The 85,278-nt window shown below is 42.8% G+C and carries 65 protein-coding genes, 6 tRNA genes, 1 rRNA gene and 2 pseudogenes; 49 read left to right on the top strand and 25 right to left on the bottom strand.

Annotated elements, in window-relative coordinates:
* Positions 1–73 precede the first annotated feature (73 nt).
* Positions 74–186, top strand: a 5S ribosomal RNA gene (gene rrf, locus CFT61_RS11075).
* 201 nt (positions 187–387) lie between these two features.
* Here rrf and CFT61_RS11080 read toward each other — a convergent pair.
* Positions 388–810 carry a hypothetical protein gene (locus CFT61_RS11080; protein WP_089544497.1) on the bottom strand — a complete coding sequence of 141 codons (423 nt, stop codon included), beginning with the start codon at positions 808–810 and terminating at the stop codon, positions 388–390.
* Positions 811–944: 134 nt separating this feature from the next.
* Between CFT61_RS11080 and CFT61_RS11085 the strand changes: the two genes are divergently transcribed.
* The 3 genes from CFT61_RS11085 to CFT61_RS17105 all read left to right on the top strand — a co-directional run bounded on the left by CFT61_RS11085 (position 945) and on the right by CFT61_RS17105 (position 5,430).
* A complete protein-coding gene (locus CFT61_RS11085) occupies positions 945–2,603 on the top strand; it encodes a glycogen/starch synthase (RefSeq protein WP_089544498.1) in 1,659 nt (552 codons plus the stop codon).
* A gap of 81 nt (positions 2,604–2,684) precedes the next feature.
* On the top strand, positions 2,685–5,243 hold the full coding sequence (glgP, locus tag CFT61_RS11090) for an alpha-glucan family phosphorylase (RefSeq protein WP_089544499.1): 2,559 nt from the start codon (positions 2,685–2,687) through the stop codon (positions 5,241–5,243).
* Positions 5,244–5,280: 37 nt separating this feature from the next.
* Positions 5,281–5,430 (top strand): hypothetical protein, encoded by a 150-nt coding sequence (locus CFT61_RS17105; RefSeq protein ID WP_217899090.1) that lies wholly within the window; start codon positions 5,281–5,283, stop codon positions 5,428–5,430.
* A gap of 43 nt (positions 5,431–5,473) precedes the next feature.
* Here CFT61_RS17105 and CFT61_RS11095 read toward each other — a convergent pair whose 3' ends face one another.
* Both CFT61_RS11095 and CFT61_RS11100 read right to left on the bottom strand, forming a co-directional pair.
* Positions 5,474–6,412 carry a ribose-phosphate pyrophosphokinase gene (locus CFT61_RS11095; RefSeq protein WP_089544500.1) on the bottom strand — a complete coding sequence of 313 codons (939 nt, stop codon included), beginning with the start codon at positions 6,410–6,412 and terminating at the stop codon, positions 5,474–5,476.
* A gap of 77 nt (positions 6,413–6,489) precedes the next feature.
* Positions 6,490–7,098 (bottom strand): thiamine phosphate synthase, encoded by a 609-nt coding sequence (locus CFT61_RS11100; RefSeq protein ID WP_089544501.1) that lies wholly within the window; start codon positions 7,096–7,098, stop codon positions 6,490–6,492.
* Between the two features lie 107 nt (positions 7,099–7,205).
* On the opposite strand from CFT61_RS11100, the gene nspC reads away from it, so the two are divergent.
* The 12 genes from nspC (at position 7,206) to CFT61_RS11160 (ending at position 13,397) form a co-directional block, all read left to right on the top strand.
* Entirely contained in the window at positions 7,206–8,381 is a 1,176-nt protein-coding gene (nspC, locus tag CFT61_RS11105; RefSeq protein ID WP_089544502.1) for a carboxynorspermidine decarboxylase, read from the top strand.
* Between the two features lie 201 nt (positions 8,382–8,582).
* Positions 8,583–8,655 (top strand) — tRNA-Gly (locus CFT61_RS11110).
* Between the two features lie 54 nt (positions 8,656–8,709).
* Positions 8,710–8,793 (top strand) — tRNA-Leu (locus CFT61_RS11115).
* Positions 8,794–8,811: 18 nt separating this feature from the next.
* Positions 8,812–8,887: transfer RNA gene (locus tag CFT61_RS11120), tRNA-Gly, on the top strand.
* A 40-nt stretch (positions 8,888–8,927) separates the two neighbouring features.
* A tRNA-Leu gene (locus CFT61_RS11125) sits at positions 8,928–9,009 on the top strand.
* Positions 9,010–9,037: 28 nt separating this feature from the next.
* A tRNA-Leu gene (locus CFT61_RS11130) sits at positions 9,038–9,124 on the top strand.
* 21 nt (positions 9,125–9,145) lie between these two features.
* A tRNA-Gly gene (locus CFT61_RS11135) sits at positions 9,146–9,218 on the top strand.
* A 34-nt stretch (positions 9,219–9,252) separates the two neighbouring features.
* Positions 9,253–9,789, top strand: coding sequence for a hypothetical protein (locus CFT61_RS11140; protein WP_089544503.1), 537 nt, complete (start codon positions 9,253–9,255; stop codon positions 9,787–9,789).
* A gap of 21 nt (positions 9,790–9,810) precedes the next feature.
* On the top strand, positions 9,811–10,227 hold the full coding sequence (locus CFT61_RS11145; protein ID WP_089544504.1) for a single-stranded DNA-binding protein: 417 nt from the start codon (positions 9,811–9,813) through the stop codon (positions 10,225–10,227).
* Between the two features lie 16 nt (positions 10,228–10,243).
* Entirely contained in the window at positions 10,244–11,590 is a 1,347-nt protein-coding gene (gene gldE / locus CFT61_RS11150) for a gliding motility-associated protein GldE (protein ID WP_089544505.1), read from the top strand.
* Positions 11,591–11,629: 39 nt separating this feature from the next.
* Entirely contained in the window at positions 11,630–12,265 is a 636-nt protein-coding gene (locus CFT61_RS11155; protein ID WP_089544506.1) for a 4'-phosphopantetheinyl transferase family protein, read from the top strand.
* On the top strand, positions 12,252–13,397 hold the full coding sequence (locus CFT61_RS11160) for an esterase-like activity of phytase family protein (RefSeq protein WP_089544507.1): 1,146 nt from the start codon (positions 12,252–12,254) through the stop codon (positions 13,395–13,397). Before CFT61_RS11155 ends, CFT61_RS11160 begins: the two co-directional genes overlap by 14 nt.
* A gap of 5 nt (positions 13,398–13,402) precedes the next feature.
* Here the strand turns inward: CFT61_RS11160 and CFT61_RS11165 are convergent, their stop codons facing one another.
* From CFT61_RS11165 to CFT61_RS11175, 3 genes are all read right to left on the bottom strand, one after another.
* Positions 13,403–14,197, bottom strand: coding sequence for an SDR family NAD(P)-dependent oxidoreductase (locus tag CFT61_RS11165; protein ID WP_089544508.1), 795 nt, complete (start codon positions 14,195–14,197; stop codon positions 13,403–13,405).
* A gap of 70 nt (positions 14,198–14,267) precedes the next feature.
* Positions 14,268–15,113: an N-acetylmuramic acid 6-phosphate etherase gene (locus CFT61_RS11170; protein WP_089544509.1), complete on the bottom strand. Its 846-nt coding sequence runs from the start codon at positions 15,111–15,113 to the stop codon at positions 14,268–14,270.
* A gap of 1,144 nt (positions 15,114–16,257) precedes the next feature.
* Positions 16,258–16,569 (bottom strand): nucleotidyltransferase domain-containing protein, encoded by a 312-nt coding sequence (locus tag CFT61_RS11175; RefSeq protein ID WP_089544510.1) that lies wholly within the window; start codon positions 16,567–16,569, stop codon positions 16,258–16,260.
* 330 nt (positions 16,570–16,899) lie between these two features.
* Here CFT61_RS11175 and CFT61_RS11180 point away from each other — a divergent pair, with 330 nt between their 5' ends.
* The 6 genes from CFT61_RS11180 (at position 16,900) to CFT61_RS11205 (ending at position 25,623) form a co-directional block, all read left to right on the top strand.
* Positions 16,900–17,109 (top strand): hypothetical protein, encoded by a 210-nt coding sequence (locus CFT61_RS11180; protein WP_176425581.1) that lies wholly within the window; start codon positions 16,900–16,902, stop codon positions 17,107–17,109.
* Between the two features lie 76 nt (positions 17,110–17,185).
* Positions 17,186–17,665 carry a sigma-70 family RNA polymerase sigma factor gene (locus CFT61_RS11185; protein ID WP_089544512.1) on the top strand — a complete coding sequence of 160 codons (480 nt, stop codon included), beginning with the start codon at positions 17,186–17,188 and terminating at the stop codon, positions 17,663–17,665.
* On the top strand, positions 17,662–18,366 hold the full coding sequence (locus CFT61_RS11190) for a DUF4974 domain-containing protein (protein ID WP_089544513.1): 705 nt from the start codon (positions 17,662–17,664) through the stop codon (positions 18,364–18,366). The genes CFT61_RS11185 and CFT61_RS11190 overlap by 4 nt, the downstream gene beginning before the upstream one ends.
* A 27-nt stretch (positions 18,367–18,393) precedes the next feature.
* Complete coding sequence (locus tag CFT61_RS11195; protein WP_176425582.1) at positions 18,394–20,925, top strand: outer membrane beta-barrel protein; 2,532 nt, start codon at positions 18,394–18,396, stop codon at positions 20,923–20,925.
* 882 nt (positions 20,926–21,807) lie between these two features.
* The gene (locus tag CFT61_RS11200; protein WP_089544515.1) at positions 21,808–24,360 is read left to right on the top strand and encodes an outer membrane beta-barrel protein; all 2,553 of its coding nucleotides are present in this window, start codon (positions 21,808–21,810) and stop codon (positions 24,358–24,360) included.
* Between the two features lie 504 nt (positions 24,361–24,864).
* A complete protein-coding gene (locus CFT61_RS11205) occupies positions 24,865–25,623 on the top strand; it encodes a helix-turn-helix transcriptional regulator (protein WP_089544516.1) in 759 nt (252 codons plus the stop codon).
* Between the two features lie 6 nt (positions 25,624–25,629).
* On the opposite strand, the gene CFT61_RS11210 is transcribed toward CFT61_RS11205, so the two are convergent.
* From CFT61_RS11210 to CFT61_RS11220, 3 genes are all read right to left on the bottom strand, one after another.
* Positions 25,630–26,223: a hypothetical protein gene (locus CFT61_RS11210; RefSeq protein WP_089544517.1), complete on the bottom strand. Its 594-nt coding sequence runs from the start codon at positions 26,221–26,223 to the stop codon at positions 25,630–25,632.
* A 50-nt stretch (positions 26,224–26,273) separates the two neighbouring features.
* Positions 26,274–28,601, bottom strand: coding sequence for a TonB-dependent receptor domain-containing protein (locus CFT61_RS11215; protein ID WP_089544518.1), 2,328 nt, complete (start codon positions 28,599–28,601; stop codon positions 26,274–26,276).
* Positions 28,602–28,786: 185 nt separating this feature from the next.
* On the bottom strand, positions 28,787–30,352 hold the full coding sequence (locus CFT61_RS11220; RefSeq protein WP_089544519.1) for an ATP-binding protein: 1,566 nt from the start codon (positions 30,350–30,352) through the stop codon (positions 28,787–28,789).
* Between the two features lie 154 nt (positions 30,353–30,506).
* Here CFT61_RS11220 and CFT61_RS11225 point away from each other — a divergent pair, with 154 nt between their 5' ends.
* From CFT61_RS11225 to CFT61_RS11235, 3 genes are all read left to right on the top strand, one after another.
* The gene (locus CFT61_RS11225; RefSeq protein ID WP_142990620.1) at positions 30,507–32,225 is read left to right on the top strand and encodes a sigma-70 family RNA polymerase sigma factor; all 1,719 of its coding nucleotides are present in this window, start codon (positions 30,507–30,509) and stop codon (positions 32,223–32,225) included.
* 74 nt (positions 32,226–32,299) lie between these two features.
* Positions 32,300–33,094, top strand: a complete 795-nt coding sequence (locus CFT61_RS11230) for a class I SAM-dependent methyltransferase (protein WP_089544554.1) — start codon at positions 32,300–32,302, stop codon at positions 33,092–33,094.
* Positions 33,095–33,214: 120 nt separating this feature from the next.
* A complete protein-coding gene (locus CFT61_RS11235; protein ID WP_089544521.1) occupies positions 33,215–34,012 on the top strand; it encodes an Ig-like domain-containing protein in 798 nt (265 codons plus the stop codon).
* A 126-nt stretch (positions 34,013–34,138) separates the two neighbouring features.
* On the opposite strand, the gene CFT61_RS11240 is transcribed toward CFT61_RS11235, so the two are convergent.
* Together CFT61_RS11240 and CFT61_RS11245 are read right to left on the bottom strand one after the other, a co-directional pair.
* Positions 34,139–34,696 (bottom strand): hypothetical protein, encoded by a 558-nt coding sequence (locus CFT61_RS11240; protein ID WP_089544522.1) that lies wholly within the window; start codon positions 34,694–34,696, stop codon positions 34,139–34,141.
* A gap of 93 nt (positions 34,697–34,789) precedes the next feature.
* On the bottom strand, positions 34,790–35,563 hold the full coding sequence (locus CFT61_RS11245) for a winged helix-turn-helix domain-containing protein (RefSeq protein ID WP_254918950.1): 774 nt from the start codon (positions 35,561–35,563) through the stop codon (positions 34,790–34,792).
* 204 nt (positions 35,564–35,767) lie between these two features.
* Between CFT61_RS11245 and CFT61_RS11250 the strand changes: the two genes are divergently transcribed.
* Entirely contained in the window at positions 35,768–37,864 is a 2,097-nt protein-coding gene (locus CFT61_RS11250; RefSeq protein WP_142990621.1) for a hypothetical protein, read from the top strand.
* A gap of 44 nt (positions 37,865–37,908) precedes the next feature.
* On the opposite strand, the gene CFT61_RS11255 is transcribed toward CFT61_RS11250, so the two are convergent.
* Together CFT61_RS11255 and CFT61_RS11260 are read right to left on the bottom strand one after the other, a co-directional pair.
* A complete protein-coding gene (locus tag CFT61_RS11255) occupies positions 37,909–38,898 on the bottom strand; it encodes a DMT family transporter (RefSeq protein ID WP_089544524.1) in 990 nt (329 codons plus the stop codon).
* A gap of 28 nt (positions 38,899–38,926) precedes the next feature.
* Entirely contained in the window at positions 38,927–40,513 is a 1,587-nt protein-coding gene (locus CFT61_RS11260; RefSeq protein WP_089544525.1) for an ATP-binding protein, read from the bottom strand.
* Between the two features lie 202 nt (positions 40,514–40,715).
* Here CFT61_RS11260 and CFT61_RS11265 point away from each other — a divergent pair, with 202 nt between their 5' ends.
* From CFT61_RS11265 to CFT61_RS11275, 3 genes are read left to right on the top strand one after another with little or no spacing between them, the layout of a single operon-like run.
* Positions 40,716–41,207 carry a sigma-70 family RNA polymerase sigma factor gene (locus CFT61_RS11265; RefSeq protein ID WP_089544526.1) on the top strand — a complete coding sequence of 164 codons (492 nt, stop codon included), beginning with the start codon at positions 40,716–40,718 and terminating at the stop codon, positions 41,205–41,207.
* A complete protein-coding gene (locus tag CFT61_RS11270) occupies positions 41,204–41,815 on the top strand; it encodes a DUF4974 domain-containing protein (protein WP_089544527.1) in 612 nt (203 codons plus the stop codon). Before CFT61_RS11265 ends, CFT61_RS11270 begins: the two co-directional genes overlap by 4 nt.
* A gap of 51 nt (positions 41,816–41,866) precedes the next feature.
* The gene (locus tag CFT61_RS11275) at positions 41,867–44,461 is read left to right on the top strand and encodes a TonB-dependent receptor domain-containing protein (protein ID WP_176425583.1); all 2,595 of its coding nucleotides are present in this window, start codon (positions 41,867–41,869) and stop codon (positions 44,459–44,461) included.
* A gap of 77 nt (positions 44,462–44,538) precedes the next feature.
* Here CFT61_RS11275 and CFT61_RS11280 read toward each other — a convergent pair whose 3' ends face one another.
* Together CFT61_RS11280 and CFT61_RS11285 are read right to left on the bottom strand one after the other, a co-directional pair.
* On the bottom strand, positions 44,539–45,360 hold the full coding sequence (locus CFT61_RS11280; protein WP_089544529.1) for a bifunctional hydroxymethylpyrimidine kinase/phosphomethylpyrimidine kinase: 822 nt from the start codon (positions 45,358–45,360) through the stop codon (positions 44,539–44,541).
* Positions 45,361–45,405: 45 nt separating this feature from the next.
* Positions 45,406–46,173, bottom strand: a complete 768-nt coding sequence (locus CFT61_RS11285) for a radical SAM protein (protein ID WP_089544530.1) — start codon at positions 46,171–46,173, stop codon at positions 45,406–45,408.
* A gap of 302 nt (positions 46,174–46,475) precedes the next feature.
* Here CFT61_RS11285 and CFT61_RS11290 point away from each other — a divergent pair, with 302 nt between their 5' ends.
* The 5 genes from CFT61_RS11290 to CFT61_RS11310 all read left to right on the top strand — a co-directional run bounded on the left by CFT61_RS11290 (position 46,476) and on the right by CFT61_RS11310 (position 55,795).
* The gene (locus CFT61_RS11290) at positions 46,476–46,955 is read left to right on the top strand and encodes a sigma-70 family RNA polymerase sigma factor (protein ID WP_089544531.1); all 480 of its coding nucleotides are present in this window, start codon (positions 46,476–46,478) and stop codon (positions 46,953–46,955) included.
* Between the two features lie 17 nt (positions 46,956–46,972).
* Entirely contained in the window at positions 46,973–47,659 is a 687-nt protein-coding gene (locus CFT61_RS11295) for a DUF4974 domain-containing protein (RefSeq protein ID WP_254918951.1), read from the top strand.
* A gap of 17 nt (positions 47,660–47,676) precedes the next feature.
* Positions 47,677–50,259 (top strand): TonB-dependent receptor domain-containing protein, encoded by a 2,583-nt coding sequence (locus CFT61_RS11300; protein ID WP_254918952.1) that lies wholly within the window; start codon positions 47,677–47,679, stop codon positions 50,257–50,259.
* A 509-nt stretch (positions 50,260–50,768) separates the two neighbouring features.
* Complete coding sequence (locus CFT61_RS16990; RefSeq protein WP_254918953.1) at positions 50,769–53,264, top strand: outer membrane beta-barrel protein; 2,496 nt, start codon at positions 50,769–50,771, stop codon at positions 53,262–53,264.
* A gap of 227 nt (positions 53,265–53,491) precedes the next feature.
* Positions 53,492–55,795, top strand: coding sequence for a TonB-dependent receptor (locus CFT61_RS11310; RefSeq protein ID WP_089544534.1), 2,304 nt, complete (start codon positions 53,492–53,494; stop codon positions 55,793–55,795).
* A 72-nt stretch (positions 55,796–55,867) separates the two neighbouring features.
* Here CFT61_RS11310 and CFT61_RS17430 read toward each other — a convergent pair.
* Both CFT61_RS17430 and CFT61_RS11315 read right to left on the bottom strand, forming a co-directional pair.
* Positions 55,868–55,957: pseudogene (locus tag CFT61_RS17430) on the bottom strand (antitoxin); the annotation flags it as partial.
* 24 nt (positions 55,958–55,981) lie between these two features.
* On the bottom strand, positions 55,982–56,275 hold the full coding sequence (locus CFT61_RS11315; RefSeq protein WP_089544535.1) for a nucleotidyltransferase family protein: 294 nt from the start codon (positions 56,273–56,275) through the stop codon (positions 55,982–55,984).
* A gap of 217 nt (positions 56,276–56,492) precedes the next feature.
* Here CFT61_RS11315 and CFT61_RS11320 point away from each other — a divergent pair, with 217 nt between their 5' ends.
* Positions 56,493–59,069, top strand: a complete 2,577-nt coding sequence (locus tag CFT61_RS11320; protein ID WP_176425585.1) for an outer membrane beta-barrel protein — start codon at positions 56,493–56,495, stop codon at positions 59,067–59,069.
* A 20-nt stretch (positions 59,070–59,089) separates the two neighbouring features.
* Entirely contained in the window at positions 59,090–60,652 is a 1,563-nt protein-coding gene (locus CFT61_RS11325) for a hypothetical protein (protein WP_142990622.1), read from the top strand.
* A gap of 92 nt (positions 60,653–60,744) precedes the next feature.
* On the opposite strand, the gene CFT61_RS11330 is transcribed toward CFT61_RS11325, so the two are convergent.
* The gene (locus CFT61_RS11330; protein WP_228112981.1) at positions 60,745–61,077 is read right to left on the bottom strand and encodes a helix-turn-helix domain-containing protein; all 333 of its coding nucleotides are present in this window, start codon (positions 61,075–61,077) and stop codon (positions 60,745–60,747) included.
* A 229-nt stretch (positions 61,078–61,306) separates the two neighbouring features.
* Between CFT61_RS11330 and CFT61_RS11335 the strand changes: the two genes are divergently transcribed.
* The 3 genes from CFT61_RS11335 to CFT61_RS11345 all read left to right on the top strand — a co-directional run bounded on the left by CFT61_RS11335 (position 61,307) and on the right by CFT61_RS11345 (position 65,236).
* A complete protein-coding gene (locus CFT61_RS11335) occupies positions 61,307–61,795 on the top strand; it encodes an RNA polymerase sigma factor (RefSeq protein WP_228113455.1) in 489 nt (162 codons plus the stop codon).
* 116 nt (positions 61,796–61,911) lie between these two features.
* Complete coding sequence (locus tag CFT61_RS11340) at positions 61,912–62,676, top strand: DUF4974 domain-containing protein (protein ID WP_089544538.1); 765 nt, start codon at positions 61,912–61,914, stop codon at positions 62,674–62,676.
* 1 nt (position 62,677) lies between these two features.
* Positions 62,678–65,236 (top strand): TonB-dependent receptor domain-containing protein, encoded by a 2,559-nt coding sequence (locus CFT61_RS11345; protein WP_089544539.1) that lies wholly within the window; start codon positions 62,678–62,680, stop codon positions 65,234–65,236.
* A gap of 102 nt (positions 65,237–65,338) precedes the next feature.
* On the opposite strand, the pseudogene CFT61_RS17435 reads toward CFT61_RS11345, so the two are convergent.
* A pseudogene (locus CFT61_RS17435) lies at positions 65,339–65,428 on the bottom strand (antitoxin); the annotation flags it as partial.
* Positions 65,429–65,452: 24 nt separating this feature from the next.
* Entirely contained in the window at positions 65,453–65,746 is a 294-nt protein-coding gene (locus tag CFT61_RS11350; RefSeq protein ID WP_089544535.1) for a nucleotidyltransferase family protein, read from the bottom strand.
* A 220-nt stretch (positions 65,747–65,966) separates the two neighbouring features.
* Here CFT61_RS11350 and CFT61_RS11355 point away from each other — a divergent pair, with 220 nt between their 5' ends.
* The 6 genes from CFT61_RS11355 to CFT61_RS11385 all read left to right on the top strand — a co-directional run bounded on the left by CFT61_RS11355 (position 65,967) and on the right by CFT61_RS11385 (position 75,434).
* Complete coding sequence (locus tag CFT61_RS11355; RefSeq protein ID WP_254918954.1) at positions 65,967–66,455, top strand: RNA polymerase sigma factor; 489 nt, start codon at positions 65,967–65,969, stop codon at positions 66,453–66,455.
* A 69-nt stretch (positions 66,456–66,524) separates the two neighbouring features.
* Positions 66,525–67,289: a DUF4974 domain-containing protein gene (locus CFT61_RS11360; protein WP_089544540.1), complete on the top strand. Its 765-nt coding sequence runs from the start codon at positions 66,525–66,527 to the stop codon at positions 67,287–67,289.
* Position 67,290: 1 nt separating this feature from the next.
* A complete protein-coding gene (locus CFT61_RS11365; RefSeq protein ID WP_089544541.1) occupies positions 67,291–69,861 on the top strand; it encodes an outer membrane beta-barrel family protein in 2,571 nt (856 codons plus the stop codon).
* A gap of 195 nt (positions 69,862–70,056) precedes the next feature.
* Positions 70,057–72,102: a hypothetical protein gene (locus CFT61_RS11375; protein ID WP_089544543.1), complete on the top strand. Its 2,046-nt coding sequence runs from the start codon at positions 70,057–70,059 to the stop codon at positions 72,100–72,102.
* Between the two features lie 36 nt (positions 72,103–72,138).
* Positions 72,139–74,253: a TonB-dependent receptor domain-containing protein gene (locus CFT61_RS11380; RefSeq protein WP_176425586.1), complete on the top strand. Its 2,115-nt coding sequence runs from the start codon at positions 72,139–72,141 to the stop codon at positions 74,251–74,253.
* A 185-nt stretch (positions 74,254–74,438) separates the two neighbouring features.
* Positions 74,439–75,434, top strand: a complete 996-nt coding sequence (locus tag CFT61_RS11385; protein ID WP_254918955.1) for an alpha/beta hydrolase — start codon at positions 74,439–74,441, stop codon at positions 75,432–75,434.
* A 1-nt stretch (position 75,435) separates the two neighbouring features.
* On the opposite strand, the gene CFT61_RS11390 is transcribed toward CFT61_RS11385, so the two are convergent.
* The gene (locus CFT61_RS11390; protein WP_089544546.1) at positions 75,436–76,722 is read right to left on the bottom strand and encodes an NAD(P)/FAD-dependent oxidoreductase; all 1,287 of its coding nucleotides are present in this window, start codon (positions 76,720–76,722) and stop codon (positions 75,436–75,438) included.
* A gap of 142 nt (positions 76,723–76,864) precedes the next feature.
* On the opposite strand from CFT61_RS11390, the gene CFT61_RS11395 reads away from it, so the two are divergent.
* Positions 76,865–77,263 carry an FKBP-type peptidyl-prolyl cis-trans isomerase gene (locus tag CFT61_RS11395; protein ID WP_022121977.1) on the top strand — a complete coding sequence of 133 codons (399 nt, stop codon included), beginning with the start codon at positions 76,865–76,867 and terminating at the stop codon, positions 77,261–77,263.
* Between the two features lie 51 nt (positions 77,264–77,314).
* On the opposite strand, the gene CFT61_RS11400 is transcribed toward CFT61_RS11395, so the two are convergent.
* On the bottom strand, positions 77,315–79,528 hold the full coding sequence (locus tag CFT61_RS11400) for an outer membrane beta-barrel protein (protein ID WP_176425587.1): 2,214 nt from the start codon (positions 79,526–79,528) through the stop codon (positions 77,315–77,317).
* A 162-nt stretch (positions 79,529–79,690) separates the two neighbouring features.
* On the opposite strand from CFT61_RS11400, the gene CFT61_RS11405 reads away from it, so the two are divergent.
* Together CFT61_RS11405 and CFT61_RS11410 are read left to right on the top strand one after the other, a co-directional pair.
* Complete coding sequence (locus tag CFT61_RS11405; protein WP_089544548.1) at positions 79,691–81,109, top strand: sensor histidine kinase; 1,419 nt, start codon at positions 79,691–79,693, stop codon at positions 81,107–81,109.
* A 34-nt stretch (positions 81,110–81,143) separates the two neighbouring features.
* Positions 81,144–81,830: a response regulator transcription factor gene (locus CFT61_RS11410; RefSeq protein ID WP_089544549.1), complete on the top strand. Its 687-nt coding sequence runs from the start codon at positions 81,144–81,146 to the stop codon at positions 81,828–81,830.
* Here the strand turns inward: CFT61_RS11410 and CFT61_RS11415 are convergent.
* From CFT61_RS11415 to CFT61_RS11425, 3 genes are read right to left on the bottom strand one after another with little or no spacing between them, the layout of a single operon-like run.
* Positions 81,814–82,236, bottom strand: coding sequence for a hypothetical protein (locus CFT61_RS11415; RefSeq protein ID WP_142990623.1), 423 nt, complete (start codon positions 82,234–82,236; stop codon positions 81,814–81,816). The genes CFT61_RS11410 and CFT61_RS11415 overlap by 17 nt on opposite strands.
* A gap of 38 nt (positions 82,237–82,274) precedes the next feature.
* A complete protein-coding gene (locus CFT61_RS11420) occupies positions 82,275–83,144 on the bottom strand; it encodes a hypothetical protein (RefSeq protein ID WP_142990624.1) in 870 nt (289 codons plus the stop codon).
* An 18-nt stretch (positions 83,145–83,162) separates the two neighbouring features.
* Complete coding sequence (locus tag CFT61_RS11425; RefSeq protein WP_142990625.1) at positions 83,163–83,669, bottom strand: RNA polymerase sigma factor; 507 nt, start codon at positions 83,667–83,669, stop codon at positions 83,163–83,165.
* Between the two features lie 352 nt (positions 83,670–84,021).
* Between CFT61_RS11425 and CFT61_RS11430 the strand changes: the two genes are divergently transcribed.
* Positions 84,022–85,083, top strand: coding sequence for a porin (locus tag CFT61_RS11430; RefSeq protein ID WP_089544553.1), 1,062 nt, complete (start codon positions 84,022–84,024; stop codon positions 85,081–85,083).
* Positions 85,084–85,278 lie beyond the last annotated feature (195 nt).

Raw genomic sequence — 85,278 nt, forward strand, 5'->3', positions numbered from 1 at the left:
GAAATCGAGAGGGACGGTGGTTCTTTACTATTAAATACAGTTTGCTTGTGTGCAAATACGTCATACCCCATTATCAGGTGGTTATTGCGGTGAGGTCCCACCTCTTCCCATTCCGAACAGAGAAGTTAAGCTCACTTGCGCCGATGGTACTGCAATGCAATGCGGGAGAGTAGGTAGCCGCCTTCTTTTATTTATTTTAACCTCGATTACGTCCTGTAATCGAGGTTTTTTTGTTTATTCACCTTCTATTTAACATAATAAAGAGGCTCATATTTCTCGTATTTTTGGCGAACTGTATGATTGCCTGAAAATATGAAAAATATGAGCCTTAAAAAACGCAACAATTTTGCTCTTTAGGTATAAGTATATTCCATTTTCTCTTGGGTATTAATTCTCCTTGATGAATACCAATTTCTTAGGAATTTTAACCCATTTACGATTTCGCGCAATCTTGATGCTGCTTCCTTCTTTTTGCTGGAGCTCGTAAGTGCCATTTGAGAGTAAAACTAGGTCAGCAACAAGATCTTCGCTTCCATAATCATTAATAATAGAGAGGTGAGCAACCTTGCCATCTACATTCGCATCAGTGATTAGCCATTTCCTGCTGTCCAGCCTATCACCAAAGTATCCAGGCATTTCTCCAAACACTTCCTGCCCCGGAACTTTGAGATTCTTGTGATAGAAGTCGATGCTCATATAGACGTTCAACTCCTTGTTAGTCAGTTTGCCTTTGAATAAAGTACTATCGTTTTGCGCCATGCATATTATGCTGATAAGGCACAATAATGTTATTAAAAATCTTCTTTTCATATATAAAATTCTATTAACTGCACAAAGTTATTCATTTAAATCAAGAAAACGTTATTTTTTTTATGATTTTAATGAGATATATTTGTTTTTTTGCAAATATTTACCTATCTTTGCGGTGTTTTATTGATATTTATATGGAAAAGAACAGATTATTTCCAGATTATATATTTGAGTCTAGCTGGGAAGTGTGTAACAAAGTTGGTGGTATATACACTGTTTTGTCGACACGAGCTCTGACTCTTACGGAAAAGTTACAGGACCGACTCATATTTATTGGTCCTGATTGTTGGGGAGAGAAGGTAAATCCTTATTTCTCTGAGGATGATACGCTTTATGCGGAGTGGAAAACAGAAGCTCTTAAAGAGGGCTTGAATGTAAAGGTAGGTAGATGGCAAATCCCTGGCGAGCCTGTGGCAGTCTTGGTAGATTTCCAACCTTATTTTGAACAGAAAGACCAAATCTATGGCCAGCTTTGGAATGATTATCAAGTGGATAGTCTTCATGCTTATGGTGATTATGATGAGGCATCCATGTTCTCTTATGCTGCTGCATTGGTTGTAGAAAGTTTCTATAAGCATGTTGTGGGCAAGGGTAAGAAGGTTATTTATCATGGAAATGAATGGATGACCGGTCTTGGCGTGCTCTATGTGAATAAGTATTTGCCAGAAGTTGCTACTGTATTTACTACACATGCTACTAGCATTGGTCGCAGTATTGCAGGTAATAATAAGCCTCTCTATGACTATCTTTTTGCCTATAATGGCGATCAGATGGCACAGGAGCTCAATATGCAGAGCAAACATTCAATTGAAAAGCAAACCGCAAAGTATGTTGATTGCTTTACTACGGTAAGTGATATTACAGCCAATGAGTGTAAGGAACTCTTGGATAAGCCTGTTGACTTTGTATTACCTAACGGATTTGATAATAGTTTTGTACCTAAAGCTTCTACATTCACCAAGAAACGTAAGGAGGCAAGAAAGCGTTTGCTTGATGTAGCTAATGCATTGATGGGTACCGACTTGGACGATGATACACTTATTGTTTCCACCAGTGGTCGTTACGAGTTCCGCAACAAGGGCATTGATGTCTATATCGAGGCGATGAACCGTTTGCTTCGCGATAGCAATTTGAAGAAGAATGTTTTGGCATTCATCGATGTACCTGGTTGGGTTGGTGATCCACGTCAGGATCTTCTTGAGCGTTTGGAAAGTGGAAAGAAGTTTGATACTCCACTTGAAGTTCCAGAGATTACCCATTGGTTGCATAATATGAGTCATGATAATGTCTTGGGTATGTTGAAGTACTTCAATATGCATAATAACAAGGAAGACAAGGTTAAGTTGATATTCTTGCCTTGCTATTTGACTGGCGATGATGGTATCATCAACAAGAGTTATTATGATGTCGTTTTGGGTAATGATCTCTGCATCTATCCTTCTTATTATGAGCCATGGGGTTATACTCCATTGGAGGCTGTGGCATTCAAGGTGCCATGTATCACCACCGACTTGGCTGGCTTTGGTCTTTGGGCGAACTCAGAGAAGGGAAGTTACAGCGAGATAGAGGATGGTGTGAAGGTAATCAAGCGTACCGATTACAATTACTCAGAGGTCGCTGATGCTATCAAGGATACTGTAGCCAAGTACTCTGGTATGACCAAGACTCAGGTGAACAAGTGCCGCAAGAATGCCGAGAAACTCTCTGAAAAGGCATTGTGGAAGCATTTCATCGAGTATTATTACGATGCCTATGACTTCGCATTGCGTAAGGCAGAGGACCGTATGAAGTAATAAGAATTCTCTCTCTCTTAATAGTGAGAAATTACGATGTAATTAATGAGATATAAATAGTTTAATATAAATCGAAACACAATGAAAATTAAAGCAGACTATGCTAATGCTCCTCAATGGAAGGAGACTACTATTAAGTCTAGCCTTCCTAAGGAATTGAAGTGCTTGGACGAGATTGCTCACAATATGTGGTGGGCATGGAACTATGAGGGTCGTGACTTGTTTAAGAGTCTTGATGCTGATTTGTACGAGAAATGCAACGCTAACCCAGTATTGCTTTTGGAGCGTTTGAGCTACGATCGTAAGGAGGCCATTGTTAAGGATAAGGAGACAATGGCTAAGGTTAAGAACGTCTACAAGATGTTCCGTGAGTATATGGATGTGAAGCCAAACTCAAAGCGTCCTTCTGTAGCATACTTCTGCATGGAGTATGGTATCAACCAGGTGGTTAAAATCTACTCTGGTGGTCTTGGTATGCTTGCTGGTGACTACTTGAAGGAGGCATCTGATAGCAACGTGGATATGTGTGCCGTTGGTTTCCTCTACAGATATGGTTATTTCAAGCAGTCTTTGAGCATGGATGGTCAGCAGATTGCCAATTATGATGCTCAGAACTTCAATTCTCTCCCTTTGGAGCGTGTTCTGGATGAGAATGGCAACCCTGTTGTCATCGATGTACCTTATATGAACTATCAGGTTCACGCTTATGTATGGCAGATGAATGTTGGTCGTATCAAGTTGTATCTCCTGGATACAGATAATGATATGAACTCAGAGTTCGACCGTCCAATCACTCACTCACTCTATGGTGGTGACTGGGAGAATCGCTTGAAGCAGGAAATCCTGCTGGGTATCGGCGGTATCTTGACTTTGAAGAAACTTGGCATCAAGAAAGATATTTATCACTGCAACGAGGGTCATGCAGCTCTTTGTAACTTGCAGCGTCTCTGCGACTATATTGAGGAGGATGGTTTGAACTTCAACCAGGCTCTCGAGTTGGTTCGCGCTTCTTCTCTCTATACTGTTCACACTCCAGTGCCAGCTGGTCACGACTACTTCGACGAGGCTCTCTTCGGTAAGTACATGGGTGGCTATCCACAGCGCCTCGGCATCTCTTGGGATGAGTTCATCGGTATGGGTCGTGAGAATGCAGACGATCACAACGAGCGTTTCTGTCTCTCTACCTTCGCTTGCAATACTTGCCAGGAGGTTAACGGCGTAAGTAAGCTCCATGGTTGGGTAAGCCAGCAGATGTTCTCTAACATCTGGAAGGGTTACTTCCCAGAGGAGAACCACGTAGGTTATGTAACCAATGGTGTTCACTTCCCAACTTGGACAGCAACAGAGTGGCGTAAGCTCTATGATACATATTTCGACAAGAACTTCATGAACGACCAGAGCAACGAGGAAATCTGGCATGCCATCTACAATGTTTCAGATGCAGAAATCTGGAATACCCGTATGACATTGAAGAAGAAGCTCGTAGCTTACATCCGTGAGAAGTTTACACAGACATGGTTGAAGAACCAGGGTGATCCTGCTCGTGTAGTATCTTTGCTCGAGCGTATCAACCCTAACGCTTTGATGATTGGTTTCTGCCGTCGTTTCGCTACATACAAGCGTGCTCACCTGCTCTTCACCGACTTGGATCGCTTGGCTAAGATTGTTAACGACCCAGAGCATCCGGTATTGTTCTTCTTCTCAGGTAAGGCCCACCCAGCTGATGGTGCTGGTCAGGGCTTGATTAAGAGAATCTTCGAAATCAGCCAGCGTCCTGAGTTCCTTGGCAAGATTATCTTCCTCGAGGACTACGATATGACATTGGCTCGTCGTCTGGTTTCAGGTGTTGATATCTGGATGAATACTCCTACACGTCCATTGGAGGCTTCTGGTACATCTGGCGAGAAGGCAGAGATGAACGGTGTAGTCAACCTTTCTGTACTTGATGGTTGGTGGGTAGAAGGTTACCGCGAGGGTGCTGGTTGGGCTCTTCCTGAGAAGCGTACATACCAGAACCAGGGTTACCAGGATCAGCTTGATGCTGCTACTATCTACAACCTCTTGGAGAACGACATCATCCCAATGTACTATAACAAGAACAAGGAAGGCTTCAGCAAGGAGTGGATTCAGGTAGTAAAGAACTCTATCGCTACTATCGCTCCTCACTATACTATGAAGCGTCAGTTGGATGACTACTATGATAAGTTCTACAACAAGGAGGCTGCCCGCTTCAAGAAGTTGAGCGCTAACGACAATGCTTTGGCTAAGGAGATTGCACTCTGGAAGGAAAGCGTTGCTGAGCGTTGGGATGGTATCCACGTAGTATCTAAGGATGACAGCAAGTTGATGGCTGCTGAGACAGGTCAGAAGATCAAGGTTCAGTATGTTATCGATGAGCAGGGGTTGAACGATGCAGTAGGCTTGGAGCTTGTTGTATTGAAGGATCAGCCTGAGGATGGCAAGCAGATTTATGCTGTTTATCCATTCAAGATGGTTGGTCATGAGGGCAACAACTTCACATTCGAGGCTGAGATTGAGCCAATCAATGCTGGTTCATTCAAGACAGGTGTTCGTATGTATCCTAAGAATGAGAAGTTGCCACATCGTCAGGACTTCTGCTACGTTAAGTGGTTGGACTAATAGGATAGCGGATTTCTATTCGTATCATATAAATATAATGAATCCTGCAGCTCGCATAGAGGTGCAGGATTTTTTTGTTTTTTTTCTCGGATTAGAAAGAAAACCGGGTATTCTTTGTAATCAGAAAATGGAAGAAGAATCAGAAAATAAACAAAAGAAAAGGAGCCTTCCCGCTCAAGAAGAGTAGGGAAGGCTCCTTTTTTTGTTTATATATAATAATGTGGAAATTATTATACGAGATACTGAGAAGAAATACTCTCGTTATCCTCTACGCGGCGGATAGTCTCAGCAAACATATCAGCGATGGTGAGCTGCTTAACCTTGTCGCAACGCTTGGTGTAAGGGATTGAATCTGTGAAAACAATCTCCTCGAGAGCAGAATTCTGTACGCGTTCCGAAGCAGGACCACTCATTACGCAGTGAGAAGCACAAGCGCGAACAGTCTTGGCACCAGCCTGCTTCATAATATCAGCAGCCTTTGTGATAGTACCTGCGGTATCAACCATGTCATCGATGATGACTACGTTCTTGTCCTTTACATCACCAATGATCTGCATGCTGGCTACTACATTTGCACGAGCACGAGTCTTGTTGCAAAGTACGAGAGGGCAACCGAAGTACTTGGCATAAGTGTTGGCACGCTTAGAACCGCCTACGTCTGGAGAAGCAATTACCATATCCTTGAGGTGCAAGTTCTGCAGGTATGGCAGGATAACGCCAGAAGCATAGAGGTGATCTACTGGAACATCGAAGAAGCCCTGAATCTGGTCTGCATGGAGGTCCATGGTGATGAGGCGGTCGATTCCGGCAACGCTAAGCAAGTCGGCAACCAATTTAGCACCGATGCTGACACGTGGCTTGTCCTTACGGTCCTGACGAGCCCAACCGAAGTAAGGCACAACAGCGATGATGTGGCGAGCTGATGCACGCTTGGCAGCATCGATCATCAAAAGTAACTCCATCAAGTTGTCTGAATTAGGGAAGGTACTCTGCACGAGGAATACGTCGCGACCGCGGATAGATTCCTCGAAAGAAACGCCAAACTCACCATCAGAAAACTTGGTTACTACCAAATTACCCAGTGGGCAACCTAAACTAGCGCAGATTTTCTCTGCAAGGTATCTCGTGTTAGTACCAGAGAATACCAAATAAGAGTTCTTGTCACTCATTTCCTTTAGTGTTTACGTGTATTAATAGTTATGTATTATTCTAGATGATATATATATGAATCATTGCGAACTGGTTTTTAGCTGATAGCTTTTCTCAGTCTTTCGAAATGCTGAATCAGCTCCTTGAAGTCAGTCTCATTATGGATATCAAAGCGGTTCCAGATGTCTCCGCAGATTACCACGCCTCCAAATCCCAGGTCTTTGGCCATTTTGAGATTTTCCAGGCTCATGCCTCCCAGGGCATATACCTTTTTGTCTATGAGACCAGCCTTTGCAGCCATCTCTAACTGCTGTGTAGAGAATGAGGATTTCTCGTCCTTGAATTCGATGCAGTCGAATATGTTTTTCAGAAAAACATAGTTTGACTTCTTCTTCATCTCCTTCAGCTTTAATAGGTCAGTACAGGTGCGGCTGTATTTGCCCTTGTAGCCATCAGGGACAGGAGCAAGAGGATCATCGATGTGTATTCCCGCCAAGTCGTATTCCTGCTTGAGGTAATAATGGTCGTGAACCGTAACCTTGCGTCGGTAGTCTTCTGGCAATAAAGTGAGCAAGCGCTCAGAGTATATGGGCGATGAACCTGGTTTGAAGAGATGCAGGTTGTCCATCCCCTCGTCGAACAGCGAGGTGAGTATTTTATCTTCCTCCACAAAGAATGTGGACTTGGTCATTATTGCTAATTTCATTGTCAAAATGCATTTTATACTGCAAAAGTATTAAAAATTTCGCAATCCTGCAATTATATCGGGATAAAAAGCTATCTTTGCACCATAAAATTAATATTTATCAAGAAATGAGAGTAAATTTATCGACTTTTTGTGAGATTCACACCCCAATTTATGTTTTGGAGGAGGAGAGACTGAGACGCAACCTGAGTCTTATCAAAAGTGTGGCTGAACGTGCCGATGTGGAGATTATTCTTGCCTTCAAGGCTTATGCCCTGTGGAAGACTTTTCCGATTTTCAGAGAGTACATCCATTCCACTACGGCGAGTTCTTTGAGTGAGGCGAAACTGGCTTTCGAGAAGTTTGGAAGTCCGGCGCATACATTTTCGCCGGCTTATACGGATTATGAGATTGATGAGATAGCCCGCTGCTCGAGTCATCTTTCGTTCAACTCGCTTTCTCAGTATGAGCGTTATCATGAGCGTGCCCGATTGGCAAATCCGGAAATCAAGTACGGATTGAGAGTGAATCCTGAATATTCTGAGGTGGAAACCTTATTGTATAATCCATGTGCTCCGGGAACCAGATTTGGCGTATCGGCAGATAAGTTGCCGGAAACCTTGCCTTCCGACATAGAGGGATTCCATTGTCATTGCCATTGCGAGAGTGGGGCAGATGTCTTCGAGCGCACATTGGCACATATCGAGGAAAAGTTTGCCAAATGGTTTCCGCAGTTGAAGTGGATCAACTTTGGAGGTGGTCACTTGATGACCCGCAAGGATTATGATGTTTTACACCTTATTAATATATTAAAGGGATTTCATGCCCGTTATCCTCATCTGAAGGTTATCCTGGAGCCTGGTAGTGCCTTTGGATGGCAAACTGGTCCGTTGGTAACCCAGGTAGTAGATGTGGTAGAAGATAAAGGTATCAAGACTGCGATTATCAACGCCAGTTTTACCTGCCACATGCCAGATTGTCTCGAAATGCCATATATGCCGGCAGTGAGAAATGCTGAAACTTTGGAGGTTGAAGACCCGATGAAGGCTCCGGAGGGCGAACATATATATAGAATAGGTGGCAATAGTTGCCTGAGTGGTGACTTCATGGGGTACTGGAAATTCGATCATGAACTGGAAATTGGCGAAAATGTCATCTTTGAAGACATGCTCCACTACACCACAGTGAAGACAAATACCTTTAATGGCATCACTCATCCGGCTATCGGAATCGTACATTTGGACGGAAATTTGGAAATTTTGCGCGAATTTGGATATGAGGACTATCGCGACAGGATGGATTGATGACTGGTTATTTGATGAAGTTTGTCCCTAAAATGGACGAATAATGCTTGAAATACGCCTAAAAATGCACGTTTTTCCCCTAAAATGAAGAAAAATGTGCATTTTTTATAAAAAAACGCTGAAAAATTTGGTGGGTTCAAAAAAATGTAGTACTTTTGCACTCGCATTCAGAGGAACGTTCCTATGAAAGTTAGGAAATAAGCGGAAATAGCTCAGTTGGTAGAGCACAACCTTGCCAAGGTTGGGGTCGCGGGTCCGAGTCCCGTTTTCCGCTCGAACATTTTGGACAACATGTCATTCTGTATTAGGTATGGAATTTCAAGGTAATGGAGAGGTGGCGGAATTGGTAGACGCGCTACTTTGAGGGGGTAGTGACAATTGTGTCGTGGGAGTTCGAGTCTCCTCCTCTTCACTTCTTGAAGTTGTATAAGCGGAAATAGCTCAGTTGGTAGAGCACAACCTTGCCAAGGTTGGGGTCGCGGGTCCGAGTCCCGTTTTCCGCTCCATTCTTTTACGTACCTAGTTAAATGAGGATATGTATTTTGAGCCCAAGTGGCGGAATTGGTAGACGCGCACGTTTCAGGTGCGTGTGTTTCACAACGTGCAGGTTCGAGTCCTGTCTTGGGCACTGATGTTCAAAATGACATCTAAATGTTGGAGAGGTGGCGGAATTGGTAGACGCGCTACTTTGAGGGGGTAGTGACAATTGTGTCGTGGGAGTTCGAGTCTCCTCCTCTTCACCATTTTGATAATTTTTTTATTAGGCGGAAATAGCTCAGTTGGTAGAGCACAACCTTGCCAAGGTTGGGGTCGCGGGTCCGAGTCCCGTTTTCCGCTCTATTTTATTTGAAAATAGAGAAACATACCTATTATGAATTTATATTTAAGATATTTCGATCAGGAGACATTAGTAAATAATGTCGATGAAGCAATAGATTTTTTGAAAGGTATCCCGGAAATTGGTATGGATGCTGAGCTAGAGGCTGATATTAGAGATTACGCCGCTAGCGATGTTTGCTATCCTAAACGTTATAAAGTTCGTCCTCGTATTTATTTCATTGTTATCAAGACGGCTGCTGCTACGATGCAGGATTTCAAGGATAAGAAGGCCTTGCGTTCGTCTGCACCTGCAGAACGTCAGGAGAATCCTGTGATGCTGAATCTTACACAGGAGTTGGCTGGCTGGTACGAGGGATCTTTGGATTTTAAGCGTGTTGTGATGGTGCCTGCTACGGGAAAGTTTGAATATCGCGATACTCACTTCGTGGCTCATGTCAAGGCTATGTCGGGGTTGGATTGCTACACTCGTATTGTAGAGCACTTGAAGGAGAGAGTTGACTCTCGTAGTCAGTTCCCTTCAGCTAAGGGTAAGAATTTCCATTTCCGCTATTTGGGAATGTGGAAGTAAAAAGATAATTATTAGAAAACTATGAATAAGGTAATGTTGATTGGTAATGTGGGCAAGGAACCTGTTGTGCATTATTATGATGCAGATCAGGCGGTAGCTCAAGTGTCTTTTGCGACAACGGAGAAAGGTTACACCCTGGCTAATGGTATGCAAGTACCAGATCATACCGATTGGCATAACCTCGTGTTCTTCCGTGGTCTTGCAAAGGTGGTGGAGAAGTATGTACACAAGGGCGACCGACTCTATGTGGAAGGCCGGATCCGCTATCGACTCTATGATGACAAGCAGGGTAAGCGACATAATATCACCGAGATATACGTTGATAATATGGAGATGCTGACCTCGCGGTCGGGAGCTTCTGCTCCAACTTCAACTCCTGCTTCATCTTCAACCCCATCTCCTGCAGAGACTACTGAGAACAAAGATTTACCATTTTAAATTTTAAGCTCAGAAATTGGATATATCGACCATAACGGATGCTTTTAGTGATGTGCTGCTCTTGCAGCCATCTACTGGTGTTTTTGTAGCTGCTATATTGGCAGCTATCCTGCTTGGTATGTCAGCTTTTGCCAGTGGTTCCGAAATCGCTTTTTTTAGTTTATCACCAGCGGATATTGCGGAACTGGAGGACGAAAAAACTGACTGTGACAAGAAAATTCAGATGTTGCGTGAGGATTCAGAACGTACATTGGCTACCATACTGATAACCAATAACTTTGTGAATGTCACCATTATCATGCTCCTCAACTATGTTTTTGCCGGAATCGTGGAGTTTGGTCCTAAAGCCTATTGGCTTCAGTTCCTTATCATCACGGTAATCCTTACATTCTTGCTTTTGCTCTTCGGAGAGATTATGCCTAAGGTTTATGCCCGACAGGATCCTCTCAAGTTTTGCCGTAGATGTGTGGGCGGCATTATGTTTGCACGCAAGGTGTTCTGGGCATTGGAGAATGTACTGCTGAAGAGTGGAATCGTTGCTGAAAAGATTATACAGAAAGAAAACCATGTCCTGAGTGTGGATGATTTGGAACAGGCTCTGGAACTCACCGACAAGGAAGATATCAAGGACGAACAGAATATGCTGAAGGGTATCATCCGATTTGGCGATGAAACAGCCAAGGAGGTGATGACCACCCGTCAGAACATCGTTGACCTGGATATTCGCAGCACCTATCCTGAGGTGTTGAAATGTATTGTAGAGAACAACTACAGTCGTATTCCGGTATATCAGGATAATACGGATAATATTCGTGGTGTGTTGTATATCAAGGACTTATTACCACATCTTTCAAAGGCATCCAACTTCCGTTGGCAGAGTCTGATCCGTCCTCCTTACTTCGTTCCTGAAACCAAGAAGATAGATGATCTGCTTCGCGAGTTCCAGGAGAATAAGGTTCATATCGCCATTGTGGTAGATGAGTTTGGCGGTACTTCCGGTATCGTAACCCTGGAGGATATCCTGGAGGAAATCGTTGGCGAGATCAATGATGAATATGATGAGGAGGAGAAGTTCTATTCGAAATTAAATTATAATACATTTATCTTCGAAGGCAAGACCTTGCTTTCAGACTTCTGCAAGATTCTGAATGTAGATGACGAAGAGTTCGAGGAGGTTGAGGGCGATGCTGATTCCCTGGCAGGTCTGCTCTTGGAAATCAAGGGTGATTTCCCAAGTATGCACGAGAAGATAGATTATAAGAACTATACTTTCGAGGTGATGAATATCGAGGAGCGTCGCATCAGCAAGATCAAGGTGACGGTACATCCGGTAAGAAACGAAGAGGAGAATTCCTCCAAGTAGTTCATCCTCCTTATATTTGTAATATTTTGATTATATAGTATGGCAGTTGTCAATATACGAGAAGTTTATCCGGGAGTGAGTCTGGGCTTATGGCAGATGGATGAGACTGTAGAACAGTTGTTTGAAGCATATCCTCTTCTGCAGGCTTACCGCTCCCAGGTGGAAGAGAAATATAAGAACGATGGCAGGAAACTGGAGTTTCTTGCCATTCGTGCATTAATGTATGAGATGCTCAAGACGAACGGAGCTTCCAAGGGCTTGCTTTCTCATGCGGGTGACATTACTCACAACGAGGCGGGAAAGCCATTGTTCCGTGGTTATCATATCAGCGTTTCGCATACCAAGGGTTATGCTGCGCTTATCCTTTCCAAGAATCAGGAAGTGGCGGTAGATATCGAATACTTCAGCGATAGGGTAGAGCGCATCGCTTCCAAATTCCTGCGAAAGGATGAGAAGGCGGAAGATCTGGATGCCAAGCTGGTGCATTGGTGTGCCAAGGAAACGGTCTTCAAGTTATTCTCAGAAGAAAATCTGATGTTTGAGGATATGCGGGTGAAGCCGTTTGATACGATGGTAGACTGGTCGTGTGATGTGGAGAATCTCAAGAGCAGGAAGACGGCTCATGTGGATTTCGAGTTAACTATGGAGTTTGTTCTTACCTATGCTGCGTTGTAATATCCTGACCATCTTTCTGGCATTCAGTCTGTTGGCTGGAGCACAGGATTGGAAAGTAGTGAGAGAGAATCCCCAGAAGGCTTTTCCGAAAACCGTGGCTGCGGGTAACTACAGTGGCATTGCTCATCTGCATGATGATATCTATGCGGTGGTAAGCGACAAGTCGGATAGCGCCCTGTACTTCAACTTCCGAATTCAGGTGAATCCCAAGACCGGCGAACTGGAACAGGTAGAGAACCTGGGTTTTACCGAGAGAACAGATGGAACGCTGAACGACGGCAAGCCTTGGCAGGGGCTGGAGAAGGGATTTGACCATGAAGCCATCGTGAAGGTTTCTGCTTCTACCTTGGTGATAGCAAGCGAAGGATATTGCCGTTTAAAGGAGTATCCTATTCTGCCTACTTCGGCAGATGCTGCCAAGGTTGGCTATCCGCAGAACCTTTGGGAAAGTAGATGGCCTTCTTCTGATTTTTATCCCAATTATAATTTTGAGTCTCTGGCTTTTGATTCCGTCCATCAGTATCTTTGGACGATTCCTGAGAGCACGCTCCGCAAGGACGGACAGCCTGCTACTCCTCAAAACGGATTGACTAACCAGCTTCGTTTGATGAGGCTTGATTGGGGAAAGATGAAGGAAGATAGTAACAAGGAAGAGTATAGCGAGCAAGTGAGTAGCAAGAAAGACTCTCGTTATATGACGACCTATGCCTATCAGATGGATCAACCTTCTACCCATAAGAAAGCAGATATCTATGTGATGGGTGTGAGTGAGCTTTGTGCCTTGCCCGATGGACAGCTTCTGGTTTTGGAGCGTGAGGCATTTATTCCTAAGATCAAGATAGGTGCTTTCTGCAAGTGCAAGCTCTATCAGATTAATCCTTTGAATTCTGAGGAGTTTTCTATGAAAGAGAATTTTTCATCAGATACTCCTTTCTTGAAAAAGAGATTGCTCACGGAATGGAAAACCGGCTTATCTCTTTCCAAGCGTTCCTTTGCCAATTACGAAGGTATGTGTCTTGGTCCTATGCTGGAAGATGGTTCCCAGGTTGTCATCCTGCTGTCTGATTCGCAGGATCAATATGCTGGAGTATTGAAAGACTGGTTCAAGACGATTGTCATCAGAAAGGAATAAAGTTGTTATGTTGTAATTCTCAATCTCGTCCATAACCATCTAGGAATGAGTCGCCAGAGGAAGACGAGGATATCATATCTCCAGTCTATCACCTTTACTTCCTTTCCGCTTTCGATGGCATTCACGATATGTTTCGCCACATCTTCCGGTTTGAGTTGCAGCGGATAGCTGCTGCCTGCGATGAGATCGGTCTTTACGAAACCTGGTCGGATATCTGTAATGGCGATGGGGAGATGACGCATCCGTGCCTGCTGCGACAGGCTTTCCAGATAATGGTTCTGGAATCGCTTGGTGGCAGAGTAGGCAGGGGCTGCACCGAGACCTTTGGTTCCGGCGATGGAAGTGATGCAGGCAATGCGGAAATTCTGATAGGCATGGTTTGCCTTCTTCTTACTTTCAGAAACAGAATGTTCACCCTTATTGGTAGGAGTAGAAGACTGGGCGGCAAACCAGTTGAATGCCGTATCCACCATTCTCGTGAATCCTAAACCGTTGGTTTCCAGGGTCTTCATTTCCTTTTCTATATCCAGCGAGTTGTTCTGCCAGCCAATGCCGGAACTATGGAAGTAGAGGTCCATGCCTCCCAACTTATCGATGAGTTCGAGAAGTTGGGCAGGAGCATCGGGAGAAGTCACGTCTATTTGCTGGTAGCAGGTAATTCCGCCCTGCGAAATCAGCGCCTGCAATCTTTCGATTCTTCTTCCGGCGATTCCTACCTGCCATCCTTTTGCAGCAAGCAGTTTGGCCACTTCCATTCCGATGCCCGATGTGGCACCCATTACAATTGCTTTCTTTGCCATATAGTCCTATTATATAAGGTGAAGTCTTGATATTCCTATTTTATAAAGGTGAAGTCTTGTCTAACTCTATCTAAATATCTAAATCGCTTTTACTCTTCAGCAGGTCTTCCGCCTTCTTCACGCTTCCAGCTTTCAGAATCAGTTGCTTTACTTCTTCGTAATCCGTATATTCCGGATTGCGTTCCATGAAGATGCGGCAGGCGCGGTCGATGAGTTTATGGTTGATGAGCTTGGCGTTCACCATCTTGTTACCTTCCACTCGTCCTTGTCTTATCTGAAGAGAAGTGCTGATCATATCCAGAATCATCTTCTGCGAAGAACCGGCTTTCATGCGGGTACTTCCCGTCACGAACTCCGGTCCCGTGATGACTTCTACGGGATAATCGGTAGCCTGGGCGATGGGAGCGTGGGGATTGTTGACGATGCACCCCGTAGGAATACCTGCCTCCTTGCAATGTTTCAGGATGGCGAGCACGAAGGGAGTAGTGCCGCTTGCCGAGAAGCCCAGCACGAAATCTTGTCTTGAGATATGCTTGTCGCAAAGCTGATGCCAGCCATTCTCCAGGTCGTCTTCTCTTGATTCCCTGGTTTGTGTAAGGCAGCCGATGCCTCCGGGGAAGATGGCCTGTATCTGCGAACCGTCGATACCATAGGTGTTCTGCACCTCGATGGTATCGAGCGTAGCCAGTCTTCCGCCCGTTCCGCAACCGGCATAGAAGAGCCTTCCGCCCTTCTTCAGCTGCCCTTCGATGGCGGAAATCAGTTGGTTAATGGCAGGCAATGCTTGTTCTATTGCCACAGCCACCTTCTTGTTTTCTGCATTGATATGAGCGGTGAGTTCATCCACGCTCATCTTTTCCAGATGCTCGTAGAGTGAGCTTTGCTCAGTTATTCTTTTATCTACTTTGTTTGACATATTACCAGAATCTTTAGATTGTAGAATGTCTTGGTGTATCCTATGTATAATTGCTGATCATATTTTATAGCCATCGTTCTCTTCTTTCTGTTTAGCGATACAAAGGTAATCTTTTATTCTTAAACTACCAAATAAAAATGGCACTAATATGGATGAGTGGTGTTATTGATATAGGTCGACCACTCTACCATCTCTTCTAATTCGGTCTGATGACTATAGCTTGGTTTTCTTAAGCGGGTGCAAAGGTACTACTTTTTTGAATCCACCCAATTTTAGAGGGATAAATTTGCTGAAAATATTTAAGATAGATAATAAATATCCTTTCACGGAATGCGGATTGTATTGAAAATGAGAGAGTTAAGTGTGAAATGAAAAACCTCTTTATTTTGAGATGATAATTGATGGCTAAGCTTAAATTTGGCGATGTGCTTTGCTTTTAATGAGTATGGTATAGGTGGGGCAAGGATCTGGTATAGTCAATAATAGATGTTTTGATAATGAATAATGAGCGTCTTGATAGTGAATAGCAGGTGTTTTGATAATGAATAGTGGGTGTCTTTGTTATGAATGTTGGGATGAAGCATAGTAACTAGAAGGATGAGGGATAGATATTGGCAGGCGAAAAGAAGCGATTTATCGGGTAGATGACTAAGGTCGTCTATATGGATGACTCGGGTCATCTATATGGCTCACTCCCGTCATCTATATGGATGACCCGGGTCATCCGATACAAAGAAGCCTTTTCTATTCCTTTTGTGATAGTTGCTTTCTCCTTTAGACTAAGTTGCCTTCTCCTTATATTAATAGTCCTTTCGGCTGATTATTATTGTTGTTTCAGCTCAAGGTAAATGGTGCGGTGGTAAGCGCAGTTGGTTCTTTTGTCGTTTCCCATGATAGCCGTAGTACTATTGGGGTGTTGAATTCTCCTTTCATACTTAAGTGGTTGATTATTAGCATACTCTGATGTTTGTGAAAGGAGAATGAAATTTTAATTGCTGTTTTTTGAGAAGCTATTAACGATTGGCTGCTGTTTCGACATAACCATTTTTTATAGAACCGACAGCTTCTTGGTAAGTACGGTAGGCTTTTTCTATTCTGTACTTTACAATCTCGGTTCTGTCAGTGTCTGTAAGTTGTCCCTTTATCATATTGCAATTCCTTCCTTATTTACGTTATGATTGAATAAGGTATAATGGTTCTCCTCCCATTCTTTTTGGGAGAAGAGTACAGGGTTGATGATTTCATCAATATCCCAGCCTAATTCTCTTAGTGGATAAGAATACTTATCGTAATCTTGAAGCGTAACTTTTGGTTTGTCTAGAAGAATCAATACATCCCAATCACTTCCTTCATGTTCTGTACCTCTAGCGCGGGAACCAAACAAGATAGCTTTTGCATGAGGATCAATCTCATGCAATCTATTGTGCATTGCTTCTATAATTCGTTTCTTCTCCATATCTATCAATATTAATATATGTGTTGCAAAAATACGAGTTTTCTTTCTAATCACCAAATTTTTAGAATAAAAGAATGCCTAAAAAGGCAAAAAATAGTGAAATTGAGCATTTGTTCCTCCGTAGTCGGACAATAAAGATGGAAAGAACATATAAAAAAGCATAAAAAGTTTCTGATTTTTCTCATAGACAATTTAGATTTTCTAATTTTGTGCAAAATTAGAAACAATGACAGAACTATTGAGTATATTATATAAGCTGCGGATATTCATATAGACCTTGACTTTACGGTGGATTGCGACCGAGAATCCATGCTCTCCATTCGCCAAGAAGTGAATAACGAGATTCTACGCTATATGGAGTCGGATGGTTATCATCTTGCGCCTGGCTCCAAGACACCGCATACGCTTGACTCATGGGTGTTTCATTATACCAATGCCGCAGGCAACAACGATGGCATCAAGATAGAAATCGAAGATAAAGAGATGGTCAATAGAATCCAATTTCATCCTATGGCTTTGTGGAAGACTAGGAGTCGTTGAATGTTTTTTCTGTAAATTTTGAAAAAAGTTATTGTTTTGCTTAGTTTTTTGCTTGGCTCAACTGTATAGATAGTGTATGAAACAGGAAAAGGACATAGAAAGAATGTTTCGTCAGCATTACGGGAAGATGTACAATCTGGCCAGAAGCATCCTCTCCGATGACGATGAAAGCAAGGATGTAGTGAGCGAAGTCTTTACCACGATTCTTGCCGATGATGTAGTCCTGATGCCTGAGAGTGAGGAAGGATTCCTGATGAGGAGCGTCCGCAACCGCTGTCTCAACCTGATAGCCCATAAGAGCGTGAAGGAAAGGGTAGCGAAGCTGCTGCTGGATGATGCCGACGTGATTCTCTCGGAAGAGACCGACGAGAGACTCGACCAGCTGATGCTTCTCATCGAAGACCTGGAACCGCCTATCCGACAACTCATTTTCCGTCTGCGCTATCTTCAGGAGAAATCTTATCAGGAGGTGGCTGATGAAGTGGGAGTGAGCAAGGTGACGGTGTTCAACCATCTTTCGAAGGCGATGGACTGGATTAAGGAACAATTTAAATGAGCAAGACAATGACAAACAAGGAATTTAACAAGAGTAAAGAAGAGAAGCGACAGATGTTCTTCGATATGCAGGAGCATCCCGATCGCTATACCGACGAGCAGGTGGAACGTTTGCTTGCCGATGAAGACGTAAAGGATTTCTTTCACGATATGGCGATGGTTAGGATGGCGATGAAAAAAGGAAATCCAAAGAAAGTGAATGTAGACGAAGCGTGGAAGAAGTTTGCTGATAAGCAAGGATTAAAGGCCAACGAAGCTTCTGATAAAACATCCAGCAATCACTGGAAGATAGCAGCATCCATCATTGGCATTGTTTTCCTCTCAGGCATTACTTTCGCTGCAATTCATTCAGGCATTTTCCGTTTCTCTTCTTCGGATGAGGCTAAACAAGCCAAGACGGAGCAAGTATCTTCTACTTCTGATTTTAACAAGATGGATAACATCAAGGTGAGTGCTACGGAGAAGGCTGATAGTCTCGACCTCAAACCTGTTGTCTTTGACAATACCGAGTTGGGCGATGTCGTGTCGCAGCTTGCTGCCTTCTATCATGTCAAGGTGGAATTCGGCAAAGCTGAATCACAGCATATTCGTATCTTCTTCAATTGGGACAAGACTAAGACATTGAAGCAGAATCTCGAAATATTGAATGCTTTTGAGCGCATACAGATAACGGAAGTGGATGGGATTTTAAAAGTGGAGTAAGTTATGAAGAAGATTGTTTTTAACTTAATGTTGTTGATGATAAGCATGGGTATGTCTGCCCAACGCATTACCCGACAATATAATAATGTGTCATTCTCTGCGGCATTGAAGGATTTGAATGCTCGACAGGATAAGTATGTCATCAACTTTGTGTATGACGAGTTGGAGGATTTCAAGGTGACGAAGAGCATCAAAAATGAAAGTGTTCCAGATGCCATCATGAACTTGATAGGCTTTTATCCTATCAAGATGAAACAAGTGGATAATGTTATTATCGTTGAATGTATCCAAAAGGCTTCTAACAGAATGATGGGACGCATCGTGGACACTCATCATCAACCTGTCGATTTCGCCAATGTTTCACTTCTGAATGTCAATGACTCTTCGTTTATTACTGGTGGTGTGACCAATGAAAACGGACAATTTGTAATACCTTGCAATGCTCAAAAGGCTATTGTAAAAGTAACATGTGTAGGATATAACACTTATCGCAATATCTTTAGTACTGGCAAAATAGGTACAATAGCCTTAAGCGAAGCTACGCTAAATCTACAAAAGGTAGTCGTGAAAGGTCATCGGAAGATTTATAAGTCAGACGGAACAAAGCTTATCGTGGATGTTCAGAAATCTGTATTAAGCGATTTTGGAAGTGCCGATGATGTTGTTGCGCAATTACCAACAGTGTCAGGTAGCGATGGCAGCTATTCTGTCTTTGGACGGGGAATTGCAGATGTATATATCGACAATCGTAAGATGAGGGACAAAAGTGAGTTGAGCCGCTTGAATTCCAAGGATATTTCTACGATAGAGGTAATCAACAATCCTGGGGTAGAGTATGATGCAGACACCCACGCTGTCATTAAAATCAACTTGAAACATAAGGTTGATGGAGGATTAGGCATCAGAACTTCTGTATTTGACAGCCAAGGTAGAAAAAACTCTGATTCGGAACAGGTGCAGCTCACTTACGATACCGAGAACATAAATGGATTCCTTTCTTTTACCAATTCAAGCAGTAGATATAAAACAGACCAAACCAATAAGGAACAGACTTTGGCTGATCATTCTGTCTGGAATATGGAAAGTGATATGCCTAAATGGAATTCCAATTATTATAATCAAACCATTAACGGAGGTATCAGTGCAGAATTGGCAAAGAATCATACCATTGGCGCAAGTTTGTCATACTCCAAGGAAACGGACAAGTGGGGAGGACATTCTGCCAGCCAAATGTTTCATGACAATCTTCTGTTTGAAGATTTATCCTCTAACATCCATTCTCATGCAAACTATGATCAATGGATAGGAAACATCTTCTACGATGGAAAATTCTCCCAAAAATGGAAAATGACGTTGAATGCTGATTATGTTAGCAGAAAAGCTGCAGATAGCCGTCTTAATCAAGAGTCTGGAAGCATGACGGATGCGCATGAGGTGAAAAATGAAAATGAGACTACTCACGACATCTATGCAGGGAATATGAAAATCAATTATCAAGCCAACAAAAACTTGACTTTTAACATAGGTGCTGATGCAAGTTATGTGGAAGAAGAAAAAGATTATCAGAGCCTTGAAAACGAGAAGTCAAGCGCAACGAGTCGTCTTCATGCAGAAGAAACAAAACTCGCCGCCTTTGCCGGATGCAATGTATCTATCGCCAAATTGTCTGCCCAACTGGGAATGCGATTTGAGTCATTTCGTATGCTGTATCGTGATGCCATCTCCCAAAATAGCTTGGTGGATAAGACTTATCGTCATTTTTATCCTTTCTTCTCATTGTCTTTGCCTGTAAAGAATGTCGAAATGGGATTAAGTATGACAACCAAGGTAAAACGTCCAAGCTATTACGAACTTAGAAACAGCGAAGAATATTTTAACCGTTATTCCATCGAGGCAGGTAATCCATGGCTACTTCCACAATATACGACAGATATATCCTATTCGTTGCAATGGCATCAATTGCGTTTCTCAGTCGATTATCAAAGGATAAAAGATTACATCATCTCAACGAATATCATTCAGCAGGCAGCCCCATTGGTGGCAATGTCAAAGCCTGAAAATTTTCCACATTATTCTGCAGTAAATGCAAGTTTGGCTTATCATACGAATGTGGGTGTTTGGGAACCATATTTCAACCTTAACATGATGCGAACTTATATGTCACTCTATAATACGGATGGAAGAAAAATCAAGAATGACAAGCCTTATATATCAATGTCGTTCAACAGCTATTTCAACTTGCGCCACCATTGGATGCCTTACGTACTGCTAAGTTACAATTCTGATGGAAACATGAGGGAATATCTGGTTAAACAGGCATTATGGTTTAGCCTAGGAGTAACCAAGCATTTTGCTGACAATGCATGGTTGGTAAGGCTGAGTCTTAACAATATCCTCGGCACAAAAGAACGAGAGACAAGATATGCCTCAGATTACATATTCGACAAAAGCAGTTTCAAGGATGGTCGCCGCATCAGCCTCTTGGTAAGATATACATTCAAAGACAAAAAACGCTATAAGGGCGAAAGTGCTGCAAGTGAAGAAATAGATAGACTATAAACTCTCTCAATACATGATTCCGCAACAAAGCGGAAAAATAAAATTCTGTGTGATGAAGTTTGCCAATATTTTTCTAATGGGTAAACTTAATCCACAGAATTTCTTTTAGAGATTCTCTAGTTAAAAAATATATATTTCTTTGTGTGTCACATAAATTATTGTATTTTTGCAGACAAAAAGAGTTGTTTGACAAGCAAACGTATGCAATTTGCAGAATTTAGCACTATTGCCAAATCATTACCTCAATTGAGGTGAAACACTCATAAATCGCTCATTTTAAGCTATTCTGAATATTTGGGCAGATTTTTTAGAATAAAAGAATGCCTAAAAAGGCAAAAAATAGTGAAATAGAGCATTTGTTCCTCCGTAGTCGGACAATTAAGATGGAAAGAACATATAAAAAAGCATAAAAAGTTTCTGATTTTTCTCATAGACAAATTAGATTTCATATCTTTGCGCAAAATTAGAAACAATGACAGAACTATTGAGTATATTATACAAGCTGCGGATATTCACTTTGGATGAACTTTCTGAGGCTCTGAAAGACAAGGTGAAATCGGTGGAAGCGTTGCTCGCTCGATACAAGCAACAAGGGTGGATTGTGGCTATACGGCGCAATACCTATTTCGCGACAACCTCGAAAAGGTGATGCGACTGGTGGAGATACTCAACTATTTCCATGACAGTCCTTTGCTGTCTAAATCTGCTGTTCGAGGATAAAGAGATGGTCAATAGAATCAAATTTCATCCAATGGCTTTGTGGAAGACAAGGAGTCGTTGAATGTTTTTCAGTAAATTTTGAAAAAAGTTGTTGTTTTGCTTAGTTTTTTGATTTCCTCAACTGTATATACAGTATATGGACTATAAAACAGGGAATAGGCTATGAGTAAATATCTGATAAGTTTGATTTTGCTTTCGGTGATAAGTATGGACGTTTCTGCCCAACGTATCACTCGACAATATAATAATGTGTCATTTTCTGCGGCATTGAAGGATTTGAATGCCAAACAGGATAAGTATGTCATCAACTTTGTGTATGACGAGTTGGAGGATTTCAAGGTGACAAAGAACATCAAGAATGAAAGTGTTCCAGATGCCATCATGAACTTGATAGGTTTTTACCCTATCAAGATGAAACAAGTGGATAATATTATCATTGTAGAATGTATTCAAAAGGCTTCTAACAGAATGATGGGGCGCATTGTGGACACTCGTCATCAACCTGTCGATTTCGCCAATGTCGCTTTGCTCAATGTTAGTGATTCCAGTTTAGTCACGGGTGGTGTGACAAATGAGAATGGTCAGTTTGTAATTCCTTGCGAGGTGAAAAAGGCGATTGTGAAAGTAAGTTGTGTGGGCTACAAAACTTACTGTAATGCATATCGTACCGGTGAGGTTGGTGCCATAACCTTGGAGGATGCAACAATTAATCTGCAAAAAGTTGTGATTAAAGGTCATCGCAAATACATATCAAGAGAAAACGGAAAACTTACGCTTGACGTTCAAAATTCCAATTTGAAAAATATTGGCAAGGCAACAGATGTTATCAAATATATTCCTGGGATGCTCTATACAAATGGAAAGTATGAGGTTTTTGGTAAGGGTGAGCCTGTCATCTATATAGATGGAAGAAAGCAGACTAATACTTCAGGGTTGTCACTCCTTTCTTCTACCAACGTGAAGTCTGTACAGCTCATAACAAACCCTGGGGCAGAATACGATGCAGAAACAAGGAGTATCATAAACATCACTACCGTACACCATTCCTTGGATGGACTTTCTGGTATCGTAGGTGCGGAAATCTCCAAACATAAGAATTTGTCTAACAACGAGGAGGTCAACCTCAACATCCACAAGGGAGCTTTGGATGTATTCCTCGCATATCAATATGACAATACGAGAAGTGACATCAGATATGATGTTAACCAGTTCAATTACGGGCAAGATACATTTCATGAGATTTCTGCTTCTGAATATTCCGACCGCTCTCGCTCTCATGATTATAATGTTGGTATGAATTATGCCATAAACAAGAATCACACTATCGGCGGAAGATATTTGGGAAGCATCTCCAACTACAAGATGCTCGACTCTCCTTTCGACTATATGCAGACGTACAAGAATGATGAACTGCTGACAGCTACAGATAACAAGACTGAAGAATCTGAAAAGGAAAGGTTTCACAATGTCAATCTGTATTATATCGGCAAACTAACAGACGACCTACAGCTCAACTTGGATGCCGACTATGTTTATGCTCAACTGAAACATAAGCAACAAGTGAGCGAGACAAGTAGAATAGATGCTGTCTCAGAAATCACGCATATGCAAAACGACCAGCGAAATCGTGCGACTGCACTCAAAGGGGTGTTTGCTTGGAACATAAATAAGAATAATAGGCTTGATTTCGGAACGGATTTCAGTAAAATCAGTTCATGGGGTATGTCTGTAAACGAAGAAGGGAAGATAGCCGATGACCAATTCAAGAATAAGGAAACCAAGTATGCAGGATTTGCCACTTTTCGTTTGTCTGCCTCCAAATGGAAAGGAAGCATCGGGCTTCGCTATGAGTACATTCATGCCATCAACACAGACCAAGGAGAAGTAAAGAACAAGACCAATTATTCGGACTTACTTCCATCCCTTTCTCTTTCCACAATGTTTGGGAGAGTGGGGATGAATCTTGATTTCAGTAGCAGGGTCAACCGTCCTTCGTTTCGTCAGTTGAACAACAGTGTGAGCTACAACAATCAATACCATTATGAGCAAGGCAACATTTATCTGAAACCGCAATACGTGTATGATACAGAACTTAGTGTGAATTATAGCATATTCGACTTCAAGTTGGATTATCAGTATATCAAGGATTACATCCATCCGACTGTCGTTGCCGTATCCGGCAAACCTGGAACGGTAACTTGGATGTCAACCAACGCCAAGGATTTCCAGCAACTAGGAGCGCAATGTGTTGTTTCACCTGTTTTTGGTTGTTGGCGACCTACTTTGACGGTGGGTGTCTATAAACCGTATTTCACGCTATCATATAATGGAGAGCAATTAGACTACAATCATCCATACGGTCTCTTCGCTTTCCAAAATGTAGTGGCACTAAGGAACGATTGGCTTTTTCTATGTGATTTCTATTGGAACATTAAGGGACATCATGGCATCTACGAGCAAAACGGTTATTCGTCATTCAATATGATGGTACAGAAACAGTTACTTAAAAAGAAATTGACGATAACATTGAAAGCAGAGGACTTGTTTGATAGCTCGAAGTTGAACGATGTAAAGAGGGTTAATTTTGTGGTGCAGAACAGAAAAGTGAATAACTTCAATCGCTGCATCATAGCTTCCATCAGTTACAACTTCAATAGTTTCAAAGATAAATACAACGGAAGCGGTTCTGCTGAGGATGAGATTAATCGTTTTTAGAAAAATATAGGTTTTCAAATCAACCTCTAAAATACAATATCCAAATTCTGTGTGATGAATATCTCAGGAATTATTAACTGAGATGTTCATCCACAGAATTTTCACTTATCAATATCAATCGTTAAAAAACATACATTTTATTGTGTATCCAATAAATTGGTGTATTTTTGCAAACGAAAAGAGTTGTTTGACAAGCAAACATATGCACATTGCAGAAATTAGAACCGTTGCTAAATTATTACCTCTATTGATGTAAAACACTCATAAATCGCTCATTTTAAGATGTTCTGAATATCTTAAAATAAGTGTTTGGTGAGTTTTTTATATCTGTGGTGTCTGTGGCTTTATCTGCTTTTACGGTTAATTATCTGTAAATAAACAATCCAATAGAATTTTAATCAAATAAAATTATGTACTTTTGTAGCCGAATTGCGTATTTAAAAAGAGATCCGATGGCTTGCTGAATCGGAGAACAGATAGAAAGAGTAATATTCAGAATAGCTTATGAATAAAGAAAAAGAAGATTTCTTCCTCCATTCCAACGAGGTGAATCATATCAACAGAGAAGATTACGACAAGATAGAATTATTGGTGAATGCGGCAAAGGCCTTTGCCCGCAGCACCTACCAGTGCGTCTATATCATCGACTATTTTCATCAGGACTTCATCTATGCATCAGACAACCTCGCTTATCTCTGCGGATTGGAACCGGAGCAGTTGATGGACGCAGGCTATCAGATGTATATAGACCATGTTCCGGATGCTGACCTGCAGATGCTGCTCGAAGTGAACAAGAAAGGTTTTGATCTTTTCAATGAATTGCCTGTGGGCGACCGCCTGGACTATACCATCTCGTACGACTTTCATCTTACCAATGGCAGGCATAGCCGATTGATTCATCATCACCTTACTCCGATACTTCTTTCTGATGATGGAAGAATCTGGCTTGCCCTCTGCACCGTATCATTGGCAGCAACCGATGAACCGGGACATATCATCATGCAGAAGAATGGTGAGCGTAGCTATTTTGAATATTCCACATTGCGCCATAAGTGGGAAAAGAAAGAAGGCATAACCTTGAGCGAGACAGAGAGAGATGTTTTGAGATTGTCTGCCCAAGGTTACACGATGAATGATATTGCAGACCGACTATGCAAGTCGGTGGATACGATAAAGGCTTGCAAGCGCAACCTTTTTGCTAAGATGGGCGTGAAGAACATTGCTGAGGCGCTGTTTCATGCCACGAACTATCAGATGATATAATCGCAATCATATCTCTTCCAACAATGGCGAGAGATAGAACTTGGGGAAGTATTTCACCTCCTTGCCTTCCGCAAGGTTCGCAAGAATGTTTGCACAATAGCCGGCAGCAATGTATGCCCCGATGCCCAGTTGCGGGAAAGACTCATTGGAATAATGCCTGATGGCTTCATCTATCCAAGGCACAGGCATCTGCCAGAACATACCGTACTGCGAGATATACTTGCCCAGTGAGCATCGGAAATCATCCGTTCCTTTTTTCACTACTTCGCTGAATGGATAGCCTTTCGGTTTCTCTACAGCGAGAAAGGCAGCCTTGCCAAGATTGACGGCATGGATAACGGGGATGCCCTGCTCCTTACATTTCTCATCGAAAGCAAACGAGGCTTCGTTGTCATGCAAGGTTGCATTCACCGCATATCGGATGCCCGACAAGTCGCATGCATCCACATCTTCCATCGTCAGCGTATCCTTTTCTATGCGATAGATATGAAATCTATCTTCCTGCCGAGGGCTTTTATGGAAGTCATGGCGCAAGGCACAGGAAGCTATCAAGCTTCCCAAGTCTGCGCCACTAATCAACAATTTTATTGGGTTGTTCATTTATAGAGAGATTTATTGTCATTACACCATTACCGGATGCTGCAGACAGATTACATTCTGTTCTTCTGACTTTCTCCTGCACCCGTACCCTTATATTTGCTTCTTGTAGTGTTGAACTTATACCGTACAGTAAGCGACACTTTGCTTGTTGACAGTCCATCATACACCATTTCCTTTATTTTGCCAAAATGAGCAATCATATGGCTATCGTTTGTCCCGAACAAATCATAGATGAAGAGCTGAAGCGACAAACGATCCTTCAAGAAAGCCTTATACGCGGAAATATTCGTGCAAAACATTGGCTTGTACAGATACTGGTTCTTCTCATGACCTTTCGTGATATACGACATCATCAACGTAAACATTCCTAATTTGGTGTTGAGGGTGTTGTCTAAACGGAATGAAGCCATTGGCTTATTGAGCGATTTCCCATCGTGCGTCTCCATATCAAACCATTGCTTGTCAACGGATGCGGTAAACGAAGGATACCAGATGCCAAACGAAGGGCGCAAGTTGATGGATGCCTCTACGTCATTATACGAATTCCCATTCACAGGCTTCATCAAGCCTATTGCTGGATTATCCTTATAAGTCTCCACTGTTGACATAATTGGATGTGAAGTATGACTGTAGGTCATGTCGAAAGTCAACCACTTGTAAGCCAATTCGTAGTTGAGATTTTTGCTTATCTCAGACACTAAGAATGGATTTCCCGTTTCATACGTGTAGCGGTTGTCATACTGTATGCCGCTGCGCAAATTTTGATAGGAAGGGCGATTGATGTCGGCTGCATAGCTCAGCTGCATCTGTACCTTGCCCACAGGCAGCGACACGCTGAGCGATGGGAACCAATTGCCGTACGACTTGCTTTGCTCTGGCACATACTTGCCATACTCATAGTAATTGAAGTCGATGTACTCGTATCTCAATCCTGCCTCCATGCTCACGTTTCCGAAATCTCTTGAATAGGTCAAGAATGAAGAAGTCATGCTTTCTGTAATACGGCTGTCATCATCCGACACAAAGTTGGTTGGCACAACCTGATACTTTGAGGTACGATGGGTGTTGGAATATTCGCCACCCAAAGACAATTCACCACCTAATAATGGATAAGAAAGAACCAGCTTGGAAGCGAGCAAATGATAGTTCTTGTTAGTCAAGCTATGAACCGTCTGGCTTTGTGCATTCATCCCCACTTCCTGGTATTGCTCTTTGGTAACATCGTTCTGGTATTCCTTCGACCATAGCCAGTCGGTATTGAAGTCGATGCCGAGTTTGCCAATCTTTCCCACATAGTAAATGTTGCTTGAAAGATTATTCTTCTGCCAAAAGAAATCAGCATGACTATCAGAACTTTCAGACAATTCTTCGTCTTGCAATATAGAAGAACTCATATCGCCGTTCCATGTTTGCTTAGGATTTCTAAGAAAACCAAAGTTGGCACCTATAGAGTTGTTGGCATCCAACTGGTAGCTGGCATCCAAGCGAAAGTTCATAGCTTCGATAATACCTACTTGTCTTATCTCACTTTTCTGGTTCCAGGTCTTGTCAAGATAAGTCTTCTGTTGTAAGTCTTGATTGTTTGGCTGGTACTGCTTTGCTCCAAAGGCGTATGCGCCCAAATCCAAGCCATTCTTGCGATAGCTCATATTCAATTGGCCAAATCCACCGAAGTTTTTTTTCTCATCATATTCACCTGTGGTTGAGGCATCAAACCCGAAGCCCTCGCCTTGTATCTTCTTCGTTGTGATACGGATGACAGCCTTGGTGCTGGCTGCATAACGAGCACCAGGGTTAGTGATGACTTCCACTGACTTGATGTTGTCGGAATGCAAACGGTCCAGCTCGCTCTTGTCTCTCATCTGTCGTCCATTGATATAGATAACAGGCTCGCCGCGACCGAATACCTTGATGCTGCCATTCTGGGCAGACACGTTAGGGATGCGGTCAAGCAGGTTCTCCATGGTTCCTGCCTTCTCAAGTACGGATCCGACAATGGTTGTCGTCATTCCGCCATTCTTCAGGATAGTCTTAGGCAGGGATGATTTCACGACAACTTCGCCGAGCATCTTACTGTCTTCTTCCATCTTGATAATGCCCACATTCTCGCCTGTGCAATCCTTGCAGATAGTCTTATAGCCTACGGATGTCACCTTGATGATTCCACCGTTGCATGAAGAGTCGATGGAGAAGCTGCCATCCTCTCCACTCACTGCGCCCTTGATGAAAGCCGAGTCTGTTCTATTCAATAAAACTACATTGGCAAACGCCAAAGGTTCTCCCTTGGTGTTCATCACCTTGCCGGTGATATTCTGCGCCATCATCGGAGTCATAGCCGAGAGGCACAACGCTGTGGTAAAAATTACTTTTTCCTTCATATTACTACAGTTTTGCTTGTTTTTTTATTTTTCTGCTGCAAAAGTATAGCTTTATAGGAAAAAGCCTTTGACACAAAAGTGTATTTCTCAAGAATGTGGCTTGAGAATTACACTTTTGTGTATAAAAAGAAAGGATAAATAGCGTTTGGTGATAGGGGATAAATAAGGTAAAAGCATTTTTTATCTTATGCTTTTTCGATTATCCAATTTTCGATATTCCCAGTTTTACTGTCGAAGTTGATGCCGACCTTGGTTATTGGCTTGCCGCTTAGCGCAAATCGTTTGTGATAGTTCTTCAGGTTGATTTGCTGCATTGCAGACTTCGCACTCTTGTCTAACTTAATCTCCAATAGGAAAAGGTCTGTATGGGTGAGCAATACGATGTCAACTCTGCCGTTGGGTGTATGAACTTCAACGTCCACCTGATAGTCTGTAAGCAGAGAGAATATGATGAAGAGCATCTGCTGGTAATGTCCCTCATAATGAGCGTTGTTGCAGTAAGGAACTGTTCCCAGAAATGTCTGGAGTAAGGTTAATGCCTCCTCCATATTCTGCTTATCCAATGCCTGTGCGATACGACGGGCTGTATTGGTTGTTGCAAGCGTATTCTGTGTGACGTATGATGGAATCAGTGCCTTGGTCAGTCCCATTTTCACCTCCTTGTTAGGAACATCAAGAACGTAATAGTTGTAGTCTTCATGATATTCCTTGATGGTGATATATCCACTTTGGTAAAGCAGCGGCATGATGGTTGGCATATTCTCCGTAGGAGCATCAAACTCACTGGCATCAGCCTCCACTCGTGTGATGATGTCTGTAGGAACTACCTGATATTTGCGCATCATATTGATGAGATAAGTTGGAGTGCCGGAAGTAAACCAATAGGATCCGAACTTGTTTTCAGCAAAGCAATTCAGCAGGCTATATGGATTGAAGATATCGGGTGAGAATCTTGTGAAATGATAGCCGTCATAATTCTCTTTCAACTTGTCGATTACTTGCTCTTTCGTTATGTTTCTTCTTTGGGCAAGCTCCTCAATATCTTCCGACATCTGCATCAGAAGTTCTTCTTTGGTGATGCCACAGATACCAGCATAGTCATCATTCATGGATATGTTGGTGATGTTGTTCAGTTCGCTGAAGATGCTGATTTGCGAGAACTTGGTGATGCCTGTCAGGAAGACAAAACGTAGTTTTGCTTCGCTGTATTTCAAAGGACTGAAAAAGTTGCGCATGATATTGCGCAAGGTATCCAACTGCTCTTGCTCGTGAGCCACATCCAGCATGGGCGCATCATATTCATCAATAAGCACGACTACCTGTTTTCCGGATTTCTCGTATGCAGTATTGATCAGTTCTGTCAATCGATTATTGGCATCAATTTGTGGCTGTGTGATACCCCATTTCTTTTCTTCTGTTTCCAGTATGAATGCGAGATATCTCTCCAGCTGTTCTTTATTCATGTGTTTGCCTCCGCTCAAATCAAAGTGGAGCACAGGATATTCTGTCCACTCCTTTTCCAGCTTTTCGATGGCAAGACCATTGAATAAGTCTTTCTTGCCTTCAAAGTAACTCTGGAGGGTGGTGAGAAACAGGGATTTTCCAAAGCGGCGTGGACGTCCCAAGAAGAAATAGGTACCGCTGGTGTGCGTCAGGCGGTAAACGTATTCCGTCTTGTCAATATAGAGCTTGTTTTCCTTGCGGATTCGCTCGAAAGTTTGTATGCCTAATGGATATAACTTAAGTGCCATAATCTTCGATGTTTATATTTCCACCGCAAATTTACAATTAATATTTGATATATGCAAATAATCAAGCGCTTTTATGTTCTTTAACAATTTTTCGTGCAGTATTCATGCTGGTTTCATATCTATATATAGATAAATTGTGCAAAATAATATACTCATGGATTCAAATATACAAACTTTAGTATTTAAAGCAAAACAAGGAGATAATAGTGCTTTCAGCACATTGTATCAGATATATTATCCTAAAATGAAAGGTATATGTATCAATATTCTTAAAGAGGACAAGGATGTCATTGATGACCTTGTCCAAGATGCATTTATACTAGCGCTTGTATCTTTGAAAGATTTGAAGAATCCTAACAGATTCGGTCAATGGCTTACAAGTATAACTTCTAATCTTGCATTAAAATACAAAGAAAAGGGTAATACATTTAGATATATTTCTTTATCAGACATAGATGAAAGTGTGATTGACAGCTGTGATGATTGTAGAAATACAGTATCTTCTATCCAATACGAGGATATTATGGCTGAAATCGATAAATTACCAGTTGGATACAAAAAGGTATTCAAGCTTTCTGTGCTAGATGGTTTGTCTCATCAGGAAATTGCAAAGTTGCTTGATATAGCTCCACACAGTTCTTCTTCGCAATTAGCGAGAGCTAAGGCTTTGTTGAGAAACAAATTGAGCCAGAGAACAATACTAATTATGGTATTGGTTCTCATCATTATTCCTGTATATAAGCAACTTATAACCAAAAAACAGCTTATTTCAGAAAATGATACCAATATAACACGCAGACGTAAAATAAAAGGTCCAGTTAGTCCTGCATCAAAGAACGATGTTGACTCTACAAACTGTACCCCAAAGCAGAATCCATGTACTCATTATCACAAGATACTAACCATAGAGACTATAGCAGCAATGCGTGATGACACAACGGAAATAAAACATAATATAATTGCAAATATAACAGATACATTGCGAGATGAAAAGCAGTTTGCTGTAAATAGAACTGATAGTATCTTGGTAAAAGATTCTATCATCGCCCCTAATTTCTATAAGGAATCATGGATTACAGAAAATCTTGAGGTTCACAAAAGGAATAAGTGGCAATTACTGGCTGCAGGTTCTTTGGGTACGACTCTTGTACAGAGTGTATGTAAGTTTATGAAAAGTAACGATATTACTAATGATTTGCCTTCTGGTCCGGACCAGCCAACAGACCCAACCAACCCTTCTGAGAAGTATTTCACGATATGGGAAGACTATGCAAAAGAGCTACATCGCATATCCCAGGCAGACCCTACTACAGAAAATGTAGCCATGGCAGATATTGCAGACCACAATAGTGGAGAAATAGTAGAAGTAGAACATCATGACAAGCCAATAACATTGAGCATTGCTGTAAATAAAAACATAGGTAAAAGATGGAGTTTAGAGACAGGACTTCAATATTCTTATCTGAAATCATATCTCATTCTTGGTACTGGCAGCTATCGTGTTGACAAGGAACAAAAGCTCCACTATCTTGGTGTTCCTTTCAAGCTGTCTTATCAATTTATGAAGTTCAAGAGATTGTCAACTTATGGTTCTGTAGGCACTGGTATTCTGATTCCTATATATGGAAAAACTGATGCAGATTATATCGTTGGAGATAAGTCTGCATACACAACAGATTGGAAACTGACGCTCCCGATACAGTGGTCTGTAAATACAAACATCGGAATCCAATATCAGTTTGCACCAAATCTGAATCTGTTTATAGAACCAACCATGAATTGGTACATTCCGAATGGTAGCTGTATTAAGAATGCTTGGACAGAACGTCCATTCACATTTACCGTTCCGTTTGGAATAAGGTTCTCTTGGTAAAAAGTCTCTTTTCGCATGCAGTCTTTTTGGCAAATTTGTATCTATATGATAAAAGGTCAAAACATTATATAGATATGCAGAAAAGACATACAGATAGAAAAATGTACTTCCATGACTTGGAAATTACATCTAAAGAGTTTTACGTCAGCTACTTATCAACTTTCAAAAAGTTGACTTCGAAAAGTAGAGTATTAGAGGTGGGTTGTGGCGAAGGAGGCAATTTAGTCCCCTTTGCCCAACTTGGCTGTAGAGTTACAGGAATAGACATAGCAGAATGCAGAATAATAGATGCGAAAGCATACTTTTCGGAAATCTGCGAAAATGCCACATTCGTGTGTTGCGACTTTATGAAATACCATGCGCCAATCAATGAAGAGGAAAAGTTTGACGTGATACTATTACATGATGTAATAGAACATGTTCCAGCGAAAGGAAAATTTCTGTTACACCTTAAAAGTTTTCTAAAGTCAACAGGCGTTCTCTTTGTCGGATTCCCTGCATGGCAGATGCCGTTTGGTGGACATCAACAGATTTGCCGAAGCAAACTCTGTTCGCACTTTCCGTTCATACATCTGCTACCAAACTCTATGTATAATTCATTATTGAAACTGTGCAAAGAGGAAGAGGGTACAATAAGCGAGCTGATGAGCATAAAAGAGTGCAGAACAAGTATAGAGTTATTTGAAAAATTGATAAAAAGATGTGAATTTTCTATTGTTGACAAGAAGTTTTGGTTTATCAATCCTCATTATAAGCAGAAGTTCAAGCTTACTCCATCGCTGTTGCCTCGTTTTGCTTGGAAAATTAAGTATGCAAGGAATTTCTTCACTACTTCTTGTTGGTACATATTGAATTTGAGCAATACGTAAAAGTAATACTCTCTTGTAGAGTAATAGAATATAAAAAAAGTAAAAAGAGAAATCTCATGCAAGTTTTGAAAACGAGTTGCGTTTATTAATTAGTTATAACCCTTTAATATAAAGAAGCGTATGAAATTTAGAATGATTTTTATTGCATTAGCAGCTTTGCTTTGTTTGGCAAGTTGTAGCGATGATGATTCTGGAATCCAGCTCACTGAAGACGAAGTAACCGGTGATATAATTACTGGTAAGCAGATTGTTATTAACACTCTTACAACCTATACCGATAGTGGCAGCAAGGTGAATGTTAATGGAGCTAAAGGTAAAGTATCAGCAACTTCTTCTGATGATAGTGTTGCCAAGGTTTCGTGTTCTTCAAATGAGTCTGAGAGGGAGATATACGTAAGTGGCGTTTCTGAGGGAAATGCTACTATAACCGTAACCGACTCAGACGGAAACTCTGCTATCTTAAAGGTAGAAGTAAAAAATTGGACTGCCCGTTGGAAGATATATAGAACGATGTATGTGGTAAATAGAAAATGTTTAGTTGAAGGCGTTTCTTCCGAGGATTCCGCAGCTATCGCAGCCGATGCCATAGAGAACGACAAGTTCTATAAATATTATACTTTCCGTACTCCTACTAATAATCCTTTTGGTGTTATAACCAAAAGACTTACCATAACTGACAGTGAAGGAAATACTCGTATGGAGGGAGTTCTTAACATCCAACAAAATGCTGATAATACAGAAGTTTGGTATTTGTTGCCTTTCAAAGATTATAGAGCAGTTGTCTTGGCTACATTCTATAGTGACGGTGAGAGTATCTTTAAAGATGTGACAGATAATTATAAGAAGACTTATCCTCACATTAAAAAGGTCGAGCTACAAGCCATTTGTGCAATAGAGGAATTGGAGCCGGACAAATAAGTAAGAGTGTTTCTTGTAATATTTTTGTGGATAAATCCCGAGGAAAGATTTCTAAAGAAACGTTTCCTCGGGATTGTTGTATTAATACAATCCCAAGAGGCTCGTGAGGATATCCTTCAAGGCTGATTAATATGCCCCTAAAACCTTCCAGTCGTCTATGAGTTTGAACAATCGGGGCATGGCTGGCTTGTAGCTGTCGGGATAGGTGAGGGAATAGACAAAGAGTATTCTGCCACTCTTGATGAATTTATCGTAATGACTATAGCCATCTACTCTTACTCCGTTTTCAAAGACAGGACCGGAGAGGATGAATGCCTTATTCGATGCCTGCATCGTCCGCTCCGAATGAAGCTTCTGGGCTAGAGAATCGGCACAAGCCTGAAGGGTGTTGCTATAGTTGGGGGTAACGTAACTCTCCAGGATGATGTTGGCATGATTGGTGAATGAGAAGCGGGCATAGCCCTGGTATCCCGATACCGAAGTATCCTCCTGCTGGAAGAAGCAAGGATATTTGACAACGTAGCCAAAGTCCGGATCATTGTATTCCTTCATGGGCGCCATCTCTACCTTGGTCTTGAAATCCGCCATCGGTGTATGCTGCTCTTTCGTAACCTCATGGTGATAGTTGATGATGAAGTTTATCATCATCAGCAAGACAACTGCTATCAAAAAAATCTTCTTCATATCTTTGCTTCTTTTGTATTATAGCTGCAAAGGTATGAAGAAGATGAGAAACTGCCAAATAATAAGTATGACATTTGGCTGACATTTCTGTACTTATCTGATTATCAGTCGGTAAGACTTGCCTCTTTCCGATTCAATCATGAGGTTGCTATTCTGCTCAATCACCGGTTTGATACGGCGAATCAAGGTATAGAGCGTTTCGCTGGCATCCGGTTTCTTGGGCCAAAGAGCATCACAAATCTTCTGTTTGGAGAGTTGATGATGCGTATTGTTGAAGAAGAGTTGCATCAGCTGGTGCTGCATCGGAGTAAATTTGATGGCTTGTCCGTTTTCCTGATTGTAGAAGGAATCCTCGTCTTGAGAATAGCACATGGTGCCGAACATATCAGCCTCATGATTCCAGGGTTGTTTTCTGCGATGATAGTATAGCGATGCAATTGCCCAAATCATAGCCATGAGGGTAAGCGTCAAAGATGTCCGCTGGTTGCTCATACTCAAAACATCTGCCATCGAACAGTTAGCATAACTTTGGATAGAATGCTCGTTGAGAAGCATCTCTTTGCTGCTGAGCAGGTTGGCGCTATTTACCAATTGGGAATTGTTCTTGCCTCTTCTTCTGTCTTCCATCACATAGCAGAGATTACTGGTCGATTTCAGCAGGTCGATGCTGAGATGTGAGCGGTAGCTCTGGATGGTATCAGGCGTAATCCATTGATATTTATTTTCCTGAAGAGTCAGAGCCAAAGCTTTGTTCATATCTTGTACAATGGCATACTGTGCCTTGCGGTAGTTACTCACGCTGGAGAATGCCGCAGACATCACAAGGATGGCGAAGATGAGGATGGAATGATATGCTTTCAGTTTCATATTATCTATTCTGTTTAAATGATATACTGTTTAAAGATTCAAATGCAAAAGTACAGAAATTCTATGAAAGATGGAATAAAACTAGATATAATATTCGTTAATTGATAAATGTCAGACTCATGTCAGTCATATTTTTCGCTTCGGTCTTCTCTTTTTGATATCTTTGCAGCAGAAAACAAGTTTTAGAAAAAGTATATGATGACAATGAAGAAAAGTAAATTGTTAACAGCTATGTTGATGCTGTGGGCATTGATCTCTTGTGTAGAAATACGTGCCCAGGAGATCCAGAAGGTATCGAATGATTCTATAGCCTTGCAAGAGGTTGTTGTGAAGGCGGCACGAGTAGTCAACAAGGAAGATGGCAAGTTGATATTCCCAAGCGATATTCAGAAGCAGCGTTCTTTTTCTGGTTTTTCGCTTTTAGGAAAGTTGGCTTTGCCTCATATCAGGGTTGATGAGGCTGGCCGTTCCATTTCTGCTACCGATCATAAGGGAGAAGTGCAGATTCGTATCAATGGCATTCTCGCCAATATGCATGACGTGCAGATGCTGGATGTAGCTTCTATTATGAGTGTAGATTATATCGACAGCCCTGGCGTAAGATATGGAAAGAATATTGCATACGTGATAGATATTCATACCCGCAGGGCTTCATCGGGTGGCAGTTTGGGCTTCAACTTGACCAATGCGCTAACTACCAAGCTCGGTTCGAACGATGTCTATGCATCTGTCAATAGGGGCAAGAGCCAATTGAATATTTTATATGAGCAGACTTATGTGGATAATAAGGCATCCGAATATAATGAGAATGCTCAATATCTTCTACATGATGGTTCTGAGTATCAGATATCTCGAAAAATCATGCATGGGGCAACTCGAAATTATGATAATACATTGCAGTTGAAGTATAATCTGGCTGATTCTGCCTTATATGTATTCCAAACAACGCTTACCACGGATTTCAGCAATCAGCCTTATACATCGAATGAGATGTGGTTTTCTGAATCTGGAAAGCCTGCGTATCCTGTTTGCAGAACCAGCAAGGGTAGGGATTTTACTCCTGCTCTCGATTTGTATTTCTATCATCAGTTGGGCAAGCATCAGTCTTTGTCGGCAGATGTTTTGGGTACTTATATCCACACCAAAGGAGCCTATTATGAAGGTGAGGGCGAACCCTATCAATATCAGGTAGATGGAAAGACTTATTCGCTCATAGCCGAGGCTATCTATGAAAACCGGTTGAAACCCTTTACTTTTTCTGCAGGAACCAACTTGAACTGGAAATATATGGATAATCAGTATTTGGGTGATGTGGTTAGCGAGAATGGTATCCGTTCATTGGGTATTTATGGTTTTGCACAAATCAAGGGAAGTTTGGGGCAATTCAAGGAAGGAACATCCCGTTTAACTTATGTAGCTGGCTTCGGGTTGAGTAATCAGTCTTATCGACAGGGAGATGAGGAATTTAGTTTTTGGCTTTGTCGTCCGAAACTCACATTGGCTTATTCCCTTTCTTCTTCGTTTCAGATCCGCTTGGGAAGTGAATTATCACAGCATATTTCGCAGATAGCTATGATTTCGGATACCCGTATTCGAAAGAACAGTATGGAATGGACTGTGGGTAATCCTTCGCTTAAGCCTAACAGTATATATGAGAACTGGGTTGCGTTCTCTTTCAGTAAACCAAGGATAAATACTGATTTTACCTTGAATTATCGCATCAATCGTCATTGTAATTTGGCGAAATACACCCGCACGGAAAATGATCAGTTTCTTTATACCCAGGCGAATCAGCCCCATTGTAATATGTTGTATCTTACGAATGATACCCGGTTTGACATTATCCCCGACCACCTTATATTATCTGTGAACGCAGGTATTTACCGTTTTTTCAATAAGGGCGATGAGTACAGTCATTGTTATACCGCTTATAATTATGGTGGAACATTACAGGGATATTGGGGAAAATGGACTGTGATACTGTATGCTGATAACGGTTGGAACTTTATGGAGGGAGAGAACATCGGGCATAATCCTCCTTCATTGGCAGCCTCAGCCAGTTATCATATGGGTGATTTCGATTTTACTCTCTATATGCATAATCCGTTTATGGCTCATCCGAAATCCTATTCAGCAGAAATCGTCAACGCATTACTCCGTAAGCAGGTTTGTGGTTATGACAATTCGGAAGGTAATTTGTTCCGTATCGGTGTTGCCTGGAATATCAATCGGGGAAAGGAATACCGTAAGATACAGCGGAATATCAACAATGAGGAGCGTGAAACGGGTATCTTGAAATAGGTGGCTTTGCTTTCTATATGGGTTGCATGGGCAACAGCCGGAATTTATTTCTTCCCTTTATTGATGATATAAATTCCGGCAGTAGCCAATGCGCCTGCTATCAGATACTTCCAGTAGAAGGTTTCGCCAAGACAGAGACAGGAGGTGATGGCTCCTACTACGGGGATGAGCGAATTGTATATCGCTACCTTTCCTACGGGATTGCAGCTCAATAGTTTATTGTAGAGAGCGAAACTGATGGTTGAGATGGCAATGAGCAGCAGAAGGATGGTGATACCCCAGAGGCTGATGACTGGCAGATAGCCACCCATTAACAATGCAGGAATCACCAGCAAGGCTCCACCGATGCTCAGCGAATAACCGGTTCCTACGAAAACATCCACCCTCTTGCTCAAGCCTCGGGTCAGCAGGGAAGCACTGGCTCCACACAGGGCATTGAGGATAATCATACCATCGCCCAGGAATGTGAAACTTCCGCTTTCCTTTCCGCCAAGGTTCAAGGCAAGGATGCCCAGGAAGCCGATGATGCAGCCTAATGCCTTTCGCCACGTCATCCTGTCGCTCTTGAAGAAGATGCAGGCAAAGATAACCACCGTGAAGACGCTCATCGAATTGAGTATCGCCGAACGTGCTCCTGCATTATGCGAGAGTCCGAAATAGAAGAAAGCATAATGAAGGGTGGTGTTGAGGAGTGCATAGAGGAGAAGGAACCAGACATTTGTATTCGTCAGGAATTTGAAACTTCCATTCTTCTGAACATCATGATTCTCCTTCTGGACAGCATTCTTTTTGAATCCGAATTTACGGTGCGAGCTTCTGGCGATGGCAAGGATGATGATGCCGGAGATGAAGAAGCGGATGCCTGCAAAAAGCATCTTGCTTCCGGTCATGTCTGCTGTAATCTGATATTCTTCCATTCCCATTTTGATCAATGGGTAAGCCCATCCCCACGAGATTGCAGCCGTAAGGGCGAACAGACTTACCCATACCGGGCGCTGAAATATACTGAGTGTATTTGTTTCTTTCTTTTCCATTTATATTTATTGTAGGAGTATTGAAGGGTTATTTTACCTCTTCAAATTCCCAGTCTTCTACGGTTCTGGTTTGAGTACTGAAGCTGATACCTATTTTATATATTTTTCTTTCATCTGCGGAGTAAGGAATCATATAACCTTTCTCGTCTATTTGCTCCAAAGCCTCTTGGGCAGGTTTGTTGATCTTTATCTCAAAGACAAAGATTGCTGTAGGAGCAAACATAACTGCATCAGCTCTTCCCCTGCAACTTTTTACTTGTGTATAGGTTGCCACATTCATCATTGAAAGAACGATGTAGAGAATAGTCTCATAATAATATTCGCTCTTTTGCATATTTTCCAATACGCTCTTTCCTCCCTCTGGGTATGGAATAGAAGCAAAGTAAGCCTTCATCTGTTCCATGGCTTGGTCTATGTTACCCGTCAGCAGGTCACGATAGAAGAGTGCTGCAAAACCTAAGGATTGGCTATCGCTCTTGCCGGAATAGATGGGAAGGAGATTCTCCATTAATCCTGCCCTTACCTCTTTGTTTGGAATGCCTAGATAATATCCATTGCTCAGCGGGTCATACTTTTTGATGGTAAGATAGCCGCTTTGGTAGAGCAAAGGCAAGGCATCGCTCATCTTTTCCGTAGGACGGTCGAAGGATGAGGAAAAGGCAAACATATCGTCAAGTGTTGTGACATCTGTATGGAAATGTTGCATCTGATGAATCAGGTAGGTTGATGTACCCGAAGCATACCAGTAGTTGTCGATGAATCCTGCCGCAAAACTTCTCATGAGACTGTACGGATTGAAGATATCTTCACCTTCCCGGCTGAAGTGGTAACCATCATAGTTTTCTCTTAGCAATTCTCTCATTCTTTCGAATGATACATGATTTTTGCTAGCCAGCAAAGCAATATCTTCTTTCAGAACGGTGTCCAGTTCATCCTTGGTGATGCCGCAGATGGTAGAAAACTCCGGATCCATACTGATGTTGGTAAGATTATTGATGGTGCTGAAGATGCTGAGTTGAGAGAATTTTGTGATTCCCGTGATAAAGGCAAAATGAATATGCGAACTGTTGGCTTTAATAGGCGCATAAAACTCCTGCATGATAGTTCTTACAGCTTCCAGTTTGGTCTCATCATGCAACACATCAAGTAGAGGAGCATCGTATTCGTCAATAATGATAACGACTTTTCTGCCGGTCATCGATTCTGCCTGTTCTATGAGCTGGGTTAAGCGGTTACCGGCACTTTTCCTCATATCTTCTATTCCGAATTGCTTTTCGAACCTGCGTAATTGCATGTCGAATTTTTCAGGAAAGAGAGATAAATCGCAGTTCTTGAAGGTTGACAGATCGAAATGGAGTACAGGATATTCTATCCATTCTTTTTCCAAAGTTTCGATAGCGAGTCCTTTGAAAAGATCTTTCTTTCCTTCAAAGTAAGAGCGCAGCGTACTGCTTAGCAGGGACTTACCAAAACGGCGTGGACGGCTAAGAAACACATATTTGTATTTCTTTGCCATATTGTAAATGAGGGCGGTTTTATCTACATAGATCATACCTTCCTCTATGATGTCGCTGAAGGTTTGCACCCCAACGGGATAGATTCTTTCCTTTGCCATAATCTTCGAAGTTTATATTTCCACCGCAAATTTACAATTATTATTTGATATATGCAAATAATCAAGTGCAATATTTGAAACAGCAAAATAAATATCCTCCTTATCTTTTCTTTTTTAGGATAAAATGAGTACTTTTGCAAAAAAGTTGGATTCATAGGTTAGCATTTTCTCTACTCGAGGGTAATAGCTAGTAAAAATCGTGATGGAAAAGAAAGAAATATCAACACTGTTCAGGCAGTATTACGGGCGGATGTATGGGATGGCTGTCAGCATCCTCTACGATGAGCAAGAGAGCAAGGATGTGGTTAGCGACATCTTTGAACGATTGCTCGAATTTGATACCGTATTGTTGCCAGATACCGTCGAGCACTATCTGCTAACGAGTGTTCGAAACAGTTGCCTCAAGCGCATTTCACAAAAAACGAACCGGCAGCGTATCGCTATGCTTTATGCCAGCGAACAACAGATGGCTGCATCTCCAGAAGAAGATGAACTCCGGTTGGAGCAGATGCTGCATTTTGCCAAGACCCATCTCACCCCACAACAGCAGTGCATTTTCAAGATGCGATTCCTGGGAGGGATGAAGTATGGAGAGATAGGAGAGGAACTGGGTATCAGCCGAGTGGCAGTCTGGAAACATCTTTCCAACATTACGAAGATGATTAAAGAACAATTTAAAGATTCAGAGTTATGACCAACAAGAGTAATGACGATCAGTTAGTTATGCTGAAGCGGGCTTTTGCCTATGAGAAGGCGAAAGACTCTGTGGATGTGGATAAAGCTTGGAAAGAGTTTGAGACAAAACTTGCTGATACTGATTCCAAGCAAGGGGATGAGGCTTTGGATATTTCCGAAAAAGCGTATCATCCGATAGCGCAATCTTCCTGGTTGAAGATAGCAGCCGTCTTTGTGGGATTGCTGATGCTTACGGGCATTTCGTATGCGGCTTATCATATTGTGAACCGTGCAGAAAAGAACGAGACGGCTTTGGTGACAGATAGCGTGAAAACACCGCAAAAACAGAAGGCAAAGGTTGCGGTAGATGACGCTTGGCAGAAGCTAGAACCAACCCAGAAAGCCCCTGTTGTCTTTGAGGATATTGAGTTGTCTGGCATCTTGGAGTATATTGCCGATAAGATGCAGGTAAAGGTGGAGTACCACAACCAGGCAGCAGCACATATCCGTTTTTATCTGCAATGGGATAGCAAGGATTCCCTGCAAGATATCATCGACAAAATCAATCACTTTGATAAGGTACATCTTTCCTTTGATGAGGCTAATCAGATGTTGATTGTAGAGTAAATACGCATGATTTGTTCCTATCCGTCAGGAACTGTGAAAAAGAGAGAAACTATGAAGAGAATCATATTTATGATATTTCTGTGTATGGCGCTTATGGCAGGCTATGCACAACGCTTGTCGCATACTTTCGACAAGGCTTCGTTCAGTAAGGTCTTGGTCTGGCTAGACAAGGCTCAACCCCAATATAAAATCAATTTTATCTACGATGAGTTGGAGGATTTCACCGTCAGTACTTCTTTCAAGAACAAGGATGTCCGTGATATCGTAACCCAGGTAATTGGCTTTTATCCCATCCGTGCCACCTTCGACAAAGATGAGATCTATTTCGAGTGTGTCCAGAAGGAACCCCAGAAGCTGATAGGAAGGGTGTTGGATGATAAGGGCACACCGATGGAATTTGTCAACATCGCTCTTCTGGATGTCAGGGATTCCAGCTATGTGAATGGGGGTGTGAGCAATCTTTCTGGCGACTTCGTGATTCCTGTTCATCAGAAGCAGGTCATCGCCCGTTTCTCCTATGTTGGCTACAAGACCCTGTATAAACGGGTGAATGTGGGCAAGATGGGCAGTATCCGGTTGTTCCGTGATGCCTATACATTAAATAAGGTGGTGGTGAAAGCCTACAAGCCTTTGTTCCAACGCAAGGAAGACAAGACCGTTTTCAATGTGAGTGAACTGAAGAATATCGGGGCTATGAATGCCACGGATGTGTTGAAGTATGCTCCAAAGGTGATGGTGCAGGATGATGCTTCCGGAGGAGTGAATATCAAGGTGAATAATACAGAGGCAACCATTTTCGTAAATGACAGACAACTGGCAGGAACGGAACTGAAGTCTTTCCTTTCAAGCATCAAGGCTGATGATATCCAAAGTATTGAGATACAAGATACGCATGGTGCTGAGCATGATGCCGACATTAAGGGTGGCATTGTTCATATCAGGACAAGGATTCGGGCTGGTTTTAATGGAAGTATCACGGGATATGTGGGAAATCTAAGCCCAGAATCGAGTAAGTTTTATTCCTATTATCCATTGTTGAATCTTAACTTGGGAACTGAGCGTTGGAATGTTTATGCCTCTACTTATTATATCTGGGCAAGAAATGCCCTATATGGTGAGACGCAACATCATTTTATGGAGACAGATACCCATCATCTTGTTGCTCAAACGTATGATAATAGGCAAAAGTTATATTTCTATCGTGTGGGTAGTATCTATGCCATTGATAAGAAGCATCATCATCTCTTTGGCGCTGAGTTGAATGGAAATATCAATAATGGGCATGCTGTTAGTGCGGGTGATTACTGTAAGTTTACTGATGCCAATAAGATGACGTATCAAGGTGTTTCTGATATGAACGACCGTAATAATACGGATTATCTGAATGCGGTGCTTTCTTACAATTGGAAAATAGATGAGAAAGACAGTTATCTAAAGGTATTAGGCAACTATAATTATAAGCATGCCAATAAGGGTAATAGTTTCGTAGCATCTTATGAAGATTATGAGCCTTTGCATACGGATGAGTATAATCAATCAACCTCGAATGCCAATACAGGAAGTTTGCAGACGGATTTCCGTTATAATTTCCCTAGCAGTTTGGCGCTTCGCTTAGGTTCTAAATATGAGAATAATATCAGAACCACAGGATTGAACATCAGGAACAATCTCGTGGAGGGAGATTTGACTTCAAGCGATTGGAAGTATCAGGAACAGGTTGCGGCTGCTTATCTCGGGTTGTCGAAGAACTTTGGAGAGAAGGTGTTTGCTTATCTAAGTATGCGAATGGAGAATACTTGGCAGAAGGGCATCAATCGCTTGACTGATAAAACAGAGGTGGATAAGCGATATACCAATTGGTTTCCTTATGCATACTTGTCTTATAAGTTCAATGACAAGAGCAGTATGAGTCTTACATATAGCAGCAGTATCAGCCGTCCTTCGTTTGGTGATCTTACCAATAACAAGGAACGTATTTCAGCCGTTCTTTATACAACTGGCAATCCGAATGTGCAGCCATCTATCAGTAACTCCCTTATATGGGAGTTGACCCATGGTAACCATTCTCTGTCTTTCTCGTATAAGCATAGGAAAGATGTGATAGCTGAGTATTTTGAGACGATTGGTGACAAGACTTATCGTGATATAACCAATTTTGGCTCAGAGACCATCGTGGGGGCTGATTATGCTTTCAATGGGAAAATCTTGCCTTGGTGGAATCTCAATGTGGGGTTGGCTGGCTATTATGACGATATCCCAAAGAGTTATAATGTAAAGCACATTTGGGTGGTAAGAGGCAATTGCGTCAATTACTTCACCTTCAAGAAGATAGGTAGTTTTTCTGTGGAGGGAAATTATTCTACGAGCACGATAGATGCAAACTATAAAAGTCATCCTCTTGGCTACGTGTGTTTAGGGTATAATCGAACATTCTTGAAGGATGCCTTGTCGCTGGGTTTCAGTGTATTTGATGTCTTCCATACGCTTCGTCAGAAAGGCTATCAGCTCAATCCAGTCCTCGACTATGAGTTCTATCAGAAGGCATACTCCCGTTATAGCCTGACATTGACTTATAGCTTCCACAATAAGTATAAGGCTCGTAAAGGTCAGATTCAGAATGATAACTCTATTATCAATCGACTATAAAAAATGGGGAATCTGTTTTTGCAGGTTCCCCTTTTTCCTCTTTATCAATTCCTTGTTTTTCTACCTTTCAATTTCTTCTACAAGTCCCCCAGATGCCTTTCTATAGGAATTCCTCGGTTCTTGTCCTTGTCATCCTTGTTGATGTCTATCCAGTTGCGCAGGGTATCCATGGCGATGCGGGTGGCATGGCGGAGATGATCGCCATCCTTCAGTCTGCCCACGATGATGCTGGAGAAGATGTCGCCGGTGCCCGGGAACTGAACTGGGATTTCTTCGTAGGGCAGGAGGAAATACTCTTCTGTAAGATGATTGAAACCTACCACGGCATGCTGACCCTCTACGATGCACGAGGTGATGAGCACGGAGTGGGAACCGATGGCTCTCAGTTTATCTATCAGTTCATAGGCTTCCTTCTCCGAGATTCCCTCTTCCTTGTATTCCGAATCCGTCAGCAGACAAGCCTCGGTATAGTTGGGAAAACAGAGATGCGATACGCTCAGCATCTCCTTCATGCATCTCACGGTACTCTCACTGGCTCCACCATAGAGCTTGCCGTAATCGCCCATCACGGGATCCACATAGATGTCGGTGCCCAGTTCAGCCTGTTCTCTGCAATAACGTGCTACCAGCTTAGCCTGACGCTCCGAAGCCATGAAACCCGTGGTGATGGCATCGAAGTGAATGCCCAGTTCGTTCCACTTCTGCAAGGCTTCCTCGATATACGAAGTGCATTCCAGAATGGCGTACTTGCCGTATGGGAAGGTGTTGCTGATGAGCATGGTGGGCAGATTGAACACGTCGAGTCCCATATAAGAGAGTATAGGCATCTGAACTGCGGCAGATACCTTTCCGTAGCCACACATGTCGCTGATAATAAGGATATTACTTTTCGCTTTCATTCTTTCTTTTTTCTACTTGCTTTTCTTTCTTATCCTGCTTATCTCTTAATAGCTGGCTGTACACTTGATGCCCAATGCCTCTACACGCTCCTTGATGGCATCGAGAACTTCCTTTGGTGCCTTTTCCAGCAACTTGTCTGGTGTTTCGCGGGCGATGGTATAAACCATTACCTGCTGAGGCTGGATGTCTTTCACTGCCTCCAGCCAAGGAGCTACGAAATGCTCGCTGGTATTGTCCAAACCGTCACCTCTCAGGAACATGGTCTGGATGATGACGTGCCCCTTGAACATCTTCAGATATTTGATCACATCCTTCACGTCGTAGTTAGGCTGCTGAGGGCGGTCCAGCTTCTTGATGTAATTCATATCCACGGTATCCAGTTTCAGGATGTTGTTATCCACGAGCATCAGCGCCTCTCTCACTTCCTCCTTATATATATAGGTGGCGTTGCTGAGTACAGATACTTGTGCTTCAGGGAAATATTTCTTGCAGAGTTCCATCGTATCTTCCACGATTCCCTTGAAGTCAGGGTGCCCCGTTGGTTCACCGTTTCCTGCGAAGGTGATGTCATCCAGAGGCTGGTTGTTGTCGTGGCGCTCTTTCAGAACCTTCTCCAATCCTTCTCTTACCTCCTCGCGGGTAGGGCGCTTCTTCTTAGGACGGAAGTCGGCGTTGAATCCGCATTCGCAATAAACGCAGTCGAATGAACAGACCTTGCCATCAGATGGCATGAGGTTGATGCCCAGTGAAACTCCCAGACGGCGGGAGTTTACCGGACCGAATATCGGTGATGGATAAATAATCGTTGACATAATCTTATTCTCCTTTATCTAATCTATTCTTTATTTTATCTTGGTAATACCTATTTTATACCAATCTTATTTACTTGTTTGTAATTTGGTGGGCAAAAGTACTAAAAAATGTTGGAATGAACAAATAAATCAACAGAAAATCGATTTATCCTTACCATTTGTCTTCTATCTCCGATAGATTGTGTACTTTTGCATTCCAATCCGGGGAGAATCTTGGAGATTTCGATTCGGATTTAAAGAAAAAAACAAAAAAGTTGATGTTTTGCTTAGTTTTTCGCTTGGCTCAACTGTATAGATAGTATATGAACAGAAAAAAGGACATAGAACAGTTATTCCGTCAGCATTACGCGAAGATGTACAATCTGGCCAGATGCATTCTTTCGGATGATGACGAGAGCAAGGATGTGGTGAGCGAATTATTCGCCCAGATTCTTGCCGATGATGTGGTTCTGGTGCCTGGGAGTGAGGATGGTTACTTGATGCGGAGCGTACGCAACCGCTGTCTCAACCTGATAGCTCATAAGAGCGTGAAGGAAAGGGTGGCGAAGCTGCTGCTGGATGATGCCGACGTGATTCTCTCAGAAGAGACCGATGAACGGCTCGACCGGCTGATGCTTCTCATCGAAGATCTGGAACCGCCTATCCGGCAACTCATTTTCCGTCTGCGCTATCTTCAGGAGAAATCTTATCAGGAGGTGGCTGATGAAGTGGGAGTGAGCAAGGTGACGGTATTCAACCATCTCTCGAAGGCGATGGACTGGATTAAGAAACAATTTAAATGAGCAAGACAATGACAAACATGAGTAAAGAAGAAAAGCGGATGATGCTCTTTGATATGCAGGAGCATCCCGAGAAATATACCGACGAGCAGGTGGAGCACCTGCTTGCCGATGAGGAAGTGAAGGAGTTCTTCCATGAACTGGCGATGGCGAGAATGGCTGGCAAGAAAGCCAATCCGAAGGAGGTGGATGTGGATGGGGCTTGGAAGGAGTTTGTTCAGGCACATCACGAGGATAAGTTGGCGATAGATGCCGGCAAATCCAAGGGCGCTTATCGCAACCGGATGAAGATTGCCGCATCCATCGTTGGCATCATCTTCCTTTCGGGGGTAGCCTTGGCTGCGATTCACAATGGCTGGTTGGGATTCCCGGCTTCTGATCAGACAGCGGATAACAAGGCTGCGACAGAACAACTGGCAACAACCCAGGCGGTGCCGAATGACAGTCTTCGTGCTGCAACAGTAGAGAACAAGGATTCTCTTGATATGAAACCCGTGGTGTTTGATGATGCTGAATTGGGAACCATTCTGGCTCAGTTATCCGGTTTCTATCATGTCAAGGTGGAGTATGTGGATGCCGGTGCCCAGCACATCCGTCTCTTCTTCAACTGGAACAAGACGAAGACTTTGGAGCAGAACCTGGAGATTTTGAATGCTTTCGACCGCATACAGATAGAGTATATTGACGGAACATTGATGGTGAAATAAGATAGGAGGATATATTTATGAGAGATTTTTGGAAACCAATGCCCGTTAGCGGCAAGCTTATCAGAGAGTTTCTTCTTCTCTTCCTGCTGTTTGGGGTTCAGCAGTCTTATGCCCAGCGCATCACCCGACAATATAATAATGTGTCGTTCTCTGCGGCGTTGAAGGATTTGAACGCCCGCCAGCATAAGTACACCATCAACTTTGTGTATGATGAACTGGAGGATTTCAGGGTGACCAAGAGCATCAGAAACCAGAGCGTTCTCGATGCCATCATGCAGCTGATAGGATTCTATCCCATCAGAATGACGCAGGTGGAGGATAATATCATGGTGGAGTGTACGCAGAAGACAACCCTTCGTTATAAGGGACGTATTATAGATGAGAGTGGCAATGCTGCCGAATATGCAAATATAACCTTGTTGTCGCCCATAGATTCCACAATAGTAGGACATGGTGTGAGCAATGAGAATGGAAGTTTTGTCATTCCTTGTAATTCCCGGAAAGTCTTAGCCCGTATCACATACGTTGGTTATAAGACAATCAGCCGTATATACAGCAATCCGGAAATGGGAATCATCACATTGCAGCCCGAAACGATGATTATCAAGGGAGTTGTAGTGAAGGGTGAAAGGCCTCAGTATAAAATGTCGCCTGGAGGAGTGGAGGTTGCCGTAGAGCATACCTTGCTTTCTAAGATGGCAAACACTTTTGATGTCCTGAATCTGTTGCCCCGTGTCTCTGTTGATGGACAAAAGATATCCGTGTTTGGTAAAGGCACACCGATTGTTTTTATCAACAACAAGCGTGTGAATGACAATAATGAGATTGTAAACATCACTCCCGACAACATTAAGTCGATTTCGGTGATAACAAGTCCTGGAGCAGAATATGATGCCGAGGTAGAATCGGTAATTCGTATCCGCACCAAAGAGCGGCGTGCCAATGGGTTCAGCTTGCGTGCGGATGCTTACGGTAAATACAATAAATGGATGTCGGATTACGAGCTTATCAGCACCCGGTATCAGACCAAGAAATTTGAGATAGCCAATAGCTTATGGACGCAGGGCTATCATATTGGCGAGGATAATCACCTGAACACAGATATCAATTTGCCCGACAAGCATTATCACAACGACCAGCATTTTAATTCGGATACCAAACACCGCTTCTTGTCGGAATATCTCTCGGCCGACTATTCACTCAACGACAGCAATTCTATTGGTGGCTCTTATCGCTACTATGGCATGTTGAATGGCAGGACGAATAGTGCAAGCCAACAGGATGTGTTTCTGAACGGTGTGGCACAGGGAAGCATTGGGCAGAATGAGGTTGCAAAGCCTCACCTTAGTTCACATGAGGCAGAAATCTATTATGTGGGAAAGATAGGACAGGTAGGCATCGATTTCAATGGCACATACTATACGGTCAATAATAGACGTAATGACGAGAGTATTGAAAGCAGCAAGGAGTTGGGCAATCAGGAGGTACACTCAAGCAATCGTCAGAATAGCGATATGTGGGCAGGCAAGTTGGTTGTGAATATTCCTCTGTGGAAAGGAAATGTTTCTGTAGGAACAGAGCTGTCGAAGACCGACTCTCATGGAACGTTCCTGAATGAAGAGCAGTTGGTGCCATCCACAGAGACGGATATCCATGAAAGAAATGTTGCTGGCTTTGCACAATATGAACTGCCCCTCAGCAAGTGGACCATTGGTCTTGGTGTGCGTTACGAGAATATCATTCGCGACTATTTCTCTGGTGGAGTCAAGCAGGATGATGTGAGCAGAAGATACAGCAACTTCTTTCCTAACCTCAGCTTATCATGGAACAAAGGTAATTGGAATTGGCAGTTGAATGTCAACGAGAAAATAAATCGTCCAAGTTATCGACAGTTAGGCAACTTCATGCAGTTTGACAACCGTTTCCTTTATGAAGGCGGAAATCCTACCTTGCAACCGGAGAAGGTGTTCAATGTTGAGGCAATGATGACATATAAGTGGCTGAATGTTTCCGCAGGTTATAAATATCTGAAGGATGTGATAGAGTGGACCAAGTATATCTATCCTGGAAAGGAATTTGCTTATAGTACGTCGTTGAATTTCGACCATAAGCAGCTGCTTTATGCTTCTGTCCATGTTTCGCCAAAGCTTGGCATCTTCCGTCCTAGGTGGGGATTCTATTATAAACAGCAGTTCTTCGATACCAGGAAGTATGGTGCCAGCAAGGCATTAAGCAGACCTTTGCTGTTGTGCTTGCTCGACAATAATTTCGCTCTTTCAGAAACCATGAACGCGGCTATCAGCCTGAATGCAGAAACCCCCAATGCAGATGGATTTCTTATGATGAAGAGTAATTACAGCGTCGATCTGCGGTTCGACAAGTCGTTTGCCAATCGCACATGGATCATTTATCTTTCTGCAAATGACATCTTCAAGACTACAAAGGAACGTTGGACGATGTATGGACAGGGTTCGGGTACCATGAAAGACTGCTACAACTATACTCGTAGCATCTCTTTGCAGGTTACGTATAATTTCAATGCCAAGCGCAGTAAGTACAAGGGTACTGGAGCCGGTAATGAAGAAAGGAGCCGCTTGTAGCTCTTGTTAGGAAGAAACTCTCTTAATACAACAATGAATATATGAAAATCGGTCAAGCGAAAGCAAAACCATATTGGTTTGCTCTTTGCTTGACCGATTAAAATTTTGTCTTGTGATGGAATCTTTACAGGTGTGGCGTGAGCCAAAAAAGCCTTTAAGGAGATTTGTTCTTTCCCTTAAGGAAAAATATTTTTTTCCTTAAGGATATTTTTATTTTTCCTTAAGGGAAAATTTTAAATCTCGTTATGCCCCGTTTTTCTAGCATTTCAGGCGAATATGTATTTCCTGGAATATTGTTTACATAGATATGTCTTTTATCTCTGTTACTTCCTCTTTTTGGAGGTTGAAATAAGTATATTAACGAAATAAAAAGGCAGAAGTTTAGCATATCTCTATTTGTTTTTGTACCTTTGCATAGGTTTTTCGAAAATAATCTATGTTTTGCTTAGTTTTTTGCTTGGCTCAACTGTATAGATAATAAGTAACAGAAAAAAGAAAGACTGATGTATATGAAAAAATGGATTATGATTTGTGCTTGTGTGGCTGTTTTTCAAACCGCATTAGCCCAGCGCATCACCCGACAATATAATAATGTGTCGTTCTCTGCAGCGTTGAAGGATTTGAATGCCCGCCAGCATAAGTACACCATCAACTTCGTGTATGATGAACTGGAGGATTTCAGGGTAACCAAGAGCATCAGGAACCAGAGCGTTCCCGATGCCATCATGCAGCTGATTGGATTCTATCCCATCAGAATGACGCAGGTGGAGGATAATATCATGGTGGAGTGTACGCAGAAGACTCCCACCAAGATGATAGGCCGCATCATCGACAATAAGAAACGCCCTGTTGATTTCGCCAATGTAGCCCTGCTGAATGTTAGGGACTCTTCATTGATAAATGGCGGCGTGACGAATGAGAATGGCCAGTTCGTGATTCCCTGCGAAGCCACAAAGGCGATAGTTAGAGTAAGTTGTGTGGGCTATCATACGGCTGTAGATACTTATAATACTGGTAAAATCGGGACGATAACATTGAAGGAGGCAACGATGAACCTGCAGAAGGTGGTTGTGAAAGCCGAAAGAGGACATGTCGTCAAGAAGAAGGGAAATGTCAAGACCTTCTTTTTCAGTCACCATGCCAATGAAACCAAGGATATTTATACAGCCTTGACAGAAGTCCCAGATCTGCGTATTGATCCGACGATGAAAACCATCAGTCTTGCCAAAGGTGGTGCGCCATTGGTCTTGATAGATGGTATTCCCAAATCTCACTCCTTGGCAAGTATCTCACCAGCTATGATCGACAAGGTGGAAGTTTCAAACAGCGTTCCTTTGGAATATATGGGACAGGGATATTCTGGTGTAGTCAATATCATAACCAAAAAGCATAAGGAAGCGAGCAGATACTTCAACATGGGAGTTTTGTCTCATCCCGTCGTGGCTTTTGGTTCGGCTGATGCAAACTTCTCCTACGATAAAAGCAGATTTTCTATCTACTCCGGATTGACCGGTTTCGCCTTTTTGGATAATAAGTCGAAGACAACAGATGCATTAACCGTGTCTGGCAAGAATCAAAATACAGAAACCGAACGAACCAATTATTATAAAGATTGGAAAGCCATGGTAGGAGGAGATTACCGGTGGACAGACAAATCGGTCTCTTCCTTAGGCTTTGTATTTGAACTGATTCCTCAAAACTCGTTCGATACAGGTAAGATTGAATATTCATCAGAAGATGACTTGCTCGGAAATAATATTTTGGATTATCATCGTAAATATGATGATGACTTATACAAGTATCAAATGAATTTGTATCATAAATCTTCATTCGGCAAAGCATCTTCCTTGACATTCCATTTTAGTGGCATCTATTCCTACAATACAAATACCACTAAGCGTCAGGAGAATCAAACCGAATATCTTTACTCTGCTAAGTATAGACAAAAAGAAGTGAATGGTGGACTGGATTATGCCTTTCCATGGGTTGCAGCTAATTGGAAGATAGGAGCCAATTCCGTATTCCTGTGGCACAACATCCAGTCGCAGGCTGACCATACTCTGTCAAAATATAATGAGTGCAACAATTATGGCTATCTTGAGGTAGAAAAGAACATGGGGAATCTTGATGTTTCTGCTTCCTCGGGAATAAACATCGCGTATAGGAGTATGGGGAACGACCATTTCAGTTTTGTCAATTGGCATCCGATCTTAGACTTGTCATATCATATGGGAACCAATCACAATTTGGAATTCTCTTATGAATATGCAAGTTCGAATCCGGAGATAGACCAGTTGTGTGATGTAAACTCTGCCACTAATCCTCTGTTTGTGAATGTAGGAGATAAGAACATCAAACCGGCATATACTCATGATTTGCAATTGGATTACACAGCCAATATTAAGTCTCTGTACATAGATGTTTTTGCTCAATATGAGAATATCCGACAGCGCATAGCCCAGTATAGCAAGGTGAATATGCAGCAAGTGGTGATGTCTTACTATAACGATAAGAACAGCTACAATCTGTATAACTGTGGCGCAACTGTCCGATATATGATTCCTCACTTTGTCTTATTGGGGATGATACAACAGAATTGGGTGAAATGTGCAGGCTATTCTGATAACTATCTCTACGGGATGCTGCAGGGACAATATTACAATGATAGAGTCAATGTCAATTTAATGTTTGATACGAATGAGGTAAAGAATTCAACGCCAGAGGCAAGGTATAAGACTTCTCCGGAATCTCAGTTGACTATATCCTATTCCATATCGAAAAGCTTTGATATCAGTCTCGGAATGCGTTATCTGTTCACCCATAAGCATATATGGAATACCGTACAGACTGCGCAAGTCCAGGAATCCTATTGCAACAACTTCAGTACAAGACAGAATCTGGTGATGTTGGGTTTCAGATATAACTTTAATGGGCAGGACAAAAAGAATCATAGCGACCAGGTTTTCAAGTCTGCCAATTCAAAGAGTTTTATCAAGGATTATTGATGGTTCATTGAGTCCACTTGAAAAAGTTGTCTAGGTTTGAAATCGGTCAAGCGAAGGCAAAACCATATTGGTTTGCTCTTTGCTTGACCGATGTTTTTTATTAAGCCCCTTTGTTGTTTTGTTATATTTTAATTAAATATGGTTAAATTCTGTCGTTTTGTTGTGTTGTTGCTTTTTTTTTGTACTTTTGTAAGCGAAATATAAGGTTTTACTAACTCGAAAGAAATATGAGGAGATTTTTATTCGTTATAATCAGCTTGCTATCATTAGTCATAGTAAAAGCGCAGGAGCCCAATTCTGGAGTTTCACAGCAGAATGTTTTTCATGGAGAAATTGTGTCGAAGGAAGGAAATGGCGGAATTGCAGATGGCTATGTCCTGCTTATACTAGATGGAAAGATATTTAAAACCACCGCTTCTGATAAAAAAGGGCATTTTTCAATGAAGAATGTTCCTGACGGTAATTATATTGTAGAGGTGACGTGCTTGGGTTATCAGTCGGTAAGTGATTCTCTTAAAATAAAAGGTTCAACCCGTCGTAATTTTCAGTTAATAGAAGAGGCAAAGGAATTGGGAGAAGTGACAGTTGTTGCAGACCGTAGCCAAATAGTAAAAAGGACAGCTAATGGTGAAGTGTTCTATCTGTCGTCTGCAGCCAAGAAAATGAGCAATCCTTTCAGGGCTTTGCAGGAGATTCCTGCCATCATATCAGATGCTAACACTTCGTCTGTAAAGACACTTGACGGTAAAGCTCCTTTGATTCTCATCAATGGCAATATGGTCAATTCGGGTATCGGACCGATTTCTCCAGCAGACATTGAGTCTGTTGAGGTTGTAAACTCAGTATCTGCCCGCTATTTGCAAGAAGGTGTTACGAGTATTTTGAACATAAAGCTAAAAAGACATACCAAACCATATTTATGGCTTGAAGGGGCAACACGTCATGAAATTCCTGTTGGCAATGGTTTTGGTGTGGGGTATTTTGAAGTGGGAAACCATAAGATAAGTCTTTATGGTAGAGCTGCCTATCACTATAAATATCATGAAGATGTGGAATCTTCTGTTAATCGCACGAACACAGGTTATAAACAGACTTATGACCAGTCAACTCGTAATGACACTCACAAATGGATAGGGGAATTGTTACTAAAGTATCTGATTACGTCTAATGATTACTTTGCGGCTCAGTTCTACGACTCATATAATTCTACGGAAGGAAAAAGCTTGGCACATGGAAATTATCTTACGGATATTTCGCAGTTGTATGGCTTTCAATTCTTTGATAAGAATAAGAGTAATATTCTCACCACGAGTCTGTATTACAAACATTCATTTTCAAAAAGTAGTGATTTGGAGTTGCGCTTAGCATACAATTTCAATAAAAACGATTATTGTGCCAATCGTGTAGATTATTACGACGAGCAGCAGGTTGATGCTAATACTCTATATAACAACAAGCGTCATTCTGGAAGTTTTAATATAGACTATTCCAAAGAATATGCCAACAATAGCTCTCTTATAGCGGGAAGTCATAGTACGCTTATTATGGATGACATCGATAATGCCATTGGTGAAAATCCTCTTTTCAAACATCATAGCTATAATCAATATGTGTATGTAGGTTATGGTGGTTCTTTCAAGCAATTACGCTATAATGCATCAATAGGAATGGAGGGTATATGGGCAAAGGCAGGCGAAGCCAGCTACAGTTATTTCCGTCCAAGGGGCAATGTTAGTATGACATGGATAGCCAACAAACACAACTCTGTTCGCTTAAGTTACCAACTTACAAATATGGCTCCGAATGTCGCCTATCTGAATCCTTACAATACATCAACAGATTCATTGTTTGTAAGTTTAGGTAACCCGAATCTGAGACCTCAGATGACACATTACGCCTCTATGTCATATACTTTGAATGTTGGAAAACTCTACTTTATCCCTACTGTTGGGTATAAATACGTAAGTGATGTGATAGAAAACTACGGTTATTCCGATGGGGGCATTTATTATAGCACTTATGCCAACACTGGGCATTTCTCCCGAGTATCAGCAGGCGCAGATTTGAGTTATCGTTTTAAGTGGGGACGGGTCTATGCCGGTGGGGGCTGGAAAGCCGATCATTATATGGGGCAAGATGCCAAAAACTCTGCTTATGCTTCATTTGGCTTTAACGCACAAGTGAAAAACTTTTCATTCTATGGTGATGTAGATTATAATTCAAGAGATTACACGGCATTGGCTTGTACCAGATATAAGCATCCGTCAGTTGCCAATCTTCAGGTAAATTTCAATTTTACGCCAGATTTTTATATGGGTGTCTGCTTACAGCATCTTACGGGTGAATATCAAAGCAAGGTGACGACGGTTGACGGATCTTTCCATTCTGTAATAGAGAATCATTACAAGGACCAGAAATTCCGTCCATGGGTAATTCTAAGATATACTTTCCGCAAGAATGCTGAGAAGAAACATAAACTCGGCAAAGTCTTGAATAGCACAGAAGAGGGTATCTCTATTTTGAAAAAGTAGAGTTCTTAGGTTTGAAATCGGTCAAGCGAAGGCAAAACCATATTGGCTTGCTCTTTGCTTGACCGATGTTTTTTATAATTCTTCTATCATCTTATTGATTGTTTCTAACATTCCAGGGAGTTTGTTCTTGACTACATCAAAGACAATAGATTCATCTATGTCAAAATAGTGATGATTAGTTCTTCGTCATGCATAGATTCCATCTCTTTTAATTTGCTTCAAAAGCATCGGATTCATGTTATTGCGAAGTCGGACAATATCTACAGGCTTACCAAAGAGCTCTTGCAGTTCTTCCTTAATGTGAACCATTGTAAATAAGTCTGGCTTTTTCATTTCTACACAAACATCAACATCGCTGTCTTCGGTCTGTTCGTTTCTCGCCACAGATCCAAAGATTCCAATCTTTGTAATACCATAAGCATCAGCTTTGGTGCTTAGGTATTTGCGAAGTATGGTAATATAATCGTTTGTCGTTTTCATTATCTTTCCATTTTTGCCACAAATATACGATTTTATTTTTTATGTTCCAAGTTTTTGCAGGGGTTTCTTGCAATAATAGTTCAAATTACTTGGTTTTAGGGTGTTTTTTATTACCTTTGCATAGGTTTTTCGAAAATAATCTATGTTTTGCTTAGTTTTTTGCTTGGCTCAACTGTATAGATATAATAAGTAACAGAAAAAAGAAAGACTGATGTATATGAAAAAATGGATTATGATTTGTGCTTGTGTGGCTGTTTTTCAAACCGCATTAGCCCAGCGCATCACCCGACAATATAATAATGTGTCGTTCTCTGCAGCGTTGAAGGATTTGAATGCCCGCCAGCATAAGTACACCATCAACTTCGTGTATGATGAACTGGAGGATTTCAGGGTGACCAAAAGCATCAGAAACCAGAGTGTTCCCGATGCCATCATGCAGCTGATTGGATTCTATCCCATCAGGATGACGCAGGTGGAGGATAATATCATGGTGGAGTGTACGCAGAAGACTCCCACCAAGATGATAGGCCGCATCATAGACAATAAGAATCGCCCTATAGATTTCGCCAATGTAGCCTTGCTGAATGTTAGGGACTCTTCATTGATAAATGGCGGCGTGACGAATGAGAACGGCCAGTTCGTGATTCCCTGTGGAGCCACAAAGGCGATAGTAAGAGTAAGTTGCGTGGGCTATATTACGACAAGCAATACATATAATATAGGTAAGATAGGGACGATAACTCTGAAGGAGGCAACGATGAATCTGCAGAAAATAGTAGTGAAAGGACATCGACAGCCTTTCAGAATGACTTCTGAAGGATTGGTGGCTCAGGTAGAAGGTACATCCTTGGAGAAAATGGGCTCGGCAGAAGATGTTTTGAAACATCTTCCGAGAGTGATGCAGAAGAATGAAGAAATAGAAGTCTTGGGCAAAGGTAAACCTTTGATTTATATCGATAACAAGAAAATCAAGGGAACCATTGATCTCGACAGATTGAGTTCTTCTGACATCAAACATGTAGAGGTGATAACCGAGCCGGGTGCAGAATACGATGCAACCTATCAGGCTGTCATCAGAATCAAGACGACAAGAAAGAAGGGAGAAGGACTGGGATTGACTTATCGGCAGGTCTATCAGCGCAATCATCAGGACAATCATCGTGAAGTACTCGATTTGAATTATCGTTATCGGGGATTGGATATCTTCTCCAATTTGTATGGCGGTTTGTCTCAGGGCTATCAGAATCAGCATAATGATAACAGACTCTACGGCAAGACGCTCATGAGTATCAACGAAGACTTGATTATCAAAAACAAGAGTTACTATACCAGTGGAAGTCTTGGTTTTAATTATGTTTTCAATGATAAGCATTCCGTGGGTGCCACTTACGAGGTGAACATCAATCCTTATAGTCGGGGTGGATGGAATTCGCTGATGGATGTCTGGAAGAATGGCTCCAAGACAGAAAGCTATACAAATGATATGTATTGTCGTTTCAAAAGCCGACCTACGCAGGATATTACGGCTTATTATGCCGGACAGATAGGAAAGGTGAGCATAGAATGGAATGGGGAAATATATCTTCGTAAAACAGGACAGACTCAATATTCTGAAGAAACAGGAATGGAGGGTGGAGATTCTCGTACGATAGAATCTGATTTCACGGCTGATAGTTGGATGCATGCATCTAAGCTGGTACTGAGCTTTCCGGTATGGAAAGGTACTCTGAAGGTTGGTAATGAGTTTACCGAAAGTTGCCGTGCCAATCTTTATACTATAGATGAACAGGGAACTGACTTGCCAGGCAAGACGGACGATCAGGTGAAGGAAAGTAATCTTGCAGCCTTTGTTTCTTATGGATTGAGACTGAACAAGGTAGAACTGAATGCTGGCCTCAGATACGAACATGTTTCTTCCAATTACTATAATACAGGTGGTGATTATTGGAGCGAGGAGAATAAGGATTATTTCGTACCCGACCAGAGTCGTAAGTACGACCATTTCTTTCCGAATGTGTCCTTAACCTTTCCTATCGGGAATGTGAAAATGAATATGGTCTATAAGGTGACGGTAAGTCGTCCTTCCTATAGTCAGTTAAGTAGTAACGTGCAATATAATAGTCGCTATTATTATCAGGGTGGAAATCCATTGCTCACGTCAACCTTCGAACATGGCATAGGGATTAATCTGGGATATAAATGGTTCCAGTTTTTTGCCAACTGGCGTTATCTTGTAGATCCTTGCTATCAGGTGATAGAACCGTATCATGACAATGAGTTAATCAGTATGTACACCTTTCGTAATTTGAATCATACTCAGGTTTGTTACGTGGGACTGACGGCATCGCCGACGATAGGATGGTGGCATCCTACGTTGGACGCTGGTATGAGAAAGCAGTTCCTGACCATTGGTGGTAAGGCATACAGCAAACCGATATTCATCGGCTCTTTCAATAATGCGTTTTCACTACCATACGGTTGGACGCTTAATCTTGATATGAGTTGGAACACGCAGGGCCATTCTGCGCTTCTGCTTTATATGGCACAAGGAGGAGTGGACGTCTCTTTGCGTAGAAGTTTTCTTCACGATCGCCTGAATGTCATTTTGGCGGGCAATGACCTCTTTGCGACGATGCGCAATTCCACAAGATTGGTATATGGTACCAGCGATATCTATACCAGAAAATATACGGATACCCGAATGTTCATGTGCTCATTCAGCTATAAGTTTAATGTTAGTAGAAGCAAGTATAAGGGTACGGGTGCCGGTAATACAGAAAAGAACAGATTGTAAAATAAAAAAACAGAAAGTATATGAAGCGTTGTTTATGGATGATATTCATGGTGGTTGGCATCTGGATGCTAACTGGCTGTAGTAGTGATGATGATAAGTTGGACAGCCTTCCTTGGAATGACAAGGAACTGTTCAACCAGTCTTTTGTTTTAAATCAGGATGGGTATTGCATCTTAGATGGAAAGGCTCCTGTCTGTGATATAGATAGGAATGTTCTGAATTCTTGGCTTGTAAGTTATGGCTGGCAACCTGTCGGCATCTATCAGGTGAAGGAAAACGGTAAACTTGCGAAAACTGATTATCGTGAAGGTATCAAGGATTATAGTCCGAAGGTCTATGAATTCTTATCTGAGAATCAGTTGATGACTTATTATCGTGATGAAGATACACGTACATTCTGTTTCAAGAAGCAGGATTGGTCGTATGATGATGCGACGGGCATTGTCATCAAAACGAATAAGGCAGGTAAGGTTGATGATTATATGCAAATTCTGGATGTGAAGTTTCATGAAGATGAAGCTTACCTGTATGTGATGGAGAAGATTGGTTCGGTGACAGTAGCTGACAATCAGGAAAAAACTGTTTATGGCTTGGTGGTATATCAGCGTTTATCTTCATTAGAATTGATTGATGTGCAGAATACTTATACTATTGATAAGAGTGATGAAGAAGACAAGCCAAATGAAACTGAAAAAGTACCGGATGATTGCCGTTATTATATTCGGTGTGTATATGCCAATTCTAAGGATGCCCATGGAATGGGTGATGGACATAGTAAATTTCAGTCATTCAGACTATTGAGTTTTGATTTGACCGATTATCAGAACAATAACTCATCAGCTAACCCTTATTATCATTATTATGATTCCATTGTATGGTCTTGTAAGGGAATGCCAGATAGGGAAGTGAGTCTCAGAAATGATTACAATTGGAGTGTTGTGTCAATTAACCTTACCACTTATCTTTTTCAGATCAACCGTAATACTTCTATGACGGAGGAAGATAGAACATTGATTGTTGCTGATGGCTATAAGGGTGGACGTGTGGTTTATTCTTCCGGCATCTATCTCAATATCTATAATACTGGTTTCATGGGTTACGATTTCGGCTCTTCTGATTTGCTGAATCCATCTAATGAAGACTATGATTTGTATTGCATCTTCGACCGGAGCAAGCGGTTCCGGATAGTCTCTCCTCGTTATTCTCCTGATTTTCCGGAAAAGCCATATTCTGAGTTGAAATACATTGTATCAGGGGTGCTGTTGGATTCTGAGGATCCGGAAAGCATGAAGAAGCATGAGGCTGTGCTGTCTGAGCAAAAGAGGATGTTGGTTGAGCTGATGGATATGTATTATGGTCAGTATGGCAAGGGTGTTGTGGTAGATGATTCGAACAGAGAGAAGTACCGCAATCGTTTCAAGGCTTTGCCATCCGATGCAGACCTTGTGATGTATTGGAAGGGCTATACGCCTGCGCAATGGAACTCTGATTATGAGGGATGTTTAGTTGCTTTAATCTTGAAAAAGAATAAGGAAAATCCCTTAAAGAATTACTATTGTATCCATGCAGAGCCGATTAAATAAATTTCTCTCTCAATACAACAATGAATATATGACAATCGGTCAAGCGAAGGCAAAACTATGTTGGTTTGCTCTTTGCTTGACCGATTAAAATTTTATACACATATTTCTAAATCCTGATGGACGACATTTAATATCGGAGCTTGGAGAGCATCCTCAATAGATACAAGAGTGTCTATTGTAAAATTATGTGTTCCTCGCATCCATTTGCTTATTTCCGCTTCCCGTTTTCCGAGTAGAAGGGCTAGGTCTTTCTGCTTCATCCCTTTAGAAACCAGAATGTCATGTATCCTATCTACGATTTGGAAAGACAAATCTACAGACTTGCGAATCTCAGGATCAACATGTTTGCGGCGTTCTTCTAAAATCTTACTTCTTCTTCTGAGCATGTGCTCTAAGCGGTTTTTATCTCTACTTCGTTCTCTCATATACTAAGATTTTATCACGTTCTCTATAATGGCTCGTTTACCCATATTGTAATGATGTTGTTTCTTAACTGCAAAGGTACACTTTTTATTCGAAAGAGCAAGCTTTTTTCTAGTTTTTTATTACCTTTGCATCGGTTTTTCGAAAAAAGTAGAAGATTTCTTCATTTTAGGGGTAATTGATTTCAGGAAAGCTTGTATATAAGAGTAGAAACAAGAAGAAAATGACGTGATGACAGAAGAAAATGAACAGCGGATGGAACGGCTGTTCCACGACCATTACGAGCAGATGTATCGCTTCGCCTTTGCCTTGCTCCATGATAATGAGGAGGCGAGGGATGTGGTGAGCGACGTATTCTCCAGATTGTGGGATAAACAGCTGGTTCCAGACCGGGCTTACCTGATGCGGAGCGTGAAGAATGCCTGCATCAATCTTATAGCCAGAAAGAAGAGAGATGAAAGACTGAAACGGCTTCTTCCTCTCTCGGAAGAGAAATTGACGGAGGAAGAACCTTCTCGTCTGGAAGAGCGATGGCAGGCTGCCGTGGATTGCATCGACCATGACCTGACCGACCAGACAGCTTCCGTCATCCGATTGTGCTATCGGGAAGGAATGTCGTATAAGGATACGGCGGAGGAACTGGGCATCAGCGTCTCGGCAGTGAACAAGCATATCGTAAAAGGTTTGCGAACGCTCAGAGAAAAATTGAAAGGAAAATAATCCGCCAGGTGTTCCGACGGATTTGCAATCCGTCGTTAAAAAAGGTTCGACCTCTTTATTTTGCGGATTTGCAATCCGCTTATACAATAACCCTAAAATGAAGAAAGGAAAAGAAAATGAAACATGAATTATCTGACATAGATCCTCTGAAGATGGATTCTCAGAAATTGGATATGCTCCTCGATCTCCTGGAGCATCCCGAAAAGTATTCCGAAACCCAGAAGGATGAACTTCTGGGCGATGAGGAAGTGAACGAACTCTATCTGCAGCTGATAGAGACCCGACAGTCTCTGGATTTCACCAAGTCGAAGGAAGAAATGAAACTGCCTTCGATTGATGCAGAATGGGAGAAGTTGAAAGATGAGATGAAGCTGAAAGAAGAAATGCAGCAGAAAGAAGAGATGAGTCAGAATGCAGAAACCCAGCAAACCGCCAAGTCGTTTCCTCTCTGGAGCCCGATGAGAAAGGTGGCTGCCGTTGCAGCCGTCCTTGTCGTCTCCGGCATCACCTTTGCAGCCATTCATCTGGTAACCCGTTCTCATCAGCCATCTGATAAGAACAATACCGAACTCGTGGCATCCCATAAGGATTCTATCCAGCAGTTTTCGGTTCCTCAGAAATCCAACATAGAAGAAAAGACAGATTCTGCAAGTCTTGCCCAGCTCCCATTGGTTTACGAAAACGCTGAGCTTCAGAATATCCTGACTCCTATTGCCGGGCATTTCCATCTCCAGGTAACTTATCAGAACGAGTCGGCTCGCCATATCCGTCTCTTCCTGCAACTGGAGAAGAACATGAGTCTGGATGATATCATCGAACTGATGAATCATTTCGAGAAAGTGAATATTCGTCATGAAGGTCAAACTTTAATCGTGGAATAAGATGAAAAGATTAAGATATATCATGCTGCTGGCAGGTCTGATGAGCCTTTCTCTTCAGACCATCTATGCCCAACGCATCACCCGCAGCTTCCGCAACACTTCTATGTCAGAAGCGCTCACCATCCTTGCCAAGAGCACCAAGGATTACCATATCAACTTTATGTATGATGAACTGGAGGATTTCACGGTTACCACGAGTATCGTGAAGCGAACTGCTCCGGATGCCATCCGCCAGATCATGGGCTTCTATCCGATGAAAATGACGATAGATGGCGAAAACATCTTTGTGGAGTGTACGCAGAAGACTCCCACCAAGATGATAGGTCGCATAGTGGATGCGCATCGTCGCCCTGTAGATTTCGCCAATGTTGCCCTACTGAATGTTCGTGACTCTTCATTGATTAATGGTGGTGTGACGAATGAGAACGGCCAGTTCGTGATTCCCTGCGAGGCGAGAAAGGCGATCGTAAGAGTAAGTTGCGTGGGCTATATTACGACAAGCAATACATATAATATAGGTAAGATAGGAACTATCGTGTTGCATGAGAATACGATAAACCTTAAAGGCGTGAAGGTAAAAGCTATGCGCCAGAATATAAAGTTGGGCAAAGAGGGAATGCTTGTGGATATAGAGCACTCAGAGCTAAACAAAATTGGTACTGCAACTGATGTGTTGCGCGAAATGCCTCGCGTTGATGTCAGTTCGGATGGAACGGTGAATGTGTTTGCCAAAGGTTCACCGCTTATTTATATCAACAACCGACAGGTGAACGATCTCAAAGAGCTTCATCAACTGAAGTCGGATAATATTAAGAATGTAGAGATAGTAACCGCTCCTGGTGCCAAATACAATGCGGAGATTAAGTCTGTAATTCGTATCAGAACAATTCGCCGTCAAGGCGAAGGATGGAGTGGCGAGAACTATACTACTACAAAGTTCAACAAGTGGTGGGGTGGTTCGCAATACCTATCGTCAACATATCGCACAGGAAAAGCAGAAGTGTTTGGCGAACTTTGGGGAACAACGACACCAGGCGGTGAGGATAATGTAGTGTCTACCGAAATCAATGGCACGAAGAATATATTTATAGAACAGACTTCACCGATTAAGTATCGCTCAAAGGGAACTGGCGCAAAGGTTGCTTTTGCTTATTCTATAGATGATAGCAATACATTTGGATTGAGCTATGAGAATCAGTATGGTTCGGGCAATGGAGGAACGACCGACTCTTATCAGAAGATAATGGAAGACGGGGTGCAAACAGCATTCGTAAACGAAGCGACCAATATAAGTGATTGCTTTAGTCCAGTGCATAATGCTAACGCCTATTATGTGGGTAAGATTGGTAAATTGGGTGTGGATTTCAACGCCACTTATTTCTGGAAAAAGAACGGCAGGACTATGTCAATCAAAGAAAGCAGCGCAGATATTGAGAGTCGCGACGTTCATACACGTAACAGACAGCATAGTGACATGGCTGCTGCCAAACTCATTTTGTCTTACCCCGTTTGGAAGGGAGCACTAAGTGTAGGCTCCGAATTTATTTCATCCCGTATTCGTGGCGAATATGCCAATGCCGAGCAATATGTAGATGCATCGAATACAAAGATTAACGAACAGAGCATAGCCGGCTTTGCTGAGTATGGTTTGAAGTTTGGAGCATTCTCTGCAAATGCAGGTGTAAGATACGAGTATGTAAAGTCCGATTATTATTATTTCGGGGAATTGCAGACTGAGCCGAGTCGTAGATATTCCGATTGGTTTCCTTCTGCTTCTATGTCATGGAACAGTGGCAAATGGGCATTGCAACTTGCCTATACCTGCAAGACACGGCGCCCAAGCTATAACAGTCTGCGAGATGAGGTGCAGTATGACAACCGCTATACTTATGAGGGGGGAAATCCTTATCTCCGTCCATGTATAACAAATAATGTTGATTTGAATGTGGCGTACGACTGGTTGTCGTTGAATGCTGGCTACAACTATATAGACAAGCCGATGGTGTGGGTAGCCACACTCTATCAAGGCAAAGACATTGTTTTTCTACGCAATGTCAACTTCAATAATAGTCAGGATGTGTATGTTTCGATAGTGGCTTCGCCCCGTTTTGGTTGGTATAATCCTATGGCAGAGATAGACTACACACAGTCGTTCTTGTGTACTGACGGTTTTGATGTCAACAAACTGTCAAACAGACCATGCTTCAACTTCCGTCTAAACAATCGTTTCAACATAACGTCTACACTAAAGGCTTTTCTCAATATGAGATATAAGACGGGTAGGCTTAATGACCTGCAAAAAACAAAGTCATTTGCTCGTGTGGACATGAAATTCACAAAGTCGTTCCTCAACGACGCTCTTGTAATAGGCGTTTATGCCAACGACTTGTTCAAGACCGACACGGAACAATGGACAATGTATGGCAGCCATACTGTAATGGAAAAAGACTGTTATGGCTATGAGCGTTGTGTAGGTATGAGCTTATCTTATAACTTCAATGCCACCAAGAGCAAGTATAAGGGTACAGGTGCTGGTAATGCAGAAAAGAGCCGCTTGTAGTTTTTGTTAGGAAGAAACTCTCTTAATAAACAATGAATATATGACAATCGGTCAAGCGAAAGCAAAACCATATTGGTTTGCTCTTTGCTTGACCGATGTTTTTTATAATTCTTCTATCATCTTATTGATTGTTTCTAACATTCCAGGGAGTTTGTTTTTGACTACATCAAAGACAATAGATTCATCTATGTCAAAATAGTGATGATTAGTTCTTCGTCATGCATAGATTCCATCTCTTTTAATTTGCTTCAAAAGCATCGGATTCATGTTATTGCGAAGTCGGACAATATCTACAGGCTTACCAAAGAGCTCTTGCAGTTCTTCCTTGATGTGAACCATTGTAAATAAGTCTGGCTTTTTCATTTCTACACAAACATCAACATCGCTGTCTTCGGTCTGTTCGTTTCTCGCCACAGATCCAAAGATTCCAATCTTTGTAATGCCATAAGCATCTGCTTTGGTGCTCAGGTATTTGCGAAGTATGGTAATATAATCGTTTGTCGTTTTCATTATCTTTTCATTTTTGCCACAAATATACGATTTTATTTTTTATGCTCCAAGTTTTTGCAGGGGTTTCTTGCAATAATAGTTCAAATAACTCGTTTTTAGGGTGTTTTTTATTACCTTTGCATCGGTTTTTCCAAAAAAAGTAGAAGATTTCTTCATTTTAGGGGTAATTGATTTCAGAAAAGCTTGTATATAAGAGTAGAAACAAGAAGAAAATGACGTGATGACAGAAGAAAATGAACAGCGGATGGAACGGCTGTTCCACGACCATTACGAGCAGATGTATCGCTTCGCCTTTGCCTTGCTCTATGATAATGAGGAGGCGAGGGATGTGGTGAGCGATGTGTTCTCCAGATTGTGGGATAAACAGCTGGTTCCAGACCGGGCTTACCTGATGCGGAGCGTGAAGAATGCCTGCATCAATCTCATAGCCAGAAAGAAGAGAGATGAAAGACTGAAACGGTTTCTTCCTCTCTCGGAAGAGAAATTGACGGAGGAAGAACCTTCTCGCCTGGAAGAGCGATGGCAGGCTGCCGTAGATTGCATCGACCATGACCTGACCGACCAGACTGCTTCCGTCATCCGATTGTGCTATCGGGAAGGAATGTCGTATAAGGATACGGCGGAGGAGCTGGGCATCAGCGTCTCGGCAGTGAACAAGCATATCGTAAAAGGTTTGCGAACGCTCAGAGAAAAGTTGAAAGGAAAATAGCATAACCATGATTCTATTGTCTGAAGACGTCCTTACAATGGAACCCTAAAATGAAGAAAGGAAAAGAAAATGAAACATGAATTATCTGATATAGATCCTCAGAAGATGGATTCTCAGAAATGGGATATGCTCCTCGATCTCCTGGAGCATCCCGAAAAGTACTCCGAAACCCAGAAGGATGAACTTCTGGGCGATGAGGAAGTGAATGAACTCTATCAGCAGTTGGTAGAGACCCGACAGTCTCTGGATTTCGCCAAGTCGAAGGAAGAAATGAAGATGCCTTCTATTGATGCAGAATGGGAGAAGCTGAAAGATGAGATGAAGCTGAAAGAAGAAATGCAGCAGAAAGAAGAGATGAGTCAGAATGCAGAAACCCAGCAAACCGCCAAGCAGCTTCCTCTCTGGAGCCCGATGAGAAAGGTGGCTGCCGTTGCAGCCGTCCTTGTCGTCTCCGGCATCACCTTTGCTGCTATTCATCTGATAACCCGTTCTCATCAGGCATCAGATAACAGCAATACCGAACTCGTGGCATCCCATAAGAATTCTATCCAGCAGGTTTCGGCTCCTCAGAAATCCAACATAGAAGAAAAGGCAGATTCTGCAAGTCTTGCCCAGCTCCCATTGGTTTATGAAAACGCTGAGCTTCAGAATATCCTGACTCCTATTGCCGAGCATTTCCATCTCCAGGTAACTTATCAGAACGAGTCGGCTCGCCACATCCGTCTCTTCCTGCAACTGGAGAAGAACATGAGTCTGGATGATATCATCGAACTGTTGAATCATTTCGAGAAAGTGAATATTCGTCATGAAGGTCAAACTTTAATCGTGGAATAAGATGAAAAGATTTAGATATATCATGCTGCTGGCAGGTCTGATGAGCCTTTCTCTTCAGACCATCTATGCCCAACGCATCACCCGCAGCTTCCGCAACACTTCTATGTCAGAAGCACTCACCATCCTTGCCAAGAGCACCAAGGATTACCATATCAACTTTATGTATGATGAACTGGAAGATTTCACGGTAACCACAAGTATCGTGAAGCGAACCGCTCCGGATGCCATCCGCCAGATTATGGGCTTCTATCCGATGAAGATGACGATAGATGGCGAAAACATTTTTGTGGAGTGTACGCAGAAGACTCCCACCAAGATGATAGGTCGCATTGTAGATGCGCATCATCGCCCTGTAGATTTCGCCAATGTAGCCTTGCTGAATGTTCGTGATTCTTCATTGATAAATGGCGGTGTGACGAATGAGAATGGCCAGTTTGTGATTCCCTGCGGAGCCAGAAAGGTGATAGTAAGAGTAAGTTGCGTGGGCTATCATACCGCTGTTGATACTTATAATACAGGTAAGATTGGTTCAATTACTCTGAAGGAGGCAACGATGAACCTGCAGAAGGTGATTGTGAAGGCGGTTCGCCCTAAGACAAAACTGACTCGCGAGGGATTCCAGACCCAGGTGCAGGGTACAATACTGAGTGATGCAGGTATGGTTGCCGACTTGTTGAAGCAGGTTCCAAGAGTGCGTGTGGATAAGGATGGAAACTGTTCGGTGTTCGGAAAAGGCACACCGGAGATTTATGTCAATGGCAGAAAGCTGACCGACAAAAATGAATTGCAAACCATATCTTCCAAGGATGTGAAGAACGTGACGGTTATCACGACTCCCGGTGCTCAGTATGATGCCCAGGTCAATTCTGTGATTCGTATTACTACGGTCAAGAAGCAAGGTTATGGATGGAGTGGTAATTTCCAGGCAAAATATGGTTTTGCCATGAAGAATGCCTGGCAAGAGCAGGCTAATCTCAATTACCGTGTGGGTGGACTGGATGTATTCGGTGGATTGATGTGGTCAGATTCGTATTTCTATGATAAGTTGGGATTGGATGAATATATCAATGGAAATCAGCATCAGATATATCAAAAATCAGTAGGGCGCATAGATGCTAGAAATTATGGACCTGATGCCAATCTGGGTTTCAATTATGAATTCAACGAAAATCATACCATCGGTCTGAAATATAAGTTTGGTTCTGGCTATACCAAGTATTTTACTGATCAGAATAACTATTCCATCTTTCAGGATGGAGTTCACCAGGGAGATGTGAATTATCTCAACGATGAGTCAGATTCCAAGCAGACTCCTATTCATCAGGCTGACTTTTATTATGATGGTAAGATAGGCAAGTGGAGTATAGACCTGAATGCATCAGCGTTGTGGAGGACGAAAGACCAGATACAGAAAGCCACAGAAACCAGTACTGAGTTGGGCGACCAGATAGTATGTTCAGATAGTCATACCAAAGGAAAGTTGCTTGCCGGTAAATTGGTTGTCTCTTATCCTTTGACCGACCAGTTGAACATAGACTTTGGTTCGGAATACACAAATTCTGATAGTCATACCAACAACCAGAACGAGGGTGGTGTGGCTGCATCCAATGATTCCAAAATCAAGGAACAGAACATAGCCGCTTTTGCTGAGGCAGCATGGTCGTTGGGAGATTATTCTCTGAATGCCGGTGTGAGATATGAGCATGTGAAATCAGACTATTATGCCGAGGGAGTGCTCAACCCGGATATGAGCAGAAAGTATGATAATGTATTTCCTAATGTATCCTTGGGATATGACAAGGGCAAGTGGCATTCTTCGTTGAGTTTCACGGCAAAGACCTATCGACCAAGTTACTTCCGTCTTTCCGGTTATACCCGATATACGAGTCGTCATTCCTATGAAAGCGGTAATCCGAACTTGCGACCAACGGATGCCTATCATCTGGAATGGGATGCGCAATATTCCTGGCTGAGTTTCTCTGCAGAATATATTTACAACAAGAATGCTTCGGTATATATGATGAAGCCATTCCAGGGCAATAAGGATATAGCCCTGTCATATTACGAGAATGTAGATAAAATTCAGAACCTGAAGTTCTATCTTGAGGCTACTCCGGTGATAGGCTTATGGCATCTTGACTATACGGTAGGTCTGGTCAATCAGTTCTTTGATGCCAGCAAATACGTCAGCGACTATAATGCCAACCGTCCTTCTCTCTATCTGGATTTGGAGAATACCTGGGTATTGCCACATCATTGGAAGGCTCGATTGGAATACGCTTACCAGTCGCGTAATTATAGCGAATTGGGTGTCAACTATGCATGGAATTCCCTGGATGCGTCTATTTCCAAGTCATTCCTGAACAACCGACTGGTTGTGAGACTGGAAGCTGAGGATTTGCTTCATGGACAGAACGAGAGTTGGAAATATCATAATTCGTATGCGCACTTCACCAGAACCGGTATAGATAATACCCGCATGTTCTTGGTCAATGTAACTTATAACTTCAATGCCACCAAGAGTAAGTATAAGGGTACAGGTGCTGGTAATGCAGAAAAGAGCAGATTATAGCTATTTTTTAAAACACGGACAAATTGAATTTGTCCGTGTTATTTTTTCTATGCTTCAGGCTAGGAAGGATGAAGAACTGGATGGAATTGGTAATTTGATGCAGTTATACAAATTTAACGGAAGAGATGTAATGGTTTTGGATAATAATGTGTACTTTTGTGGCTGATAATGATGAAATAAAAACATATTGTAAGAATGAAGACGGTTTTTTGCTCTTTGGGACTGCTGATGGCTGCTGTGCCCGTGTTCGCTCAGAACACAGGGAAGGACTCTATTGTCTCTACTAAAGCTTTGGATGATGTGGTGGTATCAGCCTCCAATATCAGTCGTGTGGGTGATCATCTCGTCATCTATCCCAACAGCCAGCAACGAAAACATGCGGTTAATGGATTCGGGGTGTTGGAAAACCTGAATATCCCAGGACTCATCATCGATGCAAAATCGAATCAGGTGGATGTGATGGGACTGCAAGCCACCTTGTATCTGAATGGGCAGGAATGCGACATCCGGGAAATACAGATGCTCCGTCCTCGTGACATCGAGAAGATAGAATATCATGATGCTCCATCGGGAAAATACGCCAAGGATAAGCTTGTCGTCAACTTCATCACCAAACAATACCGATATGGAGGATATGTGCAGGCTGACGGACTGCAGACGATAGGATATGACCATGGCGACTATAACGTTGCCACCAATTATGTAAAAGGTAACAATTCCTATACTGTGTTTGCTGGTGCAAACTATAGTCATGTGGATGGTACTGAGACCTGGAACAATGAGAACTATCAGTTTCCGCAATCCCTATTTGATAGGGAGAGCTATAGTAAGAATTCTTACCGGAATCATCAGGAATATATGCAGTTCCGCTATCAGAACCAGAAGGGAAAGAGATATTGGGTGGGCAAGTTTACGCTCGTCAACCTCTCTACTCCAAGAAATGCATCTTCTGGTTTTGCGAAGGAAAGCTCAGAGACGGACATCTTCTCAAATATCCGGAAGAAGAGTCTGTCTCCTAAGATTGATCTGAACGCCAACTTACCATTAAGCAAGAATCAGACGCTTATCTTGGGAGTACATGGCAAGTATTCTGCCAACTCCTATCATCGTCTTTATCAGGAACAGCCTTTCGAGGCAATGACCGATGAAGACGAGAAAGCGCTGTCGTTCCAGCTGTCTGCCATCTATAATTATTTCTCTCAAAAGCATTCCTTATCCGTGGAACTGTTTCATTACCACGATGTCTGGAATGCCGATTATTCCGGCAATTGCGAACTTTGGCAGCATCTGTGGAAAGGGGAGTCGTTGGCTTTCTTCTCTTATAATTTTCAGGCTAGCAGGCGCTTGAGCCTGAAAACCCGCATCGGATTGGATTGGCTTCAATATCATCTGCATGGAGACAACAGTTTTAGCCAGCTGTCTCCTCGCATCAATACGAATGTGCAATACCAGCTGAATAAGGGAATGCTCTTGTGGTCATTCAACTTTGTGAACTCCAATCATGGTATGGATGTCATCAACCGGGCTATGATTCAGGTCAATTCCCACATGATGGAAAAGGGAATGCCCGAACTGAAGAAATCGCATGACATCAACACCTATTTATATTATATGGGGCGTTTCAACAGGTTGAGTGTTTCTGCCATCGGACAATTCCGTTACAATCATCATCCTGTAACTGATGATTATTACCTGGATGAGGCAAACGGGAAAATAGTGAAGACTTACTCGAATGGTGGAAATGCTCAATATTATTCTGCTATCCTCGCCTTGCAGTACAAACTGTGTAAGTTTGCCAATCTGTCGGGAGATATCAGATATAACCATGCGGAGGTGAAGACTACCTGGTCGAAGCATAACAACAATTTGACGGGTAATCTTGGGTTGAATATGTTCATGGGTGATTTTGCCTTGAAGCCTTATCTGCATTTTGGCAAGAAGTCTTTGGATGAAGCAGCTTTGGTGATAAGCAAGACTCCTATCGACTATGGAATGTCGTGTTCTTACAGCAGGGGCAACCTCTATGTAGAACTTCAGGCAGTATCGCCTTTCAAAAAGCAGGAGAAGCGATATTGGCTGGATTTGCCTATCTACAGCTACAGTAAGAGCATCAAAGACCAGACGGCTTCGCAATATGCCAGCATCAAGGTTGCTTACTCCTTCGACTTTGGCAGGAAGACCCAAAAAGTAAAGAAGGATGTTAATAAGAACATAAACAGCTCTTTGTTAAGAGTGGAATAGAGTTTTATAAAACAAAAGATATAGGAACGGATGAAAATGTTAGATTTTAAGGTAAAAAGATTTGTTGGTATTATATTTCATTTGATTTTAGCTCAAATCTGTTTAGCTCAGACTGGTATCGCTAACCAAAATTTTGGAAAGGATACTTTGCAATTAAGGGAGGTTGTTGTTAGAGCAACCCGCCCTTTGGCAAAGTTGAACAGCGAAGGCTTTGTGACAGAGGTCAAAGGTACCGTTTTGGAAAAACTTGGTTTTGCAAAAGATGTTATGGGTATGTTGCCTGGTGTACTGAATAATAATGGTTCCATTGAAGTTTTTGGCAAGGGAAAACCAGTCTTCTATATCAATGGACATATTGTCCGCAATAATATAGAAGTTGAGCAATTGAAGGCTAACCAAATAGATAAGATAACAGTTATAACGAATCCAAGTTCACGTTATGCATCAACCGTAGGTTCCATCATAAAGATAACAACCATTAAAAAGGTTGGGGATGGTTTCTCCTTTGATAACATCGCTACTATTGGTTATCGTAATTATCTGTATGGCAAAGACAATTTGGACTTGAACTATAGAATTGACAATTTGGATGTTTTTGGAACGTTGGGATTTGAGAAAGGCAAGGATACGAACTCTAGCAAAAATGTTCAGAATTCATGGCTCTCGTCACATCATCAGCAGAATACGACTATGAAATCGACACAGCACTCAAAGTTGATTGATGGTAAATGGGGATTTGATTTTTCCTCGTCTCCAAAACTCTCATTTGGCGCATTTTACCAAGTGTCTTATGCTCCAATAAAGACCAATTCGAGCATTATGTCATCATTATATTCTGATGATGTAATTGAAAGTGAAACTTCTGCATACAAGGATATCAAATTAAGAGATTTGGAACATTTGTTAGATGGATATTGCTATGGGGTTTGGGGAAAATGGAATTTGGAAATGACTTTTGATTTAATGTGGAAAAAAACACGTGAAAATCAAAATGTTATAGAGCAAACTGGCATCAATCAGGATTTCGGAATAAAAGATGTTGGGCATGCTAGGTTAATGGCAACGGAATTATATGCGTCACACCCATTTCTTAAAGGAAATTTTAGCTTTGGAGTAGATTTCACCAATAGTAGCCGTGAGGAAAATTCAGAAAGTGAAAATAGCATTATGGCAGGCGAGAACAATAAAATACAGGAGCTTAATATGGCATATTACGTTGAGACTATGCAGCATCTAGGCAATGTAACATTCCGTATCGGTGGCAGGTATGAGCATGTGAACAGTGAATATTTTATAGGTGGCAGAAAAAATCACGAACAGTCACATGTTTATGATAAGTTTTTCCCGACTGCTTCATTGTCTCTGCCCATTGGAAAAACTATGGTGCAGCTGAGCTATTCTAAGCAATGCTATCGTCCATTGTACTCTCAGTTGAGCAACACGGTTCACTATGTTAACAAATATCTCTATCAAAGTGGAAATCCGTATTTGCAACCATCCTATAGCGACAACATCACTTTGAATTTGAGGTATCGCTGGCTGGCATTAACTGCTAATTATAAAAAGGTGCAAAACCAAATAATAACATCATATACATATTATGATGATGCGAAGACTATAGCTTTGCTCAAAAAGGAAAATTCTAGAAACAGTCTGTCTAACTTACAGATAATGGCTTCTTTTATGCCCGGATTCCTTTGGAAATGCTATTATCCCGTATTGGCATGTGGTGTTGTCTCGCAATTTTACAAGATTGATTACAGAGGAAATATAAAGCACGTGGACAATCCTTTGGTTGTAGTTAAGTTCAATAATATTTTCAAATTCCATAACAACTATATGGCGACAGTAAATTACAGTTGGCGTAGTGCGGGAAATAGTGAGAATATTAAGATGGGGAGTGTTGGACAGATAAATCTTTCTTTGGCTAAGGACTTATCTAAAAAATGGAATGTCAAGTTGTCTGCAAATGACATCTTTAATACTGCCCGCAAAAATACTTTTACCATTTTCAGCGGAATGAATGATGTCTATATTGAAAAGGCTGCGTCTGTAAGGGCAGTGGAATGTATCGTAAGATATAAGTTTAATACAGTTAAAACAAAATATAAAGGTAAAGGGGCAGGGAAAAAGGAAATGGATAGATTGTAACTGTTTAAACTCTATCCATTCTGGGATATGCTTATCGATTGTTTGTCGTAGTTCATATACCCTTATAAATGCAGCTTTATGCTTCAATTTAACAGGGTTTTTCCCTCTGTTTCTTTGCTATTTCCATCTTTTTCCTTAATTTTGCAGCGGAAACTCAATAATAGATATTTGTAATGGAAATAAGAATGAAGATGAAACAGGAAAAGATGAGAAAGATAGGCATCGCTTCGGCTCTGGGCTTGGTGGTGCTCGTGGTGCTGGGACTGTATGGCGCCAGCAACTATATGCTCAATTATTCGCTCAACTATCCGAAGGAGGAGAGAATGACGGCTGAGCATTGGAAGAACAGAATGAAGAACGAGTGCCCCTGGATGATTGGCTGGATGGACTCAGTGTATCAGCACCATTGCGTGAAGGATACCTTTGTCACGATGCCATCGGGCTACAAGGCCCATGCCATCTATCTCTATGCACCGAAAACTACGGAAAAGACTGCCGTGGTGGTGCATGGCTATCAGGTGCGCTCCGAGGGAATGCTGCACATCGCCTATCTCTATAATCACGATATGGGGTATAATGTACTCTTGCCCGATCTGTATGGACACGGAGAGAGCGAGGGCGACCATATCCAGATGGGATGGAAGGATAGATGGGATGTGATCAGATGGTCGGAAATCGCCAATGAGATATTTAAAGTGAAAAGTGAAGAACAAAGAGTGAAGAATACCCGTCAGGTGATTCACGGCATTTCGATGGGTGCGGCAACCACGATGGCAGTATCGGGAGAGAAGACTCCCGATTACGTGAAGTGCTTTGTGGAGGACTGCGGCTATACCAGCGTGTGGGATGAGTTTTCCGCTCAGCTCAAAGACCAGTTTGGCTTGCCTGCCTTCCCGCTGATGAATACTACTTCTGCTCTTTGCCAGTATCGCTACGGCTGGTCTTTTGCCGAGGCGCAGCAGATAGAGCAGGTTCGCAAGAGCACCAAACCGATGCTCTTTATCCATGGCGATAAGGATGCCTTCGTGCCCTACGCCATGCTTCATCCACTTTATGAGGCAAAGACGAAGGGCCGTAAAGCCATCTTCATCGCTAAAGGATCCGTTCATGCCATGGCATATCGCGACCATCACGAGGAATACACCCGCATCGTAAAAGATTTTGTTTCTAAAGAAGAATAGGCTATTCTCCGATATGTTGTCCCACCACATGCCCTGTGGTCCAGGCGGCCTGCAGATTGAAGCCGCCGGTGATGGCATCGATGTCGAGCACTTCGCCGGCAAAGAAGAGGTGAGGGCACACCTTGCTCTCCAGGGTATGCAGGTCGATGTTGCTGAGGCTGATGCCGCCGCAGGTAACAAACTCCTCCTTGAAGGCTCCCTTGCCGTTCACCTGATAGAGGTCGTTGGTGAGGGTTTCTATCAGCAGGTTGCAACCCTTCTTTCCCATTTCGCTCCATTTCTTTTCGGGTGCATATCCCATCTTCTGAATCAGGAAGAGCCAGAGGCGGGATGGGAGATTGTAAGGGCGGATGCTAGCCAACTGCTTCTGCGGGTTGGCGATGATGATGCCCTGGATGTTCTCTTCCACCAGCGAGCGGTTGCTCTCGTGTACCCAGTTTACGGAAATCTTAATCTGATAGTTGTTCTCGTGCAGATAGCGGGCTGCATGGGATGAGAGCTTCAGCACGGCAGGACCGCTCATGCCCCAATGGGTGATGAGGAGCGGACCCTCTGCCTTCAGCTTAGTGCCCGGAATGCAGGTATATACCGGCTCTACCACCGTGCCCATCAGATTCTTGAAAGCCTTGTCGGCAATGTTGAAGGTAAAGAGCGATGGGATAGGCAGCTCTATCGCATGTCCCAGGTCTGAGAGATGCTTGAAGCTCTCTATTTTCGGATGACCGCCCGTGGTGATGGCTACCCGGTGGAAGGCAATCTGCCTGATTTCGGAAACGGGATGAGAGGCAGAAGATGCACCCGATAGATTTCCCTTTTCTTTTGAAACCTTGAAATCCAGGAGCAGGCGCTCATCCTCCAGTTCGGTGATGGCGGTGAGCTGGTGGTTGCATTGTATCTTCACCCCCAGTCGCTTGGCGGTATTCACCAGACAGTCGATGATGCTGTGCGAATCCTGCGATTGCGGAAACACGCATTGGTCTCCCTGTGTAACCAGTGGCACGCCGTTCTCCTCAAACCAATCGAAGGCATGCTGGTAGTCGAATCTCTTGAAGAGTCGCTTCATCAGTTTATGTCCGCGGGGGTACGCCTGTTTCAGGTCTGAAATCTCCTCAAAGGAATTGGTAAGATTGCATCTTCCTCCTCCCGTGATTTCCACCTTGGCGAGAACCTTCGAATTCTTTTCGAAAATCGTGATGTCGGCGTGAGGGAAGTTGCGCTTGGCCTCTATCGCCGCAAAGAATCCTGCGGCACCCCCACCAATAATTGCAATATGTAGTGATTGTGGCATATCGTATTTTTGGTTGATTAGTGTGCAAAGGTACTGCTTTTCTTTGATAAAAGAAGAAAAGTTCCCCTTTTTCTTTTGCAGATACGATAGATTTTTGTAACTTTGCGCAAAAATCATAGTATATAAAGTATCAAATAGATTTATGGCAAAAAGAGAATATGTTGAGGCCAACAAGCGTTGGCTGGAGGAAAAGGCAAAGGAGGAGGGCGTTATGGCGCTGCCTCGTGGTATATATTATAAGGTGTTGAAGCAGGGCGACCCGAAGGGAGCACAGCCTAGCCGACGCAGCATCGTGACGGCTCATTACACCGGTTGGACCATCAACGGCAAGAAGTTTGATTCCAGCCGTGGCGGTACGCCGTTCGCCATGCGATTGAGCGACCTGATTGATGGCTGGATTGTTGCCATGCAGCAGATGCACGTGGGCGACCAGTGGGAACTTTACATCCCAGCCGAGATGGGCTACGGCAAGTTCTCGCAGCCGGGCATCCCAGGCGGTTCTACCCTGATATTCGAAGTAGAACTGCTGGGAGTGGGATAACCCGGATACTTGAAATTATAAAGATCATTAAGATAAGAGAGTCTTGTCCGGCTATAGTCGGTTCAATTCATCTTCCGCACTGTTCATGCCGTTGTATCTTCCCTTGCGCTTGTTGAATTTCCAGGTTACGGTCAACTTGTAGCTCCATAGCTTGTAATCCTCAGTCTGGGAGAAGTCAACGGCATGCTCGTGGGTTCGCTCCTTGAAGAGCTGCTGATGGAAGAGGTCGTTGGCACTGAAGGCAACCTGTAATCTGCCGTCCATCCACGATTTGTTGGCACCAAGACTCCAGTTTTGAGTGGGGCTGAACTTCGTTTTGCCCACTTGTCCTCCGTTGTCAAAACTGTAGGAGAGCGACAGCTGATAGTCGTTTGGTAGCGTGAAGTAATTGTCAAATGATGCATTCCAAGTTGCTCCGTTGTAACTGATTAGCTCTCCATGATCATTTACGGAGAAGCGCTGGTAAGTGATGCTTGCATTGACATTCGGACGCCAGCAGCCGAAGACGTGACCCCAGTTGAGATAGGCCATGTATTTCTGCATCTTGTTGAAGTTCATGAATGTACTCACGTATCTTACGGGCTTGTCCTCCGGCACTTCATGCACGTACATGATGGAGTGGTCGATACGGGTATATCTCAGCATTCCCATGAAATCTTTCCACTGCACGGAGTAGGTCAGACGATAGGTGTTGACAGGCTGCAGCTTCGGATTACTGATCTGATATTGAAAGCGCGAGATATAGTAGATGTTCCCACTGAGCTGACTGAAAGAAGGTCGGGCGGTGGTAGTTCGGAAGCTGAGCGAGTGATGCCACGATGGTTCGTTGAGAGTGATACCGAACGATGGAAACCACTGGTCGTAATGGCACTCCATATTGTCGGGAGATTTCTCCGACAGATTGGTGTATCGGGATGTGAGATGCTCGTATCGGATGCCTGCCCACCAGCTCCATCTGCCAGCTTCACCCTGATATTGCAGGTAAGCAGCCGTCTTGGTATCATGGTTTTTGTATTCCGTAGTTCCAAGCATATCGGCAGAACTTTCGGTTCTACCCTTGCCATCCATCAGGCTCCATTCGCCACCGAAGTTGATGGAATGTTTGTCAGAGATGAGTTGCTTGACTTCGAATCTTCCACTATAGATATCGTAGTTGGAATTGGAACGGTTGAGGGTTTCCTGCATCTCGCTACCTTCTTTCTCCGTGATAGGCTGGCTGTCAGAATTCTTGTTCCTGGCATAGTCCAGATAAATCTGTGATGAGAGATGTTTCGACCATTTAGCCAGATGGAAGAGGTTGAAGTGGTGGCTGCGCTGGTGTCCCCATTGCTGGCTCTCCGAATCAAAATACTTCATCTTGCCCTCCGCTTCAGAAAACTTCATCTCGCAGTTTGTGTCTTCTGTTGGGTTAGGATAGCGATAGTACTGCTGCTGTTTCTCGCTTCTACCGCCATTCAGCCAAAGCCCTTCCCATTGTATTCCCACTTCGTGCTGCTTGCTGATTAACCAGTCGAAGTTGAGTTCCGTAGCGTTGTAATTTGCCTTGTTCTTGCCATGGCGATCGGTTCCGAAGAGATATTCGCCATCTTTGGCTCTTACGAGTGCTTCCTGTGGCTGATGCACATTGTATCGGTTGTCTGTATAACCGTAAAATCCTGTGAGCGAAATCTTCTTCGTTACCCAACCCAGGGTCAATTCCTCGTGGTTGGTGTTCACCTCGCTCAACTTATCATACACCTGCATCTTGCCGAATATACCCTCGTCTGTTCTTCTCGTCAGGATTCTCAGTACGGCTCCCGTCGTTGCATCATATTTTGCACCAGGAGTGGTAATGAGTTCTATTTCATCTATCAGCTTCACATCGAGATGAGCGAGTTCGGCTGAAGTAGCCTTCTTGTCGTTGAGATAGATGATGGGTGCTCCCAGTCCGTTTACTTCCAGAGTTCCATCGGAGGTTTGTTTCATGCCGGGGATGTGCTTCAATACATCTTCCAGCGTTGGCTCCTTTGCCAAGGGAGTGTTGCGGATACGGGTAACCAAGGCATCGTTTCTCATCTTGTACATCGGGCGATGACCTGTTACGGTTACGGCTTGAATCTCGGCTTCCTTGTCTGCTTTGATCTCAGCTTCTTGGTTAGCTTTGATCGAATCTTTTTCAGTCTGTACCGAGTCCGCGGAAACTCCGGATGTCGGGAATTTCCCGTTTTGTGCTGTTGCACAGGTGGCGGTGGCTAGCATCGCACATATAACTGTTTCTTTCTTCATATTCTTCCTTGTTTTTTGTTTTCGTTTGCAAAGGAACTGCTTTTCGGGCTCAAAATCGCAAATAATCATTACTGAAACATTACGCTGGCAAAATAATCGGACTTCACCTTATTATATATAGTGAAATCTTCGTACCTTTGCATCGAAAAAAGAAAAAATGATATGAATAGAAGAATCAAACAAGTCTGGCTGCTCGCCATCCTTTCCTCTTTCCTGCTGATAGGCTTGCAGACCTATTGGCTCTATAATAGCGTAACCTATTCGATGGGAGAGATGGGGAAGAAAAATGCCGAAAAGGCGGAACAGGCAATAGTCACTTATCAGACAAATATCGGAGCGGCGGTAAAAGAAAAATCACATATCGGTTATGTCGTCTCGGCATATTTTTCAGACTTCAAGGGTCCCTGTACTACGGTTTGCTCTCCGCTGGATACGGATACAATCATTGGTGGAGTGGTGTATCGCAAGCCGGGATTCGGTAACGTGATGGAGAAGAGAGATACTTTCGATTTGCGTGAGACGGATTCCAACAATTCTTTTGATTGTCTGAATACTTACATCACTTACCAGCTTACCCGTTTTGACAAGGCGCATTTTGATCGTTTCATCAGTAGGAAACTGGGCAATGATTTCATCGGGGCAGAGATGAAGACGGGAAAGCATCGTCTATGGCAGACAAGAATCGTAGAGCCTCCTACCTTGTTTCATCACGAAATGCTGGTGCAAGTGCCTTTCAATCCTATCCAGTATCAGTCGATGCAGATGAGGATGCAGGTGCCGATGCTGCCCATCCTGAAGGGAATGATGTGGCAGATGATAGGAAGTCTGCTGGTTACCATCATGCTTCTCCTGAGCATAGCTTATCTCATCAAGGTGATGCTCCTGCAGAAGAAGGTGGATAAGATGCGAAGCGACTTCGTGCATACGATGATTCACGAGTTGAAGCGCCCCGTGCAGACGCTGAAGATGTGTGTATCTGTATTCTCTGCTCAAAAGACAGATGAGAAGGATGAGAATGCCCTTATCATGGAGACCGTAAGAGAGGAGAGCGATAACCTGACCGCCTATCTCGCCAAACTCCGTGAAGTAATCAGGGCAGAGGAACATATCCCGCTGCAGATAACTTCTTTCGATATCCATGCCGCTTTGCTGAATCTGGTGGCAGTTTATCGAAAGAATAAGCAGAAGGAGGTGAATGCTTCGCTCGATTACCAGCGCACTTCCGATAGGATGATGGGAGATAGAGACCAGCTTCTGAATGTGGTCAGCAATCTGATGGAGAACTCGGTGAAGTATTCCGGCGATATTGTCAATATCCATGTTGCCTGCCGAGATACCGAGAAGGAGGAAGTCATGATTTCTGTATCTGATAATGGTATCGGAATTTCGCCCGACGAGCAGCAGAGAGTCTGGACGAAGTTCTATCGCAGCAATGCTTACCCGGATATGATGCAGCCGGGCATCGGCTTGGGTTTGAGTTTTGTGGATATGATTGTGAAGGCCCATGGGGGCAGAAAAATGATGCAGAGCGAAGTGGGCAAGGGAACCAGAATTTCAATCGTCATCCCGCAACACTCCTGATGCATCCGGTTTAACGCTATAAACAACAGAAAAAATGATCAAGATATTATTTGCAGACGATGACTTGAAGTATTCTATGTTGCTGAAGAGTTTCCTGCAGCAGCATGGCTACGATGTGACTTATGCCGGCAATGGCATGAAGGCATGGGAGCTGTTCCCGGAGGTGAAGCCCGACCTAGTATTGCTCGACATCAATATGCCGGAGATGGATGGCTATGAGGTGGCTGAGCGCATCAGAGCCATCGACCCGAAGGTGCTTATCTTCTTCCTCACCGACCGTACGGAGAAGAACGATCGACTGAAAGGTTTCTCCTTGAAGGCAAACGATTATCTTGCCAAGCCCTTCTATCCGGAAGAGTTGCTGGCAAGAATAGAGGAGCGGTTCTCCATGAATGAGAGTGAGACGATAGAAGAGGAGGTGTATCATTTCGGAGAAACCACCTTCTGCTATAACAACAATGAGCTTCGTACCCGTTCCTCTCGTGTGCTCATTACCAGCCGACAAGCCGACATCCTCCGTCTGCTGGCGAAGAATATCGGCAATGTAGTAAGCAAGGAGATGATACAGGAGGCGGTGTGGGGTACCGTAAGCTATGCCAACTCCCTGGCTGTGAATGTGCAGATGACGTATCTTCGCCATGCTCTTCAGCATGATGCGACCGTTAAGATTGAGTCGCTGAAGAAAAAGGGATACGTTTTGTCTGTTATTTCTCCAGAGTAACGATGATGTAGCTTCTGCCATCCTCTTTCAGACCTCTTTCCTGAATGGCTTTGGTGCCCTCTTTCAAGACCTCGATGGCTTTGATCTTGCTGGGAGAAATCTTGTAGAATTCCTCTTTAGTCAGCTCCTGCTCTCTGCCCTTGATCAGATAGTGAGGGGCTGGCTTGGGGGTAGGAGGTGTGGTAGTGGTGATGATATGAATCTCTATCACATCTCTTTTGGGTGCCGGCAGGACGTTGGTGTTTACCTGGTAATTCTTGATGGTTTTACCGATGAGTTCCTTGCCGGTGAAGTTTGGAATGCGCTCGCCGTCGATGCTGTAGATACGCAGGGTATCTGCCTTCGATGCCATACTGCTGGTTATGCCCAGCAGGGCAAATGCAATGGTGAAAATATACTTTTTCATAAGCGTGAAATGTTTATAATTCAGCGTGAAATGTTTTATCATTCGTTTAACTGTGCCAATGGAAGTAGCTGATAACTACCATCTTGTGTTTCTGCGATATTGATGGTGTAATGCTGCATGTTGCCGTCGTTGTCCAGGGTTGAGATAACGATGTTATCGCCTTGGCGGTTGATGGTCAGCTGCTCGGCAGAAGGCAGGGCGGCAGAGGCTACTTCATAAATCTGATTGAAATCTTCATGAATGCTTCTTTCTGTTTCAGATGAAGTCTTCCCGGCATTGCCGGAAGAGGTTTCTTCTGTATTTTCTGCAGTCTTCCCTGCATGTTTCTCGCTTCTTTCTGCGATATTCTTTCTTTTGGCAAGAGCCCTCTTGCTTGTCTTCATTTCCTGTGGAGTCACGATATCCTGGGTTGCAGCCAGGAAGAGGGAGTCGGCACGTTCCATCTTTTCGTATGCGTCCAGGTTCTCGTTTTCATCTTCAGAAGATGGCTGCGAGCGAACCACCTGCTCTGTAGGAACCAGGTTGGCAAGGCCAGGTTGTTGTTCAGAAGAGGATGAGAAATAATCCTTGATAGGGAAGAGCAGGAAGATGAGGCCTGCCAGCATCGCCGTAGCGAGAAGTATCGCAGAGAGGCGTACCCATCTTGTTTCGTGGTTCTTTGAAGCTGCAAGGGACATCTCTTTCATTTGCGGCTGTCCATCAGCTTCTTCCACCTGATGAATATTCGGAGTATAGTTCTCCATTCCCAGCATCAGGTTTCTGATGTCGAGATCCTCATCCGTTAAATCCTTATCTTCGCAATGGCGATAGAAATCAGCCAATGCCTGTTCTTCCTCCACGCTGGTATCAGCATCGAGGTAGCGTTTTATCAGCTCGTGGCGATAGGTTATATCTTCTAGTTTCTTCATTTCTTTCATTTTTAGAGTTTATGACTTCATCATTTTCAACAATGATCTTCTTGCTGCAGAAATCATCGTCTTGGTGCTCGTCTTGTTGGCTCCGCAGATTTCGGCAATCTCATCGAGGCTCTTTCCTTCGCTTCTCAATAGCAGCATTCTTCTTTGCGTATCCGGAAGCCTGTCCATCGCCCTGTTGAGTCGCCTTTGCGTATCTTCGCCGATGATGGCCTGGTCGGTACGCTCGGCAGCCGTACAGATTTCTGCGGGATGCTTCATCTGTTCCAGCGATGCCGTCTGGGCTTTGTTGCGTCTCAGATGGTCGATGCAGAGATTCCTGGCTATCGTCATACCTAGGGCCTCGATGCTCTGGTATTCAGAGAGCTTTTCGCGCATCTTCCAGAGCTTCACCAGGGTTTCCTGCACGATGTCGTCGGCTTCTTCGGCAAGGGTTCCTGCCGAGAGATAGCGTTGACAATGTGCCGTCAACCTGGGGCGCATTTCCTGGGCGATATGTTCAAATTCTGTTTCTTCCATTTGTTCCTTTTTATGTGTATGACGCAAGAAGAGGCGAAAGGTAAACAAAAAAAATGCTACCTTCGCACATTTCCGTGCAAAGATAGCATAAAAATTTGAGATATAGACATATCTTTTATTTTATTTGTGGATGAAGTGGTTTATTCCTCTGTTTTTGCCATCATTACAATGATATTACAGGTGCAGAAAATCAGTGATGTAACAGCTTTGTAATACTTATGTTTTACGGTAGAAATATCTTCTTCTTACCTTTGCAGTCGAAATGAAGAAGATGTCTTTCTGCATCAGTAGGAAAAGATTTCATTCGGAATAAAGAAAATCAGATTTACGTGTATATATAATAAGGTAAGAAATGAAGAAGAAAACGTATTTGTTGATGGCACTCTCGATGGTGTCGATGGGAATGAATGCCCAGAATACAGAAAAAAGCTCTGTAGAGAAGGGCATTGAGAATTTCGCCAAGTCGATGACCATTGGTGGAACCATCCGCTCTAAGTATGAGTACCAGACCGAAGAGGGGGAGGGACGATTCGAGGTGCGTACAGCCCGCATCAACGTGACTGGCAATGTAACACCTCAGGTAAGCTATAAGGCGGAAATCGACCTCTGCGACGAGGGTAAGATCAAGATGCTCGATGCCTATACACGCATCAAGCCTTGGAAGACCCTGCAGTTCACCATCGGTCAGGAGCGTGTGCCATTCACCATCGATGCTCACCGTTCTCCTCATCAGCAGTACTTTGCCAACCGTTCGTTCATCGCCAAGCAGGTGGGTAACGTGCGCGATGTGGGTGCTGAAATAGGATACACCTGGAATGTAGGTTTCCCTATCGTGGTGAATGCCGGTATCTTCAACGGTTCGGGCTTGACCAACCAGAAGGATTACTGGACCAAGGGTGTTAACTATTCTGCCAAGGCTCAGTTCCTCTTTCCGAATGTGAATCTGGTGTTGAGTACCCAGAAGATTAAGCCATCTGATGTTACGGTAACGATGTATGATGGCGGTATCACCTTCCACAAGGGCGGTTTCATTGCTGAGGCAGAGTATCTTTACAAGCATTACAGCAAGGATGCCTTCCACGATGTGCATGCTTTCGATGGTTTCGTATGCTATGACATTCCGGTTCGCAATCAGAAGAGCATCATCAGGAAGGTTTCGCCTTTGGCAAGATATGATTTCATGAGCGACCACAGCGATGGTACCCGATATGGTGGTTCTGATACCGAACTCGGTGCCTTGAAGATCAATGATTACAAGCGCCATCGTGTAACGGGTGGTGTAACCCTGAGCCTTGCCAAGCCATTTATCTCCGATATCCGTATCAACTACGAGAAATATTTCTATCGCAAGGGTGGCATTGCCAAGACTTCAGAAAAGGATAAGATTGTTGTGGAGTTCATGACAAAGTTCTAGTCAGGATATAACTTGTTTTTGGATGTAATAAGCGAGGGTGTGTCATAAGCCACATCCCATACGCCCTGAAAGGGCAGAAGCTCCTAGCCCAGGGTAACACCCTGGGTATATAATGGGATAAAGAAGTCGCCCTGTAAGGGCAAAAGCTTTGTATTTGAGAAGCTTTTGCCCTTACAGGGCGTCTTTCTTGCTTAT

Source organism: Segatella copri, assembly GCF_002224675.1.
Lineage (GTDB): Bacteria > Bacteroidota > Bacteroidia > Bacteroidales > Bacteroidaceae > Prevotella > Prevotella copri_U.

Coding starts and splice junctions, on each gene's coding strand:
- CFT61_RS11220 (WP_089544519.1), bottom strand. CDS start 30,352: ATGGCACTTAAGTTATATCCATTAGGCATACAAACTTTCGAGCGAATC.
- glgP (WP_089544499.1), top strand. CDS start 2,685: ATGAAAATTAAAGCAGACTATGCTAATGCTCCTCAATGGAAGGAGACT.
- CFT61_RS11385 (WP_254918955.1), top strand. CDS start 74,439: ATGAAGATGAAACAGGAAAAGATGAGAAAGATAGGCATCGCTTCGGCT.
- CFT61_RS11250 (WP_142990621.1), top strand. CDS start 35,768: ATGAAGAAAAGTAAATTGTTAACAGCTATGTTGATGCTGTGGGCATTG.
- CFT61_RS11245 (WP_254918950.1), bottom strand. CDS start 35,563: ATGAAACTGAAAGCATATCATTCCATCCTCATCTTCGCCATCCTTGTG.
- CFT61_RS11235 (WP_089544521.1), top strand. CDS start 33,215: ATGAAATTTAGAATGATTTTTATTGCATTAGCAGCTTTGCTTTGTTTG.
- CFT61_RS11310 (WP_089544534.1), top strand. CDS start 53,492: ATGAGGAGATTTTTATTCGTTATAATCAGCTTGCTATCATTAGTCATA.
- CFT61_RS16990 (WP_254918953.1), top strand. CDS start 50,769: ATGAAAAAATGGATTATGATTTGTGCTTGTGTGGCTGTTTTTCAAACC.
- CFT61_RS11395 (WP_022121977.1), top strand. CDS start 76,865: ATGGCAAAAAGAGAATATGTTGAGGCCAACAAGCGTTGGCTGGAGGAA.
- CFT61_RS11155 (WP_089544506.1), top strand. CDS start 11,630: ATGGCAGTTGTCAATATACGAGAAGTTTATCCGGGAGTGAGTCTGGGC.
- CFT61_RS11140 (WP_089544503.1), top strand. CDS start 9,253: ATGAATTTATATTTAAGATATTTCGATCAGGAGACATTAGTAAATAAT.
- CFT61_RS11165 (WP_089544508.1), bottom strand. CDS start 14,197: ATGGCAAAGAAAGCAATTGTAATGGGTGCCACATCGGGCATCGGAATG.
- CFT61_RS11095 (WP_089544500.1), bottom strand. CDS start 6,412: ATGAGTGACAAGAACTCTTATTTGGTATTCTCTGGTACTAACACGAGA.
- CFT61_RS11270 (WP_089544527.1), top strand. CDS start 41,204: ATGACCAACAAGAGTAATGACGATCAGTTAGTTATGCTGAAGCGGGCT.
- CFT61_RS11295 (WP_254918951.1), top strand. CDS start 46,973: ATGAGTAAAGAAGAAAAGCGGATGATGCTCTTTGATATGCAGGAGCAT.
- CFT61_RS11170 (WP_089544509.1), bottom strand. CDS start 15,113: ATGTCAAACAAAGTAGATAAAAGAATAACTGAGCAAAGCTCACTCTAC.
- CFT61_RS17105 (WP_217899090.1), top strand. CDS start 5,281: ATGAATCCTGCAGCTCGCATAGAGGTGCAGGATTTTTTTGTTTTTTTT.
- CFT61_RS11215 (WP_089544518.1), bottom strand. CDS start 28,601: ATGAAGGAAAAAGTAATTTTTACCACAGCGTTGTGCCTCTCGGCTATG.
- CFT61_RS11195 (WP_176425582.1), top strand. CDS start 18,394: ATGTTGTTGATGATAAGCATGGGTATGTCTGCCCAACGCATTACCCGA.
- CFT61_RS11085 (WP_089544498.1), top strand. CDS start 945: ATGGAAAAGAACAGATTATTTCCAGATTATATATTTGAGTCTAGCTGG.
- CFT61_RS11320 (WP_176425585.1), top strand. CDS start 56,493: ATGAAAAAATGGATTATGATTTGTGCTTGTGTGGCTGTTTTTCAAACC.
- CFT61_RS11225 (WP_142990620.1), top strand. CDS start 30,507: ATGGATTCAAATATACAAACTTTAGTATTTAAAGCAAAACAAGGAGAT.
- CFT61_RS11390 (WP_089544546.1), bottom strand. CDS start 76,722: ATGCCACAATCACTACATATTGCAATTATTGGTGGGGGTGCCGCAGGA.
- CFT61_RS11265 (WP_089544526.1), top strand. CDS start 40,716: ATGGAAAAGAAAGAAATATCAACACTGTTCAGGCAGTATTACGGGCGG.
- CFT61_RS11205 (WP_089544516.1), top strand. CDS start 24,865: ATGAATAAAGAAAAAGAAGATTTCTTCCTCCATTCCAACGAGGTGAAT.
- CFT61_RS11290 (WP_089544531.1), top strand. CDS start 46,476: ATGAACAGAAAAAAGGACATAGAACAGTTATTCCGTCAGCATTACGCG.
- CFT61_RS11430 (WP_089544553.1), top strand. CDS start 84,022: ATGAAGAAGAAAACGTATTTGTTGATGGCACTCTCGATGGTGTCGATG.
- CFT61_RS11190 (WP_089544513.1), top strand. CDS start 17,662: ATGAGCAAGACAATGACAAACAAGGAATTTAACAAGAGTAAAGAAGAG.
- CFT61_RS11175 (WP_089544510.1), bottom strand. CDS start 16,569: ATGGAGAAGAAACGAATTATAGAAGCAATGCACAATAGATTGCATGAG.
- CFT61_RS11275 (WP_176425583.1), top strand. CDS start 41,867: ATGAAGAGAATCATATTTATGATATTTCTGTGTATGGCGCTTATGGCA.
- CFT61_RS11400 (WP_176425587.1), bottom strand. CDS start 79,528: ATGAAGAAAGAAACAGTTATATGTGCGATGCTAGCCACCGCCACCTGT.
- CFT61_RS11380 (WP_176425586.1), top strand. CDS start 72,139: ATGTTAGATTTTAAGGTAAAAAGATTTGTTGGTATTATATTTCATTTG.
- CFT61_RS11260 (WP_089544525.1), bottom strand. CDS start 40,513: ATGGCAAAGGAAAGAATCTATCCCGTTGGGGTGCAAACCTTCAGCGAC.
- CFT61_RS11360 (WP_089544540.1), top strand. CDS start 66,525: ATGAAACATGAATTATCTGATATAGATCCTCAGAAGATGGATTCTCAG.
- CFT61_RS11325 (WP_142990622.1), top strand. CDS start 59,090: ATGAAGCGTTGTTTATGGATGATATTCATGGTGGTTGGCATCTGGATG.
- CFT61_RS11405 (WP_089544548.1), top strand. CDS start 79,691: ATGAATAGAAGAATCAAACAAGTCTGGCTGCTCGCCATCCTTTCCTCT.
- CFT61_RS11335 (WP_228113455.1), top strand. CDS start 61,307: ATGACAGAAGAAAATGAACAGCGGATGGAACGGCTGTTCCACGACCAT.
- CFT61_RS11375 (WP_089544543.1), top strand. CDS start 70,057: ATGAAGACGGTTTTTTGCTCTTTGGGACTGCTGATGGCTGCTGTGCCC.
- CFT61_RS11365 (WP_089544541.1), top strand. CDS start 67,291: ATGAAAAGATTTAGATATATCATGCTGCTGGCAGGTCTGATGAGCCTT.
- CFT61_RS11210 (WP_089544517.1), bottom strand. CDS start 26,223: ATGAACAACCCAATAAAATTGTTGATTAGTGGCGCAGACTTGGGAAGC.
- CFT61_RS11285 (WP_089544530.1), bottom strand. CDS start 46,173: ATGTCAACGATTATTTATCCATCACCGATATTCGGTCCGGTAAACTCC.
- CFT61_RS11350 (WP_089544535.1), bottom strand. CDS start 65,746: ATGAAAACGACAAACGATTATATTACCATACTTCGCAAATACCTGAGC.
- CFT61_RS11185 (WP_089544512.1), top strand. CDS start 17,186: ATGAAACAGGAAAAGGACATAGAAAGAATGTTTCGTCAGCATTACGGG.
- CFT61_RS11230 (WP_089544554.1), top strand. CDS start 32,300: ATGCAGAAAAGACATACAGATAGAAAAATGTACTTCCATGACTTGGAA.
- nspC (WP_089544502.1), top strand. CDS start 7,206: ATGAGAGTAAATTTATCGACTTTTTGTGAGATTCACACCCCAATTTAT.
- CFT61_RS11355 (WP_254918954.1), top strand. CDS start 65,967: ATGACAGAAGAAAATGAACAGCGGATGGAACGGCTGTTCCACGACCAT.
- CFT61_RS11255 (WP_089544524.1), bottom strand. CDS start 38,898: ATGGAAAAGAAAGAAACAAATACACTCAGTATATTTCAGCGCCCGGTA.
- CFT61_RS11240 (WP_089544522.1), bottom strand. CDS start 34,696: ATGAAGAAGATTTTTTTGATAGCAGTTGTCTTGCTGATGATGATAAAC.
- CFT61_RS11340 (WP_089544538.1), top strand. CDS start 61,912: ATGAAACATGAATTATCTGACATAGATCCTCTGAAGATGGATTCTCAG.
- CFT61_RS11200 (WP_089544515.1), top strand. CDS start 21,808: ATGAGTAAATATCTGATAAGTTTGATTTTGCTTTCGGTGATAAGTATG.
- CFT61_RS11160 (WP_089544507.1), top strand. CDS start 12,252: ATGCTGCGTTGTAATATCCTGACCATCTTTCTGGCATTCAGTCTGTTG.
- CFT61_RS11280 (WP_089544529.1), bottom strand. CDS start 45,360: ATGAAAGCGAAAAGTAATATCCTTATTATCAGCGACATGTGTGGCTAC.
- CFT61_RS11425 (WP_142990625.1), bottom strand. CDS start 83,669: ATGGAAGAAACAGAATTTGAACATATCGCCCAGGAAATGCGCCCCAGG.
- CFT61_RS11415 (WP_142990623.1), bottom strand. CDS start 82,236: ATGAAAAAGTATATTTTCACCATTGCATTTGCCCTGCTGGGCATAACC.
- CFT61_RS11345 (WP_089544539.1), top strand. CDS start 62,678: ATGAAAAGATTAAGATATATCATGCTGCTGGCAGGTCTGATGAGCCTT.
- CFT61_RS11420 (WP_142990624.1), bottom strand. CDS start 83,144: ATGAAGAAACTAGAAGATATAACCTATCGCCACGAGCTGATAAAACGC.
- CFT61_RS11315 (WP_089544535.1), bottom strand. CDS start 56,275: ATGAAAACGACAAACGATTATATTACCATACTTCGCAAATACCTAAGC.
- CFT61_RS11300 (WP_254918952.1), top strand. CDS start 47,677: ATGAGAGATTTTTGGAAACCAATGCCCGTTAGCGGCAAGCTTATCAGA.
- CFT61_RS11410 (WP_089544549.1), top strand. CDS start 81,144: ATGATCAAGATATTATTTGCAGACGATGACTTGAAGTATTCTATGTTG.
- CFT61_RS11330 (WP_228112981.1), bottom strand. CDS start 61,077: ATGAGAGAACGAAGTAGAGATAAAAACCGCTTAGAGCACATGCTCAGA.
- CFT61_RS11100 (WP_089544501.1), bottom strand. CDS start 7,098: ATGAAATTAGCAATAATGACCAAGTCCACATTCTTTGTGGAGGAAGAT.
- CFT61_RS11145 (WP_089544504.1), top strand. CDS start 9,811: ATGAATAAGGTAATGTTGATTGGTAATGTGGGCAAGGAACCTGTTGTG.
- CFT61_RS11080 (WP_089544497.1), bottom strand. CDS start 810: ATGAAAAGAAGATTTTTAATAACATTATTGTGCCTTATCAGCATAATA.